93 protein-coding genes, 1 other RNA gene and 4 pseudogenes (2 of these 98 cut by a window edge) are annotated in these 115,343 nt (G+C 58.7%); 49 read left to right on the top strand and 49 right to left on the bottom strand.

From position 1 onward, the window contains the following. On the top strand, positions 1-198 hold the 3' end of the coding sequence (locus ACYZTU_RS19690; RefSeq protein ID WP_461964842.1) for a sensor domain-containing diguanylate cyclase. Its footprint begins 2,202 nt before the window's first position; the window shows 198 of its 2,400 coding nt (coding positions 2,203-2,400); its start codon lies off the left edge, out of view; it ends in the stop codon at positions 196-198. A 106-nt stretch (positions 199-304) separates the two neighbouring features. Here the strand turns inward: ACYZTU_RS19690 and dacB are convergent, their stop codons facing one another. Next, positions 305-1,765: a D-alanyl-D-alanine carboxypeptidase/D-alanyl-D-alanine endopeptidase gene (gene dacB / locus ACYZTU_RS19685; protein ID WP_461964840.1), complete on the bottom strand. Its 1,461-nt coding sequence runs from the start codon at positions 1,763-1,765 to the stop codon at positions 305-307. Positions 1,766-1,999: 234 nt separating this feature from the next. Between dacB and ACYZTU_RS19680 the strand changes: the two genes are divergently transcribed. Further along, on the top strand, positions 2,000-2,344 hold the full coding sequence (locus ACYZTU_RS19680; protein ID WP_461964838.1) for a YggL family protein: 345 nt from the start codon (positions 2,000-2,002) through the stop codon (positions 2,342-2,344). A gap of 68 nt (positions 2,345-2,412) precedes the next feature. On the opposite strand, the gene ACYZTU_RS19675 is transcribed toward ACYZTU_RS19680, so the two are convergent. Further along, positions 2,413-3,603: a benzoate/H(+) symporter BenE family transporter gene (locus ACYZTU_RS19675; protein ID WP_461964836.1), complete on the bottom strand. Its 1,191-nt coding sequence runs from the start codon at positions 3,601-3,603 to the stop codon at positions 2,413-2,415. Between the two features lie 227 nt (positions 3,604-3,830). On the opposite strand from ACYZTU_RS19675, the gene ACYZTU_RS19670 reads away from it, so the two are divergent. Further along, positions 3,831-4,595, top strand: a complete 765-nt coding sequence (locus ACYZTU_RS19670) for a GntR family transcriptional regulator (protein ID WP_282380479.1) — start codon at positions 3,831-3,833, stop codon at positions 4,593-4,595. 101 nt (positions 4,596-4,696) lie between these two features. Here ACYZTU_RS19670 and guaD read toward each other — a convergent pair whose 3' ends face one another. From guaD to xdhA, 4 genes are all read right to left on the bottom strand, one after another. Next, on the bottom strand, positions 4,697-6,001 hold the full coding sequence (gene guaD / locus ACYZTU_RS19665; protein ID WP_449644315.1) for a guanine deaminase: 1,305 nt from the start codon (positions 5,999-6,001) through the stop codon (positions 4,697-4,699). Positions 6,002-6,017: 16 nt separating this feature from the next. After that, complete coding sequence (xdhC, locus tag ACYZTU_RS19660; RefSeq protein WP_461964834.1) at positions 6,018-6,860, bottom strand: xanthine dehydrogenase accessory protein XdhC; 843 nt, start codon at positions 6,858-6,860, stop codon at positions 6,018-6,020. Positions 6,861-6,992: 132 nt separating this feature from the next. Beyond that, the gene (gene xdhB, locus ACYZTU_RS19655; RefSeq protein WP_461964832.1) at positions 6,993-9,392 is read right to left on the bottom strand and encodes a xanthine dehydrogenase molybdopterin binding subunit; all 2,400 of its coding nucleotides are present in this window, start codon (positions 9,390-9,392) and stop codon (positions 6,993-6,995) included. Next, positions 9,385-10,839, bottom strand: a complete 1,455-nt coding sequence (xdhA, locus tag ACYZTU_RS19650; protein WP_461964830.1) for a xanthine dehydrogenase small subunit — start codon at positions 10,837-10,839, stop codon at positions 9,385-9,387. The genes xdhB and xdhA overlap by 8 nt, the downstream gene beginning before the upstream one ends. A 267-nt stretch (positions 10,840-11,106) precedes the next feature. Here xdhA and ACYZTU_RS19645 point away from each other — a divergent pair, with 267 nt between their 5' ends. The 6 genes from ACYZTU_RS19645 to ffs all read left to right on the top strand — a co-directional run bounded on the left by ACYZTU_RS19645 (position 11,107) and on the right by ffs (position 20,347). Beyond that, the gene (locus tag ACYZTU_RS19645; protein WP_461971108.1) at positions 11,107-11,766 is read left to right on the top strand and encodes a GntR family transcriptional regulator; all 660 of its coding nucleotides are present in this window, start codon (positions 11,107-11,109) and stop codon (positions 11,764-11,766) included. A 2-nt stretch (positions 11,767-11,768) separates the two neighbouring features. Further along, positions 11,769-15,257: a chromosome segregation protein SMC gene (gene smc / locus ACYZTU_RS19640; protein ID WP_461964828.1), complete on the top strand. Its 3,489-nt coding sequence runs from the start codon at positions 11,769-11,771 to the stop codon at positions 15,255-15,257. A gap of 257 nt (positions 15,258-15,514) precedes the next feature. Continuing rightward, on the top strand, positions 15,515-16,369 hold the full coding sequence (gene zipA, locus ACYZTU_RS19635) for a cell division protein ZipA (protein ID WP_461964826.1): 855 nt from the start codon (positions 15,515-15,517) through the stop codon (positions 16,367-16,369). Positions 16,370-16,509: 140 nt separating this feature from the next. Continuing rightward, on the top strand, positions 16,510-18,867 hold the full coding sequence (gene ligA / locus ACYZTU_RS19630; protein ID WP_461964824.1) for an NAD-dependent DNA ligase LigA: 2,358 nt from the start codon (positions 16,510-16,512) through the stop codon (positions 18,865-18,867). A gap of 72 nt (positions 18,868-18,939) precedes the next feature. Further along, positions 18,940-20,103 (top strand): zinc-binding metallopeptidase family protein, encoded by a 1,164-nt coding sequence (locus tag ACYZTU_RS19625; RefSeq protein ID WP_461964822.1) that lies wholly within the window; start codon positions 18,940-18,942, stop codon positions 20,101-20,103. 147 nt (positions 20,104-20,250) lie between these two features. After that, an RNA gene (gene ffs / locus ACYZTU_RS19620) (signal recognition particle sRNA small type) lies at positions 20,251-20,347 on the top strand. 181 nt (positions 20,348-20,528) lie between these two features. Here the strand turns inward: ffs and ACYZTU_RS19615 are convergent. Next, positions 20,529-20,843: a helix-turn-helix domain-containing protein gene (locus ACYZTU_RS19615; protein ID WP_461964820.1), complete on the bottom strand. Its 315-nt coding sequence runs from the start codon at positions 20,841-20,843 to the stop codon at positions 20,529-20,531. 293 nt (positions 20,844-21,136) lie between these two features. On the opposite strand from ACYZTU_RS19615, the gene ACYZTU_RS19610 reads away from it, so the two are divergent. The 6 genes from ACYZTU_RS19610 (at position 21,137) to ACYZTU_RS19585 (ending at position 28,600) form a co-directional block, all read left to right on the top strand. After that, positions 21,137-22,837, top strand: coding sequence for a putative bifunctional diguanylate cyclase/phosphodiesterase (locus tag ACYZTU_RS19610; RefSeq protein ID WP_461964819.1), 1,701 nt, complete (start codon positions 21,137-21,139; stop codon positions 22,835-22,837). 158 nt (positions 22,838-22,995) lie between these two features. Continuing rightward, the gene (gene dnaX / locus ACYZTU_RS19605) at positions 22,996-25,092 is read left to right on the top strand and encodes a DNA polymerase III subunit gamma/tau (RefSeq protein WP_461964817.1); all 2,097 of its coding nucleotides are present in this window, start codon (positions 22,996-22,998) and stop codon (positions 25,090-25,092) included. A gap of 66 nt (positions 25,093-25,158) precedes the next feature. Next, entirely contained in the window at positions 25,159-25,497 is a 339-nt protein-coding gene (locus tag ACYZTU_RS19600; protein ID WP_008028561.1) for a YbaB/EbfC family nucleoid-associated protein, read from the top strand. A gap of 177 nt (positions 25,498-25,674) precedes the next feature. Next, entirely contained in the window at positions 25,675-26,709 is a 1,035-nt protein-coding gene (locus tag ACYZTU_RS19595; protein ID WP_461964815.1) for an NADP-dependent oxidoreductase, read from the top strand. A gap of 65 nt (positions 26,710-26,774) precedes the next feature. Beyond that, positions 26,775-27,377 (top strand): recombination mediator RecR, encoded by a 603-nt coding sequence (recR, locus tag ACYZTU_RS19590; protein WP_461964813.1) that lies wholly within the window; start codon positions 26,775-26,777, stop codon positions 27,375-27,377. Positions 27,378-27,451: 74 nt separating this feature from the next. Further along, positions 27,452-28,600, top strand: coding sequence for an acyl-CoA dehydrogenase family protein (locus ACYZTU_RS19585; protein ID WP_461964811.1), 1,149 nt, complete (start codon positions 27,452-27,454; stop codon positions 28,598-28,600). 112 nt (positions 28,601-28,712) lie between these two features. On the opposite strand, the gene ACYZTU_RS19580 is transcribed toward ACYZTU_RS19585, so the two are convergent. From ACYZTU_RS19580 to ACYZTU_RS19540, 9 genes are all read right to left on the bottom strand, one after another. Next, positions 28,713-29,261, bottom strand: a complete 549-nt coding sequence (locus ACYZTU_RS19580; RefSeq protein WP_449644301.1) for an adenine phosphoribosyltransferase — start codon at positions 29,259-29,261, stop codon at positions 28,713-28,715. A gap of 78 nt (positions 29,262-29,339) precedes the next feature. Continuing rightward, a complete protein-coding gene (gene fnr / locus ACYZTU_RS19575; RefSeq protein WP_282380436.1) occupies positions 29,340-30,074 on the bottom strand; it encodes a fumarate/nitrate reduction transcriptional regulator Fnr in 735 nt (244 codons plus the stop codon). Positions 30,075-30,201: 127 nt separating this feature from the next. Next, the gene (gene hemN / locus ACYZTU_RS19570) at positions 30,202-31,584 is read right to left on the bottom strand and encodes an oxygen-independent coproporphyrinogen III oxidase (RefSeq protein WP_461971106.1); all 1,383 of its coding nucleotides are present in this window, start codon (positions 31,582-31,584) and stop codon (positions 30,202-30,204) included. Between the two features lie 88 nt (positions 31,585-31,672). Continuing rightward, the gene (locus ACYZTU_RS19565) at positions 31,673-32,356 is read right to left on the bottom strand and encodes a sulfite exporter TauE/SafE family protein (protein ID WP_461964809.1); all 684 of its coding nucleotides are present in this window, start codon (positions 32,354-32,356) and stop codon (positions 31,673-31,675) included. Next, positions 32,349-32,567, bottom strand: coding sequence for a cbb3-type cytochrome oxidase assembly protein CcoS (gene ccoS / locus ACYZTU_RS19560; RefSeq protein ID WP_429512557.1), 219 nt, complete (start codon positions 32,565-32,567; stop codon positions 32,349-32,351). The genes ACYZTU_RS19565 and ccoS overlap by 8 nt, the downstream gene beginning before the upstream one ends. Positions 32,568-32,589: 22 nt before the next feature. Further along, entirely contained in the window at positions 32,590-35,040 is a 2,451-nt protein-coding gene (locus ACYZTU_RS19555; RefSeq protein ID WP_461964807.1) for a heavy metal translocating P-type ATPase, read from the bottom strand. Positions 35,041-35,172: 132 nt separating this feature from the next. After that, on the bottom strand, positions 35,173-35,706 hold the full coding sequence (locus ACYZTU_RS19550; protein WP_461964805.1) for a FixH family protein: 534 nt from the start codon (positions 35,704-35,706) through the stop codon (positions 35,173-35,175). An 11-nt stretch (positions 35,707-35,717) separates the two neighbouring features. Then, complete coding sequence (gene ccoG / locus ACYZTU_RS19545; protein ID WP_461964803.1) at positions 35,718-37,124, bottom strand: cytochrome c oxidase accessory protein CcoG; 1,407 nt, start codon at positions 37,122-37,124, stop codon at positions 35,718-35,720. 281 nt (positions 37,125-37,405) lie between these two features. Further along, positions 37,406-37,603, bottom strand: a complete 198-nt coding sequence (locus tag ACYZTU_RS19540) for a hypothetical protein (protein ID WP_461964801.1) — start codon at positions 37,601-37,603, stop codon at positions 37,406-37,408. Between the two features lie 286 nt (positions 37,604-37,889). On the opposite strand from ACYZTU_RS19540, the gene ACYZTU_RS19535 reads away from it, so the two are divergent. Further along, on the top strand, positions 37,890-38,888 hold the full coding sequence (locus ACYZTU_RS19535) for a metallophosphoesterase family protein (protein ID WP_461964799.1): 999 nt from the start codon (positions 37,890-37,892) through the stop codon (positions 38,886-38,888). Positions 38,889-38,968: 80 nt separating this feature from the next. Here the strand turns inward: ACYZTU_RS19535 and ccoP (ACYZTU_RS19530) are convergent, their stop codons facing one another. The 8 genes from ccoP (ACYZTU_RS19530) to ccoN (ACYZTU_RS19495) all read right to left on the bottom strand — a co-directional run bounded on the left by ccoP (ACYZTU_RS19530) (position 38,969) and on the right by ccoN (ACYZTU_RS19495) (position 45,893). After that, positions 38,969-39,952: a cytochrome-c oxidase, cbb3-type subunit III gene (ccoP, locus tag ACYZTU_RS19530; RefSeq protein WP_461964797.1), complete on the bottom strand. Its 984-nt coding sequence runs from the start codon at positions 39,950-39,952 to the stop codon at positions 38,969-38,971. Then, complete coding sequence (locus ACYZTU_RS19525; RefSeq protein WP_003175465.1) at positions 39,949-40,134, bottom strand: CcoQ/FixQ family Cbb3-type cytochrome c oxidase assembly chaperone; 186 nt, start codon at positions 40,132-40,134, stop codon at positions 39,949-39,951. The genes ccoP (ACYZTU_RS19530) and ACYZTU_RS19525 overlap by 4 nt, the downstream gene beginning before the upstream one ends. Before the next feature lie 5 nt (positions 40,135-40,139). After that, positions 40,140-40,748, bottom strand: coding sequence for a cytochrome-c oxidase, cbb3-type subunit II (gene ccoO / locus ACYZTU_RS19520; protein ID WP_461951065.1), 609 nt, complete (start codon positions 40,746-40,748; stop codon positions 40,140-40,142). Further along, positions 40,748-42,190 (bottom strand): cytochrome-c oxidase, cbb3-type subunit I, encoded by a 1,443-nt coding sequence (gene ccoN / locus ACYZTU_RS19515; protein WP_461964795.1) that lies wholly within the window; start codon positions 42,188-42,190, stop codon positions 40,748-40,750. The genes ccoO (ACYZTU_RS19520) and ccoN (ACYZTU_RS19515) overlap by 1 nt, the downstream gene beginning before the upstream one ends. A gap of 481 nt (positions 42,191-42,671) precedes the next feature. Then, positions 42,672-43,625: a cytochrome-c oxidase, cbb3-type subunit III gene (gene ccoP / locus ACYZTU_RS19510; protein ID WP_461964793.1), complete on the bottom strand. Its 954-nt coding sequence runs from the start codon at positions 43,623-43,625 to the stop codon at positions 42,672-42,674. After that, positions 43,622-43,828: a cbb3-type cytochrome oxidase subunit 3 gene (locus ACYZTU_RS19505; RefSeq protein ID WP_461971104.1), complete on the bottom strand. Its 207-nt coding sequence runs from the start codon at positions 43,826-43,828 to the stop codon at positions 43,622-43,624. The genes ccoP (ACYZTU_RS19510) and ACYZTU_RS19505 overlap by 4 nt, the downstream gene beginning before the upstream one ends. A gap of 21 nt (positions 43,829-43,849) precedes the next feature. Further along, positions 43,850-44,458, bottom strand: coding sequence for a cytochrome-c oxidase, cbb3-type subunit II (gene ccoO / locus ACYZTU_RS19500; RefSeq protein ID WP_283183761.1), 609 nt, complete (start codon positions 44,456-44,458; stop codon positions 43,850-43,852). A gap of 10 nt (positions 44,459-44,468) precedes the next feature. Beyond that, complete coding sequence (gene ccoN / locus ACYZTU_RS19495; RefSeq protein WP_461964791.1) at positions 44,469-45,893, bottom strand: cytochrome-c oxidase, cbb3-type subunit I; 1,425 nt, start codon at positions 45,891-45,893, stop codon at positions 44,469-44,471. A 96-nt stretch (positions 45,894-45,989) separates the two neighbouring features. Here ccoN (ACYZTU_RS19495) and ACYZTU_RS19490 point away from each other — a divergent pair, with 96 nt between their 5' ends. Continuing rightward, the gene (locus tag ACYZTU_RS19490; protein ID WP_461964789.1) at positions 45,990-46,667 is read left to right on the top strand and encodes an alpha/beta family hydrolase; all 678 of its coding nucleotides are present in this window, start codon (positions 45,990-45,992) and stop codon (positions 46,665-46,667) included. A gap of 35 nt (positions 46,668-46,702) precedes the next feature. On the opposite strand, the gene ACYZTU_RS19485 is transcribed toward ACYZTU_RS19490, so the two are convergent. From ACYZTU_RS19485 to acnA, 3 genes and pseudogenes are all read right to left on the bottom strand, one after another. Further along, positions 46,703-48,268 carry a methyl-accepting chemotaxis protein gene (locus tag ACYZTU_RS19485; RefSeq protein ID WP_461964787.1) on the bottom strand — a complete coding sequence of 522 codons (1,566 nt, stop codon included), beginning with the start codon at positions 48,266-48,268 and terminating at the stop codon, positions 46,703-46,705. A 103-nt stretch (positions 48,269-48,371) separates the two neighbouring features. Then, positions 48,372-48,455 (bottom strand): annotated as a pseudogene (locus tag ACYZTU_RS19480) (CPBP family intramembrane glutamate endopeptidase); the annotation flags it as partial. Positions 48,456-48,582: 127 nt separating this feature from the next. Next, positions 48,583-51,324 carry an aconitate hydratase AcnA gene (acnA, locus tag ACYZTU_RS19475; protein WP_461964785.1) on the bottom strand — a complete coding sequence of 914 codons (2,742 nt, stop codon included), beginning with the start codon at positions 51,322-51,324 and terminating at the stop codon, positions 48,583-48,585. Between the two features lie 222 nt (positions 51,325-51,546). On the opposite strand from acnA, the gene rlmM reads away from it, so the two are divergent. After that, a complete protein-coding gene (gene rlmM, locus ACYZTU_RS19470; protein WP_415759883.1) occupies positions 51,547-52,620 on the top strand; it encodes a 23S rRNA (cytidine(2498)-2'-O)-methyltransferase RlmM in 1,074 nt (357 codons plus the stop codon). Positions 52,621-52,712: 92 nt separating this feature from the next. Beyond that, entirely contained in the window at positions 52,713-52,964 is a 252-nt protein-coding gene (gene tusA / locus ACYZTU_RS19465) for a sulfurtransferase TusA (protein WP_007907805.1), read from the top strand. Here tusA and ACYZTU_RS19460 read toward each other — a convergent pair. After that, positions 52,961-54,370: an MATE family efflux transporter gene (locus ACYZTU_RS19460; RefSeq protein WP_461964783.1), complete on the bottom strand. Its 1,410-nt coding sequence runs from the start codon at positions 54,368-54,370 to the stop codon at positions 52,961-52,963. The two genes, tusA and ACYZTU_RS19460, sit on opposite strands and share 4 nt — an antisense overlap. A 215-nt stretch (positions 54,371-54,585) precedes the next feature. Between ACYZTU_RS19460 and pdxB the strand changes: the two genes are divergently transcribed. Beyond that, the gene (gene pdxB / locus ACYZTU_RS19455) at positions 54,586-55,728 is read left to right on the top strand and encodes a 4-phosphoerythronate dehydrogenase PdxB (RefSeq protein ID WP_461964781.1); all 1,143 of its coding nucleotides are present in this window, start codon (positions 54,586-54,588) and stop codon (positions 55,726-55,728) included. Positions 55,729-55,813: 85 nt separating this feature from the next. Here the strand turns inward: pdxB and ACYZTU_RS19450 are convergent, their stop codons facing one another. Beyond that, a complete protein-coding gene (locus ACYZTU_RS19450; RefSeq protein ID WP_461964779.1) occupies positions 55,814-55,993 on the bottom strand; it encodes a PA1571 family protein in 180 nt (59 codons plus the stop codon). Between the two features lie 259 nt (positions 55,994-56,252). Here ACYZTU_RS19450 and ACYZTU_RS19445 point away from each other — a divergent pair, with 259 nt between their 5' ends. Further along, positions 56,253-58,049, top strand: a complete 1,797-nt coding sequence (locus tag ACYZTU_RS19445; protein ID WP_461964777.1) for an ABC transporter transmembrane domain-containing protein — start codon at positions 56,253-56,255, stop codon at positions 58,047-58,049. A 71-nt stretch (positions 58,050-58,120) separates the two neighbouring features. Here the strand turns inward: ACYZTU_RS19445 and ACYZTU_RS19440 are convergent, their stop codons facing one another. After that, complete coding sequence (locus ACYZTU_RS19440) at positions 58,121-60,049, bottom strand: transglycosylase SLT domain-containing protein (protein WP_461964775.1); 1,929 nt, start codon at positions 60,047-60,049, stop codon at positions 58,121-58,123. A 213-nt stretch (positions 60,050-60,262) separates the two neighbouring features. On the opposite strand from ACYZTU_RS19440, the gene ACYZTU_RS19435 reads away from it, so the two are divergent. Further along, positions 60,263-62,179 carry an ATP-binding cassette domain-containing protein gene (locus tag ACYZTU_RS19435; protein ID WP_461964773.1) on the top strand — a complete coding sequence of 639 codons (1,917 nt, stop codon included), beginning with the start codon at positions 60,263-60,265 and terminating at the stop codon, positions 62,177-62,179. A gap of 63 nt (positions 62,180-62,242) precedes the next feature. Here ACYZTU_RS19435 and ACYZTU_RS19430 read toward each other — a convergent pair whose 3' ends face one another. Further along, the gene (locus ACYZTU_RS19430) at positions 62,243-62,680 is read right to left on the bottom strand and encodes a universal stress protein (protein WP_461964771.1); all 438 of its coding nucleotides are present in this window, start codon (positions 62,678-62,680) and stop codon (positions 62,243-62,245) included. A gap of 104 nt (positions 62,681-62,784) precedes the next feature. Here ACYZTU_RS19430 and ACYZTU_RS19425 point away from each other — a divergent pair, with 104 nt between their 5' ends. The 7 genes from ACYZTU_RS19425 to ACYZTU_RS19395 all read left to right on the top strand — a co-directional run bounded on the left by ACYZTU_RS19425 (position 62,785) and on the right by ACYZTU_RS19395 (position 71,251). Continuing rightward, positions 62,785-63,222, top strand: coding sequence for a hypothetical protein (locus ACYZTU_RS19425; RefSeq protein ID WP_449646028.1), 438 nt, complete (start codon positions 62,785-62,787; stop codon positions 63,220-63,222). A 542-nt stretch (positions 63,223-63,764) separates the two neighbouring features. Next, entirely contained in the window at positions 63,765-65,912 is a 2,148-nt protein-coding gene (fadB, locus tag ACYZTU_RS19420; RefSeq protein WP_461964769.1) for a fatty acid oxidation complex subunit alpha FadB, read from the top strand. Between the two features lie 32 nt (positions 65,913-65,944). Continuing rightward, positions 65,945-67,120, top strand: coding sequence for an acetyl-CoA C-acyltransferase FadA (fadA, locus tag ACYZTU_RS19415; protein ID WP_008007076.1), 1,176 nt, complete (start codon positions 65,945-65,947; stop codon positions 67,118-67,120). 99 nt (positions 67,121-67,219) lie between these two features. After that, positions 67,220-67,456: a DUF1653 domain-containing protein gene (locus tag ACYZTU_RS19410; RefSeq protein ID WP_007953059.1), complete on the top strand. Its 237-nt coding sequence runs from the start codon at positions 67,220-67,222 to the stop codon at positions 67,454-67,456. A 114-nt stretch (positions 67,457-67,570) separates the two neighbouring features. Continuing rightward, entirely contained in the window at positions 67,571-70,198 is a 2,628-nt protein-coding gene (topA, locus tag ACYZTU_RS19405; protein WP_461964767.1) for a type I DNA topoisomerase, read from the top strand. A gap of 140 nt (positions 70,199-70,338) precedes the next feature. Further along, positions 70,339-70,863, top strand: coding sequence for a DUF6586 family protein (locus ACYZTU_RS19400; protein ID WP_461964765.1), 525 nt, complete (start codon positions 70,339-70,341; stop codon positions 70,861-70,863). A gap of 154 nt (positions 70,864-71,017) precedes the next feature. Then, on the top strand, positions 71,018-71,251 hold the full coding sequence (locus ACYZTU_RS19395; RefSeq protein ID WP_033061920.1) for a hypothetical protein: 234 nt from the start codon (positions 71,018-71,020) through the stop codon (positions 71,249-71,251). Positions 71,252-71,345: 94 nt separating this feature from the next. On the opposite strand, the gene sulA is transcribed toward ACYZTU_RS19395, so the two are convergent. Both sulA and lexA read right to left on the bottom strand, forming a co-directional pair. Next, on the bottom strand, positions 71,346-71,819 hold the full coding sequence (gene sulA, locus ACYZTU_RS19390; protein WP_461964763.1) for an SOS-induced cell division inhibitor SulA: 474 nt from the start codon (positions 71,817-71,819) through the stop codon (positions 71,346-71,348). Positions 71,820-71,829: 10 nt separating this feature from the next. After that, positions 71,830-72,438 carry a transcriptional repressor LexA gene (gene lexA, locus ACYZTU_RS19385; protein WP_007933171.1) on the bottom strand — a complete coding sequence of 203 codons (609 nt, stop codon included), beginning with the start codon at positions 72,436-72,438 and terminating at the stop codon, positions 71,830-71,832. A 229-nt stretch (positions 72,439-72,667) separates the two neighbouring features. Between lexA and ACYZTU_RS19380 the strand changes: the two genes are divergently transcribed. The 4 genes from ACYZTU_RS19380 to ACYZTU_RS19365 all read left to right on the top strand — a co-directional run bounded on the left by ACYZTU_RS19380 (position 72,668) and on the right by ACYZTU_RS19365 (position 78,639). Further along, entirely contained in the window at positions 72,668-73,375 is a 708-nt protein-coding gene (locus tag ACYZTU_RS19380; protein WP_461964761.1) for a TetR/AcrR family transcriptional regulator, read from the top strand. Positions 73,376-73,533: 158 nt separating this feature from the next. Beyond that, the gene (gene nagZ, locus ACYZTU_RS19375; protein ID WP_461964760.1) at positions 73,534-74,544 is read left to right on the top strand and encodes a beta-N-acetylhexosaminidase; all 1,011 of its coding nucleotides are present in this window, start codon (positions 73,534-73,536) and stop codon (positions 74,542-74,544) included. A gap of 12 nt (positions 74,545-74,556) precedes the next feature. Further along, entirely contained in the window at positions 74,557-75,294 is a 738-nt protein-coding gene (locus ACYZTU_RS19370) for an S-methyl-5'-thioinosine phosphorylase (protein WP_461964759.1), read from the top strand. 45 nt (positions 75,295-75,339) lie between these two features. Further along, positions 75,340-78,639, top strand: coding sequence for a DEAD/DEAH box helicase (locus ACYZTU_RS19365; protein WP_461964758.1), 3,300 nt, complete (start codon positions 75,340-75,342; stop codon positions 78,637-78,639). Between the two features lie 143 nt (positions 78,640-78,782). Here ACYZTU_RS19365 and ACYZTU_RS19360 read toward each other — a convergent pair whose 3' ends face one another. Genes ACYZTU_RS19360 through mfd form a run of 3 tightly spaced genes read right to left on the bottom strand, consistent with a single transcriptional unit; the run spans position 78,783 to position 85,523 of the window. Continuing rightward, a complete protein-coding gene (locus tag ACYZTU_RS19360) occupies positions 78,783-81,473 on the bottom strand; it encodes a DEAD/DEAH box helicase (protein WP_461964757.1) in 2,691 nt (896 codons plus the stop codon). An 11-nt stretch (positions 81,474-81,484) separates the two neighbouring features. Further along, complete coding sequence (locus ACYZTU_RS19355; RefSeq protein WP_461964756.1) at positions 81,485-82,063, bottom strand: CsiV family protein; 579 nt, start codon at positions 82,061-82,063, stop codon at positions 81,485-81,487. Between the two features lie 10 nt (positions 82,064-82,073). Next, complete coding sequence (gene mfd, locus ACYZTU_RS19350; protein ID WP_461964755.1) at positions 82,074-85,523, bottom strand: transcription-repair coupling factor; 3,450 nt, start codon at positions 85,521-85,523, stop codon at positions 82,074-82,076. 362 nt (positions 85,524-85,885) lie between these two features. Between mfd and ACYZTU_RS19345 the strand changes: the two genes are divergently transcribed. The 3 genes from ACYZTU_RS19345 to sthA all read left to right on the top strand — a co-directional run bounded on the left by ACYZTU_RS19345 (position 85,886) and on the right by sthA (position 90,100). Further along, a complete protein-coding gene (locus ACYZTU_RS19345) occupies positions 85,886-87,349 on the top strand; it encodes a glyceraldehyde-3-phosphate dehydrogenase (RefSeq protein WP_449646015.1) in 1,464 nt (487 codons plus the stop codon). A 168-nt stretch (positions 87,350-87,517) separates the two neighbouring features. Further along, entirely contained in the window at positions 87,518-88,498 is a 981-nt protein-coding gene (locus tag ACYZTU_RS19340) for an FAD:protein FMN transferase (RefSeq protein WP_461964754.1), read from the top strand. Positions 88,499-88,705: 207 nt separating this feature from the next. Further along, a complete protein-coding gene (sthA, locus tag ACYZTU_RS19335) occupies positions 88,706-90,100 on the top strand; it encodes a Si-specific NAD(P)(+) transhydrogenase (RefSeq protein ID WP_449646013.1) in 1,395 nt (464 codons plus the stop codon). Between the two features lie 42 nt (positions 90,101-90,142). On the opposite strand, the gene ACYZTU_RS19330 is transcribed toward sthA, so the two are convergent. Beyond that, complete coding sequence (locus ACYZTU_RS19330; protein WP_461964753.1) at positions 90,143-90,865, bottom strand: glycerophosphodiester phosphodiesterase; 723 nt, start codon at positions 90,863-90,865, stop codon at positions 90,143-90,145. A gap of 14 nt (positions 90,866-90,879) precedes the next feature. Next, complete coding sequence (locus ACYZTU_RS19325; RefSeq protein WP_461964752.1) at positions 90,880-91,461, bottom strand: PilZ domain-containing protein; 582 nt, start codon at positions 91,459-91,461, stop codon at positions 90,880-90,882. A 94-nt stretch (positions 91,462-91,555) separates the two neighbouring features. Between ACYZTU_RS19325 and ACYZTU_RS19320 the strand changes: the two genes are divergently transcribed. The 3 genes from ACYZTU_RS19320 to ACYZTU_RS19310 all read left to right on the top strand — a co-directional run bounded on the left by ACYZTU_RS19320 (position 91,556) and on the right by ACYZTU_RS19310 (position 94,807). After that, positions 91,556-92,806 carry a lipoprotein-releasing ABC transporter permease subunit gene (locus tag ACYZTU_RS19320; RefSeq protein ID WP_461964751.1) on the top strand — a complete coding sequence of 417 codons (1,251 nt, stop codon included), beginning with the start codon at positions 91,556-91,558 and terminating at the stop codon, positions 92,804-92,806. Positions 92,807-92,813: 7 nt separating this feature from the next. Further along, complete coding sequence (gene lolD / locus ACYZTU_RS19315; protein WP_282377618.1) at positions 92,814-93,497, top strand: lipoprotein-releasing ABC transporter ATP-binding protein LolD; 684 nt, start codon at positions 92,814-92,816, stop codon at positions 93,495-93,497. 65 nt (positions 93,498-93,562) lie between these two features. Beyond that, positions 93,563-94,807, top strand: coding sequence for a lipoprotein-releasing ABC transporter permease subunit (locus tag ACYZTU_RS19310; RefSeq protein WP_449646009.1), 1,245 nt, complete (start codon positions 93,563-93,565; stop codon positions 94,805-94,807). A 37-nt stretch (positions 94,808-94,844) separates the two neighbouring features. On the opposite strand, the gene ACYZTU_RS19305 is transcribed toward ACYZTU_RS19310, so the two are convergent. Together ACYZTU_RS19305 and ACYZTU_RS19300 are read right to left on the bottom strand one after the other, a co-directional pair. Next, the gene (locus tag ACYZTU_RS19305) at positions 94,845-96,191 is read right to left on the bottom strand and encodes a heavy metal sensor histidine kinase (protein ID WP_461964750.1); all 1,347 of its coding nucleotides are present in this window, start codon (positions 96,189-96,191) and stop codon (positions 94,845-94,847) included. After that, entirely contained in the window at positions 96,191-96,871 is a 681-nt protein-coding gene (locus tag ACYZTU_RS19300) for a heavy metal response regulator transcription factor (RefSeq protein ID WP_461964749.1), read from the bottom strand. The genes ACYZTU_RS19305 and ACYZTU_RS19300 overlap by 1 nt, the downstream gene beginning before the upstream one ends. A gap of 155 nt (positions 96,872-97,026) precedes the next feature. Between ACYZTU_RS19300 and copI the strand changes: the two genes are divergently transcribed. The 4 genes and pseudogenes from copI (at position 97,027) to ACYZTU_RS19280 (ending at position 101,030) form a co-directional block, all read left to right on the top strand. Then, positions 97,027-97,563, top strand: coding sequence for a copper-resistant cuproprotein CopI (gene copI / locus ACYZTU_RS19295; protein WP_461964748.1), 537 nt, complete (start codon positions 97,027-97,029; stop codon positions 97,561-97,563). A 61-nt stretch (positions 97,564-97,624) separates the two neighbouring features. After that, positions 97,625-98,455, top strand: a complete 831-nt coding sequence (queF, locus tag ACYZTU_RS19290; protein ID WP_461964747.1) for an NADPH-dependent 7-cyano-7-deazaguanine reductase QueF — start codon at positions 97,625-97,627, stop codon at positions 98,453-98,455. A gap of 598 nt (positions 98,456-99,053) precedes the next feature. Beyond that, positions 99,054-100,371: pseudogene (gene ltrA / locus ACYZTU_RS19285) on the top strand (group II intron reverse transcriptase/maturase). A 368-nt stretch (positions 100,372-100,739) separates the two neighbouring features. Then, entirely contained in the window at positions 100,740-101,030 is a 291-nt protein-coding gene (locus ACYZTU_RS19280) for a hypothetical protein (RefSeq protein ID WP_461964746.1), read from the top strand. 121 nt (positions 101,031-101,151) lie between these two features. Here ACYZTU_RS19280 and ACYZTU_RS19275 read toward each other — a convergent pair. The 5 genes and pseudogenes from ACYZTU_RS19275 to ACYZTU_RS19255 all read right to left on the bottom strand — a co-directional run. Continuing rightward, positions 101,152-101,238: pseudogene (locus ACYZTU_RS19275) on the bottom strand (IS5/IS1182 family transposase); the annotation flags it as partial. A 2-nt stretch (positions 101,239-101,240) separates the two neighbouring features. Beyond that, a complete protein-coding gene (locus ACYZTU_RS19270; RefSeq protein ID WP_461964745.1) occupies positions 101,241-102,470 on the bottom strand; it encodes a nucleoside recognition domain-containing protein in 1,230 nt (409 codons plus the stop codon). Positions 102,471-102,816: 346 nt separating this feature from the next. After that, a complete protein-coding gene (locus tag ACYZTU_RS19265) occupies positions 102,817-103,662 on the bottom strand; it encodes an alpha/beta fold hydrolase (protein WP_461964744.1) in 846 nt (281 codons plus the stop codon). Between the two features lie 335 nt (positions 103,663-103,997). Further along, entirely contained in the window at positions 103,998-104,261 is a 264-nt protein-coding gene (locus ACYZTU_RS19260) for a DUF4404 family protein (RefSeq protein WP_461964743.1), read from the bottom strand. Positions 104,262-104,371: 110 nt separating this feature from the next. Beyond that, the gene (locus tag ACYZTU_RS19255; protein ID WP_461964742.1) at positions 104,372-104,992 is read right to left on the bottom strand and encodes an HAD family phosphatase; all 621 of its coding nucleotides are present in this window, start codon (positions 104,990-104,992) and stop codon (positions 104,372-104,374) included. Positions 104,993-105,192: 200 nt separating this feature from the next. Between ACYZTU_RS19255 and ACYZTU_RS19250 the strand changes: the two genes are divergently transcribed. The 3 genes from ACYZTU_RS19250 (at position 105,193) to rssC (ending at position 107,898) form a co-directional block, all read left to right on the top strand. Continuing rightward, positions 105,193-105,882 carry an MlaA family lipoprotein gene (locus tag ACYZTU_RS19250; protein ID WP_461964741.1) on the top strand — a complete coding sequence of 230 codons (690 nt, stop codon included), beginning with the start codon at positions 105,193-105,195 and terminating at the stop codon, positions 105,880-105,882. Between the two features lie 352 nt (positions 105,883-106,234). Next, entirely contained in the window at positions 106,235-107,419 is a 1,185-nt protein-coding gene (gene rssB / locus ACYZTU_RS19245; RefSeq protein WP_461964740.1) for a two-component system response regulator RssB, read from the top strand. Next, positions 107,416-107,898 carry an anti-sigma factor antagonist RssC gene (rssC, locus tag ACYZTU_RS19240; protein ID WP_007935262.1) on the top strand — a complete coding sequence of 161 codons (483 nt, stop codon included), beginning with the start codon at positions 107,416-107,418 and terminating at the stop codon, positions 107,896-107,898. Before rssB ends, rssC begins: the two co-directional genes overlap by 4 nt. 73 nt (positions 107,899-107,971) lie before the next feature. Here rssC and tal read toward each other — a convergent pair whose 3' ends face one another. Together tal and dusA are read right to left on the bottom strand one after the other, a co-directional pair. Then, positions 107,972-108,898, bottom strand: coding sequence for a transaldolase (tal, locus tag ACYZTU_RS19235; protein WP_461964739.1), 927 nt, complete (start codon positions 108,896-108,898; stop codon positions 107,972-107,974). A gap of 178 nt (positions 108,899-109,076) precedes the next feature. Further along, a complete protein-coding gene (gene dusA / locus ACYZTU_RS19230) occupies positions 109,077-110,072 on the bottom strand; it encodes a tRNA dihydrouridine(20/20a) synthase DusA (RefSeq protein ID WP_129442950.1) in 996 nt (331 codons plus the stop codon). A gap of 166 nt (positions 110,073-110,238) precedes the next feature. On the opposite strand from dusA, the pseudogene ACYZTU_RS19225 reads away from it, so the two are divergent. After that, a pseudogene (locus tag ACYZTU_RS19225) lies at positions 110,239-110,565 on the top strand (hypothetical protein); the annotation flags it as partial. A 49-nt stretch (positions 110,566-110,614) separates the two neighbouring features. Here ACYZTU_RS19225 and ACYZTU_RS19220 read toward each other — a convergent pair. Then, positions 110,615-111,946, bottom strand: coding sequence for a hypothetical protein (locus tag ACYZTU_RS19220; RefSeq protein WP_461964738.1), 1,332 nt, complete (start codon positions 111,944-111,946; stop codon positions 110,615-110,617). A 487-nt stretch (positions 111,947-112,433) separates the two neighbouring features. Here ACYZTU_RS19220 and tnpB point away from each other — a divergent pair, with 487 nt between their 5' ends. Together tnpB and tnpC are read left to right on the top strand one after the other, a co-directional pair. Next, the gene (gene tnpB / locus ACYZTU_RS19215) at positions 112,434-112,793 is read left to right on the top strand and encodes an IS66 family insertion sequence element accessory protein TnpB (RefSeq protein WP_252117532.1); all 360 of its coding nucleotides are present in this window, start codon (positions 112,434-112,436) and stop codon (positions 112,791-112,793) included. Between the two features lie 16 nt (positions 112,794-112,809). After that, a complete protein-coding gene (tnpC, locus tag ACYZTU_RS19210) occupies positions 112,810-114,354 on the top strand; it encodes an IS66 family transposase (RefSeq protein ID WP_461964737.1) in 1,545 nt (514 codons plus the stop codon). Between the two features lie 224 nt (positions 114,355-114,578). On the opposite strand, the gene ACYZTU_RS19205 is transcribed toward tnpC, so the two are convergent. Then, positions 114,579-115,343 carry the 3' end of a hypothetical protein gene (locus ACYZTU_RS19205; RefSeq protein WP_461964736.1) on the bottom strand. Its footprint extends 1,263 nt past the window's final position, so the window shows 765 of its 2,028 coding nt (coding positions 1,264-2,028); the start codon falls outside the window, past its right edge — the gene reads right to left on this strand; its stop codon occupies positions 114,579-114,581.

The following is a 115,343-nucleotide window of genomic DNA, read 5'->3' as shown; positions in this document are numbered from 1 at the left end:
GCGCATGTCCTGGCCGTGCAGTTATGGCAAGGGTTGCGCAGCTCGCCGATCGAAGGCGTCGGGACAGTGACCGCAAGTTTCGGGATTGCCAGTTGGCGAGTCGGCGAGGGCGCGGATGCGCTGCTACTGCGGGCGGATTCAGGGGTGTATGCGGCGAAACAGGCAGGACGGGATCGGGTAGAAGGGGAGATGAACTAGGCGATTCTGCGGTGAATTGAAAAGATCGCAGCCTTCGGCAGCTCCTACGGGGTCATGTGTACACCTGTAGGAGCTGCCGAAGGCTGCGATCTTTTGATTTTAAAGGTTAGAGCACCGAAGCCGTTTCCGGTAGTTTCGGCTGGCGATACAGGTCCAGCAGCACCTGATCCAGCACCGAAGAGGCACCAAACGGTGCCTTGTCGTTGAGGATCGCCACCACCGCCCAGGTATTGCCGTTGATGTCGCGGCTGAAGCCGGCAATGGCCCGAACGGTATTCAGGGTGCCGGTCTTGATGTGCGCTTCACCGCGCATCGCCGTGGTCTTCAGGCGTTTGCGCATGGTGCCGTCAGTGCCGGCAATCGGCATCGAGCTGATGAACTCGGCCGAGTAAGGGCTTTTCCAGGCCGCTTGCAGCATGCCCGCCAATTCACGCGCACTCACGCGCTCGGCACGGGACAGACCGGAACCGTTCTCCATCACCAGGTGCGGCGCGGTGATGCCTTTCTTCGCCAGCCACTGACGCACGACACGCTGCGCAGCCTTGGCATCATCGCCGTCGGCCTCGGTGCGGAACTGCGCGCCCAAACTCAGGAACAGTTGCTGAGCCATGGTGTTGTTACTGTATTTGTTGATGTCGCGGATGATTTCCGCCAGGTCCGGCGAGAAGGCCCGAGCCAGGACCTTGGCGTTTTTGGGCGTTGGCGCCAGACGGTCCACGCCCTGAATGCTGCCGCCCAGCTCCTTCCAGATCGCCCGCACGGCGCCCGCGGTGTAGGTCGCGTGGTCGAGCAGCGACAGATAAGTCTGGGAGCTGCAGCCCTCGCCCAACTGGCCGCCGACCGTCACGGTCACGCTGCCATCGGCCTGGGTCACCGGGTTGTAACGTACGCCACCGGTGCATTGCTTGGAGTTGACCGCTTTTACCAGATTTTCGATGCGAACCGTGGCAATCGGCGGTTCTACCGAGATCAGAACCCTGCCGTTGTCGTTACGCGCCACAAAACGCAGGGCCTTGAGGTTGACCATCAGCGAATCGGGTTTGACCAGGAACGGTTTGTTGTCGTCATTGCCGTCGTCGTTGAACACGGGCAGCTGCGGTTGTACGAAGAAGTTGCGGTCCAGCACCAGGTCGCCGGTGATTTGCGTCACGCCATTGGCGCGCAGGTCGCGCATCAGCAGCCAGAGTTTTTCCATGTTCAGCTTCGGATCGCCGCCACCCTTGAGGTAGAGGTTACCGTTGAGGATGCCGCCACTGAGGGTGCCATCGGTGTAGAACTCGGTTTTCCACTGGTGGTTCGGGCCGAGCATTTCCAGGGCCGCGTAAGTGGTGACCAGTTTCATGGTCGAGGCCGGGTTGACCGATACGTCAGCGTTGTAAATGGTCGGGGTGCCAGGGCCGTTGAGCGGGATCATCACCAGCGACAAGGCGTTGTTCGGCATTTTGCTGGCCTTGATGGCCTTTTCAACGTTGGGCGTCAGCCCGGTGTTGATGGGGGCAGCGGAAACGGAGAAGGCCAGGGGAAGCAGAAAACCGGCCAGCAACAATGGACGCAAAGATTTGATCATGTGAAATAAAACCCTACAGCCGAGGGGGAAAAAGACGAGGGCATGAAGATAAATTCCCTCAGCGGTCATGAAAGTGTCGGCATTATGCCCCAAGGTGTAGCGGCTTGTGCCGTACCCTGGTCCTCTAATCCGCTATTTTTTTACCGACGGTAGGGCCTGCAACCCAGAGAGACGGGCAATCGGCGCCTTAAACTGCTAAAGTGCCGCCCGTTATTACTTATGAGGATTGTTCCAATGGCGACTAACCGTTCCCAGCGTCTGCGCAAAAAACTGTGCGTCGATGAATTTCAAGAGCTGGGTTTCGAACTGAACCTGGATTTCAAAGAAGATTTGGCTGATGAAGCCATTGATGCTTTCCTCGACGCGTTCCTGAAAGAAGCCATGGAAGCCAACGGTCTGGGCTATGTTGGCGGCGACGACTTCGGTCTGGTTTGCCTGCAGAAACGTGGCTCGGTTTCCGAAGAGCAGCGTGCCGCAGTTGAAGCCTGGCTCAAAGGCCGCAGCGAACTGACTGAAGCAACCGTCAGCCCGCTGATCGACGTCTGGTACCCGGAAAAGCCGATCAATCCGGTAACTTGATGTTCTAAAAAACGGCGACCCTTGGGTCGCCGTTTTTTTTGTGAAGATTAAAGGCGATCTTTTGCTTTTCAAGCCTTGCGCCAGTTCAAGATCACCAGCGTCAACACCCCCGCCACAATCCCCCAGAACGCCGAACCGATGGAAAACAGCGTCAGCCCCGACGCCGTGACCATAAAGGTAATCAGCGCCGCTTCACGTTCCTTCACTTCGCTCATGGCAATGCTCAAGCCATTGATGATCGAGCCGAACAAGGCCAGTGCTGCAATCGACAGCACCAACTCTTTCGGCAGCGCGGCGAACAACGCCGCCAGCGTTGCGCCGAACACCCCGGCGATCCCGTAGAAAATACCGCACCAGACGGCCGCCGTGTAGCGCTTGTTACGATCCTCATGGGCATGCGGCCCGGTGCAAATCGCCGCACTGATGGCCGCGAGGTTGATCCCGTGGGAACCAAACGGCGCCAGCAGTAATGAGGCGATGCCGGTGGTGGTGATCAGCGGCGAGGCCGGCACGGTGTAACCGTCAGCGCGCAGCACGGCGATGCCCGGCATGTTCTGCGACGTCATTGCCACGACAAACAGCGGGATGCCGATGCTGATGGTCGCGGCCAGGGAGAAGTGCGGCGTGGTCCAGGCCGGCGTCGCCACTTCCAGATGGAAACCGCTGAAGTCCAGCAGCCCCATGAACCCTGATAGCGCCGTGCCGATCAACAGCGCGGCCAGCACGGCATAACGCGGCGACAGGCGCTTGACCACCAGGTAAGTGAAGAACATCCCCAATACCAAAGCAGTGCGATGCTGGGCGGCGACGAAGATTTCGCTTCCGATCTTGAACAGAATTCCCGCCAGCAAGGCTGCGGCCAACGACGCTGGAATCTTTTTAACCAGCCGTTCGAAGCTGCCGGTCAGGCCGCAAATCGTCACCAGCACCGCGCACGTGATATAGGCACCGATGGCTTCGCCGTAACTCACGCCGCCCAGACTGGTGATCAGCAACGCCGCGCCGGGGGTCGACCAGGCGATCGTGATGGGGGTGCGATAGCGCAAAGACAGGCCAATCGAGCACACCGCCATGCCAATGGAGATCGCCCAGATCCACGACGAAATCTGCCCGCTGGTCAGACCTGCCGCTTGCCCGGCCTGGAACATCAGGACCAGCGAGCTGGTGTAACCGGTCATCATCGCGATGAAACCGGCGACGATTGCCGAAGGCGACGTATCGGCCAAAGGGCGGAGCTGCGTGTGCGTAGCGTCGTTCATGACCGCGGTGTTCCTTATACTTTTGAAAGGTAAAACCTGGGTGCAAGCCTAAACTCAAAAATAACCAACCATTGCAATACAGCCGAGGCCGCAAACAGCCGTACAGTCGTGTTGCCACCGTCCATTGTGTACAATCGCAGTGTTTTTTACGCGATACTTGCCAGCGACCCACTGTGCCGTATTACAGTCACGGTCAATTCGCCGCAGTTCTTCCGACTCGAGTGCCCATGAACGAACAGTTGCAACCCCTAAAGAAACAACCGCGAGCAGGCAAAGCCGGCCGTAGCGGTACCCAGGACGATATTGTCTACGCGCATATCTTCGAGGCCATCCTCGAACAACGTCTGGCGCCCGGCACCAAGTTGAGCGAAGAAGCGCTGGGGGAAATTTTCGGGGTCAGTCGCACCATCATTCGCCGCGCGCTGTCGCGCCTGGCCCATGAAGGCGTCGTGCTGCTGCGTCCGAACCGTGGCGCCGTCGTCGCCAGCCCGAGTGTCGAAGAGGCTCGCCAAGTGTTCTTGGCCCGTCGTCTGGTGGAACGAGCGATCACTGAGTTGGCTGTGCAGCACGCCACTGCCGAACAGATTGCCGAGTTGCGCCAGATGGTCAATGACGAGCGCGACAGCTTCTCCCGTGGCGATCGCGGTGCCGGCATCCGTCTGTCGGGCGAGTTCCACTTGAAGTTGGCCGAAGCGGCGAAAAACGCGCCGCTGATCAGCTTCCAGCGCAGCCTGGTGTCCCAGACTTCGTTGATCATTGCCCAGTACGAAAGCGGCAATCGCTCCCACTGTTCCTACGATGAGCACACCCAGCTGATCGACGCCATCGAAGCGCGCAACGCTGAGCTGGCGGTGGACCTGATGATGCATCACATGGATCACATCGACAGCAAACTCAACCTCGACGAAGAAAGCGCGTCGGATGATTTGCATGCGGTGTTCTCGCATTTGTTGCAGACCAAGAAGCCAGGGCGGCCGGTCGCGAAACTCTGACTTCCTGACGCTGATCGTTCCCACGCGAGCGTGGGAACGATCAAATCAAAAAATCCCCCGCAACCGTCGATTGTGGGGGATTTTTTTATGCCCGGAAAAACCTAGCGCTGATGCACCTGATTCCCCGCCGCATACGTCTGCAACACCGTCCGGTCATCCCCCAGCGTCATCAATACAAACAACGTCTCAGCAATGTTATTGGCCTGCTTCAAGCGATAGCTCAGCAGCGGTGTGGCGTTGTAGTCCAATACCAGGAAGTCGGCGTCGGTGCCCGGTTGCAGGGTGCCAATCTTGTCTTCCAGGCGCAACGCGCGGGCGCCGCCGAGGGTCGCCAGGTACAGCGACTTGAACGGGCTCAGTCGCGCACCTTGCATCTGCATGACCTTGTAGGCTTCGTTCAGGGTTTGCAGCAGCGAGAAACTGGTGCCGCCACCGACGTCTGTGCCCAAACCAACATTCAATTTGTGCTTCTCGGCCATCGGCAGGTTGAACAGGCCGCTGCCGAGGAAGAAGTTCGAGGTCGGGCAGAAGGCGATTGCCGAGCCGGTTTCCGCCAGCCGCGCGCACTCGTCGTCGCACAGGTGCACGCCGTGGGCGAATACCGAGCGCTCGCCGAGCAGTTTGTAGTGGTCGTAGACGTCCAGGTAGCCCTTGCGCTCCGGAAACAGCTCCTTGACCCACTCGACTTCCTTGAGGTTTTCGCTGATGTGGGTCTGCATGTACAGGTCCGGGTATTCGCTGAGCAACTGGCCTGCAAGGGTCAGCTGTTCCGGGGTGCTGGTCGGGGCGAAGCGCGGGGTGACCGCGTAGTGCAGGCGACCCTTGCCGTGCCAGCGTTCGATCAGCGCCTTGCTTTCGACATAGCTGGATTCAGCGGTGTCGGTCAGGTAGTCCGGGGCGTTGCGGTCCATCATCACTTTGCCGGCGATCATCCGCAGGTCCAACTGCTCGGCGGCCTCGAAAAACGAGTTTACCGATTGCGGGTGCACGCTGCCGAATACCAGCGCCGTCGTGGTGCCGTTGCGCAGCAGTTCCTTGATGAAAATGCCCGCGACTTCGTCGGCGTGAGCCTTGTCGGCGAACTGGCTTTCGCATGGGAAGGTGTAAGTGTTGAGCCAGTCCAGCAGTTGCTCGCCGTAGGCACCGACCATGCCGGTTTGCGGCAAGTGAATGTGGGTGTCGATGAAGCCTGGGGTGATCAACGCATCCTGGTAATGGGTGATTTCGATGTCGGCCGGCAGGGTCGGCAGCAATTCGTTGGCGTGGCCGATTGCGCTGATCTGGCCGTTATCGACCACCAGCAGGCCGTCCTCGAAATACTCGTACGAGGCTTCGATGCCCACTTCAGCGGGGTCGGCGATGCTGTGCAAAATGGCGGCGCGGTAGGCTTTTCGAGTCAAAGGCATGGGGGTTCTCAGTTTGTCAGTTCGAGGCTTGGCTGCGGCGTGAAGCAGGCAGCAGTTTGGCGATCGATCCGGCGCTGGCAGTGTGCTGGCCGAAATTGGCGTTATAGGTGGCGATGATTTCGCCGGCGATGGAGATGGCGATTTCCACAGGCAACTTGCCTTTGACTTCGCCGATACCCATCGGGCAGCGCATGCGTTGCAGCACGGCGCTGTCGAAACCACGGTCACGCAAACGGTGTTCGAACTTCACTCGTTTGGTCTTCGAACCGATCAGGCCGAAGTAGGCGAAGTCGTTGCGTTTGAGGATCGCGGCGGTGAGTTCGAGGTCGAGCTGATGGTTGTGGGTCATGACGATGCAATAGCTGCCGGCAGGCAGGTCATCGATTTCATCCACAGGTTCCTCGGCGACGATTTTGCGTACGCCGTGGGGGATATCTTCAGGGAACTCGGCTTCCCGCGAATCGATCCAGCGCACCCGGCAGGGCAGGCTGGCGAGCAGCGGCACCAGCGCCCGACCGACATGGCCGGCGCCGAACACGGCGATCTGCGCCTGGACCTGGCCCATCGGCTCGAACAGCAACACGGTCACGCCGCCGCAGCACTGGCCCAGACTGGCACCGAGGCTGAAGCGTTCCAGATGGGTGTCCTGCTTGCCGCTGGCAAGCATCTCCCGGCCGATCTGCATGGCCTTGTATTCCAGATGCCCGCCACCGATGGTGTCGAAGGCCTGGGTGGTGCTGATGACCATCTTCGAACCGGCATTGCGCGGCGTTGAGCCGAGCTCTTCGATGATGGTCACCAACACGCAGGGTTCACCCCGGGTTTGCAGGTCGGCGAGGGCGTCGATCCAGTTGTACATGTTTCACCTCAACATCTCTGTTGTCTGTTCGGGCCTCTTCGCGGGCAAGCCTCGCTCCTACATTGGATTGCGTTCCTTTGTAGGAGCGAGCGGTGCGGCGATCCGACTTGCCCGCGAAGGCCGCGCCGCGGTCTAGAGCGAAGCCAACTCAACCTCGGCTTCCACGGCTTTCGCCGCCTTCAACTGGCGCATCTGCTCACAGCCCCACAACACCCGCTCCGGCGTCGCCGGCGCGTCGATTTTCGGTTGATGCTTGTAGTCGCCAAGGCTCGCCACTGCGTCCTTGATCGCACACCACGCCGCGATGCCAAGCATGAATGGCGGCTCACCCACGGCCTTGGAATGGAACACCGTGTCTTCCGGGTTTTTACGGTTTTCCACCAGCTTCACGCGCAGGTCCAGCGGCATGTCCGCCACCGCCGGGATCTTGTAGCTGGCCGGGCCGTTGGTCATCAGTTTGCCTTTGTTGTTCCACACCAGTTCTTCCATGGTCAGCCAACCCATGCCCTGGATGAAACCGCCCTCGACCTGACCGATGTCGATCGCCGGGTTCAGCGAGTCGCCGACGTCGTGGAGGATGTCGGTGCGTAGCATCTTGTACTCGCCGGTCAGGGTGTCGATGATCACCTCGCAACAGGCTGCACCGAAGGCGTAGTAGTAGAACGGCCGACCACGAGCCTGGCTGCGGTCGTAGAAGATTTTCGGGGTCTTGTAGAACCCGGTGCTCGACAGCGAAACCTGAGCGAAATACGCCTGCTGGATCAGCGATTCAAAGGTCAGGATGTGATCGCGAACCCGCACGTGACCGTTGTGGAATTCCACGTCTTCTTCGCTGACCTTGTAGTGCCGCGCGGCAAATTCAACCAGGCGTTTCTTGATGATTTCAGCGGCGTTCTGCGCGGCTTTACCGTTCAAGTCGGCACCGCTGGAAGCGGCGGTCGGCGAGGTGTTCGGGACCTTGTCGGTGTTGGTGGCGGTGATCTGTACGCGGTCCATTTCCACCTGGAACACTTCGGCCACAACCTGCGCAACCTTGGTGTTCAATCCCTGGCCCATTTCAGTGCCGCCATGGTTCAGGTGGATGCTGCCGTCGGTGTAGATGTGGATCAGCGCGCCGGCCTGATTGAGGAAGCTGGCGGTGAAGGAAATACCGAATTTCACCGGGGTCAGCGCCAGGCCTTTTTTCAGGATCGGGCTGTTGGCGTTGTAGCGACGAATCGCTTCGCGGCGCTCGGCGTACTGGCTGCTTTCTTCGAGTTCGGCGGTCATTTCCTCGAGCATGTTGTGCTCGACGGTCTGGTAGTAATGGGTGACGTTGCGCTCGGTCTTGCCGTAGTAGTTGGCCTTGCGCACGGCCAGCGGATCAAGGGCCAGATGGCGGGCAATCGCGTCCATCACTTCTTCGATGGCAACCATCCCCTGCGGGCCGCCGAAACCTCGGTAAGCGGTGTTCGACGCGGTGTTGGTCTTGCAGCGATGACCGTTGATGGTCGCATCGCCCAGGTAGTACGAGTTGTCGGCGTGGAACATTGCGCGGTCAACAATCGACGCCGACAAGTCTGGCGAGCAACCGCAGTTACCGGCCAGCTCCAGGGCGATTCCGTGCAGCCGACCGGTGCTGTCGAACCCGACGTCGTATTCGACGTAGAACGGGTGACGCTTGCCGGTCATCAGCATGTCTTCGACGCGCGGCAGGCGCATCTTTGTCGGCTGGCCGGTGAGGTGCGCGATCACCGCGCACAGGCACGCCGGGCTGGCGGCCTGGGTCTCCTTGCCGCCGAAACCACCGCCCATGCGGCGCATGTCGACGACGATTTTGTTCATCGATACGTCCAAAACCTCGGCCACCAGCTTCTGCACTTCGGTGGGGTTCTGCGTCGAGCAATAAACGATCATCCCGCCGTCTTCAGTCGGCATCACCGAAGAGATCTGGGTTTCGAGGTAGAAGTGTTCCTGACCGCCGATGTGCAGCGTGCCCTGGATGCGATGCTCGGCGGTGGCCAAAGCATTGGTCGAATCGCCGCGCTGATGGGTGTGGCTGTCGAGTACAAAGTGGCGTTTGCGCAGGGCTTCGACCACGTCCAGAACGGGTTCGAGATCCTCGTATTCGATGATCGCGGCCATGGCGGCTTTGCGTGCGGTTTCCAGGTCTTTCGCGGCGACGGCGAGCACTGGTTGACCGACGAATTGCACATCGTCGATGGCCAGCAGCGGGTCGCCCGGCAGCAATGGACCGATGTCTTTCAAGCCCGGCACATCTTCGTGGGTGATGGCGATGCGCACGCCTTCAAAGGCGTAGCAAGGCCGGGTGTCGATGCTGATGATTTTCGCGTGGGCGCGGTCCGACAGGCGTGCGTAAACGTGCAGCTGATTCGGGAATTCCAGACGATCGTCGATGTACTGTGCTTCACCGGACACATGCTTGTCGGCGCTGTCGTGCTTGACGCTGCGGCCGACGCCGGTGGTCAGGTCCTTGGCGAACAGTTCAGCCAGTTCGGCTTGAGTCTTCTCTACGGCGTGATGATTAGACATAAGCGGTCACCCGAGTCTCGATGTGCGGTGTTTGCAGTTCGATGAAGTATTTACGCAGCAGGTTTTGCGCGCTGAGCAAGCGGTATTCCTTGCTGGCGCGGAAGTCCGAGAGCGGCGTGAAATCTTCGGCCAATGCGGCGCAGGCGCGTTCGACGGTGTCTTTGTTCCAAGTGGCGCCGAGCAATACAGCTTCGCAGGCCTTGGCGCGTTTTGGCGTTGCCGCCATGCCGCCGAAGGCGACGCGGGCGTCGGCGATCACGCCATTGTCGATGCGCAGGTTGAACGCGGCGCAGACGGCGGAAATGTCATCGTCCAGGCGTTTCGACACCTTGTAGGCGCGGAACAGTTGTTCGGCGCTGGCACGCGGCACGATGATCTTTTCGATGAACTCGCTTTCCTGACGCGCGGTGACCCGGTAATCGATGAAGTAATCTTCAAGGGCCATGGTGCGGCGGACTTCGCCTTTGCACAGGACAATCTGTGCGCCGAGTGCGATCAGCAGCGGTGGGGAGTCACCGATCGGCGAAGCGTTGCCGATGTTGCCGCCGAGGGTGCCCTGGTTGCGGATCTGCAAAGAGGCGAAGCGCTGCAGCAATTCGCCGAAGTCCGGGTATTCGGCCTTCAAGGCCTCATAGCAATCGGAGAGGGCCGTGGCGGCGCCGATTTCCAGGCGATCGTCGAAGCGTTCGACGCGCTTCATCTCGGCGACGTTGCCCACATAAATCATCACCGGCAGGGTGCGGTGGAACTGAGTGACTTCCAGCGCCAGATCCGTACCGCCAGCCAGCAGGCGAGCTTGTGGATACGCGTCGTAGAGGTCAGCCAGATCGGCGACGGTCAGCGGCACCAGGCAGCGTTTGTCGCCGCTGTTGAGTTCGCCGATGTCGGTAGGTGCAATGGCTTTCAGGCGGGCGATGGTGTCGGTTTCGCGAACATCGAACTGATCCGGTTGCTTGCCGCAGCAGGATTGTTCGGCGGCGGCCAGAATCGGCCGATAGCCGGTGCAGCGGCAGAGGTTGCCGGCCAGGGCTTCGTGAGCTTTATGAGCATCCGGTTGATCGCTGTTCTTTTGCAGCGCGAACAGCGACATCACAAAGCCTGGCGTGCAGAAGCCGCATTGCGAGCCGTGGCATTCGACCATGGCTTTCTGCACGCTGTGCAGTTGGCCCTGGTGCTTGAGGTCTTCGACGCTGATCAGTTGTTTGCCGTGCAGTGACGAAACGAACGTCAGGCACGAGTTGAGGCTGCGATAGCGAATGTGTTCGCGGCCATCGTCCTCCGTTTGCAGCTCGCCGACCACCACGGTGCACGCTCCGCAGTCACCGCTGGCGCAGCCTTCTTTGGTGCCGGGTTTGCCCACATGGTCGCGCAGATAATTGAGCACGGTCAGGTTTGGGTCCAGGGCGTGCTCGCTACGGAGTTCCTGGTTAAGTAAAAACTGGATCACGGAAGGCCTCGCAGACTCATTATTGTTGTTAACCGACTTGAACCGAATTTATCAGGTCTGACTTTCCGGTCAATGATTTTCTGACTTAAAGGTCAGGAAATAGCATTTTGTCGATCAACGACTCGTTCCTTCATTATTGACCCTCACGGGATAGCCTGCATTTTGCTTGAATCGTGCCAAAAACCGCCGAGTGGGCACTCCGCCATGACCCTTTATGTGCTGTACACTGCGCCGCTTGTGCAGATCGAAGAGTTTGAAGGGACAACCATGACGTTCAAGGCGCCGGACAGCCTCGCCGAGCAAATTGCTCACTACCTCGCCGAACGCATCATTCGTGGCGAAATGAAGCCCGGGGAGCGCATCCAGGAACAGAAGGTCACGCTGGCCCTCAATGTCAGCCGCGGTTCGGTCCGCGAGGCCTTGCTGATCCTCGAACGCCGCCACCTGATCGCGATTCTGCCGCGACGCGGCGCCCACGTGACTGAGCTCACGGTCCACAAGGTCCGGAGCCTGTGCACGCTGATGAGCGAGCTTTACATTCTGCTGGGCAATGCAGTGGCCAGCGGCTGGCAAGTCCAGGCCGACATGGCGCCGTTCGTGCAGATCCAGCAGCGCCTCACCGCCAGCTACGAGCGTCAGGACATCCGCACCTTCGTCGACGACAGCTTTAATGTGATGCGCGCCGCGTATCCGTTCGCCAACAACCCGTACTTGCAGGAAACCGTCGAGAATCTGCAGCCGGCCATGAGCCGCGCGTATTTCCTCGCCCTGGAACAGCGTAAGGCCTCGATGAGCGAGTTCCTCGAACTGTTCGAACGCTTGCTCACCGCTGTGCTGGCCCGTGATTTTCAGCAGATCCGCATTGTGCTGACGGCGTATGCCCAGCGCAGCTCCGATCTGGTGGTTTCTGCCCTGACGGACGCTTAAGCGTGCGGCTAAAGTGCATCAAGCTGGCGGGGTTCAAATCCTTCGTCGACCCGACCACGGTGAACTTCCCCAGTAACATGGCGGCGGTGGTCGGGCCCAATGGTTGCGGCAAGTCGAACATCATCGACGCCGTCCGCTGGGTGATGGGCGAGAGTTCGGCCAAGAACCTGCGCGGCGAGTCGATGACCGACGTCATCTTCAATGGGTCGACCAGCCGTAAACCGGTGAGTCAGGCCAGCATCGAGCTGGTGTTCGATAATTCCGACGGCACCCTGCTCGGCGAATACGCCGCCTATGCGGAAATCTCCATTCGCCGCAAAGTGACCCGCGACAGCCAGACCACCTACTACCTCAACGGCACCAAATGCCGTCGCCGCGATATCACCGACATCTTTCTCGGTACAGGCCTGGGCCCGCGCAGCTATTCGATCATCGAGCAGGGGATGATCTCCAAGCTGATCGAGTCCAAACCCGAAGACTTGCGCAACTTTATTGAAGAAGCGGCGGGCATCTCCAAGTACAAGGAACGCCGGCGCGAGACCGAAAACCGTATCCGTCGCACCCACGAAAACCTTGCCCGTCTGACCGACCTGCGCGAAGAGCTCGAGCGTCAGCTCGAACGCTTGCACCGTCAGGCCGAGGCCGCCAAGAAGTATCAGGAATACAAGGGCGAGGAGCGTCAGCTCAAGGCCCAACTGTCGGCCCTGCGCTGGCAGGCGTTGAACGAGCAGGTCGGTCAGCGCGAAGCGATCATCGGCACTCAAGAAGTCACTTTCGAAGCGTTGGTGGCTGAGCAGCGCAACGCCGACGCGGCTATCGAACGCTTGCGTGACGGTCACCACGACCTGTCCGAGCGCTTCAATCTGGTGCAGGGGCGCTTCTATTCGGTTGGCGGCGACATCGCCCGGGTCGAGCAGAGCATCCAACACGGACAGCAGCGCCTGCGCCAATTGCAGGACGACCTGAAAGAAGCCGAGCGCGCGCGACTGGAAACCGAGTCTCACTTGGGCCACGACCGCACCTTGCTGCTGACCTTGGGCGAAGAGCTGGACATGCTCACGCCGGAACAGGAAGTCACCAGCGCCGCCGCCGAAGAAGCCGCCGCTGCGCTGGAAGAATCCGAAACCACCATGCACGGCTGGCAGGAGCAGTGGGACACGTTCAACCTCACCGCTGCCGAGCCTCGTCGTCAGGCTGAAGTCCAGCAGTCGCGCATCCAGCAGCTGGAAACCAGCATGGAGCGACTGGCCGATCGTCAGAAGCGTCTTGGCGAGGAACGCGCGTTGCTGTCGGCGGACCCGGAAGACGCGGCGATCATGGAGCTCAGTGAGCAACTGGCCGCTTCCGAGGCAACGCTTGAAGACCTGCAGGCCAGCGAAGAAGCCCAGGTCGAACGCCTTGAGCAACTGCGTCAGGAATTGCAATTGGCGCTGCAAAATCAGCAGCAGGCTCAGGGTGATTTGCAGCGTCTGAACGGTCGCCTCGCCTCCCTTGAAGCCTTGCAGCAAGCCGCGCTTGATCCGGGCACCGGCACTGCTGAATGGCTGCGCGAACAACATTTGGCGGACCGTCCGCGTCTGGCCGAAGGTCTGAAAGTCGAAGCCGGTTGGGAGCTGGCGGTGGAAACCGTGCTCGGCGCCGACCTGCAAGCAGTGCTGGTGGATGACTTCGGCGATTTCGATCTGGCCGGTTTTGCCCAAGGTGATTTGCGCTTGCTCAGCCCGGCCAGTGATGGCGTGCGGGTGCCCGGCAGCTTGCTCGATAAAGTTGAAGCGCAGATCGATCTGTCGCCGTGGCTGGGGCAGGTTAAACCGGTCGACAGCCTTGAACAGGCCTTGGCCCTGCGCAGTCAATTGACCGCCGGCGAGAGCCTGATCAGCCGCGATGGTTACTGGGTCGGTCGGCACTTTTTGCGCGTGCGTCGGGCCAGCGAAGCGGAAAGCGGTGTGCTGGCTCGTGGTCAGGAAATCCAGCGCCTGGGCCTTGAGCGCGATGAGCGCGAAGCCACGGTCGAAACCCTGGAAACCCAACTTCAAAATCTCAGGGCGCAACAGCGTCAGCAGGAAAACGGTCGCGAACATTTGCGTCGTCTGCTGCAAGACGAAGCGCGTCAGCAAGGTGAGTTGAAAGCCCAGTTGTCCGCCGGTAAAGCCAAGGCCGAACAGCTTGAGTTACGTCGTACCCGTCTCGACGAAGAGCTGACCGAGCTGGGCGAGCAGCGCGCACTTGAACACGAAAACATCGGCGAAGCGCGTCTGCAATTGCAGGAAGCCCTCGACAGCATGGCGCTGGACACCGAGCAGCGCGAATTGCTGCTGGCTCAGCGCGACAGTTTGCGCGAGCGACTTGATCGAGTGCGTCAGGAAGCTCGGCAGCACAAGGATCACGCGCATCAACTGGCGGTGCGCCTGGGCTCGCTAAAGGCCCAGCACGATTCCACGCGTCAGGCGCTGGAACGTCTGGAAATGCAGTCCGAGCGCCTGACCGAAAAACGCGAACAGCTGAGTCTCAACCTGGAGGAGGGCGAGGCGCCGCTGGAAGAGCTGCGGTTGAAACTTGAAGAGCTGCTCGACAAGCGCATGACGGTCGACGAAGAACTCAAGACTGCGCAGATCGCTCTGGAAGATGCGGATCGCGAATTGCGCGACGCCGAGAAACGCCGCAATCAGGCCGAGCAGCAATCCCAATTGATCCGCGGCCAACTCGAACAGCAACGCATGGAATGGCAAGCCCTGACCGTGCGCCGCAAGACCCTCGAGGATCAATTGCTCGAGGACGGCTACGACCTCCACGGCGTGCTCGCCACGCTGACGGCCGAGGCCAACGAGAAGGACGCCGAAGAGGAGCTCGAACGCATTGCCGCACGCATTCAGCGTCTCGGCGCGATCAACCTCGCGGCCATCGACGAATACCAGCAACAATCCGAGCGTAAACGTTATCTGGATGCACAGAACGCCGATCTGGTGGAAGCACTGGACACCCTAGAAAACGTGATTCGCAAGATCGACAAGGAAACCCGTAACCGCTTCAAAGATACCTTTGATCAGATCAATGGCGGATTACAGGCGCTTTTCCCAAAAGTTTTCGGTGGAGGCCGCGCGTATTTGGAACTGACGGGCGAAGATCTACTCGATACAGGGGTGACGATCATGGCGCAGCCGCCCGGAAAGAAGAACAGCACCATCCATTTGCTCTCCGGTGGCGAAAAAGCCCTGACCGCACTGGCCCTGGTTTTTGCGATCTTCAAGTTGAATCCGGCGCCGTTCTGCATGCTCGACGAAGTTGACGCACCCCTGGATGACGCTAACGTTGGACGCTACGCACGGCTGGTCAAAGAGATGTCCGAGACGGTGCAGTTCATCTATATCACCCACAACAAGATCGCCATGGAAATGGCTGATCAACTGATGGGGGTGACGATGCATGAACCGGGATGCTCGCGTCTGGTGGCAGTGGATGTCGAGGAGGCGATGGCGATGGTGGATGCGTGAGGGGTACTTGTAGGGCAAGTATTTTTAGTCTGTAGGACTTATTTACCCACCTCTACCTGCTGGCCAATCGACATATTCGCGCAAGCCATTGTGACAGACGGTGTAAAGTTGCCTTTGGTCGTGCTAGTTTAATGTCAATTTTTCGTATACGTGGGCAAAACGCCTGTCAGAACATAGAGTTGGCGCCACGTTTTAAAGCGGTTTGCGAGTTGTAAACCCCTTATTTTTCAGCATTTTTTATAGAGGCACGGGATTACATGGAAATCGGTCTGCGCGAGTGGCTGATCGTCATCGGCATTATTGTCATTGCCGGTATTCTTTTCGATGGCTGGCGCCGAATGCGCGGCGGCAAGGGAAAACTGAAATTTCGTCTTGACCGGAGTTTGTCCAATCTGCCGGACGAGGAAACCGGTGCCGAGCTGTTGGGCCCGCCCCGCGTGCTGGATGCCCATAAAGAACCGCAACTGGACGAGCACGATCTGCCGTCGGTGAGCATGCCTGCCCGTGAATCGCGTGAGTCGGGTTCCAAGCGCGGCAAGCGTGGCCACGGCGAGCCTTCCCAGGGCGACATGAACCTCAGCCTGGATCTGGACGGCGGCCCGAGCTTCAGCAGCCGTGACGACGATTTCCCGGATGACACCAAGGCGTCAAGTTCGACCAGCGAAAAGGAACACCCGCAAGCCGAAGAAGTGCTGGTGATCAGCGTGATCTGCCGCGACGCCGCTGGCTTCAAAGGCCCGGCGCTGTTGCAGAACATTCTGGAAAGCGGTCTGCGTTTCGGCGAGATGGACATCTTCCACCGTCACGAAAGCATGGCCGGCAATGGCGAAGTCCTGTTCTCGATGGCCAATGCGGTCAAGCCGGGCGTCTTCGATCTGGACGACATCGACCACTTCAGCACGCCGGCGGTGAGTTTCTTCCTCGGTCTGCCAGGCCCGCGTCATCCCAAGCAAGCCTTCGACGTGATGGTGGCCGCAGCGCGCAAACTGTCCCAGGAGCTGAACGGTGAGCTCAAAGACGATCAGCGCAGCGTGCTGACCGCCCAAACGATTGAGCATTACCGTCAGCGCATCGTTGAGTTCGAACGTCGCGCCCTGACCCAGAAGCGCTAAAGTCAAAAGATCGCAGGCTTCGCCAGCTCCTACAGAAGCTTGCGATCCCTGTAGGAGCTGCCGCAGGCTGCGATCTTTTGATCTTGATTAGATGAGATAGAGCAGCCTCGGCTGCTCTTTTGCTTTATGAGAGAACACCCATGACCGCCGCCAAAAACCGCATTCTAGAGCTGCGCGCTGAGCTGGATCAGCACAACTATCGCTACCACGTGCTGGACGAGCCGAGCATTCCGGACGCCGAATACGATCGGTTGTTCAATGAGCTCAAGGCCCTCGAAGCGGCCAGTCCCGAATTGATCACCAGCGACTCCCCGACCCAGCGCGTCGGCAGCGCGGCGCTGTCGGCGTTCACTCAGGTGCGTCATGAAGTGCCGATGCTCAGCCTCGGCAACGCCTTCGAAGAAACCGACATGCGCGAATTCGATCGTCGCGTAACCGAAGGGCTGGACCTGCCGGTCGGTGATCTGTTCAGTAGCGGTGCGGCGGTGGAATACAGCTGCGAACCCAAGCTCGATGGCTTGGCGGTCAGCCTGCTGTATCAGGACGGCGTGCTGGTGCGCGGTGCCACTCGCGGCGATGGCACTACTGGCGAAGATATCAGCGTCAACGTACGCACCGTGCGCAACATTCCGCTCAAGCTGCACGGTGCTGGCTGGCCAGCGACCTTGGAAGTGCGCGGCGAAGTGTTCATGTCCAAGGCCGGTTTCGAGCGCCTTAACGCCACGCAACTGGAAGTCGGCGGCAAGACCTTCGCCAATCCGCGCAACGCGGCGGCCGGCAGCTTGCGGCAGCTGGATTCAAAGATTACCGCCAACCGCCCGCTGGAATTCTGCTGCTATGGCATCGGTCAGATTTCGGCCGATATTGCCGACACGCACATTGGCAACTTGCAGCAACTCAAAGCCTGGGGCATGCCGATCAGTCATGAGCTGAAGCTGGCGCAGGGTATCGATGAATGCCTGGATTACTACCGTGACATTGGTGAGCGGCGCAATTCGCTGCCGTATGAAATCGACGGCGTTGTATTCAAGGTCAACAGCATCGCGTCCCAGCGTGAACTGGGTTTTCGCGCGCGTGAACCGCGCTGGGCAATTGCCCACAAATTCCCGGCGATGGAAGAGCTCACCGAACTGCTCGACGTGGAATTCCAGGTCGGTCGCACCGGTGCGGTGACGCCCGTAGCGCGCTTGAAACCGGTCAAGGTGGCCGGCGTCACCGTGGCCAACGCGACGTTGCACAACATGGACGAAGTGGCGCGCCTTGGCTTGATGATCGGCGACACCGTGATTATCCGCCGCGCCGGCGACGTGATTCCGCAAGTGGTGCAAGTGGTCACCGAGCGTCGCCCGGATAGCGCGCGGCCGGTGCAGATTCCCGAGAAGTGCCCGGTCTGCGGTTCCCATGTCGAGCGCACGCAACTGGTCAAGCGCAGCAAAGGGCGCGAGACCGTCAGCGAAGGTGCGGTGTATCGCTGCGTCGGTCGTTTGGCCTGCGGTGCGCAGCTCAAGCAAGCGATCATTCACTTCGTCTCCCGTCGCGCGATGGACATCGAAGGCCTGGGCGAGAAGAGCGTTGAGCAACTGGTGGACGAAGGCCTGGTGAATTCGCCGGCCGATCTGTACGCCCTGACGTTCGAGCAGATTGTCGACCTGGAAGGCTTTGCCGAGCTGTCGAGCAAGAACCTGCTCAGCGCCATCGAAGACAGCAAGAAGCCGAGCCTGGCGCGTTTCATCTATGCCCTCGGGATTCCTGATGTCGGCGAAGAGACGGCCAAGGTGCTGGCGCGTTCCCTCGGCGCTTTGGAGCGGGTTCAGCAGGCGTTGCCGCAAGTGCTCACGTACTTGCCGGACGTTGGCCTGGAAGTGGCTCATGAGATTCACAGCTTCTTTGAAGATGCGCATAACCAGCAGGTAATCAAGGATCTGCTCAAGCACGGCATGCAGATTCAGGATCAGGGCGAGCTGGGTGCCGAGTTTGCCGCGAGCACCACGTTGGGTGGCTTCCTCGACAAGTTGCACATCCCTTCGGTTGGGCCGGGTGGGGCGCAGAAATTGGCCGACAAATTTGGTTCGCTTGAAGGGGTTTTCAGCGCCGACTGGCTGGATATGCGCCAGGCACTGCCGGAAAAGCAGGCGAACTCGGTTCGCGAGTTCTTCGCGGTTGCGCAAAATCGTCAAGTTGCTGAATCCGCCGAGAAACAGCTGCGCGATTTCGGCATGCACTGGCAGAGCGAAAAGAAAGTCGTCGAAGGCTTGCCGCTGGCCGGGCAGACCTGGGTGCTGACCGGTTCGCTCGAATTGATGAGCCGCGACATCGCCAAGGACAAACTTGAAAGCCTTGGTGCCAAGGTGGCGGGCTCGGTATCGGCCAAAACCCATTGTGTGGTCGCTGGGCCAGGTGCAGGTTCCAAGTTGACGAAGGCTAATGAGCTGGGATTGAAGGTTCTCGATGAAGAGGCATTCGTCGAGTTTCTGAAGAATCACGGTATTTCGATCTGACACTGAACCTGTGGCGGAACGATCTTCACGCGGGAATGCTCTAGTCTTGGCAAGCCTCACGGAGAGATCGCCATGTACCGCTTCTTCGAACAGCTCAGTTCACGCATCGCTGCGCCCTTCATTGGCGAAAGCTCGCGCAACTGCAAGGTCTGGCAGTGCCGCTGCGGGCAGTCGCTGTTTTTTCGCAACAGCCAGTGTCTGGCCTGTTCGGCGGCGTTGGGTTATCAGCCGGAGCAGAGTCGCTTGTCGTCGCTGCAGCCCGGCTTGCAGGCCGATACCTGGTTACTCGACACCGATCCCGAAGCGGGTGTCTTTCGCCGCTGCGCCAACCTCGATTCCCCGGCCGCGTGCAATTGGCTGCTCCCCGCCAATGACCACGATGCGTTATGCATCGCTTGTAGCCTGAACCACACCATCCCCGACCTGTCGATTGTCGAAAACCACGAACGCTGGCGCAAGGTTGAAACGGCCAAGCGTCGTCTGGTCGCACAGTTGGTCAGCCTTGGTTTGCAGGTGATTCCCAAAACCGTGGACGAAGAGACTGGCCTGGCTTTCGACTTCATTGGTGTCGACCTCGAAGGCAAGCCGCCGACCACCGGTCACGCCAACGGTCTGATCACCCTCGATATCAAGGAAGCAGACGACGCCCATCGCGAGCAGATTCGGGTGCAGATGCATGAACCTTATCGCACGCTGCTCGGGCATTTCCGTCACGAGGTCGGGCATTATTACTGGGATAGGCTGGTCGCCAACAGCCATTGGCTGGAACCGTACCGCGGCCTGTTCGGCGACGAGCGCGCGAGTTACGCCGAGGCCCTCGAGCGGCATTACCAGCAAGGCGCACCGTTCGACTGGCAGCAACATTACGTCAGCGCCTACGCGACCATGCATCCCTGGGAGGATTGGGCCGAAACCTGGGCTCATTACCTGCACATGATGGACGCGGTGGATACGGCGTTGGGATTCGGCATGAGCGCGCGGGAAATGGACTTCGACTACAAGCCATTCCCGGCCAGCACTCTCTTCGACCCGCAGCATCCCGGCGGCGCGGCGTTCCTGTCATTCGTCAATGCGTGGATCGAACTGGCGGGCATGCTTAATGAGCTGTCACGCAGCATGGGTCAGCCGGATTTCTATCCGTTTGTCCTGCCGCCAGCAGTGATTGCCAAGCTGCACTTCATCCACCTGGTGATCCAGCAGGAGGGCGGCCGGGCGGATGAAGTGTTGCAGGGGTAGGAGCTGCCGCAGGCTGCGATCTTTTCAGGGCTTGCGCATGTCCTTGAAGCAGCACATATTTTTTAATCCGCCCGAACGGTTGTAACTTCGTCTCAGATAGGTACAATGGCGCCGTTCGCCGTCAGGTGAGCGTCGTTATGGTGACCCCATCGGTCCCTCCGCAACGATTACCCGTGAACCTGGTCAGACCCGGAAGGGAGCAGCCACAGCGGGAACATTGTGTGCCGGGGTGTGGCTGGTGGGGTTGCCTCCATAACGCACCGTGAGTCCTCTCTCGCGTTATCTGTCTAAAAATACGTTCTTGTTGCTCTGCCATGGATCTTGTCCAGGGCGGTGTTTTTTCGTTTCCGATTTTTCAGAACGAACCTATAAAAGGAGGCCGAGTTGTCGAATGCGACACTCGGCCTCCTTTTTCATTTCTGGCACTAAGGCTTGGACAAGGCCTGGTCAACCGCCGCAATCAGCTTTCCCAGATCCTTCGGGGTGGCTTTATGTATGACACCGAACAGATACGCCCGCTGTTCATCTTCATCGCCTGAATCTGCGAAAAAGGCGTTCAGCTTCACGCCCAACACATCGGCAAGCAGGAACAAGGCTTCCACGCTGGGGGTGTAGGTGCCGGTTTCGAAGCGGCTGATGGTTTTGGGATCAAAACCGGTTTTTTCGCCGAGTTCAGCCTGAGTAAGCCCGGCGACCTTGCGGTAGCGCCGAATGGCCGCACCCAAACTTGAAATTTGCATCGCTTAATTCCCATTTAGAATCAAGAACTTAACGATAGATTTTTGCATAAGACAACTGCATGATCCATCACCTTGCTTTGCAAAATGTGATGCGTTTCGTAGAATCGCCGCTCAAAAAGGGTATTTGGGGTCTTTAAGGTTAGTTGATCTCTGCTGTCAGGAGGCCATCAATCGCTGTTCATGGAGTGATATCGTGTTGCTGCGCATTACCTATAAAAACATCTCTTCCGGGCATCCTGCACTGGTCGAGCGGTACCACCGCTAACCAACGCTAACCACCGCGAGCCTGACTCATGGATGAGAAATACCGCAGGGCCGTGGATGCCGCCGCGATTTTTTCCGAGACCGATCTGAGCGGCCGGATCACCCACGTCAACGATCAATTCTGTGCCGTGTCCGGCTATAGCCGCGAAGAACTGCTCGGACAGAACCATCGTCTCCTCAATTCGGGTCTGCACCCCGCTGATTTCTTCGCAGCTATGTGGCGCACCATCGCCTTGGGCAACGTCTGGAAAGGCGAGATTTGTAATCGCGCCAAGGATGGCAGCCTGTATTGGGTCGAAAGCACCATGGTGCCGGTGCTCGATGACGCCACTGGGCGAGTTGATCGTTATCTTTCGATTCGTTTCGACATCAGCGAAAAACGCCAATTGCTGCACTCACTGCAATGGCGGGTGGGGCATGACGTGCTGACCGGGCTGCCGAACCGCACGTTTCTCTCGGATTTGCTGGATCAGGCGCTGGAGTTCTCCCGGAACGAAAACATCCCGCTGGCGGTGTGCATGCTCGACCTCGACGGCTTCAAAGCGGTCAACGATGGCTACGGGCATGCCAGTGGCGATCTGCTGTTGGTCGAGGTGGCCAAGCGTTTGCGCGCCATTGTGCGCGGCGAAGATGTGGTGGCGCGGCTGGCCGGTGACGAGTTTGTGCTGGTGTTGCGTTACGTGCGTGATCTGCCGGAACTGCGTGCGGCGTTAAACCGGGTGCTCGGCGCCATTTCGGCGCCGTACTCGCTGCATGGCAAGGGCATCAATGTGTTTGCCAGTATCGGCGTCACCCTGTTCCCTCACGACAATGAAGATGCCGAAACTTTGTTGCGTCATGCCGATCAGGCCATGTACGTCGCGAAACAAAGCGGTCGCAATCGCTTTCATTTGTTCGACGTGTCCCGGGATCAGGAGGTCAAGGCTACTCATCAGACGGTCGAGCGAGTGCGCCAGGCGCTGGCTGCCGGTGAGTTTCGCGTGCATTTCCAGCCCAAGGTGAATATGCGTCGTGGTGAGGTTGTCGGCCTCGAGGCGTTGTTACGTTGGGAGCATCCGCAGCAGGGCATGGTACCGGCCCGGGAGTTTTTGCCCCTGGTGGAGGAGACGGACCTGATCATCGATATTGGTGAATGGGTGATGGATCAGGTCCTGTCGCAACTGCACCATTGGCAGCAAGCGGGGCATGGCTGGCCGGTCAGCATTAATATTGCGGCGCGACATTTTCAGCGCGCTGATTTCGTCGACCGGCTCAAACACGTGCTCGCCCGGCATGCCCAAGTGGCTCCGCAGATGCTCGATCTGGAGATTGTCGAGTCGGTGGCGATCGAGAACATTCAACATGTCAGTGAATGTTTACAGGCCTGTCAGGCGCTGGGGGTGCAATTTTCACTGGGGGACTTTGGCACCGGTTACTCGTCCCTGAGCTACCTCAAGCGTTTGCAAACCCAAACTATCAAGATCGACAAGTCGTTCGTGCGCGACATCGTTAATGATCGTGATGATCTGGCCCTGACCATGGCGGTCATTGGCCTTGCTCGGGCCTTTGGTCGGCAAGTGATCGCCGAAGGGCTGGAAAGTATCGAGCACGGTGAATTGCTGCTACGCCTGGGCTGCGAAGTTGCTCAAGGCTATTTCATTGCCCGGCCGATGCCGCCCGCAGACGTGCCGGGCTGGGTCGCGGGGTTTGTCGCGCCGACGCAATGGCAGGTGCTGGACCAAACAGGCTGAACGGTGACGCGGTTCAGGTAGCAAGCGCACATAGCCCCCGACGCTCTGTTTCTGCGGCAAAGACCCTCTTAGGCAGATTAGACGAGCGCACCGGATGCAATTTTGGCCTTGCTCCGCTAGCATTAGCCGCTTGTGTTCCTTCGTTGCGACGGTTTTCGATGAGTTATCAGGTTCTTGCACGTAAATGGCGTCCGCGCTCGTTCCGCGAAATGGTCGGCCAGACCCATGTGCTCAAGGCTCTGATCAATGCCTTGGACAGCCAGCGGCTGCACCACGCCTATCTGTTTACCGGTACCCGCGGGGTCGGCAAGACCACTATCGCGCGGATCATCGCCAAATGCCTGAACTGTGAAACAGGTATCACTTCAACGCCTTGCGGCGAGTGTTCGGTGTGCCGCGAGATCGATGAGGGCCGCTTCATCGACCTGATCGAGATCGACGCCGCGAGCCGGACCAAAGTCGAAGATACCCGCGAACTGCTCGACAACGTGCAGTACGCGCCGAGCCGCGGACGCTTCAAGGTCTACCTGATCGACGAAGTGCACATGCTTTCCAGCCATTCCTTCAATGCGCTGTTGAAAACCCTTGAAGAGCCGCCGCCCTACGTAAAGTTCATCCTGGCGACCACCGATCCGCAGAAACTTCCTGCAACGATTCTTTCGCGGTGCTTGCAGTTCTCTCTGAAGAACATGACGCCGGAGCGGGTGGTCGAGCATTTGACCCACGTGCTGGGTGTCGAGAACGTGCCGTTCGAAGACGACGCGCTGTGGCTGTTGGGCCGTGCTGCTGACGGTTCGATGCGCGACGCCATGAGCCTGACCGACCAGGCGATCGCCTTCGGTGAAGGCAAAGTCATGGCTGCCGACGTACGGGCGATGCTCGGCACGCTCGATCACGGTCAGGTCTACGACGTTCTGCATGCGCTGATCGAAGGCGACGCCAAGGCATTGCTCGAAGCCGTCCGTCATCTGGCCGAACAAGGCCCGGACTGGAACGGCGTGCTCTCGGAAATTCTCAACGTGCTGCACCGTGTCGCCATCGCCCAGGCCCTGCCTGAAGGCGTCGACAACGGTCATGGCGATCGTGATCGGGTGCTGGCACTGGCCCAGGCGCTGCCGGCCGAAGACGTGCAGTTCTATTACCAGATGGGCCTGATCGGCCGCCGCGACTTGCCGCTGGCGCCGGACCCGCGCGGTGGTTTCGAAATGGTCCTGCTGCGAATGCTCGCGTTCCGACCGGCAGACACCGCGGACGCTCCGAGGCAACCGCTAAAGCCGGTGGGGATCAGCCAGGCCACAGTTGATTCCGCAAACTCAGTGGCTGCCGCGTCCGTTGTTGCGCCGGTAGTCGCTACGGCAGTTGCACCGGCAGTGGTAACAGTTGCGCCTGCGCCGGTTGCTGCGGTGGTTGCTCCAGTGCGATCGCCCGAGCCTGAGCCAGTTGCGCCCGTCGTCGTGCCCGAGCCTGTGGTTGAGGCAGTAGCGGTCGAAGCAATCGTCGATCTGCCCTGGAACGACCCGATAGAACCCGAAGTCGTTCAGGAACCCGCCGTCGAGCCGGTGCTGGAAACTGCTGCCGAACAACCCGAATTGGCGCCGATGCCATTGCCGACCCCCGACAGCGTGGTGCCGGACGCGCCGGAGTGGGCCGCTGCGCCAATTCCAGAGCCGTCGGTGGCCGAAGTCGACGCCGCGACGCCGGGCATGGACCTGGACGACGAGCCGCCGCTGGACGAGGATTACATCGAGCCGGATATGGAATCGGCCTACAGCTACCTCGACGAACTGGCCAGCGAACACACCGCCGAGCCAGTGCCGGAACCCGAGCCAGAACCGGCCGCCATGCCGGCCACCGGTCTGGCGCTGCAATGGCTGGAGCTGTTCCCGAAACTGCCGATCTCCGGCATGACCGGCAGTATCGCCGCCAACTGCACGCTGATCGCCGTCGAGGGTGACAACTGGCTGATGCACCTGGACCCGGCCCACAGCGCGTTGTTCAACGCGACTCAACAGCGTCGCTTGAACGATGCGTTGAATCAGTTTCATGGGCGTACGCTGAACCTGAGCATGGAGCTGATCAAGCCCGAGCAGGAAACCCCGGCCCAGGCCGGGTCCCGGCGCCGTGCGAACCGTCAGCGCGAGGCGGAAGAGTCGATCCACGGTGATCCGTTCATCCAGCAAATGATGCAGCAGTTCGGTGCGGTGGTCCGTAACGATACTATTGAACCTGTCGAGACCCTGGTCACTCAGGGCTAATACTGAAGACGTTCGGCCGAACGGGCCGGGCGCTGTTTTTATCCAAGTACTTTTGAGGTGATTCCCATGATGAAAGGTGGCATGGCCGGCCTGATGAAGCAGGCGCAGCAGATGCAGGAAAAAATGGCCAAGATGCAGGAAGAGCTGGCCAACGCCGAAGTCACCGGTAAAGCCGGTGGCGATATGGTCACGGTGGTGATGACCGGTCGTCACGACGTCAAGCGCGTGACCATCGATCCAAGCCTGGTCGAAGGCTTGAGCGAAGACGACAAAGAGATGCTGGAGGCTGTGTTCGCCGCCGCCGTCAACGATGCCGTGCGCAAAATCGAAGCCAACAGCCAGGACAAAATGTCCGGCATGACCGCTGGCATGCAACTGCCACCGGGTATGAAACTGCCATTCTGATTCGCTAAAGCGCGTCGGATGGGCTACAAAAAAAATGCCAGGCATCGCGCCTGGCATTTTTGTTTCTGCCATACGCAGAGCGTTGGAACGATCGGGACCAGAAACATCGAACGCGAGACCGTCACAACGGTCTGCTCCCCTATACCGTCGAATTCATCGATCAAAGGAGACGCTCACATGCCAGACGCATTGACCCTCAACCAACGTATCGTCCTGGCGTCCCGCCCGGTAGGCGCGCCGACGCCGGAGAACTTCCGCCTGGAGCGCGTTGCGCTGCCGGACCTGGCCGACGGTCAGGTGCTGCTCAAGACCCTTTTTCTGTCTCTGGATCCCTACATGCGCGGACGCATGAGCGACGCGCCGTCCTACGCCGCACCGGTTGAAATCGGCGAAGTGATGACCGGTGCCGCTGTAAGTCGGGTCGAGCGCTCTTTGAATCCGAAATTCCACGAAGGTGATCTGGTGGTCGGTTCCACCGGTTGGCAAAGCCACAGCATCAGCGACGGTCGCGACATCATGCCGGTGCCGCCCGGGCTGCCGAGCCCGTCGATGGCGCTGGGCGTGCTGGGCATGCCGGGGCTGACCGCCTACATGGGGCTGATGGACATTGGCCAGCCCAAGGCTGGCGAAACCCTGGTGGTTGCGGCGGCGTCCGGGGCGGTGGGTTCGGTGGTCGGTCAGGTGGCGAAGATCAAGGGCCTGCGTGTGGTCGGCGTGGCCGGTGGCGCGGACAAATGCCGTTATGTGGTTGAAGAGTTGGGCTTCGATGCCTGCATCGACCACAAGAGCCCGAACTTCGCCGATGAATTGGCCAAGGCGTGCTCCGAGGGCATCGACATTTATTTCGAAAACGTCGGCGGCAAGGTTTTCGAAGCAGTGCTGCCGCTGCTCAAACCTAAAGCACGAATTCCTCTGTGTGGCCTGATTGCGTCCTACAACGCCCACGAAGCGCCGAACGGCCCGGATCACCTGCCACAGTTGCAACGGACGATTTTGACCAAACGTGCGCGCATCCAGGGCTTCATCGTGTTCGACGACTACGGCGACCGTCAGCCGGAATTCGTCAGTGCCATGGCGCCGTGGGTGCGCGACGGCAAGGTGAAGTTCCGCGAAGACGTGGTCGATGGCCTGGAACAGGCACCCGAGGCGTTCATCGGTCTGCTGGAAGGGCGCAACTTCGGCAAACTGGTTGTGCGGGTCGACCAGGACTGAGTAATTGACGCTAAACAGAGGCGCGGGTATAAACCGCGTCTCGTTGTTTTGTCGGACTTTTCCCCATGAGCTTCAGCCCTTTGATTCGCCAACTGATCGACGCCCTGCGAATTTTGCCAGGTGTGGGTCAGAAAACCGCCCAGCGCATGGCATTGCAGTTGCTCGAGCGTGATCGCAGCGGCGGCTCGCGACTGGCCTTGGCACTGAGCCAGGCCATGGAAGGGGTGGGCCATTGCCGGTTGTGCCGCACGCTGACGGAAGATGACCTCTGCCCGCAATGCGCCGATACCCGTCGCGACGACACCTTGCTCTGCGTGGTGGAAGGACCGATGGACGTCTACGCGGTGGAGCAGACCGGTTTCCGTGGTCGCTACTTCGTGCTCAAGGGCCATCTGTCACCGCTCGACGGGCTCGGGCCGGAAGCTATCGGTATTCCGCAACTGCTGGCGCGGATCGAGGAGGCGGGCACGTTCACTGAAGTCATCCTTGCGACCAACCCGACCGTGGAAGGTGAAGCCACAGCGCATTACATTGCCCAATTGCTCAGCAACAAAAGCCTGATCGCCTCGCGTATCGCTCACGGCGTGCCATTGGGCGGCGAGCTGGAATTGGTGGATGGCGGGACGTTGGCGCATTCGTTTGCCGGGCGTAAGCCGATCGCTTTGTAGCTTCTACCGTGTCACCTCTTGAAAACCAAGCAAGCGCTCGGTTAACTTCGCTGAATCTTCAGTGGAGCTTGCCCATGCCTGCCTTTCAGGAATACTTCGACCCCAGCCACCAATTGGTCCGCGACAGCGTCAGACGTTTCGTCGAGCGCGAGATCTTGCCAGACATCAACCAGTGGGAAGAAGCTGAAAGCTTCCCCCGTGAGCTCTACCAAAAGGCCGGCGGGGCGGGGATTCTGGGGATCGGTTATCCCGAAGCCCTGGGTGGCAGCCACGAAGGCGATCTGTTCGCCAAGGTCGCCGCCAGCGAAGAGCTGATGCGCTGCGGCTCCGGCGGCTTGGTGGCGGGGCTCGGCTCGCTGGACATCGGCCTGCCGCCGATCCTCAAGTGGGCCAGGCCTGAAGTGCGCGATCGCGTTGTGCCGCAGGTGCTCACCGGCGAGAAAATCAGCGCCCTGGCGGTTACCGAGCCCAGTGGTGGCTCTGACGTCGCCAACCTGCAAACCCGCGCTGTGCGTGACGGCGACGTCTACCGGGTCAGCGGCAGCAAAACCTTTATCACCAGTGGCGTCCGCGCGGATTTCTACACCGTCGCGGTGCGCACCGGTGCGCCGGGTTTCGGTGGCATCAGCCTGCTGTTGATCGAGAAGGGCACGCCCGGTTTTACGGTCGGCCGGCGCTTAAAGAAAATGGGCTGGTGGGCGTCGGACACCGCCGAGCTGTTCTTCGACGATTGCCGGGTACCTGTAGGAAATCTGATCGGCGCTGAAAACATGGGCTTCGCCTGCATCATGGGCAACTTCCAGAGCGAACGCCTGGCGCTGGCGCTAATGGCCAACATGACCGCCCAAATGGCGCTGGAAGAAAGCTTGAAATGGGCTCGCCAACGCGAAGCATTCGGTAAACCCATCGGCAAGTTTCAGGTGCTGAAGCATCGCCTCGCCGAAATGGCCACGGCGCTGGAAGTGTCACGGGAATTCACTTACCGCCAAGCGGCGAAAATGGCGGCGGGGCAGAGTGTGATCAAGGAGATTTCCATGGCCAAGAATTTTGCTACCGACACGGCTGATCGCATTACGACCGATGCGGTGCAGATTCTGGGTGGCCTGGGTTATATGCGCGAGAGCCTGGTGGAGCGGCTGTACCGCGATAACCGTATTCTGTCGATCGGCGGCGGAACGCGGGAAGTGATGAACGAGATCATCAGTAAGCAGATGGGGCTTTGAGTCTTTGCGGTGTGCAGATGACGCTTTCGCGGGCAAGCCTCGCTCCTACAAGAGCACCGCATTATCTGTAGGAGCGAGGCTTGCCCGCGAAGGCGTCGGTGCAGGCGCCGCCTTACTTATCGCTCAACGCAAACTGCGTCAGGCAAAACGTCGGAATCCCCATATCTTCCAGACGCTGCGACCCGCCCAACTCTGGCAAATCAATGATTGCTGCCGCTTCATGAACCCGAGCACCCATGCGTCGAATCAGGTTCGCCGCCGCAATCAGCGTACCGCCCGTGGCGATCAGGTCATCGAACATCACCACCGAATCGCCCTCGCACAGGCTGTCGGCGTGGACTTCGAGGAACGCTTCGCCGTATTCGGTCGCATAGCCCTCGGCCAGCACGTCGGCCGGCAGTTTGCCTTGCTTGCGGAACAGCACCAGTGGCTTGTTGAGTTGATAGGCCAGGACCGAACCGATCAGAAAACCACGAGCGTCCATCGCACCGATATGGGTGAAGTCGGCCTCGACATAACGATGGGCAAAGCTGTCCATCACCAGGCGCAGGGCCGTGGGGGACTGGAACAGCGGGGTAATGTCGCGAAAGATCACGCCCGGCTTGGGAAAGTCGATCACGGGGCGGATGAGGGATTTGATGTCGAAGGAGTCGAAGGCCATAGTCGAAGAATCCTGGCAGGTGCAAACGACGCAGTATAACGGCGGCTGAACCGTTTCGCTCAGCCGCACTCGCCGAAATCAGCCTTCCAGCGAACCGCCGGCCAGGGCGCAGAGCTGGATCGGGTCGAGGATATGGATTTCCTTGCCTTCAGCGGCGATCAGTTCGTTTTGCTGGAAGCGAGTGAACACCCGAGACACGGTTTCCACCGCCAGGCCCAGGTAATTGCCGATTTCGTTGCGCGACATACTCAGGCGGAACTGGTTGGCCGAGAACCCCCGGGCGCGAAAACGGGCCGACAGGTTGACCAGGAACGTGGCGATGCGCTCGTCGGCGGTTTTCTTCGACAACAGCAACATCATTTGCTGGTCGTCTCGAATCTCGCGACTCATCACGCGCATCAACTGACGACGCAGTTGCGGCAGTTGCAGCGCCAGTTCGTCGAGGCGTTCGAAAGGGATTTCACACACCGACGTGGTTTCCATGGCTTGTGCAGAGACCGGGTGTTTTTCGGTGTCCATGCCCGACAGGCCGACCAGTTCACTCGGCAGGTGGAAACCGGTGAGTTGTTCTTCGCCGCCATCGCTCAGGCTGAAGGTCTTCAGGGCGCCAGAGCGTACTGCATAAACGGAATCGAACGTGTCGCCCTGGCGGAACAGGAATTCGCCCTTTTTCAGCGGGCGGCCACGTTTAACGATTTCGTCCAGCGCATCCATGTCTTCCAGATTCAAAGAAAGTGGCAAGCAGAGGGGGGCCAGGCTGCAATCCTTGCAATGGGCCTGGTTATGAGCGCGCAGTTTTACTGGCTCGGACATTTCTTCAATCCTTGTGGGAAAACACACATAAGCCGTAAGGGTAACCCACGGGAGGACGTTCAGGCACGCGGCGATTTTGTCGCAGGGTCGTTAATCAGCGTTTAGTAGACCGGCAGTGAGGTGATTGCTAGATCACCCGTGAAAACCGCTGGCGATTTTGCTGTTCCAGGTACGCGTCGAACACCATGCACACCGAACGCACCAGCAATCGTCCGGCGGGCAGTACGGTAATCCGTTCGTTATCAAGCTCGATCAGTCCGTCGTCGGCCATTCCCTGCAACTGTGGCCAGAGTTCGCCGAAGTAGCCCTGAAAGTCGATGTTGAAGGCTTGTTCGATCTGGGCGAATTCCAGGCTGAAAGTGCAGATCAGTTGTTGGATGACCGCACGTCGCAGGCGGTCATCGGTGGTGCACAGCAGACCACGGCTGGTGGCCAGCTGTGCGCTGGCCAACGTGTTCTGGTACTGATTCAGGTCGCTGCTGTTCTGGCAATACAAGTCGCCGATCTGGCTGATGGCGGAGACGCCCAGGCCAATCAAGTCGCAATGACCGTGGGTGGTGTAGCCCTGGAAGTTGCGTTGCAGGGTCGATTCTTCCTGAGCAATCGCCAGTTCATCGTCGGGCAGCGCGAAGTGGTCCATGCCGATGTAGCGGTAACCGGCCTTGGTCAGCTGCTCGATGGTGCCCTGGAGCATGTCCAGTTTCTGCGCCGGTGTCGGCAGTTCGTCGCTGTTGATTCGCCGTTGCGGCATGAAGCGTTCCGGCAGGTGCGCGTAGTTGAACACCGAGAGGCGGTCCGGTTGCAGGTTGATGACTTCATCGACGGTGCGGGCGAAATTCTCGGGTGTCTGTCTTGGCAAGCCATAGATCAGGTCAATGTTGATCGAGCGAAACTGCAGGGTGCGGGCTGCGTCGATCACCGCGCGGGTTTCTTCCAGGCTTTGCAGGCGATTGACCGCCCGTTGCACCACCGGGTCGAGGTCTTGCAGGCCGATACTGACCCGATTGAAACCCAGCTCACGGAGCAGGCCCATGGTCGACCAGTCGGCTTCGCGAGGGTCGATTTCGATGCCGTAGTCGCCGGAATCGTCGTCCAGCAAGTTGAAGCTTTTGCGCAACTGTGCCATCAACTGGCGCAGTTCATCGTGATTGAGAAAGGTCGGGGTGCCGCCGCCGAAATGCAGTTGCTCGACTTTCTGCGCGGGGTCGAGGTGGCAGGCGATCAACTGGATTTCCTGCTCCAGACGCTGCAAATAGGGCAGAGCCCGGCCGCGATCCTTGGTGATGACTTTGTTGCAGGCGCAGTAGTAGCAAATGTTCGCGCAGAACGGCACATGCAGGTACAGCGACAACGGACGCAGAGCCTTACGGCTTTCGCGCAGCGCATGGAACAGGTCGAAGGTGCCGATATGACCGTCGAATTGCACGGCGGTCGGATACGAGGTGTAACGCGGTCCCGCCAGGTCATAACGGCGGATCAGATCGGTGTCCCAACGAATGGCGTCGAGCAACATGCGGGCATTCCCCCGGATAGGCTGGCAGTGTCAGCGAGTCTATGGGGAGGCGCGGTGGGGCATCTTGATTTGCATCAAAGGTCGATTAATGCCCCATCAACCAGTGCTGATGCGGGCCCGGCAAGGTCCAGACTCCGAACAACATCACCAGCAAGCCGCCAGCCATCCGCACGCTACGCTTGCGCAACAACACCGTGACCCGTTCAGCCGCCAGCCCCGTGGCGAGCAACACTGGCCAGGTGCCCAGCCCGAACGCGAGCATCAAAAGCGCACTGTCCAGCGCATTGCCCTGACTCGCCGACCACAGCAACGTGCTGTAAACCAACCCGCACGGCAACCAGCCCCAGAGCGCGCCCAGCAGCAACGCACGGGGTACGCTCGACACCGGCAGCAGTTTATTGGCAACCGGCTGGATGTGCCGCCACAGGCCGCGACCGAGGCTTTCGATGCGGGTCAGGCCGCTCCACCAACCGGCGAGGTACAGGCCCATGACGACCAACAGCAATCCGGCGATGACGCGCATGAACATCGCCGCCGGGCTGTTGGCCACCGCCCAACCGGCCAGGCCGATCAGCAGGCCGGCCGTTGCATAGCTGAGAATTCGCCCCAGGTTGTAGGCCAGCAGCAGTCGAAAGCGTCGGCTGCGTTGTTCCTTGGGAATCGCCAGGGTCAGCGCGCCCATCAAACCGCCGCACATGCCCAGGCAATGCCCGCCACCGAGCAGACCGAGAATCACCGCAGACACCAGCAGCGGCGCCAACTCAAGCATGGGGTGGGACCTTGTCGTCCGGTTTGGCCGGATGGCCGCTTGCCTCGTCGACGGCCGCCTTGTGGTTAGGGTCCTGGTCGTCGAACAAAATGCTGTGGGCCGGGCCGTCGAGGTCGTCGTACTGACCGCTGTCGACTGCCCAGAAGAAGATGTAAATGGCGATGGCCACGATCAGCAGCGCGGCCGGGATCATCACATAGAGAGCTGGCATCTGGACTCCATGCCCACGCGGCTCAGGCCGGCAGCGGGCGGGTTTCTGGCGTGGCGCTGACCGCAGGCGTGTTTGGCATGCGGGTCAGGCGCAGGGCGTTCAGCACCACGGTCAACGAACTGATGGACATGCCGACCGCGGCCCATACCGGCGTGATCCAGCCGAGGGCGGCGAACGGCAACATAAGGCCATTGTACAGCCCGGCCCACAGCAGGTTCTCGATGATTACCCGACGGGTGCGTCGAGCCAGGCTGAAGGCTTGTACCAGTGCGTCGAGGCGGTTCGACAGCAATACCGCATCGGCACTGGTTTTCGCCAGGTCGGTGGCAGAACCCATGGCCACGCTGATGTCGGCGGCGGCCAGCACTGGCACGTCGTTGACCCCGTCACCGAGCATCAATACCTTGCGGCCTTCCTTGTGGAGCAGTTGCAAGACCTGCAATTTGTCGTCCGGGCGCAAGCCGCCGAGGGCTTCATCGATGCCGAGTTCCGCGGCGACACTGGCGACCATCGGCGAGCTGTCACCAGACAGCAACAGCGTGCGCCAGCCGCGAGACTTGCAGGCGGCGAGCAGCGCGGGTGCGTCGGCGCGCAGGCGGTCGTCGAGAACAAACCATGCCAACGGTCCCTGGCTGTCGCCGAGCAACAGCCATTGACCGGCTTCATGCGGCATCAACGGCACGGCAGCGCCACTGAGTTCACAGACAAAACCCGGTTGGCCGATGCGCAGGCGTTGTTCACCGACCAACCCTTCGAGGCCTAGCCCCGGCGTGCTGTGGACTTCTTCGGCAGCGAGCGGCGCACGGCCAAATGCGCGGGCGATCGGGTGTTCAGAGCGGTTTTCCAGGGCCGCGGCCAGGCTCAGGCATTGATCGCTGTTGAGTGCGCCGAGCGGGCGAATCGAACGCAAGGCTAGGCGACCTTCCGTCAGCGTGCCGGTCTTGTCGAAAATCACCGTGTCGATCTGATTGAGGCCTTCCAGCACATGGCCGCGAGTCAGCAGCAAACCGAGTTTGTGCAGTGTTCCGGTGGCGGCAGTGAGGGCGGTCGGCGTGGCGAGGGACAAGGCACATGGGCATGTCGCAACGAGCATCGCCAACACAATCCAGAAGGCCCGCGACGAATCCAGTTCCCACCAGATCAGGCCGATGACGGCAGCGGCAATCAGCGACAGCAGCAGGAACCATTGCGCGGCGCGGTCGGCGATTTCCGCCAGTCGCGGTTTCTCGGCCTGAGCACGGTCCAGCAGGCGGACGATGGCGGACAGTCGGGTGTCTTGACCCAGCGCCAGGACTTCCACGGTCAATGCACCTTCTACATTCAGGGTGCCGGCGGTGACGGCATCGCCCGGCGTGCGCGGCTGTGGCAGGTATTCGCCGGTCAGCAGGGACTCGTCGATGCTCGATTGACCGTCGAGGATCTTGCCGTCAGCCGGAAGGATTGCGCCGGGATGCACCAGCACTTGATCGCCGACGCGCAGTTCGCTGAGCAGGATTCGCTCGCTCTGACCGTCGGCACTCAAGCGCAGACACGAGGCGGGTAACAGGTTGACGAGTTGCGCAGTGGCGGCGGCGGTGCGTTCGCGGGCACGGCGTTCCAGATACCGTCCGGCCAGCAGGAACAGCGCGAACATGCCCACGGCATCGAAATACAGTTCACCGACGCCGGTGATCGAAGTCCAGATCCCGGCGATATAGGCACTGCCAATGGCCAGCGAGACCGAGACGTCCATGGTCAGGTGGCGGGTGCGCAAGTCGCGCATCGCGCCTTTGAAGAATGGCGCGCAGCTGTAGAACACGATAGGGGTGGTGAGAAATAGTGCGACCCAACGCAGGATAGTGTGCAGCTCGGGGCTGAGATCGATGTTGAATTCCGGCCAGGTGGCCATGGTCGCCATCATCGCCTGGAACCACAGCAGCCCGGCCACGCCGAGTTGGCGCAGGGCCAGGCGGTTTTCGCTGGCCAGTTGTTCGCTGGCGCGGTCGGCTTGATACGGGTGGGCGGCGTAGCCGATGTGGCGCAACTCACTGAGTACTTGGCTCAGTGGCAGTTGCGCGTCAGCCCAGCGCACGTGCAGGCGATGGTTGGACAGGTTCAGGCGCGCTTCGGCCACCGCCGGCAAGCCGCGCAGGTGTTTCTCGATCAACCAGCCGCAAGCCGCGCAACTGATGCCTTCCATCAACAGAGTGGTTTCGGCGAGTTCGCCTTCGTGGCGGACGAAGGGTGCTTGTACATCGGCGCGGTCGTAGAGCGCCAGTTCGTCCACTAACTGCACCGGCAGCGCTTCGGGGTTGGCCGATGACTCGCTGCGATGCTGGTAATAGCTTTCCAGGCCGCCGGCCACGATTGCTTCGGCCACGGCCTGGCAACCCGGACAGCAGAACTCGCGGGTTTCACCGAGGACGGCAGCGGTGAAGCGGCTGCCGGCCGGGACGGGCAGGGCACAGTGGTAGCAGGGGGTTGGCGTGGTCATGAGGGGAGTCTATATCGTCCGGGAAAGGCTCATACCTGTAGGAGCTGACGAGTGAAACGAGGTTGCGATCTTTTGATGTTGTTTTGAAAGAGCAAGATCTAAAGATCGCAGCCTCGTTTTACTCGACAGCTCCTACAAGTGTTCCGCACCCTGCAGCGGCTCATCACCCAGCAGCAAATCCTTGTCATGGCTGACCTGTTCTTCTTCGAACATGCGCCAGGTATTGTCGTCCTGTATGCCCAGCAGTTCTACAAAGCGGCGACCATCGACCTTGTCGTTCAGTTGGCCAATGTAGCGGCCCTGTTCGGTTTCGCTGCGCGCCAGGGTGATCTTGCGATCCTTCTCGGGCTGGGTCGGCGAGATCAGGTTCAGCTCCAGGGTTTTGGGCTGGCTGTTGCCGTTCAGGCGCAGATCGACTTCGCCGGTCACATCGTCCAGATGAACGCTGGCGCGCAGCAGCAGGGTCTGCGCCAGCAGTTCACGGTCGAGGGAGCGGTTGATGCCTTTGCCGGCCTCGTAATAGTTGTCATTGACCAGGTTGTCCGGGTTGTTCACCGCGATCGTCACCATGGACAAGGTCAGGGTCACGGAACACGCCAGAATGGCGATGATGATCCACGGCCAAAGGTGCTTGTACCAGGGACTTGCGGCAGTTGGTGCGGGCATGATCACTTCTCTCAACGAACTTGTGGGCCGATGAACCGGCTCTGGGCTTCAATGTGGACGTTGTCGTCATCGGCATCCTTGAGGATGAATTTCACCTCGTTGGTGCTCGATGGCAGTTTTTCCGGGGCCATGGACAGTTCGACCGGTTGGCTGAAAATCTCCCCTGCGGCGACCTTGATCTCGCGCCTGCCTTGCAGCTTGAGGTCCGGCAGGCCAGTGGCTTCGAGCACGTAGGTGTGGTCGCGCTGATCCTTGTTCATGATCTTCAGGCTGTAGACGTTTTCGATTCGGCCTTCGGCGTTCTCGCGGTACAGCACGCGGTCCTTGCTGACGTCGAAACCGACCAGCGAACGCATGAAGAACGCGGTCATCAGCAAAGCGATCATCGCCAGCAGCACCGTGGCATAGCCGATCAGGCGCGGGCGCAGTTTATTGGTTTTTTGCCCGGACAGGTTGTGCTCGGTGGTGTAACTGATCAGGCCGCGCGGGTAATCCATCTTGTCCATGATGCTGTCGCAGGCATCGATGCAGGCCGCACAGCCGATGCATTCGACTTGCAGGCCGTCGCGGATGTCGATACCGGTCGGGCAGACCTGGACGCACATGGTGCAGTCGATGCAGTCGCCCAAGCCCATGGCCTTGTAATCGGCGCCTTTCTTGCGCGGGCCGCGGCCTTCACCACGACGCGGGTCGTAGGAAACGATCAGGGTGTCTTTGTCGAACATCACGCTCTGGAAGCGCGCGTACGGGCACATGTAAATGCACACCTGCTCGCGCAACCAGCCGGCATTGCCGTAGGTGGCGAGGGTGAAGAAACCGACCCAGAAATACGACCAGCCATCGGCCTCGCCGGTGAAGAAGTCGATGGTCAGCTCGCGAATGGGCGAGAAGTAACCCACAAAGGTCATGCCAGTCACAAAGCCGATCAATAACCACATCGAGTGTTTGCTGAGTTTGCGCAGGAATTTGTTGGCGCTCATGGGCGCTTTGTCGAGCTTGATGCGCTGGTTGCGGTCGCCTTCGGTGACCTTCTCGCACCACATGAAAATCCAGGTCCAGACACTCTGGGGGCAGGTATAGCCGCACCAGACTCGCCCGGCGTACACGGTGATAAAGAACAGGCCGAAGGCGCTGACGATCAGGATCCCCGAGAGCAGGATGAAGTCCTGTGGCCAGAAGGTTGCGCCAAAGATGAAGAATTTGCGCTCCGGCAGGTTCCACCAGACGGCCTGATGGCCACCCCAGCTCAGCCAGACCGTACCGAAATACAACAGAAACAGCCCGGCACCGCCCATCATCCGCAGGTTGCGGAACAGGCCGGTGAAGGCGCGGGTGTAGATCTTTTCTCGAGAGGCGTAGAGGTCGACACTGTTGTTCTTGGCAGGTGTGACGTCGTGTACCGGAATCTGGTTGCTCATCATTGCATCCCACGGCAGTGGAAAATTGCCCCGGTCAGTACATGCCGACCACGGTCAAAAAGAGGTGTTGCAGTAGCGCAATGATACGCCTGTAGCTCTAGCCCAAGGGTGCGACCTTTGGTCGCGTTGGGGAAAAATCTCGAATGGTGTAGCGAATGTAACAAAACGTGATGCAGGTCAATTGACTATAGACGAATCATATTCCTCCTTGGCAACCGACGCGCGATACAGGAGTGCAGCGCGCTGCGCTGCACTCCATAACGGCGGCGGTTAGCCCAGCCTCAAATAAGCCGGCCGCCTCCCAAGCTGTCCAGTCCGCCGGTACCGCGTTTTCTATCTGCGCTGCTTTCGATATCCGCGAACTTTGCACGAGTTTTCGAAATGCTTGTCTCGTTGACCACTTCTGTCAGCGGTGCGTCTTCATTGTTCGTTGGATGTTCAATGTTGTCAGGGTGGGTGCTAGTGTTTTGCTCGGACATAATGACTTCCTTGTGTGTTGAATAACTGTTGGGTTAGCTTTGATGAGGGTGTTTAAGAGGTAGTCTTTTTACCCCGTCATCAAGCTGGAAGTAAAACTATCACCTGTCAGGAGTCAAAGGCTATCAAGCATCGGTTTCAATTTGTTAAATATGCAGTGGATGAGTCTTGTAATAAGTTTTGCCGCGCGGAGGGTTGCGTAAGTTTGTTTTAGACGTCGCTTTACGTTAGTTTTGCGTTGGAGTTGTAACTCGACTGAAAATTACGCTGTTATGGAAATGGAATTCTATGTTAATTAATATTTATAAAGTGTTGAGCTGTCTTGCCATGTTGTCGGTCATGTATGGGGCATACGCTGTAGATTCGCCTCGGCATATGATATTTGCTTCAGATCCGCAGTACCCGTGGAGCGACCTCACCGATGAGAACAATACGGACCCGAATAAAGACGTACGATCACGAGAACTGATAGAACTTCAGTACTCCGACATTGCGAGCTTCAGGAAGCTCAATGGCGGCGCGTCGCGGATACCAGTGATGATTAACGGAGATGTCACCGCATTTGGTCATGGGGGCGAGCGCTCATATATCAGATCGGTGTTCGAGAATAAACTGGAGGGGCTCTATGATTACGGTTTAGGTAATCATGATTATGCCAATAATGTAGACGATTGTTTTTTGAATAGTTGTGCGGCCGGGAGTATCAATGACCTCAAGGCGCGTTATTGGGGGAAGGGGGTGTCCATGGATCTGGCGGCAAGAAGCGCGGGTCTTGGGACGATTTATTACGGCAGCCTCGCCTATTCAAAGGCGTTCGGTGATGTACATTTGGTTCAGTTGAATAACGAGCCGACTTATGCCGTAAATTTTACTTCCGGTAATCCGGTTGCTCGAACGTCCTTTGAAATTACTGATGCGCTGGACTGGCTTGAGCGTGACCTGAAGAATGCGAGAGCGCAGGGAAAAATTATTATTCTCAATATGCACAAGGTTTATGACTGGGCAGGCAGTGATGCGCAAATTTCCCGATTTAAACAGATGATCGAGCAATACAAAGTGACCGCTGTGTTTGGCGGGCATGATCACTGGGGGGTAGGGATCCATAGGTTTTCCAAAAAATGGGAGTTGTTTGGCGAAGTGCCGGTATTCATGAGCGGATCTGCTTCTCAGCAAACCTATCTGATTGGCAGTTTTACCGAAGATCGAAAGTCTCTGAAAATCAGCGCAGTACACAAAAGCAACTGGCCTAGTCGTGAAGTCGTGAGTCTCATTCCTGCCTTGAAGTAAGCAGGTTTAAGGCTGAAATGAAAACGGCCCCGCCAATTCACATTGGCGGGGCCGTTTTTTTGTTGCATCAAGCGTTTGCCTTACTGGGCGTCCGCCACTGGCGCTTTCTCACCGTGAGACAGGCTGTAGACGTAAGCGGCCAGCAGGTGAACCTTGTCGTTGCCTTGCAGCTGTTCTTGCGCAGGCATCTGGCCCTGACGGCCGTAACGGATGGTCTGCTGCAGTTGAGCGAAGCTCGAACCGTAGATGAACGCGCCCGGGTGAGTCAGGTCAGGTGAGCCCATTGCTGGTGTACCTTTGCCTGCCGGACCGTGGCACGCCACGCAGTTGGCAGCGAACAGTTTCTGCCCGGCAACCGGATCCGCCTTGGTGCCTTCCGGCAGCTTGCGGCCATCAAGGTTGGTCAGTACGAATGCGGCAACATCGCTGACGCCTTGCTCGCCGATCACTTCGGCCCACGCCGGCATGACCGCGTGACGGCCACCCATGATGGTGGTCTTGATGGTTTCTGCCTCGCCACCCCAGCGCCAGTCGGCGTCGGTCAGGTTAGGAAAGCCATAAGCGCCCTTGGCATCGGAACCGTGGCAAACCGAGCAGTTGGAGGCGAACAGACGGCCACCCATTTTCAGGGCTTGCGGGTCCTTGGCCACTTCTTCTATGGGCATGGAAGCGAATTTGGCGAAGATCGGGCCGAACTTGGCGTCCGACTTGGCCATTTCCTTTTCCCACTCGTGCACCCCGGTCCAGCCGCTCTGGCCGTTGGCGAACGCGGTCTGCTTGTCGTTATCGAGGTAGTTGTAACCCGGCAGCAGGCCTTTCCAGTTACCCAGGCCCGGGTACAGAACCAGGTAGCCGAGGGCGAAGATGATGGTGCCCACGAACAGCATGAACCACCATTTCGGCAGTGGGTTGTCGTACTCCTCGATCCCGTCGAAGGAGTGGCCAACCGTTTCTTCGGTGGCTTCGCTGCGCTGGCCCTTGCGGGTGGACAGCAGCAGCCAGGTCAGGGCGAAGATCGTGCCGAGACTGAGGACTGTGACGTACAGACTCCAGAACGTAGTCATTCTTTGTTACTCCTAGAAGCTTGCTCGACGTGCTTGATGGCTTCGGGATCATCCGCGAAAGGCAGCAAGGTCGCGTCTTCAAACTCCGACTTGCGCTTGGGGCTGAACACCCACAACGCCAGACCGATGAAGGCCACCATCACAACAACGGTGCCCAGGCCACGAATCATCCCGATATCCATCTAAATCACCGTTTGCTTTTGATGATGGTGCCCAGGCCTTGCAGATAGGCCACCAGCGCGTCCATTTCGGTTTTGCCCTTCACAGCATCCTGGGCACCGGCGATGTCTTCGTCGGTGTAAGGGACGCCGAGCGTGCGCAAGACTTCCATTTTCTTGGCGGTTTCTTTGCCGTCGAGCTTGTTTTCCACGAGGAACGGGTAGGCCGGCATTTTTGACTCAGGCACCACGTTGCGCGGGTTGTACAAATGCGCACGCTGCCAGTCATCGGAGTAACGACCGCCGACACGGGCCAGGTCCGGACCGGTACGCTTGGAACCCCACAGGAACGGGTGGTCCCAGACGCTTTCACCGGCAACCGAGTAGTGGCCGTAACGTTCGGTTTCAGCACGGAACGGGCGGATCATCTGCGAGTGGCAGCCGACACAACCGTTGGCGATGTAGATGTCGCGGCCTTCCAGTTCAAGGGCGGTGCGAGGCTTCATGCCTTCGACCGGCTTGTTGGTGACATCTTGGAAAAACAGCGGAACGATCTGGGTCAGGCCGCCGATGCTGACGGCGATAACCATGAAGAAGGCCAGCAGGCCAATGTTCTTCTCGACTGCTTCATGCTTCATCAGTGAGCTCCAACTACAGCAATCTGAGCGGCGGCTTCGGCTTCAGCCGGGGTCGAGGCACGTACGGTACGCCATACGTTGTAGGCCATGAACAGCATGCCGCTGGCAAAGAACGCACCGCCCAGGGCGCGAACGATGAAACCAGGATGGCTGGCTTGCAGCGCTTCGACGAACGAGTAGGTGAGGGTGCCGTCGTCGTTGATTGCACGCCACATCAGACCCTGGGTGATGCCGTTGACCCACATCGAAGCGATGTACAGAACGGTACCGATGGTCGCGAGCCAGAAGTGCGCGTTGATCAGACCGATGCTGTGCATCTGCGTACGACCGAACAGTTTCGGGATCATGTGGTAGATCGCGCCGATCGAGATCATCGCCACCCAGCCCAACGCACCGGCGTGTACGTGGCCGATGGTCCAGTCAGTGTAGTGAGACAGCGAGTTGACGGTCTTGATGGCCATCATCGGGCCTTCGAAGGTCGACATGCCGTAGAAGGCCAGCGATACAACGAGGAAGCGCAGGATCGGGTCGGTGCGCAGCTTATGCCAGGCGCCCGACAGGGTCATCATGCCGTTGATCATGCCGCCCCAGCTTGGCGCCAGCAGGATGATCGACATCGCCATGCCCAGCGACTGAGCCCAGTCTGGCAGAGCGGTGTAGTGCAGGTGGTGCGGACCGGCCCAGATGTACAGGGTGATCAGCGCCCAGAAGTGCACGATCGACAGACGATAGGAGTAGATCGGGCGCTCGGCCTGCTTCGGAACGAAGTAGTACATCATCCCCAGGAAGCCGGTGGTCAGGAAGAAACCGACCGCGTTGTGGCCGTACCACCACTGGATCATCGCGTCAGTCGCACCGGCGTAGGCCGAATAGGACTTGAACAAGCTGACCGGCAGGGAAGCGTGGTTGACGATGTGCAGCATCGCCGTCACAACGATGAAGGCACCGTAGAACCAGTTACCCACATAGATATGTTTGGTGTTGCGCTTGGTGATGGTGCCGAAGAACACCACGGCGTAGGTGATCCAGACAATGGCCAGCAAAATGGCGATAGGCCATTCCAGTTCAGCGTATTCCTTGGAAGTGGTGTAGCCCAGCGGCAAGGAAATGCCTGCACCGACGATCACCGCTTGCCAACCCCAAAAGGTGAAGGCCGCGAGTCTGTCGGAAATCAGTCGCGTTTGGCAGGTTCGCTGCACGACGTAATAAGAAGTGGCAAACAGTGCACAACCACCGAAGGCGAAAATCACCAGGTTGGTGTGCAACGGGCGCAGGCGTCCAAAGCTCGTCCATTCCAGACCGAAGTTCAACTCCGGCCAGACCAGTTGCGAGGCGATGAAGACACCGAGCCCCATGCCAAGGATCCCCCAGACCACCGTCATGATGGCGAACTGGCGGACTACCTTATAGTTATAAGCAGTCGGACTGATTGCTGTGCTCATTCTAAGGTTCCACGGTTTGGGTGTTTTATTAGGAGTAAAAATCGGCCGCAAGTATGGAGAAAGCGGGGGGTCATTGCAACGCGCCATGACCTGGGTCAATGCTTTCAAAAGCTGATTCTGCGGCCTTTCCATGCGCCGCGTAAGGACAAAATTGCCCAAGGGCAAATGTCGCGGCAGACGAAAATGGTGAGGGGGTCAGGTCGGATGTAACGGGGTATGTTCAAACATAACGATCGGGTGACAGATGGCAATTGGCAGGACAGCCGGTATCTACCAGCCTTTGCGGCTTGTCATCGAGCAGATTCGTCGAACACATCAGGTTGGGTCGACCTGGAACCGGCTCACGCCAGTCCGCATCGGAGCAAGCTTAGCCCCAAATCCGGGGAATCGAAAGGAGGACTAACGGAGGGTGCGACAATGGGTCGCAAAGGGGCGGGGAACTGCCGCATCCGGAAGAATGCGGCAGCACAGCGGTCGAGATTTATTCGTGTTTGCCTGTAGCCTGCAAACGCTCGGTGTTCAGACCCTGAGACAAACTGTAAACGTAGGCGGCCAGCAGTTGCACTTTGTCGTTGCCGAGCAGTTCGTTCTGCGCCGGCATATGGCCCTGGCGGCCATGACGAATCGTTTGTTCAAGCTGCGTCAGGCCTGTTCCATAGATAAAACCGGCCGGTTGCATCAGATTCGGCGCACCCATGGCTTCAGTGCCCTGGCCGTTGGCCCCATGACAGGCTACGCACATCGTGCTGTACGCTTGCTGTCCAGCATGCAGGTCGGCACCGTTGTCGGCAGGCAACGGCAGGCCGGCCAAGTCATGGCGCACATACGCCGCGACGTTCTTCACGCCGGCATCACCAAGAATTTCACCCCAAGCCGGCATCGCGGCCATGCGACCGCCCATGATCGTGGTTTTGATGGTGTCGGCGTTGCCGCCCCAGCGCCAGCTGGTGTCCGCCAGGTTCGGAAAGCCGAAGGCACCCTTGGCATCCGAGCCGTGGCAGACCGCGCAATTGGACGCAAACAGGCGACCGCCCATTTTCAACGCTAGCGGGTCCGCGGCCACTTCTTCCAAGGGCATCGCCGCGAATTTGGCGAAGATCGGTCCGAACTTCGCATCCGACTTGGCCATTTCCTTTTCCCACTCGTGGACGCCGGTCCAACCGTCCTCGTAACCCGGCAGAACGCCTTTCCAGTTGCCCAGCCCTGGGTAAAGCACCAGATAGCCCACGGCAAACACCAGCGTGCCGGCGAACAGCATGAACCACCACTGCGGCAGCGGGTTGTCGTACTCCTCGATGCCGTCGAAGCTGTGGCCCATGGTCTGGTCGACGCTGCCCTTTGTTTCGCCCTTGCGGGTGCCAATCAACAGCCAGGTCAGGCCGATCAGGCTGCCGATGGTCAGTACGCAGATCCACGTACTCCAGAAGGTGGTCATGGCCGGGTACTCCTTGTTGTTGCAGGTTCTAGAGTGTTGTCGTTTTCGGCTTGTGGCTCATCGGCGAAAGGCAACAGACGCGCTTCGGCGAATTCGGAATTGCGCTTGCCGTTGAACACCCACAGCGTCAGGCCGACAAAGGCCAGGAACACCACGACCGTGCCCAGGCCGCGGATCATTCCACTGCTCATTTCGCTCACTATTTCAAAGGGCATGGCCATGGCTCACCTCTTGCTCTTGATGGATGTGCCAAGCACTTGCAGGTAAGCGACCAGTGCGTCCATTTCGGTCTTGCCCTTGAGCGAGGCGACTGAGCCTGCAATGTCGTCGTCGGTGTACGGCACGCCGAGGGTGCGCATCGCCTTGATCTTGCTTTCGGTGTGGCTGCTGTCGAGTTGGTTGTCCACGAGCCACGGATAGCCAGGCATTTTCGATTCCGGCACCACGTTGCGCGGGTTGTACAAATGCGCGCGATGCCAGTCTTCAGAGTAGCGACCGCCGACCCGGGCCAGGTCCGGTCCGGTACGTTTCGAGCCCCACAGGAACGGGTGATCCCAGACGCTTTCACCGGCCACCGAGTAGTGGCCGTAGCGTTCGGTCTCGGCGCGAAACGGGCGGATCATCTGCGAATGGCAGCCGACGCAGCCTTCGCGGATGTAGATGTCGCGACCTTCCAGTTGCAGCGCGGTGTAGGGCTTCATGCCTTCCACCGGCTTATTGGTCACGTCCTGGAAGAACAGTGGGACGATCTGGGTCAGACCGCCAATGCTCACGGCCAGCACCATCAACAACATCAGCAGGCCGACGTTTTTCTCGATTGTTTCGTGTTTCATGGCGGCCTCCTCAGGCGATCTGCGCGGCAGCGGCGACTTCGGCAGGCTGCGAGGCCCGCACGGTGCGCCAGGTGTTGTAGGCCATCAGCAGCATGCCGCTGAAGAAGATCGCACCGCCTACCAGTCGCACGACGAAGCCTGGGTGGCTGGCCACCAGGGTTTCGACGAAGGAGTAGGTCAGCGTGCCGTCTTCATTGACTGCGCGCCACATGAGGCCCTGGGCGATGCCGTTGACCCACATCGAAGCGATGTACAGCACGGTGCCGATGGTGGCGAGCCAGAAGTGCGCGTTGATCAGGCCGATGCTGTGCATCTGCGTGCGGCCAAAGATTTTCGGAATCATGTGGTACAGCGCGCCGATGGAGATCATCGCTACCCAACCGAGGGCGCCGGCGTGAACGTGGCCGATGGTCCAGTCGGTGTAGTGGGAGAGGGCGTTGACCGTTTTGATGGCCATCATCGGGCCTTCGAAGGTCGACATGCCGTAGAACGCGAGCGAGACCACGAGGAAGCGCAGGATCGGGTCGCTGCGCAACTTATGCCAGGCGCCCGAGAGCGTCATCATGCCGTTGATCATCCCGCCCCAGCTTGGCGCGAGCAGGATCAGCGACATCACCATGCCCAGCGACTGCGCCCAGTCCGGCAGCGCGGTGTAGTGCAAGTGGTGCGGGCCGGCCCAGATGTACAAGGTGATAAGGGCCCAGAAGTGCACGATCGACAAGCGGTAGGAATACACCGGACGCTCGGCCTGTTTCGGCACGAAGTAGTACATCATCCCGAGGAAACCGGCGGTGAGGAAAAAGCCTACGGCGTTGTGTCCGTACCACCACTGAACCATGGCATCGGTCGCACCCGCGTACACCGAGTAGGACTTGGTGAAACTCACCGGCAGCTCAAGGTTGTTGACGATGTGCAGAATCGCCACGGTGATGATGAATGCACCGAAGAACCAGTTGCCGACGTAGATGTGCTTGGTCTTGCGCTTCGCCAGCGTGCCGAAGAACACCACGGCGTAGGCGACCCAGACGATGGTGATCAAAATGTCGATCGGCCATTCCAGCTCGGCGTATTCCTTGGAGCTGGTGTAACCCAGCGGCAAGCTGATGGCCGCCAGCAGGATCACCACTTGCCAACCCCAGAAGCAGAACGCGGCGATTTTCGGCGCGAACAGTTGCGTTTGGCAGGTGCGTTGCACCGAGTAAAACGAACTGGCGAACAGGGCGCAGCCGCCGAAAGCGAAGATCACCGCGTTGGTGTGCAGCGGGCGCAAGCGGCCGAAACTGGTCCACGGTAAATCAAAGTTGAGTTCAGGCCAGACCAATTGAGCCGCGAGAAAAACCCCGAGCCCCATGCCGACGATGCCCCACACCACCGTCATAATGGCGAATTGGCGGACCACCTTGTAGTTGTAGGCGGTACTGATAGAAGTGTTCATGGTTCCCCATCCACGGTTCAGCCGAAGTGAAGGCGTTTGCGCTAGGCAGACGCTCCCTTCGCCTGGAGTTATAGGCAGACTAAAAGCGAGGCAAGCATGGACAAAGAGCACAAGGCCAGTATTGACGGGGATCAATGGGCGCAGTGTGTGGCGGAACATGGCTGGCTGTGGAACGCCGCCTCGGCGCCGTCATCGACGACGCTGATTCTGGCTCACGGTGCCGGTGCACCGATGGACAGCGGCTGGATGAACGACATGGCTGCGCGCCTTGCTGCATCTGGGGTCAACGTGCTGCGTTTCGAGTTTCCGTACATGGCGCAACGGCGCATTGATGGCGGCAAACGCCCACCGAATCCGGCGCCGAAACTGCTCGATTGCTGGCGTGAGGTGTATGCCGTGGTGCGACGCCATGTCGCTGGACGTCTGGCCATTGGCGGCAAGTCCATGGGCGGGCGGATGGCGAGTTTACTGGCCGATGAGTTGGGGGCGGATGGGTTGGTGTGTCTGGGTTATCCGTTTTATGCGGTGGGCAAACCGGAGAAACCTCGGGTCGAGCATCTGGCCGCGCTCAAGACGCCGACGTTGGTTGTGCAGGGTGAGCGTGATGCGCTGGGGAATCGAGAAACCGTCGAGGCTTATACGTTGGCACCGAGTATCGAGGTGTTCTGGCTGGTGGCGGGGGATCATGATTTGAAGCCGTTGAAGGCTTCCGGGTTTACCCATGAGCAGCATTTGGACGCTGCGGCGCATAAGGTAGCTGATTTCCTTGGTTAAGCGATCGTTCCCACGCGTGGGAACGATCAGAACGATCAGCGGTTAAACCGCTCCACCAACGAATACTGAGTATTCGCCGTCTTGGTCAGCTCTTCACTCAACAACGCCGAGTGTTGAGCCTGTTCCGACGTCTTATCCGCCAGTTGCGAGATGTTGCTGATGTTGCGGCTGATTTCTTCGGCAACAGCGCTTTGCTCTTCGGTAGCCGCGGCGATCTGGGTGGTCATGTCGGTGATGTTGGCCACCGCTTCGCTGATGCCCACCAGCGCCTGGTCCGCTTCCAGTACCCGCGCCACACCTTCTTCTGCCTGGCGATGCCCGGCTTCCATGGTTTGAACTGCAGTGCTGGCGGTTTGCTGGAGCTTGGCGATCAGCGCGTGGATCTGCCCGGTGGATTCGCTGGTGCGTTGCGCCAGTTGACGGACTTCGTCGGCAACCACCGCAAATCCTCGCCCCATCTCGCCGGCACGGGCCGCTTCGATGGCGGCGTTCAAGGCCAGCAGGTTGGTCTGGTCGGCGATGCCTTTGATCACATCGACCACACCACCGATTTCGTCGCTGTCCTTGGCCAGTTGAGTCACGGTCATACCGGTTTCACCGACCACCACCGACAGACGCTGAATGGCTTCGCGAGTTTCCCCGGCGATGTCGCGGCCGCGACCGGTCAGGCGATTGGCTTCCTGGGTGGCGTCGGCAGTGCGCTGCACGTGGCTGGCAACTTCTTGAGTGGTGGCGGCCATCTGATTGACGGCGGTGGCCACTTGCTCGGTTTCGACGCGCTGACGTTCCAGGCCGGTGGAGCTGTTGTGCGCCAGGGTGTCGGACTGTTTCGCTTGTTCGGTCAGGTGCTCTGCGGTGTCCTGCAGACGGGTCAGGCAAGTTTTCAGACGCGCTTCCTGGCTGAGGATCGACATCTCCAGACGTGCTTGAGCGCCACGGCTGTCGGTGTACATCTGCGCGATCAACGGGTCGGAGGTCGTCTGCCCGGCCAGTTGCAGCAGCCGCTTGAGGCCGCGCTGCTGCCAGCTCAAACCCAGCAAGCCCAATGGCACGGAGAGACCGGCGGCCAACGCAAAACCCCATTGGGAGTTGAGCGACGCACCGATCATGAAGCTCAACTGGCTGACCAGAATGAACGGCAGCCAGTCCTGCAGCACCGGCAGCCATTTGTCTGTTGAAGGAATCGCCGACTTGCCCTGGTTGATGCGTTGATAGAGTGCTTCGGCACGGCGGATCTGCTCGGCGGTGGGTTTGACCCGCACCGATTCGTAACCGATCACCTGATTGCCTTCGAAAACCGGTGTGACATAGGCGTTGACCCAATAGTGATCACCGGTCTTGCAGCGATTTTTGACGATGCCCATCCATGGCAAGCCTTGTTTCAGTGTGCCCCACATGTGCGCGAACACCGCGGCCGGAACGTCAGGGTGACGGACCAGGTTATGCGGTGCTCGGATCAGCTCTTCACGAGAAAACCCGCTGATCTCGACGAACGCATCGTTGCAGTAGGTGATCACGCCCTTGGCATCGGTGGTGGAAATCAACCGTTGCTGAGCCGGGAAGGTCCGTTCGCGTTGTGTGGTGGGTTGGTTGTTACGCATGGCAATTTCAATCCGCAAGGCTTTGAATGGTTGTCGGCGCTGTCAGGAATTAGTTGAAATTATTTTTCAGTAATCAGCGGCGCGTCGCAAAACGGCCATTGCGTCAGCCGGCAAGCATCGGATAGGTGAACAGGCCGAAGTGCAGCAGGTTCAAGCCGAAATGGGTGGCGATGGCGGCCGCCAACCCAGCACGACAGAGATCCCGGCCCACCAGCCGAGTCGGCCTTAGATCAGTGGATGTTGCGAGGGCGGCAATTATAAACAGCACACAAACAAAAACACCGCCCGAAGGCGGTGTCTGTGTCAGCAGGCTGTTACGACGCAATCAACTGCCGCAACACGTAATGCAAAATCCCTCCTGATTTGAAGTACTCCACCTCGTTAAGAGTATCGATCCGGCACAGCACCTCGATTTTCTCGCGGCTGCCGTCTTCACGGGTGATCACCAGCGTCAGGTTCATCCGCGGTGTCAGCTCGATGCCTGTCAAACCAAGAATATCCAGCGTCTCCTTGCCGGTCAGGTTCAGGCTCTTGCGGTTTTGATCCAGTTTGAACTGCAAGGGCAGCACGCCCATGCCCACCAGATTGGAACGGTGAATCCGTTCGAAACTTTCGGCAATGACCGCTTTGACCCCCAGCAGATTGGTGCCCTTGGCCGCCCAGTCGCGGCTCGAACCGGTGCCGTATTCTTGCCCTGCAATCACCACCAGCGGCGTGCCCGAGGCTTGATAACGCATGGCCGCGTCGTAGATCGGGATTTTCTCCCCGGTGGGCATGTAGATCGTATTCCCGCCTTCTTCGCCGCCGAGCATCTCGTTACGGATGCGGATGTTGGCAAAGGTACCGCGCATCATCACTTCGTGGTTGCCGCGACGGGAGCCGTAGGAGTTGAAGTCTCGCGGTTCCACGCCTTTCTCGCGCAGGTAATGGCCCGCCGGGCTGTCCGCCTTGATGTTGCCGGCCGGGGAGATGTGGTCGGTGGTCACCGAGTCGCCGAGCAACGCGAGGACCTTGGCGCCGGCGACGTCTTTGACCACCGGCGGCGGGCCGCCGATGTCATCGAAAAATGGCGGGTGCTGGATGTAAGTCGAATCGTCCTGCCAGATATAGGTCGCCGCTTGCGGCACTTCAATCGCCTGCCACTGCTGGTCGCCGGCAAACACTTCGGCGTACTCCTTGTGGAACATCGCGGTGTTGACCTGATTCACCGCGTCGGCGATCTCTTGGGTGCTCGGCCAGATGTCCCGCAGATAAACCAGATTGCCCGCTTTGTCGGTACCCAAAGGTTCGCTACTGATGTCGGTGCGCACCGTGCCGGCCAGCGCGTAAGCAACGACCAGCGGTGGGGAGGCCAGCCAGTTGGTTTTCACCAGAGGATGCACGCGACCTTCGAAGTTGCGGTTGCCCGACAGCACCGAGGCGACGGTCAGGTCGGCGGCCTGAATGGCTTTTTCGATGGGCTCCGGCAAGGGGCCGGAGTTGCCGATACACGTGGTGCAGCCGTAGCCGACCAGGGCAAAACCCAGTTCATCAAGGTACTGGGTCAGGCCGGCAGCCTTGTAGTAGTCGGTGACCACTTTTGAGCCGGGGGCCAACGAACTCTTGACCCACGGTTTGCGCTTGAGGCCTTTCTCCACGGCTTTCTTCGCCACCAGGCCGGCGGCCATCATTACGCTCGGATTGGAGGTGTTGGTACAGGAGGTGATCGCAGCGATCACCACCGCGCCGTTTTTCAATCGGTAGGTCTCACCGTCATATTCGTAGTCTGCTTCACCAGCCATATCGGCATTGCCCACCGCTACGCCACCGCCGCCTTCACTTTCGAGACGACCGACTTCCTTGCTGGTGGGTTTGAATTGCAGTTCGATGAAGTCACTGAACGCTTGCGCGACATTCGGCAGCGATACCCGGTCCTGGGGGCGTTTCGGCCCGGCAAGGCTGGCCTCGACGCTACCCATGTCCAGCGCCAGACTGTCGGTGAACATCGGTTCCTGGCCCGGCAGGCGCCACAGGCCCTGGGCTTTGCTGTAGGCCTCGACCAGTTTCACGGTTTCGCTGGGGCGACCGGATAAACGCAGATAGTCCAGGGTGATGTCGTCCACCGGGAAGAAGCCGCAGGTGGCGCCGTATTCCGGGGCCATGTTGGCGATGGTTGCACGGTCGGCCAGCGGCAGGTCGGCGAGGCCGTCGCCGTAGAACTCGACGAACTTGCCGACCACGCCTTTCTTGCGCAGCATCTGGGTGACGGTCAGCACCAGGTCAGTGGCGGTGATGCCTTCCTTGAGCTTGCCGGTGAGTTTGAAGCCGATCACTTCCGGGATCAGCATCGACACCGGTTGGCCCAGCATCGCCGCTTCCGCTTCGATCCCGCCGACACCCCAGCCGAGCACGCCGAGGCCGTTGATCATGGTGGTGTGGGAGTCGGTGCCGACCAGGGTGTCCGGGAAGGCATACGTGCGGCCGTCCTCGTCCTTGGTCCAGACCGTGCGCCCCAGGTATTCCAGGTTCACCTGGTGGCAGATCCCGGTGCCCGGCGGCACCACGCTGAAGTTGTCGAAGGCGCTTTGGCCCCAGCGCAGGAACGCATAACGTTCACCGTTGCGCTGCATTTCGATGTCGACGTTCTGTTCGAAGGCGCTGGAACTGCCGAACTTGTCGACCATCACCGAGTGGTCGATCACCAGATCCACGGGGGAGAGCGGATTGATTCGTTGCGGGTCGCCGCCGGCCTTGGCCATCGCGGCGCGCATGGCGGCGAGGTCGACCACGGCGGGCACGCCGGTAAAGTCCTGCATCAATACCCGCGCGGGACGGTACTGAATTTCGCGGTCGGAGCGACGTTCCTTGAGCCAGGCGGCAATCGCCCGAAGGTCGGCGCCGGTGACGGTTTTTTCATCTTCCCAGCGCAGCAGGTTTTCCAGCAGCACTTTCAACGACATGGGCAGCTTGTCGAGATCGCCCAGGCTTTTGGCGGCATCCGGCAAGCTGAAATAGTGATAGGTCTTGTCGTCGATTTGTAAGGTTTTAAGGGTTTTCAGGCTATCGAGGGACGGCATTGAAATGACTCCTTTGGGTCCGCACGGCTACGGACTGAGGGAACGAACTGAGGTTTAAACCTAGTCCTGTTTGGTGCTTAAGGCTAATAACTGGACTCTATGGCCAAGTCCAAGGTTCCGAACTCGGCTATCATGCGCCGGTTTTCGTGACAGGCTTTGCTTCAACGCAAGTCTGGGCATCGCGCAGTGGTTGAATTTCTCGCCATCTGCCCAGGAGTAAGAATGAACACCCTCTTTATGCATTGCCGGCCGGGCTTCGAAAGCGAAGTCTGTTCCGAGATTTCCGAACATGCCGCGCGGCTGAACGTGGCCGGTTATGCCAAGGCCAAGACTGCCAGCGCCTGCGCTGAATTCATCTGCACCGAAGAAGACGGCGCCGAGCGCCTGATGCGTGGGCAACGTTTCGCCGATCTGATCTTCCCGCGCCAATGGGCTCGCGGGATCTTCATTGATCTGCCGGAAACCGACCGCATCAGCGTAATCCTCGCCCACATGGCAGACTTCCCGCTGTGCGGAAGCCTATGGCTGGAAATGGTCGACACCAACGATGGCAAGGAACTGTCGAACTTCTGCAAGAAGTTCGAAGGCCACCTGCGCAAGGCGCTGATGGCGGCTGGCAAACTGGTTGAAGATGCCCACAAACCACGCCTGCTGCTGACTTTCAAAAGTGGCCGCGAAGTGTTCATGGGGCTGGCCGAGTCGAATAACTCGGCGATGTGGCCGATGGGCATTCCGCGTCTGAAGTTTCCGCGCGACGCGCCAAGCCGTTCGACCCTGAAGCTGGAAGAGGCGTGGCACCACTTCATCCCGCGCGATCAGTGGGATGAGCGTCTGCACAGTGATATGACTGGCGTCGACCTTGGCGCCGCGCCCGGTGGTTGGACCTGGCAACTGGTCAATCGCGGCATGCTGGTGACTGCGATCGACAACGGTCCGATGGCCGAAAGCCTGATGGACACTGGTCTTGTGCAACACTTGATGGCCGACGGTTTCACGTTCAAGCCCAAGCAACCGGTGGACTGGATGGTCTGTGACATCGTCGAGAAACCGGCGCGCAACGCCGCGATGCTGGAAGAATGGATTGGCGAGGGGCATTGCCGCGAAGCGGTGGTCAACCTCAAGCTGCCAATGAAACAGCGTTACGCCGAAGTGAAGCGATTGCTGGAGCGCATTGCCGACGGGTTCAAGGAGCGCGGCATTCGGGTCGAGATCGGCTGCAAACAGCTGTACCACGACCGTGAAGAAGTGACGTGCCACTTGCGCCGGCTGGATGTGAAGAAACCCAAGTCCCGCTGAATCACACGAACCCCATGTGGGAGCGGTGTACGCCACAGATGACGCTAAGCCCGGCAATGCGCGACAATGCCGGCCAGTTTCAGGAGTGAATCATGAGTGAAATGATTGATACGCCGGTAGACGGCACCCTCGACGCCACCGGCCTCAACTGCCCGGAACCGGTGATGATGCTGCACCAGCACATCCGTGACCTGGTGCCCGGCGGTTTGCTGAAGGTGATCGCCACCGACCCGTCGACCCGTCGCGACATTCCCAAGTTTTGCGTGTTTCTCGACCACGAACTGGTCGCGCAGCACGAAGAGGCAGGCACCTACCTCTACTGGATTCGCAAGAAACTCGCTTAACCTGCCGAATGACTGATACGAATCCGCTTGCGCGCGCTGCGCGTCAGGCGGATCGACAGCATCAGCGCCGCGCAACTCAAGCCGACGATCAAACCCTGCCACAGCCCGCTCGGGCCGCTCGGCGGGCCAAGCCATTCGGTCAGGCCCAGCGCGTAACCCACCGGCAAACCAATCCCCCAGTAAGCGAACAGCGTCAGGATCATCGTCACCCGAGTGTCCTGATAGCCGCGCAACGCACCGGCTGCAGTGACCTGGATCGCATCGGAAAACTGGAACAGCGCCGAATACACAATCAGCATCGCCGCGACATGAATCACCGTCGGATCAGCCGTGTAGATCGTTGCGATGTGTTCACGCAGCAACAGCATCATGCTCGCGGAAATGCATGCGTAAGCCAGCGCCGTGCCCATGCCGACGCCGGCGGCGAAGCGTGCTTCACGAGGTTCACCACGGCCCAGTGCCTGGCCGACGCGCACGGTGACGGCCATTCCCAGCGAGTAAGGGATCATGAACACCAGGGAGCTGACGTTCAGCGCAATCTGGTGGCCCGCCACGACAGTCGCGCCGAGGCTGCCGATAAGGAGGGCAATCACCGCGAAGATACTCGATTCGGCGAACACCGCAATGCCGATCGGCAGGCCGATGCCCAGCAGGCGTTTGATCACCGACCATTGTGGCCAGTCGAAGCGGCTGAACAGCTCGCTTTTCTGGTAGGACGGCGCCCAGCGTGTATAGGCCATCATGCCGAGGGCCATGAACCACATCACAATCCCCGTCGCCCAGCCACAACCGGCACCGCCCATGGCGGTCACGCCCAAGTGGCCATAAATGAAGACGTAGTTCAGCGGGATGTTCAACGCCAAGGCGCACAAACCGAGGATCATCGCCGGGCGAGTGCGGCCCATGCCATCACTGAAGCAGCGCAACACATGGTAGAACGCGACCGCTGGTAAACCGGCGGCAATGCCGTGGAGGTATTGCATGCACGGGCCGATCAGCTCGGGGTCGACCTTCATGATGTGCAGGATGGGTTCGGCGGCGATGAGCATGCCGGTCGCCATCAACCCCACCACCAATGCCAGCCACAGCGCCTGACGCACAATCGGGCCGATCTCGCTGTGGTTGCCGGCGCCGAAACGCTGGGCGACTTTGGGCGTGGTGGCCAACAGAGTGCCGGTCATCAACAGAAACACCGGCACCCAGATCGAGTTGCCCAGCGCCACTGCCGCCAGATCCCGTGGCCCGACCCGGCCCGCCATCACCGCATCGACGAAGCCCATGGCGGTGGTCGCCAGTTGCGCGATCATGATCGGCAGGGCCAGGCCGAGCAGGTTTTTCAGCTCCAGGCGAACCCGGGCCGGGCGGGTGAGGGAAGTAGCGGCGAGGCTGTCAGTCACGGAATTCAAGGGCGAAACGTCCAAAGATATTGATGCGCTAGGCGGCGCATTCTACGCCCTGACGCAGTGGTCAGGAAAAGAGCTGTGTTGCGGATTTGTAATTACCTGTGCACGGTATTCGCTTTCCCACAGGGTGAGTTGTTCGCCATATCAAGGTGAGCAATGCCTGCTGGCCCACTACGGTCGTCTCCGCCTACACTGCCGATCCGCCAAAGGAGCCTGCCATGCTGATTGTTGCCGACGAAAATATCCCGCTGCTCGATGCCTTCTTTGAAGGTTTCGGTGAAATCCGCCAGGTGCCGGGACGTTCCATTGACCGCGCCACCGTCGAACAGGCCGATGTGCTGCTGGTGCGTTCGGTGACTAACGTCAACCGCGCGTTGCTCGAAGGCAGCAAGGTGCGCTTTGTCGGTACCTGCACCATCGGCACTGATCACCTGGACCTGGATTACTTTCAGCGGGCCGGCATCACCTGGTCCAGCGCACCCGGCTGCAATGCCCGCGGCGTGGTCGACTACGTGCTCGGCAGTCTGCTGACCCTGGCCGAAATCGAAGGCGCTGACCTGACGCAGCGCACCTACGGCGTCGTCGGTGCCGGTGAAGTGGGCGGCCGTTTGGTCAAGGTTCTACAAGGTTTGGGCTGGAAGGTGTTGGTCTGCGATCCGCCAAGGCAAGCCGCTGAAGGTGGCGATTACGTCAGCCTCGAACAGATCATCGAGCAGTGCGATGTCATCAGTCTGCACACGCCATTGAAGAAACACGGCGCTCAGGCGACTTGGCATCTGTTCGATAAAAACCGGTTGAACCGGCTCAAATCCGGTACCTGGCTGATCAACGCCAGTCGCGGCCCGGTGGTGGACAACGCCGCCCTGCGCCAGGTGCTGCTGCAACGCGAAGATTTGCAAGCGGTGCTGGACGTTTGGGAAGGCGAGCCTGAGGTCGATGTGGCGTTGGCCGATCTCTGCGTGCTGGCGACCCCGCACATCGCCGGTTACAGCCTCGATGGCAAACAGCGTGGCACCGCGCAGATCTATGAGGCGTATTGCACATTTATCGGGCAACCGGCCCAGGTCGCGTTGAGCGATTTGCTGCCGGCGCCCTGGTTGTCGCAAGTGACCTTGAACGCTGAAAGCGATCCGACCTGGGCGCTGGCCATGTTGTGCCGTGGCGTGTACGACCCGCGCCGCGACGATGCGGATTTCCGTCGCAGCCTTGTAGGCAATGTGAACGAGCAGCGAGCGGCGTTCGATTCACTGCGCAAGCATTACCCGCTGCGGCGGGAGATTGATGGGTTGAAGGTGCGGATCGAGGGGGATTCGCTGGCATTGCAGCGGATCGTGTCGGCACTTGGTGCTTCGGCTGTCTAGAGACAGCGATAGGGTGCGCAGCACCCAAAAACCAGCCATAAAAAACCCGGCCATCAGGGGCCGGGTCAAGAAGACGGTGGCTATATCACTTTTGTTTGGCAGGCTTGACCAATCGCTGCTCCAGTTCGCGGCAAGCGTCCTGGATCATGCCTTCAGTGATCGGTACTTCGCGCCCTTTTTCGTCAATGATTGAGCAACCCAGAGACTGGTCTGGCTGTGTGCGGATCACTTCAATCTTGTCATCACTGCTGTTTTGCAAGGACATGGCCTGTCTCCTCATCAGGTTGTGTGCTTACTGTAGAACCGCCAGGTGACCGGGCTGTGACAGCTCCCTGCGATCTTCCAGAACGGCGACATCAGTCCACCAGAAATACCGCGGCGTTGCCACCCGGACTTTAGACCAATACCGTCTAGGGCCTAGTCTTTGCGGTCATAATTAACCTGACTCATTATGATTTACAGCGTTCAATCCCATAGACCGGTGTAGGCTTGATCGCGTCAAACCCTACTGGTTGCGCCATCGAATGATCTCCGTCCTTTCATCCCGTCAACGACGCGCCATGCGCCTGGCCTTGCGTTTCGTCGCGCCTTATCGCTGGCCGGCCTTCGGTGCCTTGCTCGCATTGATCGTCACGGCGGGCATCACCTTGTCCATGGGGCAGGGGATTCGCCTGCTGGTGGATCAGGGTTTCATGACCCAGTCACCGCATTTGCTCAACCAGTCGATCGGCCTGTTTTTGTTGCTGGTGGTCGGCCTTGCGATTGGCACCTTCGCGCGTTTTTACCTGGTCTCATGGATCGGCGAGCGCGTTGTCGCGGACATCCGCCGTCAGGTGTTCAACCATCTGATCTACCTGCACCCAGGATTTTACGAAGACAATCGCAGCTCCGAAATTCAGTCGCGCCTGACTGCCGACACCACGTTGCTGCAATCGGTGATCGGCTCTTCGCTGTCACTGTTCCTGCGCAATCTGTTGATGGTGATCGGCGGGATCGTCTTGCTGTTTATCACCAATCCCAAGCTCACCAGCATCGTGGTGGTCGCCTTGCCGTTGGTGATCGCGCCGATCCTGATCTTCGGCCGTCGGGTGCGTAGCCTGTCGCGCCTGAGTCAGGACCGGATTGCCGATATCGGCAGCTATGTCTCCGAAACCCTCGGCCAGATCAAAACTGTGCAGGCCTACAACCATCAGGTCCAGGACGAGCAGCGCTTTGCCGTAACGGTGGAAGAGGCCTTCAGCACTGCTCGCAAGCGGATCTTCCAGCGGGCCTGGCTGATTACTCTGGTGATCGTGCTGGTGCTTGGCGCGGTCGGGGTGATGCTCTGGGTCGGCGGAATGGATGTCATCGCCGGCCGGATTTCCGCGGGCGAGCTGGCAGCGTTTGTGTTTTACAGCCTGATCGTCGGCAGCGCCTTCGGCACGTTGAGCGAAGTGATCGGCGAGCTGCAGCGTGCCGCCGGCGCCGCCGAACGGATCGCTGAGTTGCTGCGCTCGGAGAACATTATCCAGCCACCGACCACGGGCCTGGTGACCTTGCCTGAGCGGGTGAAGGGTGACTTGGTGCTGCAAAACGTGCGCTTTTGCTACCCCTCGCGTCCCGAAAGCTATGCCGTTGATGGGTTGAATCTGACCATCAATGCTGGCGAAACCGTCGCGTTGGTAGGACCCTCCGGTGCCGGCAAGTCGACGGTGTATGACTTGCTGCTGCGCTTTTACGACCCGGTCGAAGGACGCATCCTGCTCGATGGCGTGCCGCTGACTCAACTCGATCCGCTGGACCTGCGCCGCTGCTTCGCCCTGGTCTCGCAAACGCCGGCACTGTTCTTTGGCAGCATCGAAGAGAACATCCGCTATGGCAATCCAACGGCGACCCTGGCCCAGGTTCAGGAAGCGGCGACAATCGCGTACGCCCACGACTTCATCGAGCAAATGCCCAGCGGCTACCAGACCCATCTTGGCGACGGTGGCCTCGGTTTGTCCGGTGGCCAGCGCCAACGCCTTGCCATTGCCCGGGCGCTGCTGGTTGACGCGCCTATCCTGCTGCTGGACGAAGCCACCAGCGCCCTCGACGCGCAGAGCGAACACCTGATCCAGCAAGCCCTGCCGAGCCTGATGAAAAACCGCACCACGCTGGTCATCGCCCACCGGCTGGCTACGGTGAAAAACGCTGACCGGATCGCGGTGATGGATCAGGGGAAACTGGTAGCGGTGGGCACACATCAGGAATTGATTGCGAGCAACGCGCTGTATGCGCGGTTGGCGGCGTTGCAGTTCAGTGATGGGCGCCATGTTCCAACCGACCAGGTACCGACTAAGTAACCGACCAAGTAGAGCACCCAAAAAAATGCCCGCATCAATCGATGCGGGCATTTTTGTCAGCGCTTCAAAGCTTATTGGTCGTCAAAGTAGCGCTCATGCCAATCCACCAGCGGCTGTGGTGAATTGAGCTTCTGGCCGTAGATCACCGAGTACGACAACACGTTTTGCACGTACTGGCGGGTTTCGTCGAACGGGATGCTTTCCACCCACACGTCGAAGCTCAGGTGGTCCGCACCGCGCAGCCACTGACGTACGCGGCCCGGGCCGGCGTTGTAGGCGGCGGAAGCGAGGACGCGGTTGCCGTTGAACTGGCTGTGGACCTGGCTCAGGTACGCGGCGCCGAGCTGGATGTTCTTGTCTGGATCGAACACTTGCTGCGGCGAAGCCAGCGGGATGCTGAACTTGCGCGCGGTCTCCTTGGCGGTGCCGGGCATCAGTTGCATCAGGCCGCTGGCGCCGACGCCGGAACGGGCGTCGACCATGAAAGCACTTTCCTGACGGGTGATGGCGAACACCCAGCTCGAATGCAGGCCACGAACCTTGGCTTCGCGCACCAGGGTTTCGCGGTGGGCCATCGGGAAACGGATGTCCAGGTCGTCCCAGTACTTCGCCTGACTGATGGTTCGGATTGCCGGGAAATACCATTTCAGGTCGTAAGCCAGTTTCGCCTGGGCAACCATTTCGTCGCGGCTAAAGTGGCGGCTGACGTGGTACCACTCGCGGCGACCGTCGACGATCTGTCCGCGAGCGTGAAACTCAAGCGCCCGACGCACGCCAGGGGTATTGCGGACCTTGTTGATCAGCGCCTGGCTGAGCACCAGCGGTTTGTTGTTCAGCGAGTAGGGCAGCTGCGAGCGATCCGCCGCGAGGAACCCATAAAAATCACGTTCGCGGGCGAGGCCCTTATAAAGCGTCTGCGCTTCCGGGTTCTGCGGCTGCGCCAGTTCCAGGCTGCGGGCCTGCCAATAACGCCAGCGGTTGGTGGTCGCCAGGTCCGGCGGCAGGCGGCGAGTCAACTGATAGGCATCGTCCCAGCGGGCCAGGCGCAGCAGCAGACGCAAGCGCCATTCGGACACCGTGTTGTCACGCAGTTCCGGGTCGTATTTAGTCATCATGTCCAGCGCGCGGCTGTCGAACCGTTTAGCCAGGGACAGGCCGATTTCCCGGGCGATCGCCACTTTTTCGTCACGGGAGAAGTGCATGCTGCTGGCATAACTATCGAGCATCTGCATCGCCCGGTCAGGATCCTGCCGCGCCAGACGGCGCAGGCCAAGGCTGACCACGTCGGACATCGGCTCGTCGGCCGGAATGAACCGTGAAGGAGCGTTGAGCAGTTCGGGTTTCTGCGCCACCTCCACCAGCAAACGACCGCGAGGGGCGAGGGTGGTCAGTCCGTTGACCAAGCTGTTGGCCAACGGATAGTTGCGTGCCTGGGCGGCAAGCTTGGCGCGCTCCCAGCGTTTCTGCTCGGTCAGTTGACCTTCGGCGGCCCAAATACCAAACAGCGCATCGCACGCGGCGGGTTGGGATTTGCCGGTCAGCCAGAGTTTATTGGCGTTGGCGTAACCCTCGGATTTCTGGTTATGCCCGATCTGATACTGCGCGTTCAGGCAGTCCAGTTCGGTGAAATTGAGCTTGGGATCGTAGTACTTGACGAAGGTCGCCCAGTCGCCGCGTTCGGCCAGCCAACGCAACCAGCGCAACTTCATCCAGTTGGCCTGGGGCAGGTCACCGTGCTCAGCGAGGAATTTCTCGATTTCGACATTGCTCGCGTTTTTAAGGCGGGCGGTCAGTTCGTCATACGCCAGATATGGTTCCAGCGGGTAATCGCTGAGGGCCTGGCTGTAACGGAAATAAGGACCGGTATCCCCCTTGGCGAGGGCACGCTTGGCTTCATCGTAATACTGGCGCTGGGTGGACAGGTCCACCGCCTGGGCGGTTTGAACGGCAGTGGCAGAAAGAAGAAAACAGGATAAAAGACTGAAAAGGCGACTGCGCATGAGACGTCCGGGCAGAGAAATCATGACAAGCGCGGGCAATGCCCGCGCTGAATTACCTGTAGCTTAGCCTTTTGCCAGCAGCGGGCGAAAGCTTTGCCGGCCTGTCAGCATCAGTTCGCAACATTTGTCATGCAGAGTGTCGGGAAGGTGAAATTGCCGGCCTTCTGAAGCCTTAAGTCAGGTAGAATGCGCGCCCGGTTTTTGGAGAAGCTCATGACCCTGCTCAAATTCAGCGATGTGTCCCTTGCTTTCGGCGCTATGCCGTTGTTGGACAAGGTGTCCTGGCAGATCGCCCGTGGTGAGCGGGTGTGCATCATCGGCCGCAATGGCACTGGCAAGTCCAGCATGATGAAGCTCGTCAAGGGCGACCAGAAGCCTGATGACGGTTCTGTTTGGCGTGCACCCGGCCTCAAAATTGGCGAATTGCCGCAAGAATTGCCGGTAGCCGATGAGCGGACCGTGTTCGACGTGGTGGCCGAAGGCCTGGACGGTGTCGGCGAACTGCTCGCGCAGTATCACCATCTGAGCCAGAACATCGTCACCGACGCCGACCTGGACAAACTGATGCACGTCCAGCACGACCTTGAAGCCCGTGACGGCTGGCGTTTGCAGCAATTGGTCGACAGCACCTTGAGCCGTCTGCAGTTGCCGGCCGACAAGACTCTCGCCGAATTGTCCGGCGGCTGGCGTCGTCGTGTCCTGCTGGCTCAGGCTCTGGTTTCCGAACCTGATCTGCTGCTGCTCGACGAGCCGACCAACCACCTGGACATCGGTGCGATCGCCTGGCTTGAAGAGGCACTGAAGGATTTTCAGGGCGCCGTGCTGTTCATCACGCACGACCGTTCATTCCTGCAGAACCTCGCCACCCGCATCCTCGAACTGGACCGCGGCGGCCTGATCGACTGGAACGGCGACTACGCCAGTTTCCTCGTGCACAAAGAAGCCTCGTTGGCCGCTGAAGACACTGCCAACGCGCTGTTCGACAAAAAACTGGCCCAGGAAGAAGTCTGGATCCGCCAGGGCATCAAGGCTCGCCGCACCCGTAACGAAGGCCGCGTGCGCGCCCTCAAAGCCCTGCGCAACGAGCGTAGCGAGCGCCGTGAGCGCAGCGGCAAGGCCAATATTCAGCTGGATACCGCTGACAAGTCCGGCAAGCAGGTAATGGTCCTCGAAAACGTGAGCTTCGCTCACCCGGGCGGCCCGTTCCTGATCAAGGATTTCTCGATGGTCCTGCAGCGCGGCGACCGTATCGGTCTGCTCGGCGCCAACGGTACCGGCAAGACAACCTTGCTGAAACTGATGCTCAACGGTTTGCAGCCAACCAGCGGAACAGTGGAAGAGGGGACGCGCATCGACGTGGCCTACTTCGACCAGTTACGCCATCAGCTGGACCTGGAAAAAACCGTAATCGACAACGTCGCAGAAGGTCGCGACTTCATCGATATCGATGGTCAGAGCCGTCACGTGCTGAGCTACCTCGGCGACTTCCTGTTCAGCCCGCAGCGTGCCCGCACGCCGGTCAAGGCGCTGTCCGGTGGTGAGCGCGCCCGTCTGTTGCTGGCCAAACTGTTCAGCAAACCGGCGAACCTGCTGGTCCTCGACGAACCGACCAACGACCTCGACGTCGAAACCCTCGAGTTGCTGGAAGAGGTCTTGCTGACCTTCAACGGTACCGTGCTGATGGTCAGTCACGACCGGGCATTCCTCGACAACGTGGTCACCAGCACCCTGGTCTTCGAAGGTGAAGGCAAGGTTCGTGAATACGTCGGTGGTTATCAGGACTGGCTGCGTCAGGGCGGCTCGCCGCGCCTGCTGGGCGTGACCGAGAGCAAGTCTGGCAAAGCCGACCTGACCTCCGCGGTCGTGACAGCCGAAGCGGCGCCAGTTGATGCGGTAGAAGCGCCGGTGGCGAAGAAGAAGCTCAGCTACAAGTTGCAGCGTGAGCTGGAAATGTTGCCGGCTCAGATCGAAGCCATGGAACAGCAGATCGCTACCGTTGAGGCGCAAATGGCCGATGCCGGTTTCTATCAGCGTCCTGCTGCCGAGACCGCTGCAGTGATCGCCCAGTTGGAGCAGTTGCAGGCTGAGCACGATGTAATGGTTGAGCGCTGGGCCGAGCTGGATGCCTGATTGATCCTGCTATAAAAAAGCCCGGCGTTCAGTGATGAGCGCCGGGCTTTTTGTAGGAGTCGTTTAGCTTCTGAGCAGGCGCACCGCGAGCACATCGCATGGCGCACCGTGCAGCACGTCATTGGCGGTCGAACCCAGCAGCAATGCCAGGCCATGTCGGCCATGACTGCCCACTACGATCAGGTCGCAGGTTTGTTCCTTGGCCAGGTGGTGGATCTCCTGGCGTGGCTGGCCGTAGGTCAGGTGGCTGTATTCTTTGGAAAGCTCCGGATACTTCACGATCAGTCGGTCCAGGCGTTCCTTGGCCTGATCAAACTGCTGTTGTTGCAGTTGTGACAGGTCCATGGGGACGTCGCCGCCAAAGGCCATGGCCATCGGCTCGACAATATGCACCAGGGACAGTTTCGCGCCGCTGCTCAGCGACAGTTCGCGGGCGCGGTGGATGACAGGATCGCACTCTTCGGTTAGATCTACAGCGACCAGAATGTGGGTGTAGGGCATGAGGTGCTCCTCCTGAGGATTGCAATATTGGTAAGTATGGCTGGTTTCAAGCGCATTGGTTTCAAAGTGACTCAATGGGCTCATCAAGAATCGGGAGTACACATATGACGGTCTGGATAGTGGTGTCAATCCTGCTGGTGGTTCTGAGTCCGCTGGCATGGTTGCGGCCGTCACGCCACCAGAGCGGCCGCATGGCCTTGCGCATGGAGGCGCGACGCATCGGATTGGCGATGCAACTGGCGCCACAGGACTGGCCGCACTGGCTGAGCCAGGAGCCACCGAGCCCTTGCGCCCAGTACCATCGGCCGCGGCGTGGCAATCAGCCGGTGTGCTGGAGTTACTGGCAAAAAGCACCCGGTGTGTGGGTAAATCAGTGGCAGGAGGTCTGCGAGGATCGAGCGCTGCTTAATCATTTCGAAAAATTGCCAGCTAACGTCTACAAGATCGAAGCGGACAAGCAGATGATCACTTTGTATTGGGGTGAAAAGGGCGAAGCGACGGTTTTGCAGGATATTGATGCGCTGCTGAAAGCGCTGGCATAAATTGCGGAAATTTCGCGCCGCAATGGCGCGAAACGTCCGGCAGGCAGGCAATAAAAAGCCCGACATAATCATCGGGCTGGGGTTGGCCAGGCAGGCCGGTAATTCGGTGTGGAGCTGATTTTGCGCTGGGCATTCGCCAAAAGCGTTGATGTTTTTTTCCTCAAGGTCCCGCCAGCGTAGCTTGTTAAACAAAGGCTGCAGAGAATTAGGGCGACTTTTCTAACTATTGATCCTATGAATGGCCTCACATGCAGCGGCGTGTTGCAGGTCTTCGTGGTACGGAAATGACCGGAAAGTCGCGTTTCAACCAGTATTTTGGGCGATTGACAATTGTCGGAAATTCCGTGAAGGTGACGTACCCAAATCAAACGGGCGTATGAATTGAGCGTTTGTATTACAAACCGCTCCTACAGAATCCCGACTATCGCGTTGGCGGGTGTGCCGGGTGGATTGGCGTTAGCATCGACGATAAACGTCTCTGCCGTGCCATTCGCCTGCGTCCGACGTGTACTGTTCAGCTTCCATATCGTGGAGATCAGTTGATGATTTACGAAGGTAAAGCCATCACGGTTACGGCTCTTGAAAGTGGCATCGTCGAATTGAAATTCGACCTCAAGGGTGAGTCCGTCAACAAGTTCAACCGTCTAACCCTGAACGAACTGCGTCAGGCCGTAGACACTATCAAGGCAGATGCTTCGATCAAGGGTGTGATCGTCAGCAGTGGCAAGGACGTGTTCATCGTCGGCGCCGACATCACCGAATTTGTCGAAAACTTCAAGCTGCCTGATGCAGAGCTTGTTGCTGGCAATCTGGAAGCCAACAAGATTTTCAGCGATTTCGAAGACCTCAATGTCCCGACTGTCGCCGCGATCAACGGCATCGCCCTGGGTGGCGGTCTGGAAATGTGCCTGGCGGCGGACTACCGCGTCATGTCCACCAAGGCCAAGATCGGTCTGCCGGAAGTCAAGCTGGGCATCTACCCCGGCTTCGGCGGTACCGTGCGCCTGCCGCGGATCATTGGTGCCGATAACGCCATCGAGTGGATTGCCGCCGGCAAGGAAAACCGCCCTGAAGATGCGCTGAAAGTCGGCGCAGTCGACGCCGTGGTCGCCCCGGAGAAATTGCACGAAGCGGCGCTGAACCTGGTCAAGGGCGCCATCTCCGGCGAATTTGACTACAAGGCCAAGCGTCAGCCGAAACTGGAAAAGCTCAAGCTCAACGCCATCGAACAAATGATGTCGTTCGAAACCGCCAAGGGTTTCGTGGCCGGTCAGGCTGGCCCGAACTACCCTGCGCCGGTTGAAGCGATCAAGACCATCCAGAAAGCGGCGAACTTCGGTCGCGACAAGGCGCTGGAAGTCGAAGCCGCCGGTTTCGTCAAACTGGCCAAGACCCCTGCCGCGCAGAGCTTGATCGGTCTGTTCCTGAACGACCAGGAACTGAAGAAAAAGGCCAAGGCCTACGACGAAATCGCTAAAGACGTGAAGCAGGCTGCCGTATTGGGCGCCGGCATCATGGGGGGCGGTATCGCTTATCAGTCGGCTTCCAAAGGGACGCCGATCCTGATGAAGGACATCAACGAGCACGGCATCGAGCAAGGTCTGGCGGAAGCCGCCAAACTGCTGGTAGGCCGCGTTGATAAAGGTCGCATGACCCCGGCGAAAATGGCTGAAGTGCTTAACGGCATTCGTCCGACCCTGTCCTACGGTGATTTCGGTCACGTCGACCTGGTGGTTGAAGCTGTCGTCGAGAACCCTAAGGTCAAGCAAGCCGTTCTGGCCGAAGTCGAAGACAAGGTCAAAGAGGACACCATTCTCGCGTCCAACACCTCGACCATTTCCATCACCTTGCTGGCGAAAGCCCTCAAGCGTCCGGAAAACTTCGTCGGCATGCACTTCTTCAACCCGGTGCACATGATGCCGTTGGTAGAAGTGATCCGTGGCGAGAAGTCCAGCGAGCTGGCCGTTGCCACCACCGTTGCCTACGCCAAGAAAATGGGCAAGAACCCGATCGTCGTGAACGACTGCCCGGGCTTCCTGGTCAACCGCGTGCTGTTCCCGTACTTTGGCGGTTTCGCCAAACTGGTCAGCGCTGGTGTGGACTTTGTCCGTATCGACAAGGTTATGGAAAAATTCGGCTGGCCAATGGGCCCGGCGTACCTGATGGACGTGGTCGGCATCGACACCGGCCACCACGGTCGCGACGTCATGGCTGAAGGCTTCCCGGATCGCATGAAAGACGATCGTCGTTCGGCCATCGACGTGCTCTACGAAGCCAAGCGCCTGGGCCAGAAGAACGGCAAGGGCTTCTACGCCTACGAGACTGACAAGCGCGGCAAGCAGAAGAAAGTCGCCGATCCGTCGGTACTGGAAGTGCTCAAGCCGATCGTTTACGAGCAGCGCGAAGTTACAGACGAAGACATTATCAACTGGATGATGATCCCGCTGTGCCTGGAAACCGTGCGTTGCCTGGAAGACGGCATTGTCGAAACCGCTGCCGAAGCCGACATGGGTCTGGTCTACGGTATTGGTTTCCCTCCATTCCGTGGCGGTGCGCTGCGCTACATCGATTCGATCGGTGTTGCTGAGTTCGTTGCCCTGGCTGACCAGTACTCTGATTTGGGCGCGCTGTACCACCCGACCGCGAAGCTGCGTGAAATGGCCAAAACCGGCCAACGGTTCTTCGGTTAAGCGTCCAAACACTTGAGCGAGAGTGAAATTTTATGAGCTTGAATCCAAGAGACGTCGTGATTGTCGACTTCGGTCGTACTCCGATGGGCCGCTCCAAGGGCGGCATGCACCGCAACACCCGCGCCGAAGACATGTCGGCGCACCTGATCAGCAAACTGCTGGAACGCAACGTCAAGGTCGACCCGAGCGAAGTCGAAGACGTGATCTGGGGCTGTGTGAACCAGACCCTGGAGCAGGGCTGGAACATCGCTCGCATGGCGTCCCTGATGACGCAGATCCCACACACTGCTGCCGGTCAGACTGTCAGCCGCCTGTGTGGCTCGTCGATGAGCGCATTGCACACTGCCGCGCAAGCGATCATGACCGGCAACGGTGACGTGTTCGTGGTGGGCGGCGTCGAGCATATGGGCCATGTGAGCATGATGCACGGTGTCGATCCGAACCCGCACATGTCCCTGTACGCGGCGAAAGCCTCGGGCATGATGGGCTTGACCGCTGAAATGCTGGGTAAAATGCACGGCATCACTCGCGAACAACAGGACGCTTTCGGCGTGCGCTCCCACCAGCTTGCTCATAAAGCAACGCTGGAGGGCAAGTTCAAAGACGAAATCATCCCGATGCAGGGCTACGACGAGAACGGTTTCCTGAAACTGTTCGACTACGACGAAACCATTCGTCCGGAAACCACCCTGGAAAGCCTGGCGGCTCTCAAGCCTGCTTTCAACCCTAAGGGCGGCACCGTGACAGCCGGTACGTCGTCGCAGATCACCGACGGTGCTTCGTGCATGATCGTGATGTCGGCGCAACGTGCGCAGGACCTGGGCATCCAGCCGATGGCGGTTATCCGCTCTATGGCGGTGGCAGGCGTGGACCCGGCAATCATGGGTTATGGTCCAGTACCGGCTACGCAGAAAGCACTGAAGCGCGCGGGTCTTGGCATTAACGATATCGACTTCTTCGAGCTCAACGAAGCTTTCGCTGCACAGGCCCTGCCAGTGCTGAAAGATTTGAAAGTACTCGACAAGATGAACGAGAAGGTTAACCTGCACGGCGGCGCGATCGCCCTGGGTCACCCATTTGGTTGCTCCGGTGCGCGTATCTCCGGCACTCTGCTGAACGTGATGAAGCAAAATGGCGGCACCTTCGGGGTGGCTACCATGTGCATTGGTCTCGGCCAAGGCATCTCCACCGTCTTCGAACGCGTTTAAGCGTTTCGTCGAAGGAAGCCGGGGCCAAGTGCCCCGGTTTTTGTTTTTCTGAATTTATTTTTATTTTTATTTTGAAAAGATTTGAGTGAGGGCCAAAGCATGCCGATACAACCTGGGCTCTACCAACATTACAAAGGTCCGCAATACCGCGTGTTCAGCGTTGCGCGGCATTCTGAAACCGAAGAAGAAGTGGTCTTCTACCAAGCCCTGTATGGCGATTACGGCTTTTGGGTGCGTCCCTTGAGCATGTTCCTGGAGTCGGTCGAGGTTGACGGCGAACAGGTGCCGCGCTTTGCTTTGGTGCAAGCCGAACCGAGCCTTTTTTCGAAGCCATAAGCTGAGTGCGCGCAAAACCCTGCGCTTGACCTCACCTTGTAGCCACTATATATAGCGGTGCCGCGTCAGGCGCCAACCGCCTTTCACTTCTAGAATTCAGGAATTTTCTGATCCATGGGCAAATCGCTGGTCATTGTGGAATCCCCGGCTAAGGCCAAGACCATCAACAAGTATCTGGGTAACCAATACGTGGTGAAGTCGAGTATCGGCCATATCCGAGACCTGCCCACCAGCGGTTCGGCTAGCGCCAGCAAAGAGCCAGCCGCCAAGCGCGGCAAGGCCGCCGCGGGTGAAGGTCCGGTGCTCACGCCGAAAGAGAAAGCGCGCAAGCAGCTGGTCTCGCGCATGGGTGTTGATCCCGATCATGGCTGGAAAGCCAAGTACGAGATCCTCCCGGGCAAGGAAAAGGTCATCGAAGAGCTGCGCCGGCTCGCCAAAGATGCTGACACCATCTATCTCGCAACCGACTTGGATCGCGAGGGGGAAGCCATTGCCTGGCACCTGCGCGAAGCCATCGGTGGTGACGACAGCCGCTACAAGCGCGTGGTGTTCAACGAAATCACCAAGAAGGCGATTCAGGAAGCCTTCTCCAAGCCGGGCGAGCTGGATATCGATCGTGTAAACGCCCAGCAGGCGCGTCGTTTCCTCGACCGCGTAGTGGGTTACATGGTTTCGCCACTGCTGTGGGCCAAGGTTGCCCGTGGCTTGTCAGCCGGTCGCGTGCAATCGGTTGCCGTGAAGTTGGTGGTCGAGCGTGAGCGCGAAATCCGCGCGTTCAACCCGGAAGAGTACTGGGAAGTTCACGCCGACCTCGGCACCGCCAAGGGCGCCACCGTGCGCTTTGACGTGGCTCGCGAGAAAGGCGAAGCCTTCAAGCCGCTCAACGAAGCCCAGGCCATGGCCGCGCTAGAGAAGCTCAAGGCTTCCAGCTACAGCATCGTCAAGCGCGAAGACAAACCGACCAGCAGCAAGCCGTCGGCACCTTTCATCACGTCCACTCTGCAACAGGCTGCGAGTAACCGCCTGGGCTTCGGCGTGAAGAAAACCATGATGATGGCCCAGCGTCTGTACGAAGCCGGCTACATCACCTACATGCGTACCGACTCCACCAACCTTTCGGTTGATGCGGTGACGATGGCGCGTACATATATTGAAGGCGAGTTCGGCAAGAAGTACCTGCCGGAAAACCCGAACGTCTACAGCAGCAAGGAAGGCGCACAAGAGGCTCACGAAGCGATTCGTCCCTCCGACGCCAATACCGAGCCAAGCAAGCTGTCGGGCATGGAGCGTGACGCAGAGCGGCTTTACGAGCTGATCTGGCGCCAGTTCCTCGCTTGCCAGATGCTGCCTGCGCAATACCTGTCGACCACGGTGACCGTGGGTGCCGGTGATTTCGAGCTGCGTGCCAAGGGCCGCATCCTGAAGTTCGACGGTTACACCCGCGTGATGCCGCAAATCGCCAAGCCAGGCGATGACGATGTGCTGCCGGACATGGCCCAGGGCGACGCGATCAAGCTGATCAAGCTTGATCCGACCCAGCACTTCACCAAGCCGCCGGCGCGTTACTCGGAAGCCAGCCTGGTTAAAGAAATGGAAAAACGCGGCATCGGTCGTCCTTCGACCTACGCAGCGATCATTTCGACCATCCAGGACCGCGGCTACGTGGCGCTGCACAACCGTCGTTTCTACTCGGAAAAGATGGGCGACATCGTTACCGAGCGTCTGGCCGAGAGCTTCTCTAACCTCATGGACTACGGCTTCACCGCCGGCATGGAGGAGAACCTAGATGACGTGGCCCAAGGCGAACGCGACTGGAAAAGCGTGCTCGACGAGTTCTATGGCGACTTCAAGAAAAAACTCGAAGTAGCCGAAAGCGCCGAAGGCGGCATGCGCGCCAACCAGCCGGTGATGACTGACATTCCGTGCGTGTTGTGCGGTCGTCCGATGCAGATTCGTACCGCTTCGACCGGTGTGTTCCTCGGCTGCTCGGGCTATAGCCTGCCGCCGAAAGAACGCTGCAAGGCCACCGTCAACCTGGTGCCGGGCGACGAAATCGCGGCGGACGACGAGGGTGAATCGGAATCGCTGGTGCTGCGTGGCAAGCACCGCTGTCCGATCTGCAGCACAGCGATGGACGCTTACCTGCTGGATGAGAAGCGCAAGCTGCACATCTGCGGTAACAACCCGGATTGCTCAGGCTACGAAATCGAAGAGGGCACTTACCGCATTAAAGGCTATGAAGGTCCGAGCCTCGAATGCGACAAGTGCGGCAGCGAGATGCAGCTCAAGACCGGCCGTTTCGGCAAGTTCTTTGGTTGCACCAATGCGACGTGCAAGAACACCCGAAAACTGCTGAAAAGCGGTGATGCAGCGCCGCCGAAGATGGATCCGGTAAAGATGCCTGAGCTGAAATGCGAAAAGGTCAACGACACCTACATCCTGCGCGACGGGGCTTCCGGCCTGTTCCTGGCGGCCAGCCAATTCCCGAAAAACCGCGAGACGCGTGCGCCGCTGGTCATGGAAATTGTGCCGCACAAGGATGAGATCGATCCGAAGTACCACTTCCTCTGCGAAGCACCGAAGAAAGATCCAGACGGCCTCCCCGCCGTAATCCGTTACAGCCGCAAGACCAAAGAGCAGTACGTGCAGACAGAGGTCGACGGTAAGCCGACTGGCTGGAAGGCGTACTACGACGGCGGCAAGTGGAAGGTTGAAGATAAGCGTCCATCAGCCAAGGCTTAAAAGGCGCTGTACACAAAAGGCCGCATGACAACCCTCGGGTTTTCATGCGGCCTTTTGTTTTGTGCTTGCGGTGAACTTGGGTGATCCACGACACTGTCTGGCCTGTGTGAAGCAATTATTTCGTTGTGGAGGCTGCCGTCATGGCCCACGAACTCTATACCCGTACCAACCAGAAGATTTACTTCGCCGGCCTGTCGCTGGAGGCGCTCGCCATAGCCGAAGAGGGGCGGGCGATTAACTCCCTGGCGCTGATTCAGGCCGGACGCGAATCGGCGTTGTTTCACTTGTACGGTGCGTTGCTGGGGCTATGCCATGAAATCGCCGGTTTCTATCGCTTGCCTCAGGCCAATGCACCTCGGGCCGAGCTGCTGCTGACTCGTGAAGTGCTGGAAGCCATCGCTATTCCCGAAATGGCCGAGATGGTCGAGTTGGTCAATAACTCTGAAACCTGGCTGGCCAAACTGCTCGCGGCCCATGCTGCGCTGTTTCAGCCGCCACGGGCGCCGCACAAACCCAAGGGTGACGTGACGCAACCGCTGATCCTCGCCGTTAACCTGGATGAAGAAGAGGCTCCGCAAGAGCTGAGCCGGGAAGAGTTGGAGAGCTGGCGTCAGAACCTCAAAGCCTTGGCGATTCGCTTTCGCGAAGGTCTGAACGAATGCTGAAGGATCGAGCGGAATAACGGATGACCCGGTGGGTTATCCGCTCAGGGATGAGCGTTGTCGGAAATTTCTCTTTGTAGTGGCATCTGGTCAAGATCTCGAGCGAAGCCTGGCCGATGCCTATATAATCCCCGCCTTTCGTGGAGAACAGACCTTTATGCCAACGTCCTTTCTAGAAATTGTCGAGTTACCAGACGGTCGTATCGAGCTGCGCAGGGCCGAGGACGAGGGGTCTCTGGTTACTTTGGATTTCTCCGAGGATGCCAAAGCGTTCCTGCAAGGCCAGCACGTTGAGGTCGCGAAGGCGATGCTGAGCGTCGGCGTTCAGATGGCCGGGCGCCTGGTTGAAGGCGATTTCAATACAGACGAGGGCGCGCGGGTTCTTCATTGATCCCGCTCGTCGGTTTTTTTGCTGGTATTGCTACAGATCGGCTTCTCTATCCTGGAGAAGCCCCGCGCTGTTTAAAGCGCGTATTGTTTGTCAGTTAGCCCAATCGAATATTCAGACTTTGTGCGTCCCCGATCCGGGCGGCGCTGATCAACTGTTGCCGTGAAGTTGTGCTTAATGGGTTGAGCCAACTGACCACCGTGTGGCTGCGGCCCAGGCGCAAGGCCTCGCAGGTCAACTGCTGTGCGCTCTGAGCGCCACGTGGTTGCAGCAGCAGGATGCGTTCGCGGTTAAGGCCGGCGTCCCGCAACCAGGTCTGGGTGAGGCTGGCGGGTGGGGCGATCAGCGTCAGCCAGCGCGCGTCCTGTTCCTGGCTCAGTTCCCTGAGGATCGGCGCAAGAAGGTTCAGGCAGTTCCCGGCTGCACCACGCAGCGACAGCTCACTGAAGACTTCGGGCTCGGTGCTCCAGGGTGACTCGACCACGTCTTTCAGGATCGGCGCCAACGGCTGCACCATGAAAGCTTCGAACAACGGCAGTTGGGCTTGCTGTGATGTGTGTGGGAACTGCATAAAGCCTCCTTTAGCGGCGAATGACGCCGACACTCAAGCCTTCGATCACCAGTTCCTGATCTTTCAGGTTCACTTCGATAGGGGCAAATTCAGGGTTTTCCGCAATCAACCAGACCTTGCTGCCATCGCGCTTGAAGCGCTTGACGGTCACTTCGTCACCGATCCGCGCCACCACGATCTGGCCGTTGCGGGCTTCACGGGTGGTGTGCACTGCCAGCAGGTCACCGTCGAAAATGCCCACGTCCTTCATGCTCATGCCATGAACCCGTAGTAGATAATCGGCACGAGGATGGAAGAACGACGGGTTGATGTTGCAGGACTCTTCGATATGTTGCTGGGCGAGGATCGGAGCCCCGGCAGCCACTCGGCCAATAATCGGCAGGGTGGACTCGTCGGCCTTGGCTTCGAAGCCGGGAATGCGAATGCCACGGGAAGCGCCGGGCGTCATCTCGATCGCACCCTTGCGAGCCAGCGCCTTGAGGTGTTCTTCCGCGGCGTTGGGTGACTTGAACCCCAGTTCCTGAGCGATTTCCGCACGGGTTGGCGGGTAGCCGTTGTCTTCGAGACAACGTTTGATGAAGGCCAGAATCTCTGCTTGGCGTGGCGTCAGCTTTAGCATATTGATCGCTCTGTCTTTTTATACAGTGACTGGGATTATATACAGTGAAACGGTCTTGGCAATGCCCCTTTTTTTACCGACCGCCAGACGGTCGATCAGCCTGCTGATTCACGCTCGGGAGTTGTATGGTTAAATAGCTGACCGACCATTCCCGAAACGAACCGGCAGGCTTGACAATGCACAGGCTGAAACGTATGTTTCAAACAAGTGTTTGTCAGGCGGAGTAGCCATGGCCCAGTCGGAAACCGTTGAACGCATTCTTGATGCTGCCGAGCAATTGTTCGCGGAAAAAGGTTTCGCTGAAACCTCACTGCGTCTGATCACCAGCAAGGCTGGTGTCAATCTGGCGGCGGTGAACTATCACTTCGGCTCGAAGAAGGCGCTGATCCAGGCAGTTTTCTCGCGCTTTCTTGGGCCGTTCTGCTTAAGCCTTGATAAGGAGCTGGAGCGGCGTCAGGCCAAGCCAGAGAATAAGCCGACACTTGAAGAACTGCTGGATATCCTCGTCGAGCAAGCCCTGGTGGTGCAACCACGCAGCGGTAACGATCTGTCGATTTTCATGCGTTTGTTGGGTCTGGCCTTCAGTCAGAGCCAAGGGCACTTGCGGCGTTATCTGGAAGACATGTACGGCAAGGTGTTCCGCCGCTACATGATGCTGGTCAACGAAGCGGCACCGCGTATTCCGCCGATTGAGCTGTTCTGGCGCGTGCACTTCATGCTCGGTGCCGCCGCGTTCAGCATGTCCGGTATCAAAGCCCTGCGCGCAATTGCCGAGACCGACTTTGGCGTCAACACCTCCATCGAGCAGGTCATGCGCCTGATGGTACCGTTCCTGGCTGCCGGCATGCGTGCCGAAACCGGCGTCACCGACACGGCCATGGCCACTGCGCAGTTGCGGCCGCGCAGCAAATCGACCCCTGTTGCCGCCAAGGTTTAACCGCACACGGGTGGGCGCGGCAGCTGACATCCGCTAAGCTAGCCGCCCATGCCGACTCTCGTTCTGAACCTGTTCCCCATTTATGTCGCCGACCTGCCGGGTCCAGCCCGTGGCGGTGAATTCGTGCGAGCCGGGTTTATCGTTATCAAGGAATCTCTATGACTGCTGGCCTGCAAGGCTCATTGATGGTGGACGTCGCCGGTACCTGGCTGACGGCTGAAGATCGCCAATTATTGCGCCAGCCTGAAGTAGGTGGCTTGATCATTTTTGCCCGCAACATCGAACATCCCCGTCAGGTGCGCGAGCTGAGCGCCGCGATCCGTGCCATTCGTCCTGAGCTGCTGCTGGCGGTGGACCAGGAGGGTGGTCGGGTGCAGCGCCTGCGCCAAGGCTTCGTGCGGCTGCCAGCCATGCGCGCTATCGCTGACAACCCGAATGCCGAATACCTCGCTGAACAGTGCGGCTGGATCATGGCGACTGAAGTGCTGGCCGTCGGCCTCGACCTGAGCTTCGCTCCGGTACTGGACCTCGATTATCAGCGCAGTGCCGTGGTCGGCACCCGTTCATTCGAAGGTGACCCCGAGCGCGCAGCGTTGCTGGCCGGTGCATTTATTCGTGGTATGAACAGCGCCGGCATGGCCGCTACCGGCAAGCACTTCCCCGGTCACGGCTGGGCCGAGGCAGATTCCCACGTCGCAATCCCTAATGATGAGCGCAGCCTCGACGAGATCCGCGCCAACGACCTGGTGCCGTTCGCCAAATTGAGCAAACAGCTGGCCGCCGTCATGCCGGCCCACGTTATCTATCCGCAAGTCGATTCCCAACCCGCCGGCTTCTCCCGCCGCTGGTTGCAGGACATTCTGCGCGGCGAACTGCAATTCGACGGCGTCATCTTCAGCGACGACCTGTCCATGGCCGGTGCCCACGTGGTCGGCGATGCTGCCAGCCGGATCGAAGCGGCGCTGACCGCCGGTTGCGACATGGGTCTGGTGTGTAACGATCGCGCGGCTGCCGAATTGGCCCTGTGCGCCGCCCAGCATCTGAAGGTAAAACCGTCCGAGCGCATCGCGCGGATGCGCGGCCAATCATACGCCAACATCGAATACCGTCAGCACCCGCGCTGGCTTGCAGCGGTCGGCGCGCTCAAAGAAGCTCAATTGATCGAATAAGGACTTTTTGTTATGACGGTTTACGCGATTATCGGCGGCACCGGACTGACTCAACTCGAAGGCCTGAGCATTCGCCAGTCACTGGCGGTGGACACTCCTTACGGCGCGCCTTCGGCTGAAGTGCAGATCGGTGAGTACGCCGGCAAAGAAGTGCTGTTCCTCGCGCGCCACGGTCATCCTCATCGTTTTCCGCCGCATCAAGTAAATTACCGCGCCAACCTCTGGGCGCTGAAGCAGGCTGGTGCCGAAGCGATTCTCGCGGTCAACGCCGTGGGTGGGATTCATGCCGTGATGGACACCGGATATTTCTGCGTACCGGATCAATTGATCGACTACACCAGTGGTCGCGAACACACCTATTTCGCCGATAATCTCGAACAAGTTACCCACATCGATTTCAGCTATCCCTACAGCGAAGCACTGCGTCAGCAGCTAATCGCGGCATTAGCGGCTGAAGGCGTTGGTTTTGCGAGCCAAGGCGTTTACGCCTGCACCCAGGGGCCACGGCTGGAAACCGTCGCTGAAATCGCGAGACTGGAGCGCGACGGATGCGACATCGTCGGCATGACCGGGATGCCTGAAGCGGCATTGGCTCGCGAGCTTGAACTGGATTACGCCTGTCTGGCGTTGGTGGTGAATCCGGCAGCGGGCAAGTCCACGTCGGTGATCACCATGGCCGAGATCGAGCAAGCGTTGCATGACGGGATGGGCACGGTGAAGTCGGCGTTGGCGCGAGTGCTGAAAAGCTGAGTTGGGTACCGGTAAACTTCAGTCACTTTAAGAAGCGTTTATTTTATGCTGACAATTATTGAGCAACTTCATGAACTGCCGTGGACGGAGGCGTTCAGTCGTCGCTCTCTGGATAAGGCTTGCGGATACGCGCAGGACAACAGGGTGCAGATCCGCAAAGTCGAGGACACTTCCATCTTCGCGACGTGCAAAGGCTCCCAAGGAAACGTCTACGAGCAAATCATTGAGCTTATCCAGGTTGTCGGTGAGTTTGAGCTGGCCTGCAGTTGCTCTTGTCCTGTGGTGGTTAATTGCAAGCACTGCGCAACCGTGCTTTACAGCTTGCAAGAACTCCCCGGGGACTCATTCAAAAGTGACGCTCCGGCCAAGCTGAATCTTGAGTTAGAGCGCTGGCTCGATGGTATTCCCCTTGAGACCGAAAATCGCGATGGGGTTGCTCAGAGTGCCGGCACGTGCTGGGTATATAAACTCAAACCGACGTCTGCTGCCGGCAAGTGGTTACTGGAAATTTACAAGGCTCGTCAGCTCAAGGACGGCCGCTTGCAAGACATCAGATCGGTGTTGTCGCCGTCAGACGCGCTAATGAGAGAACCAGGCTATCTGTCCGAGCTTGACTTGCGCATCGCCAGATTGCTGGTCGCCGTCCACTCCTACCACTCGTTTTACAGTGGTTACCCCCTCCAGGGCAGTAGTGGAGCTGAAGTTCTCCGATTGGTATTGCAAACCTCAAGGCTGTTTCTCGACTTGCAAAAATTGCAGCCGCTGGTACCTGGAGCGAGCAGGCTGGGGCATTTCGCTTGGGCCGAGCAAGCCAGCGGCGGCTTCCGGCCTCAATGGCGGAGCGACCACGCACCCGAAGAAACGGTTCTTGCACTGGAACCCTTGTACTACCTGGACCGCGAGCGGATGGAGATCGGACTGCTGCAAGGCGAGTTGGACGAGAAACTGGCCTGCCATTTGTCATTGGCGCCTGAGATTCCGGCGCGCCAGGCCATGCAGTTCAGTCATCGCATCAGTGCTGTGACTCGCGTTGTGCCCCCTCCGCATGCACTGATCGAGCGGATAGTCGATGACATCGAACCCCAAGCCTTGCTGACGCTTGCTACCAACCGTTTCAGACACTGGAAGTATGAGCCCGAGCACCGCGCCGCGTTGGCGTTTACCTACAACGGCCATGTGGCGGCGGACAAGAAATCCGCGGAATTACTGATTCTGTCCGGCACTGAAACCCTGCGAATTCAGCGCAAACCCGCTGCTGAAAAAGCCTTGCGCCTGGCCTTGCAAAAACAAGGTTTCAAAAAAGCTACCCGTAAAAGTGATGCGTTGCCCGATAGCGCGGGTGAAATGTTCAATATGCCGGATGACTCGGCGTGGATTGCCTTCGTGCAATCCGGAGTGCCCGTGCTCAGAGAGGCTAATTGGCAGATCAGCATAACCGACGGCTTTCATTTCAATTTTCAGCCCGTGGATGAATGGTATGCCAATGTCGAGGAATCGCCGGGGCGCGAATGGTTTGATCTGCAGTTGGGTGTCGTGGTCAATGGCGAGCGACACAGTTTGCTGCCGATCCTGCTGCAACTGTTGCGCAGGCAACCGCAGTTGATGGAACCGGGCAACCTGGCCATGCGCGACGATGACGATCAGGTGCTGATCGATCTCAACAGTGGTCAACTCGGTGCCAAACCTGGCATCAAAGTCGCGCTGTCCCTCGGGCGGATCAAGCCGTTAATGGCTACGCTCAGTGAGTTGTATTTGAACGTGACCAGCGGTGATTCGCTGCGCTTGAGTGGCCCTGATGCGGCGCGCTTGAGTGCGCTTGAAGGCCTGCCATTAGTGTGGCAGGGCGGCGAGCGTTTACGTAGTTTCGCAAAACGCTTGCGTGAATCAACTCAGCAAAACGTTGCTGCTCCTCAAGGCCTCAACGCCGCACTGCGGCCTTATCAGCTTGAAGGCTTGAACTGGATGCAAACCCTTCGTGAGCTGGAGGTCGGCGGTATCCTCGGCGACGACATGGGCTTGGGCAAGACGCTACAAACCCTGGCTCATCTGCTGTTGGAAAAGCAGGCGGGTCGACTCGATCGGCCAGCGCTCGCGGTGATGCCGACCAGCCTGATTCCCAATTGGCTAGACGAAGCGGCACGCTTCACTCCGCAATTGAAAGTCCTGGCACTGCATGGCGCCGCTCGGCAAAAGGACTTCATCAACCTTGCTGAATACGATCTGGTGCTGACCACCTATGCGTTGCTGCCGCGTGATCTTGAGGTTTTGCAACCACTGGTCTGGAGCGTGCTGATTCTCGATGAAGCGCAAAACATCAAAAATCCGCTCAGCAAGGCCGCTCAAGCTGCCCGGGATCTGGAAGCTCGGCAGCGTTTGTGTTTGTCCGGCACGCCGTTGGAGAATCACCTTGGCGAGTTGTGGTCACTGTTTCACTTCTTGTTACCCGGCTGGCTTGGCGACAGTAAAACCTTCAATCGTGACTACCGTACCCCGATCGAGAAGCACGGCAATATCGAACGGATGCAGCACCTGACGGCTCGAATAAAACCCTTTCTGCTGCGTCGCAAGAAAGAACAGGTCGCCACCGAGTTGCCGCCTAAATCCGAGATTGTGCATTGGGTCGAACTCAGCGATGGGCAGCGGGATGTCTATGAAACCGTGCGTGTGGCGATGGACAAGAAGGTGCGTGACGAAATTGCCCGAAGCGGTGTTGCGCGTAGCCAGATCATCATTCTCGATGCCTTGCTCAAGCTGCGTCAGGTGTGCTGCGATCTACGGCTGATCAAAATGCCCCTGACGGCAAAAGCACTTCGTGCGGGCAGCGGCAAGTTGATCGGCCTGATGGAGATGCTCGAAGAATTGCTCAGCGAAGGCCGCAAGATTTTGTTGTTCTCGCAGTTCACGTCGATGCTTGCATTGATTGAGGAAGAATTGCAGCGGCGAGGGATCGGTTATTCATTGTTGACAGGTGAAACGACGGATCGGCGCACGCCGGTCAAAGACTTTCAGGGCGGAAAGGTGCCGTTGTTCCTGATCAGCCTCAAGGCAGGCGGGACAGGACTGAATCTGACAGCGGCGGACACGGTCATCCACTTCGATCCTTGGTGGAATCCTGCCGTTGAAAACCAGGCGACGGACCGTGCTTATCGTATCGGTCAGGATAAGCCGGTGTTCGTCTACAAGATGATTGCGCGCGGCACGGTGGAAGAAAAAATACAGGCGCTGCAGCAGGAGAAGGCGGCGCTGGCCGGGGCGGTGCTTGAAGGTGGGACGACCGGCGGGTGGAAGCTTGAGCAGAGTGACATTGAAGCGCTGTTTGCGCCATTGCCAGATGTGAAATCCTGATAAAGGGTTACTTCAGTCAGTCCGAGTTGAACCCTTCGCGGGCAAGCCTCGCTCCTACGCGTTTTGAGTTGATCGCGACATTTGTGGTCAATATAAAACTGTAGGAGCGAGGCTTGCCCGCGAAGGCAATCTAACAATCACCGCTATTTTTCGAGTTTGTCCGGCAGCGGCGCAAACAACGCTTCAATATCATCACTCTGCAACTTCCAGTCCCCGGTCTTGCGCCCATCCAGCACGCCGGCCGCCAAGTCGGATTTTTCCTTCTGCAGATGCTGAATCTTCTCTTCTACCGTGCCTCTGGCAATCATCTTGTAGACGAACACCGGCTTCTCCTGACCAATGCGATACGCCCGATCAGTCGCCTGATTTTCCGTCGCCGGATTCCACCACGGATCGTAATGAATCACTGTGTCGGCTTCGGTCAGGTTCAGGCCAACGCCACCGGCCTTCAGGCTGATCAGAAAGATCTGATGCTTGCCGCTTTGGAAGTCTTTGACCGGGGCGCGCCGGTCGCGGGTCTGCCCGGTCAGCAGCGCATAATCGACCCCGCGCTTTTTCAGCTCATCTTCAATCAAGGACAGCATCGAAGTGAACTGTGAGAACAGCAGAATCCGCCGACCCTCATCGAATAACTCTTCCAGCATTTCCATCAGGCTGTCGAGCTTGCCGGACGTGCTGCCGCGAGTGGGCAGGGCGGCGTCATTGACCAGGCGCAAATCGCAGCACACCTGACGCAGTTTCAGCAGCGCCTCAAGAATGATGATCTGGCTGCGCGCTACGCCCTTGCGGGTAATCTCGTCGCGGACTTTCTTGTCCATGGCCAAACGCATGGTTTCGTACACGTCACGCTGGGCTTCGTTGAGCTCGACCCAATGGATGATTTCGGTTTTCGGCGGCAGCTCGGTCGCCACCTGTTCCTTGGTTCGGCGCAGCAGGAACGGTTTTATCCGACCATTGAGGTGCTGAAGTCGTACCTCGCTGGCGCGCTTTTCAATCGGCACACGGTAATCGCGGTTGAAGCTTTTCACGTCACCAAGCCAGCCGGGCAGCAGGAAGTGAAACAGCGACCACAGCTCGCCCAAGTGGTTTTCCAGCGGCGTGCCGCTCAGGCACAGGCGCTGACGAGCATTCAACTCGCGGGCAGCGTGGGCGGCCTTACTGTTGGGGTTCTTGATGTATTGCGCCTCATCCAAAACCAACACGTGCAATGGCTGCGCCGCCAGACGTTCGACGTCCTTGGGCAGCAACGCATAGGTGGTCAGGATCACGTCGTAATCGGCCAGATTGTCGAAATGCTTTTTGCGACTGGCACCGTACAACGCCAGCACCTTGAGTTGCGGTGTGAAATGCGCCGCTTCGTCGAGCCAGTTGGGGATCAGGCTGGTGGGCATCACCACCATGCACGGCCGATCGAGGCGTCCCGCGTTCTTCTCACTGAGAATGTGCGCCAGGGTCTGTAGGGTTTTGCCCAGTCCCATGTCGTCCGCGAGGATCCCGCCAACTTCCAGTTGCCGCAACGACTGCATCCAGCTCAAGCCTTCCAGCTGATAGGGGCGCAAGGTCGCGTTCAAGCCTTCCGGTGCGGTCGTGGTGAAGTCCTTGATGTCCCGCAGGCGCTGGGCAAAGGTGCGAATTTGCTCGCCACCTTCCCAGAGCAACTGCAGGTCTTCCAGCGGATTCAATCGCGTGGCATCGGCCTTGCTCAGGCGCAGCGCAGTTTCGCCGGGCCCTTGCAGGTAGAACTCGCCGAGGGTCGCCAGCACCGGTTTCAACCGACCGAAGGGCAGGGCGACTTGCAGCGGGCCGTACTTTGAGTTTGGGCGGTTGGGGATGTTCACCAGGATCAACTCATCGTCGCGACGTCGGGCGAGGCGTTCCGGGTTGAGGATCTCGGTGTGGGAGCGCATCAGGTTCAACAGGATCGGCAACAGGCTCAGCCGTTCGCCGTTGACGATGATCCCCAGTTCCAGGTCGAACCAGTCACGCTCCGGCGCCTGCTCTACGGTGGCGTACCAGTCGTCCACGGCAGTCAGGTCGAAACCGAAGTCTTCGTCGATCTGCAGTTCCCAGCCCTGAGTGCGCAGCTTCGGCAGTTCATTGAGGGTGAAGGTCAGCCAGGCGCTGTCGTTGACCATCTCGAAGAGCTCGCCGGCACTTTCCGGCAAGGCCTTGCTTTGCCGGGTGGCGATTTTGAAGCCGAGGATTCGCAGTTGTTCCCGGTAGGTCTGTTCGACTTCCGGGTGACGTTTTATCCGCAGTGTCTGGGTTTCCTGACGAATCAGGATGTCGGCGTTCTTCTGCCCGCTAACGTATTCATCCAGGTAGTTAAAAGACAGCGCCGCGCGATGTTGGATGTAGCGCTGCATCTTGCCGTTGCGCGGTTCGAACGCGCTGAATTCAATGCTCGCCAGCCACAGGCGCGGCACCGGTTGCACGTTATCCACCAGCACCTGCGGCGGCGCTTTCGCGCTTCGGTTTTCCAACACCGCCTGAAGTTTTTCCAGTAGCTCCGCGTCTTGCGCCGCAGCGGGGTAGGCGAGGGTTTCCTGCACTTTCAGTAGCACCGCCGCGCAGTGTTTGCAGTTGCTGTGGACCGGGCAGGTGCAGGTGGCCTCAATCATCAGCAAGGTGGCTTTGGCCGACTCGCGCAGGCGAATGGTCTGACGGTAAACGTTACCGCCAGAGCCTTCGCAGGCGGCGATGATCGTGGCGTCGCCGGCCTCGACGATCCTGACGCGGTTTTCCAGCGCGTAGCGGCGGCCACGCTCCAGGCTCTGTTCCTTGAATCGGCTGACCCAGGAAGATGCCAGGGGTTTGCTCAGGGTCGGGGGCATAAGGACTTCAATCAGTCCGGAATTTCATCGGGGACTGGCCGAGGCGCAGGGGCGGTCAGGGACGTGATCTTGATCAGCAGGCCGAGGTGGCCGTTGTCGAGGAAGTTCAGCTGGCCGTTCTTGGTGTGGCTTTCCTGTTTCAGGCGTTCGCTGGCGGTGACCATGCCGCTGGCGTCGATCTGGTTGACCCAGAAGTCGGCGTCGACGTCGGTGAAACGTCCCAGTTTCATGCTCAGCGTGCCCTCGATCGGGAACTGGCCGAACTGTTCTTTGCCCTCGCTGATCGCAACTTTGCTGGCTTCTTCGCCAAGGTTCTGTTGCCAGGCCTTGTGCAGCAACACCGTGTATTCATTGCTGGCGGTGAGTTTTTCCACTTCAGCATTGAGGCTCGGCGTGCGCTGGCTGTCGGGGCTGATGGGCTGAGCTCCGGCAGCCCAGTCTTCCGGCGCGGCGCGGCTGACGATGGCGGGCACGGCGTTTTGGCGGACCAGAATCATTTCAATCTGATACAGGTCATCGGCAAATGCCGTAGGGGCGACCAGCGCTGTTATTAACAATGTCAACAAGGTCAGTAAGCGAAACAGGCGCATGCGGCGTCCTTCAAGCAGTTTTCGGAATGAGGTGCTCAAACAGCGCCTCTACAGTATTAAAGCGCTCTTCCGAGCGCTCCATCGGCACCTGGAATTTAAACATCGTGGCGCCTTCGAATTTGTAACGTTTGGGCTGGCTCTGGATCAGCTTGATCAGCGTCAGCGGGTCAACCGGCGTTTGCGCCGCGAACTCGATTCGACCCCCTTGCGGGCCGCCGTCGACTTTCTTGATGCCCAGTAGCTCGGCCTGCAATTTCAGTGCGGTGATGCGCATCAGGTTCTTGGTTGGCTCCGGCAACAGGCCGAAACGATCGATCATCTCCACTTGCAGGTCCTTGAGGCCTTCCTCATCGGTGGCCGAGGCGATGCGTTTGTAGAGAATCAGTCGAGCATGCACGTCCGGCAGGTAGTCCTCGGGAATCAACGCCGGTACTCGCAAATTGACTTCCGGGCCGCCACCCAGCGGTTGATCGAGGTTAGGTTGTTCGCCCTTGCGGATCGACTTCACCGCGCGCTCGAGCATTTCCATGTACAGCGTGAAACCGACGGCCTGAATCTGCCCGCTCTGACCATCGCCGAGCAGTTCGCCGGCGCCACGGATTTCCAGGTCGTTGGTGGCGAGTACAAAGCCCGCGCCAAGATCCTGTGTGTTGGCGATCGCTTCCAGACGTTTTTCCGCATCGGGAGTGATCTGCTGACGCGGCGGCGTCAGCAAATAAGCGTAAGCCTGGTGGTGACTGCGACCGACTCGGCCGCGCAATTGGTGCAGCTGCGCCAGGCCGAACTTGTCGGCGCGCTCGATGATGATGGTGTTGGCACTCGGTACGTCGATGCCGGTCTCGATGATGGTCGAGGCGATCAGCACGTTGAAGCGCTTGTGGTAGAAGTCGCTCATCACCTGTTCGAGATCGCGTTCGCGCATCTGCCCGTGGCCGATGCCGATCCGCGCCTCCGGCACCAGTTCGGCGAGGTCGGCGGCGCACTTCTCGATGGTCTTCACGTCGTTGTGCAGGTAATAGACCTGACCGCCACGCAACAGCTCACGAAGCAAGGCCTCTTTGACCGTGCTCTTGTTTTGCTCCATGACGAACGTCCGTACCGACAGGCGACGGGCCGGGGGCGTGGCGATGATTGACAGGTCGCGCATGCCCGAGACCGCCATGTTCAGCGTGCGCGGAATCGGCGTGGCGGTCAGGGTGAGGATGTCGACTTCACTGCGCAGGGCCTTGAGCTGTTCCTTTTGGCGGACACCGAAACGGTGCTCTTCGTCGATGATCACCAGCCCCAGGTTTTTGATTTTTACGTCGTCTTGCAGCAGCTTGTGCGTGCCGATGACGATGTCGATCTTGCCTTCGGCCAGATCCGCGACCGCAGCATTTATTTCTTTGGTCGACTTGAATCGGCTCATCACTTCCACGCTCACCGGCCAATCGGCGAAGCGGTCGCGAAAGCTGTTGTAGTGCTGCTGCGCGAGCAGGGTGGTCGGCACCAGAATCGCCACCTGACGACCGCCGTGTACTGCGATGAAGGCTGCGCGCATCGCCACTTCGGTTTTGCCGAAACCGACGTCGCCGCAGACCAGGCGATCCATCGGTTTCGGCGCGAGCATGTCGGTACGCACCGCTTCGATGGTGGTTTGCTGGTCCGGGGTTTCTTCGAACGGGAAACCGGCGCTGAAGGTTGCGTAATCGGCTTTCGGGTCGGCGAACGCATAACCTTCGCGAGCTGCGCGGCGGGCATAGATGTCGAGCAACTCGACGGCGACGTCGCGCACTTGTTCGGCGGCTTTGCGTTTGGCTTTCTGCCAGGTCTCGGAGCCGAGACGGTGCAGTGGGGCCAGGGCATCGTCGCTGCCGGTGTAACGGGCGATCAGGTGCAGGTTGGCCACCGGCACGTAAAGCTTGGCGTTTTCGGCGTATTCAAGGGTCAGGAATTCGGCGGCCTGATTATCGATCTCAAGAATCGTCAGCCCGAGGTAACGCCCGACACCATGATCGATGTGCACCACCGGCGCACCTTCGCGCAGCTCGGTGAGGTTTTTGATGACAGCATCGTTGTTGGCGTCGGCGCGTTTCTCGCGGCGACGGCGCTGCATCACGCGCTGACCGAACAACGGGCTTTCGGCGACCAGGGCCAGCGCCGGGTCGTCGAGCACCAGGCCTTCGTCGAGCGGCGCGATGGTGATCGCCAGGCGCTCCTTGCTCGCGACGAAGTCCGGCCAGCTGTCGACGGTTTTCGGTCGCAGCTTCAGGCGTTCCAGCAACTCCAATAGCACTTCACGACGGCCCGCAGACTCGGCGGTAAACAGCACGCGACCGGGGAATTCATCAAGGAAGCCTGCCAGCGCCGCCAACGGTTGAGTCGCCTTGGCTTCAATGGCCAGGTTCGGCAGTTCTCGAGCAGGGAAGCGCTCGCGGCCGACGCCCGTTTCCACGTCCTGCTGACTGGCGACCACGCGCGGCCAATTCTTCAGTCGAGCGAAGCAATCTTCCACCGGCAGGAATAACTCGGCTGGCGGCAATAAAGGACGAGCCGGATCGACGCGGCGTTCTTCATAGCGATTGCGCACGTCGTTCCAGAAGTTTTCCGCCGCCTGCTCAATGCCCGGTAAGGAAAACACTTGCGTGTCCTGCGGCAGGTAATCGAACAACGTGGAGGTTTCATCGAAGAACAGCGGCAGGTAGTACTCGATACCGGCCGGTGTAATCCCGCTGCTCAAATCCTGAAAGATCGGGCAGCGACGGAAATCCACATCGAAACGCTCACGGAAGCGCGCCTTGAAGCGGGTGACTGCATCTTTCTGCAGTGGGAACTCGCGAGCTGGCAGGAGGCGAACCGTTTCCACTTTGTCGATGGAGCGCTGGTTTTCCGGATCGAATGTACGAAGGGTCTCGATTTCGTCGTCGAAAAGGTCGATGCGGAAAGGTAATTTGCTGCCCATCGGGAACAGATCGATCAGCGAGCCGCGTACGGTAAATTCGCCATGCTCGTAGACGGTATCGACGTAGCGATAGCCACTGGCCTCAAGCCGGGTGCGCATTTGCTCGACATCGAGCTTCTGGCCGATGTCCAGCACCAGGCTGCTGCCGAGCAGGAATTTGGTCGGCGCTAGGCGATGCAAGGCCGTTGTGATCGGCACGACCAAAACGCCATGACTCAGCTCCGGCAATCGATACAGCGCGGAAATTCGCTGGGAAATAATGTCCTGGTGCGGCGAAAACAGATCGTAGGGCAGGGTTTCCCAGTCCGGGAAATGCAGCACTGGCAAATCCGGGGCGAAGAAACTTAGCTCCTGTTCCAGCCGTTCGGCACTTTGGCTGTCGGCGGTCAGTAGCAGGGTAAAGCGCTTGGCAGCGCTGGCGGCCTCGGCGATAGCCAGGCTCAGGGCTGCACCGGGCAGATTGCCCCAGTGCTGTTTACCTGCCGCAGCAGGGAGAAGCGGTAGACGCAGAACGGGCACGGAAGGTTGAGCTCCAAGCGTTGCGACAAAGTCGGTAATTGTAGCGGTCTCAGGTGCCGGCTGTCAGTTGCATATATGTCTATTACGCGGGTTGGGCGAAATGTAGTGGTAAAGACAAAATCCGGTCGTTTTTTAGTGAAAACTACCAATTATGTAGTGGCAAAACGAACAGGTGTTACGGATGGTTACGGATAAGGCAGCGCTAACCCCAAAAAATTGACGGCGCTGGAGGCCCCGGTTTTAATGGGCTTTAGCGGTGCGTGGTTTTTTTGAAGAGGATTTTGTTACTGGCCGCGCGACAGGCGCGCATTGCTACGGGAGGCACTCGGCGGCATAATGTAGCCCCTTTTTTCTGCCCCTACATGTGGAAGGTTCCCGTGACTCAGAAGCCCGACCAGTGTCTTGGTGAATGGATCGACCGTGAAGCACTCGCAGAAGCGATGATTCCGCTTATCGGTCAGCTCTACCGCAACAACAGCGTGGTGAGCTCGATCTATGGCCGCAGCCTGATCAATCGTTCAGTCATTGCGATTCTCAAAGCCCACCGCTTTGCCCGCCATCGCCAGTCCGACGACAGCGAACTGTCCGTCCACGAAACATTCCCGCTGATCAAAGCCATGAGCGAGCTCAAACTCGGCGCCGCTTCGGTAGACCTGGGCAAGCTTGCAGTCAAGTTCAAGGCCGAAGGCAATGGCCGCACTGCCGAGCAGTTCGTCCGTGAAGAAATGGCTGACGTCGTTGGTCAGCAAAACATTTCCGCCCGCAAAGGCACCGACGTTGTTCTGTACGGCTTTGGTCGTATCGGCCGTTTGCTGGCGCGCATCCTGATCGAGAAAACCGGTGGTGGCGACGGCCTGCGCCTGCGTGCCATCGTCGTCCGCAAGGGCGCCGAGAACGACCTGGTGAAACGTGCCAGCCTGCTGCGTCGCGACTCGGTTCATGGTCCGTTCGATGGCACCATCACCATTGATGAAGCCAACAACACCATCACCGCCAACGGCAACCTAATCCAGGTTATCTACGCGAAAAACCCGACCGAAGTCGACTACACCCAGTACGGCATCAAAGACGCGCTGCTGGTGGATAACACTGGTGTGTGGCGTGACGCCGAAGGCCTGGGTCAACACCTGGCTTGCCCGGGCATCGACCGCGTTGTTCTGACCGCACCTGGTAAAGGCAAGCTGAAGAACATTGTTCACGGCATCAACCACGGTGAAATCACCGCTGACGACAAGATCGTTTCGGCCGCCTCCTGCACCACCAACGCCATCGTGCCGGTGCTGAAAGCGGTTAACGACAAGTTCGGCATCATCAATGGACACGTCGAAACCGTTCACTCGTACACCAACGACCAGAACCTGATCGACAACTTCCATAAAGGCGATCGCCGTGGCCGTAGCGCCGCGTTGAACATGGTTATCACCGAGACCGGTGCTGCCACCGCTGCTGCCAAGGCACTGCCTGAACTGGCCGGCAAGCTGACTGGTAACGCGATCCGCGTTCCGACGCCAAACGTGTCGATGGCCATTCTCAACCTGAACCTTGAGAAAGCCGCCACCCGTGAAGAGATGAACGAATACCTGCGCTACATGGCGCTGCACTCCGATCTGCATAAGCAAATCGACTACGTCAATTCGCAGGAAGTGGTTTCCACCGACTTCGTTGGCTCGCGCCACGCAGGCGTTGTGGATGCTGAAGCAACCATCACCCAAGACAACCGCGTTGTTCTGTACGTTTGGTACGACAACGAATTCGGTTACAGCTGCCAGGTGGTTCGCGTGATGGAAGACATGGCCGGTGTAAACCCGCCCGCATTCCCGCGCTAAGCATTAGCTGCACATGAAAACGCCCCGACTATGTTCGGGGCGTTTTTATTTGTGCGGTGTTCGCTCCCACTCTTCTACCGCATAATGGCGAGCCTTGGCGTTGTGTCATGGGACTCTCCAGGGGATGCAGGATTGTTGAAATGGCGGCTGTGCGGTTTTGTGGTCCTGATGGGCGCCCTGACAGGCTGCGGAAACGGAGATTCCATGGAAAGCTTCGGCGGCCCGACCATGGGCAGCACGTATTCGATCAAGTACCTGCGCCATGCCGGTCTTCCCGCCCCGGCCGAGGTCCGTGTCCAGGTCGAAAAGATCCTCGCTGAAGTCGATCAACAAATGTCGACCTACCGCAGCGACTCGGACATCGAGCGCTTCAACGATCTACCCGCCAATCGCTGTCAGAAAATGCCCGCGTCGATCCTCAAACTGGTGCGCGTCGGTGAGCGTCTGTCGGAACAAAGCGAAGGTTCCTTCGACTTGACGGTGGAACCTCTGCTCAACCTCTGGGGTTTCGGCCCGCAGGCTCGCGAGGAAAAAATCCCCGCGGCCCAAGCGCTGGCCGAAGTGCGGCAGCGAGTCGGTTACCAGCACCTGCGTATCGATGGCGATCAACTGTGCAAGGACGCCGCCGTCGAGGTCGACTTCAATAGCATCGCCGCCGGTTACGCGGTCGATACGATTGCCGCAAAACTCGACGGGATGGGCATCCATAACTACCTCGCCGAAGCCACCGGCGAACTCAAGGCTGCCGGTAAAAAACTTGACGGCTCACCGTGGCGCATCGCCGTGGAAGAACCCCGCGACGACCAGCAAGTGGCCGAGCGCATCATCGCTGTCGACGGTTACGGCGTTTCTACCTCCGGCGACTATCGCAACTATTTCGAGCAGGACGGTCGGCGTTATTCCCACACCTTCGATGCCCGCACCGGGGCACCGGTCTTACACACCTTGGCGTCAGTCACGGTGATTCATCCTTCAGCATTGATGGCCGATGGCTTATCGACGCTGTTGCTGATTCTGGGTCCCGAAAGGGGTTGGGACTATGCCGAAACGCATGACATCGGTGCATTCTTTGTGATCCGTGCCGATACAGGTTTCGTCACACGAACCAATCAGGCTTTTGAACGCTTGAGTGGCGGAAAAACCGAGTGATGACGGCGATTCAAGCATCGAAGACTGGCGTTGTAGTGCAGGCAAAAGTAGCCTACGACGCGACCAAGGGTTAATGTGCCCGGCGTTGACGCTTATATAGACTGTGTCCGGGTTCTGCACTGGCCCCAAATTGTTCCTTCACGCCGCAGATCGGCGTGATTTAGCCGCAGGTGCCGATGGCGCCGCGGCCTGTTCTGAGGAGTACGCATGGCTGTCTACAACTACGACGTGGTGGTGCTGGGTTCCGGCCCGGCGGGAGAAGGCGCGGCAATGAACGCCGCCAAAGCAGGGCGCAAGGTGGCGATGGTCGATAGCCGTCGCCAGGTCGGCGGCAACTGCACCCACCTGGGTACCATCCCGTCCAAGGCACTGCGTCACTCGGTCCGGCAGATCATGCAGTTCAACACCAACCCGATGTTCCGGGCCATTGGTGAGCCACGCTGGTTCTCGTTCCCGGACGTGCTGAAAAGCGCCGAAAAAGTCATCTCCAAACAAGTCGCATCGCGCACCGGCTACTACGCCCGTAACCGCGTCGACGTGTTCTTCGGCACCGGCAGCTTCGCCGACGAGCAAACCATCGAAGTGGTCTGCGCCAACGGCGTGGTCGAAAAACTGGTGGCCAAGCACATCATCATCGCCACCGGTTCGCGCCCGTATCGCCCGGCGGACATCGATTTCCACCACCCGCGTATCTACGATAGCGACACCATCCTCAGCCTCGGCCACACCCCGCGCAAACTCATCGTTTACGGCGCTGGCGTAATCGGTTGCGAATACGCCTCGATCTTCAGCGGTCTGGGTGTACTGGTTGAACTGGTGGACAACCGCGGTCAGTTGCTGAGCTTCCTGGACTCGGAAATTTCCCAGGCCCTGAGCTATCACTTCAGCAACAACAACATCACGGTTCGCCACAACGAAGATTACGACCGCGTCGAAGGCGTGGACAACGGTGTGATCCTGCACCTCAAGTCCGGCAAGAAGATCAAGGCCGACGCCTTGCTCTGGTGCAACGGTCGTACCGGCAACACCGACCAGTTGGGTCTGGAAAACGTCGGCGTGAAGGTCAACAGCCGCGGCCAGATCGAAGTCGACGAGGCCTACCGTACCTGCAAGCCGAACATCTACGGCGCCGGTGACGTGATTGGTTGGCCGAGCCTGGCCAGTGCTGCTCACGACCAAGGTCGTTCGGCTGCTGGCAGCATCGTTGACAACAATAGCTGGCGCTTCGTCAACGACGTGCCGACCGGCATCTATACCATTCCGGAGATCAGCTCGATCGGCAAGAATGAGCAGGAGCTGACTCAGGCCAAGGTGCCGTACGAAGTGGGCAAGGCGTTCTTCAAGGGCATGGCGCGTGCACAGATCGCCGGCGAGCCTCAGGGTATGCTGAAGATCCTGTTCCACCGCGAAACCCTGGAAGTGCTTGGCGTTCACTGCTTCGGTTATCAGGCGTCGGAGATCGTTCACATCGGTCAGGCGATCATGAACCAGCCGGGCGATCTGAACACGCTGAAGTACTTCGTCAACACGACGTTCAACTACCCGACCATGGCCGAAGCCTATCGGGTAGCGGCGTACGATGGCCTCAACCGGCTTTTTTGAGCGGCTCCGGCCGGTGGCCTGAGCCGGCCGGGGAGACCGATTTCAGCAATTCTCGAGCGTGGCGCTGGCCAAACCGGGAAAGTCTGTAATCAGGCTGTCAACGCCGAAGTCGGCGAGTCTGCGCATAAGCGCGGGCTCGTTGACTGTCCATACCGACACATGCAGCCCCTGACGCTGCGCCTTCTGCAGGCGTTCCGGCGAACACAGGGTCCAGTTCAGCGCGAGAATCTCACAGCCATAGCTTTGCGCGACCTTCAGCGGGTCGAGCCAGGCGTACTCGGCCACCAATCCGCGGGACACGTCCGGCACCAGGTCCAGTGCGGCTTTCAAAACTTCGCGTGAACTCGAGGTGATCGTGACTTTGTCGAGCAGGCCGAAACGCTGAGCCATTTCGCGAATCGCCAACACCGTCGTCGCGGCGCGGGTGCGTGAAGCGCTTTTGACTTCCAGCTGCCAGTGCTCGAAATCGCATTTCTCGAACAGTTCTTCCAGTGTTGGAATCGGGCAGGGCTTGATCCAGCCCGGGCCGCCCTTGCGCGCGTCGTAAGTCACCAGCTCGGCCGCCGTGTGCTCGACGACTTTGCCGCGACGGTCGGTGGTGCGCTTGAGCGTCGGGTCGTGGATGACCATCAGTTCGCCGTCCATGGCCAGGTGCAGGTCCAGTTCGCAGCGGCGCACGCCGTGCTTGAGGCATTGCTGAAAGCTGGTCAGCGTGTTTTCCGGTGCTTCGCCCTTGGCGCCGCGATGGCCGTAGATGTGAGTCACGGTTCTTCCTTAAATTAAATGCCTGATTCGTTTTGTTCGCGGGCCAGACGTCGTTCCTGAGCCTGCTTCTGCAAAATGTAGCGGGCCAGCAATTGGCGCTGGGCATCGGTCGGGTACTCGAACTCGGTACCGACGTCGTAGCCGTCGCCTTTGCGATCGCAATGGGTGACGCGAGCCCGCAACAAGAGTCCGAGGGCTTGCGGCATCAGCACCAGTTTGACCGACAGGCGTGCGTCCTCGGCAATGGGCGTCGGATGCTGAAACTCGATCCCGCCTTCGGAAATAATTACCGGCTGCGGCTCGCCGATCTGCCCGAGCACGGTGATTGCGATCACCTGGCTCAGCAAATCGATGCGTTTATTCTGAGATTTCAGGAACGCCGCGAGGTTCCGGTCGCGCTCACTGATTTGGCGCAACAAGTGCTGTGACTCGAATTCGCTCAGGTGCAGTTCGCTGAGCAAGTTGAACAGAGGAGAAGCATCCTGCAACACTTCCTGGCCTGCGGCTTCGGGAGCGGACAGGGGCCGAATTTCCAGTGCGATCGTGTCCTCGATACGGTAGTATTCGCGGCGATCTTCTTCATCTAATGTCGACATGGCGAACCCATGGTAGCGGCGGTGGTCTGAGTGTAAAGCTGGTTATCGACCCCCGCCACAAGGACGTTCCTTTTCCCTCCGAACAAGCCCCGACATGTTCAGACCTCTCTTCGTATTTATTGGCACGCGTTATACCCGTGCAAAGCGTCGCAATCATTTTGTGTCATTCATTTCCCTGACCTCGATGATCGGACTCGCCCTTGGCGTGGTCGTGATGATCGTTGTGCTGTCGGTCATGAACGGCTTCGATCATGAAATGCGCACCCGCGTGCTGGGCATGGTGCCCCACGCGACCATCGAGTCCGGTGAGCCGATCAGCGACTGGCAAAGCCTGGCCGCCAAGGTCAAGCAGAACCCGCAGGTGACGGCCGTGGCGCCGTTTACCCAGATGCAGGGTTTGCTGACCAACAACGGCAAAGTCTCCAAAGTCCTGCTCAATGCCATCGACCCTGCGCTGGAACGCCAGGTCTCGATCATTGATAACTTCATGCAGCAGGGCAAACTCGACGACCTGGCGCCGGGCAGTTTCGGCATTGTCATCGGCGACAAGGCGGCGGCCAAGCTTGGCGCTGCGGTCGGTGACAAGCTGACGTTTGTGGCGCCTGAAGTCACCGTGACCCCGGCCGGGATGTTCCCGCGCATGAAACGCTTCACGGTGGTCGGCATCTTCCACGTCGGCGCCGGCGAGCTGGATGGCTACCTGGGCATCACCAATCTTCAGGATCTGGCCAAATTGCATCGCTGGAAACCGGATCAGGTCCAGGGCATTCGCCTGAAGTTCGATGACCTGTTCCAGGCGCCACGCGTCGCGTGGACTATCGCCCAGGAGCTCGGCGAAGACCATTTTTATGCCCGCGACTGGACGCGCAGCCACGGCAATCTGTATCAAGCGATCCGTATGGAAAAAGCCATGATCGGTTTGCTGTTGCTGCTGATCGTCGCCGTCGCTGCGTTCAACATTATTTCCACACTGGTGATGGTGGTGAACGACAAGAAGGGCGACATCGCGATTCTGCGCACCCTTGGCTCCACGCCAGGGCAGATCATGGCGATCTTCATGGTCCAGGGCACGGTCATTGGTGTGATCGGTACGCTGATCGGCGCCGTGGTCGGGATCTTCGCGGCGCTGAACGTCAGCGCCGCGATCTCGGCCCTCGAAGGCCTGATCGGGCACAAGTTCCTCAACGCCGACGTGTACTTCATCGATTACCTGCCGTCGCAAGTGCAGAGCCAGGATGTGTTGATGGTCTGCGCCGCCGCGTTGGTCCTGAGTTTCCTCGCCACCCTGTATCCAGCCTGGCGTGCCGCGCGCACCCAGCCTGCGGAGGCGCTACGTTATGAGTGAGTCGGGCATGAGTGATAAAGCAATCTTGAGCTGCCGCAACCTGGGCAAATCCTACGAGGAAGGCCCGGAGTCGGTTGAGGTTCTGGCGGGTCTGCAACTGGAACTGCATCCGGGTGAGCGCGTGGCGATTATCGGCACCTCGGGTTCGGGCAAAAGTACGTTGCTCAATCTGCTGGGCGGCCTCGATACGCCGACCAAGGGCAGCGTCTGGCTCGACGGCGAAGAACTCTCGGCACTGAGCGAGAAGAACCGTGGCCTGCTGCGTAACCGTTCCCTCGGCTTCGTGTACCAGTTCCATCACTTGCTGCCCGAGTTCACCGCACTGGAAAACGTCTGCATGCCGCTGCTGATCGGCAAAACCGCGATCCCTGAAGCACGTCAGCGTGCCACCGCGTTGCTGGAGCGGGTAGGGCTGGGCCATCGTCTGGAACACAAGCCTTCGGAACTGTCCGGTGGCGAACGCCAGCGTGTGGCCATCGCCCGCGCCCTGGTGAACAAGCCAGGCCTGGTGATGCTCGACGAGCCGACCGGCAACCTCGACTCCCACACTGCCCAGGGCATTCAGGATTTGATGCTGGAACTCAGCACCTCGATGCGCACGGCGTTCCTGGTGGTGACTCACGACATGAACCTGGCTCGCCAGATGGATCGCGTCCTGCATTTGCAGGAAGGTTGCCTGACGCCCATCTGATTGACCGAAACCCGGCGTACTGAAAAGTGCGTCGGGTCTTTTATTTTTATACGGTGCCCCAGCGAATGTTCAGACCGTTATCGATCTTTATCGGCACGCGCTATACCCGCGCCAAGCGCCGCAATCGCTTTGTTTCCTTCATCTCGATGACCTCGATGATCGGCCTCGCCCTGGGCGTGCTGGCGATGATCGTGGTGCTGTCGGTGATGAACGGCTTCCAGCGCGAAATGAGCTCGCGCATCCTCGGCATGGTGCCTCACGCGACGATCGTCGGCGTCAATCCGATCGATGATTGGCAGCCCGTCGCCGCTGCGGCCATGAAGAACCCTGAAGTGACGGCCGCCGTGCCGTTCACCGAGATGGAAGGCATGCTGTCCTACAAGGGGACGATGCAGCCGATCCAGGTCAGCGGCGTTGATCCGGCGCTGGAAGGCAAGGTATCGATCGTCGCCCAGCACATTGTTCAGGGCCGTCTCGATGCCTTGAAACCGGGTGAGTTCGGCGTGGTGATCGGCGAGATCACGGCACGCCGCTTCCGCTTGAACGTCGGCGACAAGATCACCCTGATCGTGCCGGAAATCAGCAACGCACCGGGCGGCATCACCCCGCGCATGCAGCGGTTGAACGTGGTCGGCGTGTTCAAGGTCGGCGCCGAACTGGACGGTTCCATGGCGCTGATCCACGTGGCCGATGCCGCGCAGATGCAGCACTGGGCGCCGAATCAGGTGCAGAGCGTGCGCCTGGCGGTGAAGGATTTGTACGCGGCGCCGAAGGTTTCCAGCGATATTGCTGGCGGGCTGGGCACCGCTTACAAGGCTGACGACTGGACCCACACTCAGGGCAGTCTGTTCAGCGCGATGAAAATGGAAAAAACCATGATCGGCCTGCTGTTGCTGATGATCGTCGCGGTGGCGGCGTTCAACATCATCGCAACCCTGATCATGGTGGTGAACGACAAGGGCGCGGACATCGCGATCCTGCGCACCATTGGTGCCACGCCGGGACAAATCATGGCGATCTTCATGGTCCAGGGCACGGTGATCGGGATTGTCGGCACTTTGATCGGTGGCGTGCTCGGCGTGATTGCGGCGCTTAATGTCAGTGAACTGGTGGGCTGGATGGAGCGGGTCAGCGGACAGCACATCTTCAGTTCCGACGTGTACTTCGTCAGTAACTTGCCGTCTGAACTGCAGGGTGGGGATGTGTTGTTGATCTGCTCGGCGGGTTTCATTCTGAGCTTCCTCGCCACCGTTTACCCGGCATGGCGTGCGGCGAAGATCGAACCTGCTCACGCGTTGCGGTATTCGTAAGTCACCTATGATCGTTCCCACGGCAGAGTGGGAACGATCAGGTTCGCGGCAACTCAATCACAAACCGTGTCCACCCGTTATCCGATTCGCAACGAATCTGCCCGCCATGGGCACGGATGATTGACTGAGTAATCGCCAACCCCAGTCCTGCATGTTCACTACTGCCTTCCTGGCGCGCCGGATCAGCCCGGTAGAAGCGATCGAACAAGCGCGGCAGCAACGCCCCGTCAATTCCGTCTCCACTGTTCTCAATCGTCACGCTCAATCCTTTGGCTTGCTCGACTATCCGCACCCGAACCTCGCCTTGGGCAGGCGTACACCGCAACGCATTGTCCAGCAAATTGGAAAGCGCCCGACGCAACATGCTGCGATCGCCCTCCATGCGCGCACTACCTTCACGACTCAACCTGACTTGAGCGTCCTCCGCCAGCGGCGCAAAAAACTCCAGCAATAGATCCGCTTCTTCCGCCAGCTCCAGCGGTTCGCGCTTGGGCATCAACAACCCGTGGTCAGCCTTGGCCAGGTACAACATGTCGTTGACCAGTTGCGCCATCCATTGCAGTTCTTCGAGGTTGCTGTGCAGTGCTTCGCGGTAATCCTCGATGGGACGTGGGCGGGTGAGGGTGACCTGGGTGTGGGTCAGCAGGTTCGACAATGGCGTGCGCAATTCATGGGCGATGTCGGCGGAAAAGGCCGAGAGCCGTTGAAAAGAGTCGTCAAGGCGTCCGAGCATGGCGTTGAAGTTGTGGGCCATTTCCGCGAGTTCTGGCGGCATGTTTTCTACTGGCAGCCGTGCATTGAGCGATTGCGCTGAAACACCGCTCGCCACTGCACTCATGCGCCGCAATGGCCGCAATCCGCTGCGCGCTGCCCACGCACCGAGCAGGGCCGTGGCCAGTGCTGACAAACCGACGGTCAGCCAGATCAGGTGTTGCATGCGTTGCAGAAAGTGCTGGTGATGGGTGATGTCCAGCAGCAAGGTCAACTGCGGCGATTCGGGTTTGTCGAGGTAAAGCGGAGCGTTGAGGACGCGGTAATCAGTACCGTTGTTGCTCACCGTGGACAAACCCGGTTGGGTAGGCAATGCCTGGGGCAGGCGCGTTGAACTGTCATACCAGCGTTTGCCGTCGCTGCCGGTGATCCGCAGCGACAGATCAGCCTGTCGGCTCAATTCATCGGCCAGCTTGACTTCGCTTTCACTCGACTGAATGTCATGAAGTGCTCGGCGCAAACCTATCAACTTGCCGTCCAGCAGCTGCTGATCGAGTTCAACGAAATGCGCTTCACTGGCCCGGCTGAACAACACCCCGGCGAATAATGAAACTACGGCGGTGCACGCCGCAAACAGCAGCGCCAGACGGCTGCTTAACGAAAGTCGACGCATCAGGCGTGGCGCTCTTCAAGGACGTAACCCATGCCACGTACGGTGTGGATCAACTTGTTGGGGAATTCATCGTCGATCTTCAGGCGCAAACGACGGATCGCCACTTCGATGACATTGGTGTCACTGTCGAAATTCATGTCCCAGACCTGGGAAGCGATCAGTGACTTGGGCAGGACTTCGCCTTGCCTGCGCAGGAGCATTTCCAGCAGGGCGAATTCCTTGGCCGTCAGGTCGATGCGCTGACCGTTGCGCTCGACGCGGCGGCGGATCAGGTCAAGGCGCAAGTCCGCCAGTTGCAGACTGGTTTCCTGAGGTGTGGCGCTACCGCGGCGCAATAGGCTGCGGACCCGGGCCATCAGTTCGGAGAACGCGAAAGGTTTGACCAGGTAATCGTCGGCGCCCAGTTCGAGGCCGTGGACCCTGTCCTCCACCGCGTCTCGCGCTGTAAGAAACAGAACCGGTGTGTCGAGGCCGGCACCGCGCACCGCTTGCAGAATCTGCCAGCCATCGCGACCGGGCAGCATCACATCGAGAATCAACAGGGCGTAATCGCCCGTCAGCGCCAGTTGCTGGCCGGAGCTGCCGTCCGCCACCAGTTCAGTGTTGAAACCGGCCTCGGTCAGGCCCTGGCGCAGGTAGTGGCCAGTTTTCGGTTGGTCTTCGACAATCAGCAGTTTCATGGGCGACTCGGGGCGAATGGAACGAACGCTTTATACCGTGGGCGGCGTTAATACAGGCCAGCCTGACAAAATTGTAATCTGGCTGTCAGGTTGCGGGCAGTCGCAGCAGTTTAGAGTTTTCCACAGGCTGAACCTTACCTTGTTGGAGTATGACTATGTTTTTGCGCAAATCCCTGGTGCGGGCTGCCTGTTTGCTGGCGCTGAGCTCGCCAGCGTGGGCTTCCCCGGCGCAGACCTATGACTTCGGTCAACCGGCCCCGGCGGCCTTGGCGACTCGTAGCGTTGAAGTCGTCATGGGTGACATGTCGTTCACTCCCAAGGCGATTGATATCAAGGCCGGTGAGACGGTTCGTTTTGTGCTGGTGAATAAAGACCCGTTGTTGCACGAATTCAACCTTGGTGGCGCGGTGATGCATGCCAGGCATCAGCAGGAAATGATGAAGATGCAGCAGAGCGGCATGCTCACGCCGACAGGCATTGCGGATATGGACCACGGCTCAATTCCCGGTATGGAGCACTCATCTCAAGGGCATGGTATGAAACACGACGACCCTAATAGCGTGCTCGTCGAGCCGGGCAAAACAACCGAGCTGACCTGGACCTTCAGCAAGGCGACCAACCTGGAATTTGCCTGCAACATCCCCGGTCATTACCAGGCCGGGATGGTCGGCAAGTTGACTGTCAGTCAGTAAGCACTCAAAGGAGGGAGCAAAGACTGGTAGAATCCGCTGATTCTTCAGTCAGGTTTCCGCCATGCATCCCGCAGCCGAACACTCGCCGCTGGGCAAATCCAGCGAATACATCGCCACCTACACACCGTCGTTGCTGTTCCCGATCCCGCGCACCGCGAAGTGGGCCGAACTGGGCCTGACGGCTGAAACCCTGCCCTACAAAGGCGTGGATTTCTGGAACTGCTTCGAATTGTCGTGGCTATTGTCGTCGGGCAAGCCAGTGGTGGCCATTGGCGAATTCAGCATCCCGGCGGATTCACCGAATATCATCGAGTCGAAGTCGTTCAAGCTGTATCTCAACTCCCTGAACCAGACGCCGTTTGACGACACTGCAAGCCTCGAATCGACGCTGGTCAAAGACCTGTCGGCCGCTGCCGGTAAACCGGTCGGCGTGCGGATTCGCAGCCTCAAGGACGTCGAGGCCGAAGGCGTCGTGGCGTTGCCGGGTGTGTGCATCGATGATCTGGATATCAGCGTCAGCAACTATGAGCATCCGCGTCCGGAACTGCTGCGTTGCGATGAATCGCGCATTGTGGAGGAGAGCGTGCACAGTCATTTGCTCAAATCCAACTGCCCGGTCACCAGTCAGCCGGACTGGGGTAGCGTAGCAGTGGAATACCGTGGCGCGGCGCTGGATCACGCGAGTTTGCTGGAATACATCGTGAGCTTCCGCCAGCACTCCGACTTCCACGAGCAGTGCGTGGAGCGGATTTTCCTCGACCTGCAACGGTTGCTGAAACCGGAGAAATTGACGGTGTATGCGCGGTATGTGCGGCGTGGTGGGTTGGACATCAACCCGTATCGCAGCACTGAAGAAGTGCAGCTACCGAACCATCGGCTGGTCCGCCAGTAAGAGCAAAAAAGCCCCGCTGATCTTGACGTATACCCTGACGGTACATAGTTTCGTGAGTTAGTACAGGAGGTCTAGCAGGTGTAAGCTTTCGAGCATCAATGCCTTGCGATGCAAAAATACATCGTAAGCCATCGCAACTCCTAAGCGCCGACAGCGATGTCGGCGCTTTTTTTATGTGCGCCCAGCATGGGCGCAATCTTGTGGGTGAAAGTCCCGCCGTAAGCTGACCACAGCGAACGAAGTGAAGCGCAACTGCATAAGGGCGACCGAGTGTGGGAAGGAAGCGTGAATCGAAGCCATGAGCCGATGTACAAGAATCGGATACAAGGCGGAGCCGATCAGGGCGAGCGGGCATAAAATCGCGAAGCTCTTGTGGTCAAGGATCAGGCTGCGTAAATCCGGCGGTTGTGTGGTGAAGGATTGCGTTCTTACCTGGGGAGATCTCGCCTTGTGCCTGAAAGGGCGACGGCCAGCCGGAGCGAGAAGTCAGCAGAGGCCGTAGTAGTTTTTTTTAGACGAAGGGCCGAACGAGAGAGAGCGTTATAGGCCATGTTGATGCGAACGACCGAAAGTCAGATGCCTGCCAAACGCGGGGCGGATGGAGACTGCGAACGGTGAAGCCGTGAGAAGCTCCGTCAGCGACGAGGTCAATCGCCCGCAAAATGAAACCGACAACGCAGGGCAAGGGCTGCTGGAGCGGGCCTTTGCGAGAGAAAACCTGAAGCGGGCGTGGAAACGAGTCAAGGCCAACAAAGGCGCAGCAGGAGTTGATGGTCTGGACATTGAACAGACCGCCGAACATCTGCTGACCCAGTGGGCGGCGATTCGCGAACAGCATCTTTCAGGCGTCTACCGGCCTCGTCCGGTACGGCGTGTGGTCATTCCCAAGCCTGACGGCGGTGAGCGCGAGTTGGGTATCCCAACGGTCACTGACCGTTTGATCCAACAAGCACTGCTGCAAGTCCTGCAACCGCTACTCGATCCGACGTTCAGTGAGCACAGCTACGGCTTTCGCCCGGGACGCTGCGCGCAGGACGCCGTTTTGGCGGCCCAGCGCCATGTGTCTTCAGGGCGCAAAGTGGTGGTGGATGTTGATCTGGAGAAGTTCTTCGACCGGGTCGATCACGACATCTTGATTGATCGTCTAGGCAAAAGGATCGCGGGCCGGGCGGTTATTCGCCTGATCCGGGCTTATCTGGATGCGGGAACGCTGATCAATGGCGTGGTCGAGAAAAGCCGCCGCGGGGCGCCACAAGGCGGCCCGCTGTCGCCGCTGCTGGCGAATGTGCTGCTAGACGAAGTGGATCGTGAGCTTGAACGTCGAGGCCATTGTTTTGTGCGCTATGCCGACGATGCGAATGTGTATGTTCGCAGCCGCAAGGCTGGTCAGCGGGTGATGACTTTGCTGAAGCGCATGTATGAAAAGCTGCACTTGAGCGTCAACGAGAGCAAGAGTGCGGTGGCGAGTGCATTTGGTCGCAAGTTTCTAGGGTATGCGTTTTGGGCTTCTCCAAAAGGCGTCAAAAGGGCAGTAGCGGTCAAAGCGCGTCAGCGCTTCAAACAGTGCATCCGCTGGTTTACCCGGCGCTCAGGTGGCCGCAGCTTGCAACAAGTTGTCGACCGATTAAGGCCCTACATGCTTGGCTGGAAAGCTTACTTCGGCTTGTCGCAAAACCCCGAGAGTCTGGCGAGAGCTGGATGAATGGATACGGCACCGACTACGGGCAATCCAGCTCAAGCAAGGGCGGAGAAGCTCAACGATCTATCGCGAGCTGCGCAAGTTGGGGGCAAGTGAGGCTGTTGCTCGCAAAGTGGCGGGAAACTCTCGCGGCTGGTGGCGCAATAGCGCTCTTGAGCTCAATCGGGTGCTAGATATAGCGAGTTTCGACAGGATGGGTTTGCCGCGTCTCTCCTGACCTCAATCTCTCGAACCGCCCGGTGCGGAACCGCATGCCGGGTGGTGTGGCAGGGGAACGGCCTATGAAGGCCGTCCCCTATGCCGATTACGGGATTTATACTCACGTGAGGCTTTGCGTCCGGACTTCCATCCTCAGCGTGGATAGCTGCACGGACTTGTGCATCCTATTTGGATTCGATCTGACCGGCCGAAACCGACGGTGGCGACAGGCAGAAATCGGCCAAGAGCTGCCGGTGGTCGTTGCATTTCGCTTGTCGCCGACGTTTGGCTAAGCTGAACAAATCGGGACGAACTGAAACCTGAGTGATAGCGGCCATCCGCGGATCTGGATTGGCATTCAGACGGTAACTCACAAAGGAGATGAATATGCATGCGGTAATCAGAACCTACTCGGGTGCTGGCGCAAAGCAGCTTTTCGATATTTTAGAAGAGCACAAGTCCGACGTCGAAGCTGCCCTGCGCAAAGTGTCTGGCCTCGTAAGCTACACACTGCTACCTAACGGTGATGGCGGTATGTCGGTGACTGTTTGCACGGACAAGGCCGGCACCGATGAGAGCTCGAAAGTCGCGCGCGACTGGATTCAGAAAAACGCTTCGAATGTCCACGCGAACCCGCCGGTCGTCACGGAAGGCGAAGTCATCGTGCAGATCAATTAGCGCGCCCTTGCGATCTCTCACGACAATACTGCTGACTCGGATCAGTCTCCGTCAGCTTGCGGAGTAAGCGAACGACGGCTCGGGGTCGTTTGATGCCGACCGTCGGCGTTGGCCTTTTGTTGCAACGCTTGAGCGTCAGCAGTGCCCCTTTGCGGTCGGTGACGTCGGCGGTAGTCACCGCAACAGCATGGGGTAATCCCTGGGTGTCCCTTAGCCGAAAAACCAGTAGCACACCACAATCGAGGCCACCACCCCGACCAGATCCGCCAGCAGGGCGCAGCCCACGGCATGGCGGGCGCGTTGCAGGCCGACTGAGCCGAAGTACACCGCCAGCACATAGAAGGTGGTCTCGGTGCTGCCCTGCATGGTCGCGGCGACCAGCGCCGGGAAGCTGTCGACGCCGTGGGTCTGCATGGTCTCGATCAGCATGGCGCGCGCCGCGCTGCCGGAGAAGGGTTTGACCATGCCGGTGGGCAGCGCCTCGACGAAGCGCGTATCCCAACCTAGGCCCTCGACCAGCCAGCGGATGCCGTCGAGCGCCAGGTCCAGGGCACCGGAGGCGCGCAGTACACCCACGGCGCAGAGCATGGCGATCAGGTAGGGTAGGAGGTTTTTCGCCACCTCGAAACCTTCCTTGGCGCCCTCGACGAAGGTCTCGTAGACCGCCACCCGCTTTAACGCGCCCAGCAGTAGGAAGGTCAGGATCAGGCCGAACAGGGTCAGGTTGCCGAGCAGCGAGGAGAGCGCCGCCAGCGCGGTCGCTGAAAGCCCGGCGAGTATCGCCATAAAGCCACCGAGCAGCAGCGCGCCCGCGCCGAACCACGCCAGTAGCACCGGGTCCCAGAGTTTCAGGCGCTGCATCACGGCCACCGACAGCAGCCCGCTGAGGGTGGAGACGCTGTTGGCCAGCAGGATCGGCAGGAACACCATGGCCGGATCCGCCGCCCCTTGCTGGGTGCGGTACATAAAGATCGACACCGGCAGCAGGACGAAGGACGAGGCGTTCATCACCATGAACAGCACCTGGGCGTTGCTCGCCGCGATGTTGCTCGGGTTGAGTTCCTGCAAGGCCTTCATCGCCCGCAGGCCGATGGGCGTGGCGGCGTTGTCCAAGCCCAGGCCGTTGGCGGTGAAACTCAGGGTGATCAGGCCCAGGGCCGGGTGGCCGCGCGGCACTTCCGGCATCAAGCGGGCGAACAGCGGGCTCAGCAGGCGCGCCAGCACATCGACCAGGCCGGCCTTCTCGGCGATGCGCAGGAAGCCAAGCCAGAGCGTCAGGGTGCCGAACAGCAGGACCATGACTTCGACCGACAGCTTGGCCATGGCGAACAGGCTTTCGACCATTGCGGCAAATACCGCCGGATCATCCCCCAGCAACCAGCGGGAAAAGCCGGCAATCGCCGCCACCACGAAAAACCCCAACCACAAGCCGTTGAGCATAGTTATCTTCCCGTTTTAATTGGCGGGATAATAGCGCGGCTTAGCTGGCCGGGCTGCGCTTATAAATCTGAGTGGCGGCTGGGCGGTTATCTATGTTGGCGAATCAGATTGGCCACCCGATACACATGATTAATGGCGTAAGTCCGGGCTTACGTTGGGGACACGAAGCTAACAGGCCGTTGAAAAACTATCTGCGTTGACAATACAGCGTTAAAGACGGCCTCAAAATGCTCATTTACAGCTCGTATACTCCGCTTTTTCGGCCGTTTTTGCTTTGTCTTGCCTGCCCTCACCTACGTTTTCAATGGCCTGCTAGTGGGCCCTTGGGCAAGCCCATTAGCAGGCATCAGCGATCAATTCCGCTCGGATTGCAGCAGGCGTGGCTTGAACATGCCGTTGGCGATATCGGCGCGGGCTCTTCATCGCCGTGCTGCCGGCAGAGGAATTCGCGTATCGCTTCGGCGGTTCTCCTGGCGCTGGTCACCACGAAAAAATGCCCCTCGCCCTGCAGGACTTGCAGTTCGGCACGGCGAATGGTGCGGCGCAGGATGTGCGCGTTGTACTGCCGCACCAGGGTGTCGCGTTCGCCGGTGAGGATCAGCGTGCGCTGGCGCAGACGGAACAGCCGCAGCAGGCTGGTCCAGCCGACCAAGGCGGTGAGCTGGTGGTAATAGGTTCGCGGGTTGACCGTCAGCATGCCGTTCACCACACCGAAGCGCAGCAGCGTCTGTATCGAATTGCGCGAGCCTTCTTGCTTGCGCAGTTTGGCGCTTTTGCTCCTGCCAAAAAAATCCAGGATGTCGGCGGGCTTCACCAGCATCGCCGGGCCGGCCGAGGTCGCCGCGAGGATCAGCCGGCGCACCATGCTCGGGTAACGCAGGGCAAATTCTTGCGCCAACGCACCGCCCCAACTCACGCCGAACACATCGACCTGGTCGATTCCCAATTGCTTGAGCATCTCGGCGATCAGGTCGGCATGGCGCGGCAGACGCATCGGCCAGCGGGGCATTTGCGATTTGCCGACCCCGGGCACATCCAACGTAATGGTCCTGTAGTCCACCAGTTCATCGCGCAGGGGATCGAAGGTACGGATCAACCCACCCAGGCCGTTGAGCAAGAGCAGCGGTGAGCCTTGGCCGCGGATTGAAACGTTCAACTGCAATTCTTTAATGGTTAATTTGTGCGTTGTCATGGTTTCCCCCTTTGCCTACCCGCTGTTAAGAACTTGTGCTCGTGAGCCGGTACCGTACTGCAAATACCATATGATCCCTGGCCACTTAGACGAGGAAAAATGTTCAACATCATCCCTAATGAAATTAATCAGTTGAACGATCTCGATCTGCGAGAGTTGGTGGGGCGTCTCTGTGAGGCCGAGTTAGATCACGGGATGGCTTTCACATTCGAAGAGCAAAAAAATACCCCTCGGAGAGGGGTATTGGTATAGCAAAAACCTGAAAAGACCCTAACTATGCATTTCCAAGTGGGGGAAATAAATCACTGGCGGGGCTTTTTGCGTATTCGGCGGATTCAGATTCCCATATTTCCCAGCGCTTGCACGATGTTGCGCAAGGTGCCGGCCAGGGTCGGGTGTTCTATTTCGAAGCGTTCGACGGCCAGGTTCACATTGTCGGCGAGGTTGGTGTCCTGGGTTTTGGTTTCAAGTTCAAGCTCACGTTCGATTTGTGCCATCAGCGCGTGCAGGTCTTCGCGCTCGGCTTCGGTCAGCGGTGGATTCTGTTCCAATTGCTCGCGCAGAGTATTGAGCTGTTGTTGCAGTTCGCGGGCAGGCATGGCGTTCTTCCTTTTATCGATAGGCACTGGCATAGACCGCAGCAGCACGCCAAAGGTCTATGGCTTGACCTTTAGATTAATCCACTCGCGCGCAACCTGCATGATCTCCATCAGGGCTTTTCGCCCTTGAGTCGGCGCAGGCTGATATCTGCCAGGCAAGTATCAAGTTCACCGAGGTGATCGATCACCGAATGCACACCCAGACCGAACAGTTGCACCGTTGCCTTGCCGCGTTTGAATTCCCGTTCCTGCTGAGTCAGCGCCTGCCAGTCGTTGGGTGCCAGGCCGCAGAGTGAGCCGCAGGACGCCAGACCAATCGTCCACAACCCGGCATTGAGCCCCGCTTGCAGCAATCGCGGTTCGCCGCTGACCAGCACGCAACCCTCCAGTCGTTCAACATTCAGCGTCATCAAGGCTTGCCAGCAGGCATGCGGTGCCGGCCATGGATTGTTTGTTTCGGGGTATTGCGAGGGTTTGATCCATGAAGGCAATGCGGCGGCCAGGGAATCGCTGAGGGCAGGGGGGAGTTCGTCGAGCCAGGCACAGGGAATCTGCTGATGCTGCAAGCTGCGCAGGCTATCCAGCGCACCGGGCGTGGCTTCGGCGTGCACGGCAGAGTGGCTGTTTTGCGTACGCGTGCGTGCGCCGAAATCCACCAGGCAACCACTGAGTCCGAACAGCACGGCGGTCAGGCTGGGCGCAATGTGGGGCAATGTTTCGGCGTGCGGCATATCAACATCCCTGAAATAGCCTCAAGGCTAGGGGGCGACGGTGACAGTTGAGTGACACTGATGTGAATCGCTCACAATTATCGCGAATGATCCAATAGGCTGCCTCGCACGGTGCTGCCTTAAGCGGCTTTTCCGTCTTATACTAGCCAGCTTCACGCTTGGGCCAAGCGCCCGCGCCAGTACAACCAAGGAGTTTTTCTATGCGCTGGAGCAATCATCTAGCTCAGCTTTGTGTGTTTGCCAGTGTATTGCTGGTTCCGTTCGTTGCCCAGGCAGCCTCGGAAGACGACCCTTGGGAAAGCATCAACCGCCCGATCTACACGTTCAACGACGTAGTCGATACTTATGCACTGAAGCCTTTGGCGCAAGGCTATCAGTTCGTGACGCCACAGTTTCTTGAAGACGGCATTCACAACATGTTCCGCAACGTCGGTGATGTCACCAACCTTGCCAACAACATCTTGCAGGCCAAACCGGCCGCCGCTGGCGTCGATACCGCACGCTTGATCTTTAACACCACCTTCGGCCTGCTGGGCTTCATCGACGTGGGCACCAAAATGGGTCTGCAACGCAGTGACGAAGACTTCGGCCAGACACTCGGCTACTGGGGTGTGGGCAGCGGCCCGTACGCGATGTTGCCGTTGTTGGGGCCAAGCACGCTACGTGACGCGCCGTCCAAGTATGTCGACGGCTACACCGGCCCGTACCCGTACATCCACGACGTGCCCGTGCGTAACTCGGTCTTCGGTCTGAACATTGTCGATACCCGCGCCAGCCTGCTGTCGGCCGAGAAGCTGATCAGCGGCGACAAGTACACCTTCATCCGCAATGCGTATTTGCAAAATCGCGAATTCAAAGTCAAAGACGGCCAGGTCGAAGACGATTTTTGATCTCGACCTGTAAAACCGAGAAGGCGGCCAGTTGGCTGCCTTCTTTCGTTGAGCCTCCGGGACCGGTTTGACGCAGGGGTTCGAACCTTCCATTACGTTACGGTTTTGCCTGTTCTTATAACTCCCGGTGATTTGAAATGGAAAGACGTCAAGCGACCATCGGCGTGAGCTTGAAACGCCCCGCGGATGGGAGTACCGTCTGCGCCTTAGAAGGGCACCTCTGGTGTACCTGTGTGTAGGGCAAAGGCTCGAAAACAGTGCAGTAGAGAGGCTAGAAAGCGAATCCAGTAGTGTGAGCCGGGACAAAGCCCCTGCCTGCTACGCCAACCTAATTCTGGCGCCGTTTGCCCACATGCCAAAAACCAGTGCCACGCTGCTGATAATCGATGATGACGAAGTAGTGCGCGCGAGCCTCGCGGCCTACTTGGAAGACAGTGGTTTCAGTGTCCTGCAGGCCAGCAATGGCCAGCAGGGTCTTCAGGTATTCGAGCAAAACAAGCCCGACTTGGTCATCTGCGATCTGCGTATGCCGCAGATGGGCGGGCTCGAACTCATTCGCCAAGTCACCGGGCTGTCGCCACAAACCCCGGTAATCGTGGTTTCGGGTGCCGGCGTGATGAACGACGCGGTCGAGGCCCTGCGCCTGGGCGCTGCGGACTACCTGATCAAGCCTCTCGAAGATCTTGCCGTGCTCGAGCACTCTGTGCGCCGGGCCCTGGATCGTGCGCGCCTGCTGCTGGAAAACCAGCGCTACCGCGAGAAGCTGGAAAAGGCCAACCGCGAGCTCGCCGCCAGCCTGAACCTGCTCCAGGAAGACCAGAACGCCGGTCGCCAGGTGCAGATGAACATGCTGCCGGTTAGTCCCTGGACCATCGACGAGTTCCAGTTTGCTCACCAGATCATCCCGTCGCTGTACCTGTCGGGTGATTTCGTTGACTACTTTCGGGTCGACGAGCGTCGGGTAGCCTTCTACCTGGCGGACGTTTCCGGTCATGGCGCCTCTTCAGCCTTCGTTACCGTGCTGCTGAAGTTCATGACCACGCGCTTGCTGTTCGAGTCCAAGCGCAGCGGCACATTGCCGGAATTCAAGCCTTCAGAGGTCCTTGGTCATATCAACCGAGGCCTGATCAGTTGTAAGCTGGGCAAACACGTCACGATGGTCGGTGGAGTCATCGACGAGGAGACAGGTTTGTTGACCTATAGCATCGGTGGTCATTTGCCGTTGCCTGTGTTGTACACGCCAGACAGTGTTCGTTATCTGGAAGGGCGTGGTCTGCCGGTCGGCCTATTTAATGAAGCCACCTACGAAGACCACGTACTGGAGCTGCCGCCGACGTTCAGCCTGACGCTGATGTCTGACGGCATCCTGGACCTTTTGCCAGAACCTACACTCAAAGAGAAAGAAGCGGCTTTGCCCCAACGGGTCAAAGCAGCGGGCGGCAGCCTGGATGGTCTGCGGCAGGTTTTTGGATTGGCCACGCTAGGGGAGATGCCGGATGATATCGCCCTGTTGGTGTTGAGCAGGAATCTTCAATGAGTACCGGTAGAATCCAGTTCGCCGAGCAGGATGGCACCTTCGTCCTGAAGTTCGTCGGTGAAGTTCGCCTGACCCTGTGTTCGGCGTTGGATGCGACTATTGAGCGGATCTTCACGGCGTTGAACTTCAATGCGATCGTGATCGACCTGACCGAAACCCGCAGCATCGACAGCACCACCCTTGGCCTTTTGGCCAAACTGTCGATCCTGTCGCGGCAAAAGGTCGGCCTGCTGCCGACCGTCGTCACCACCCACGAAGACATCACCCGTCTGCTGCAGTCCATGGGCTTCGAGCAGGTGTTCAACATCGTTGACCGCCCGATCCCGTGCCCCGAGTGCCTGACCGACCTGCCAGATCAGGATCAGTCCGAAGAAGTGGTGCGGATCAAAGTGCTCGAAGCACACAAGATCCTCATGGGCCTCAACGACTCCAATCGTGAAGCATTCCATGATCTGGTGAACGCCCTCGAGCGTCACTGATACCATAAGAGACCGCACACAAAAAAGGGCAAACCTATGAGGGGTTGCCCTTTTTGCGTTTGCTCTTATTGGATCAGAGCTTGGCTTGCAACAATGCTTCGAGTTTTTCCTGGTCGCGAGCAAACTGACGAATACCCTCAGCCAATTTCTCGGTCGCCATCGCGTCCTCGTTGGACAACCAACGGAACTGCGCTTCATTCAGGCTCAAACGTGCTTCACCGGCATGGCCCGGCGCCAATTTGCGTTCCAGCTTGCCGGTATCCGCCGCCAGCTTATCAATCAAATCCGGGCTGATGGTCAGACGGTCACAACCCGCCAGCTGCTCGATCTGATTCAGGTTACGGAAGCTCGCGCCCATGACCACAGTCTTATAGTCATTGGCCTTGTAGTAGTTGTAGATGCGCGTCACCGACTGCACGCCCGGATCATCCGCGCCGGTGTAGTCGTTACCATTGGCCTTCTTGTACCAGTCGTAGATACGACCCACGAACGGCGAAATCAGGAACACCCCTGCCTCAGCACACGCCGCAGCCTGAGCGAACGAGAACAGCAACGTCAGGTTGGTCTGGATGCCTTCCTTTTCCAGTGTCTCGGCGGCACGGATGCCTTCCCAGGTAGAAGCGATCTTGATCAGCACGCGGTCACGGCCAATGCCGGCCTTGTCGTACAGGTCGATCAGACGGTGCGCACGCTTCAATACGGCGTCAGTGTCGAACGACAGGCGCGCATCCACTTCGGTGGAAATACGGCCAGGGATCACCTTCAGAATTTCTAGCCCTACCGCAACGCCAAAACGGTCGCTGGCCAGGCCAACATCGCCTTTGCAGTCACTGACGCACGCGTTCAGCAACTCGGCATAACCGGAAATGGCCGCCGCTTTGAGCAGCAGGGAAGGGTTGGTGGTAGCGTCCACGGGTTTAACGCGAGCGATAGCTTCGAAGTCGCCGGTGTCGGCAACCACGGTGGTCATTTGTTTGAGTTGTTCCAGCTTGGAAGTCATGGGCGTGCTCTGTCCTATGGGTCTAATGACATTACCCGAGCGCTGTCAGCCACTCAAGGGTGCGTGTACGTATCGATGGCCCCAGCGGCAACAACCGGAAAACGGCTGTTTGAAAGGCGGGGCGCGGTGTCGGTAAATACGATGCCAAATCAGACCACAGGTTCAACCCAAGCGACCGTTAACGGCCCTCAAGCAACTCTGCCGCCTGATCCAGCAACACCAAAGGCTCCTTGGCCTTATGAATATCCACCGACAACAACTGTCGAAACTTGCGCGCCCCCGGAAACCCGGTGCCCAGCCCCAGCACATGCCGAGTGATGTGGTGCATCGAGCCGCCCGCATCGATGTGTGCGGCTATATAAGGCCGCAACTGCGCCAGCGCCTCGGCTCGGCTAATCACCGGCGCCGTGCTGCCGAACAGTTGCTGATCCACCTCAGCCATTACATAAGGATTGTGATACGCCTCACGCCCCAGCATCACACCGTCAAACGTCTGCAAATGCTCGTGACAGGCTTCCAGGGTCTTGATCCCGCCGTTGAGAATAATCTCCAGCTCCGGAAAATCCGTCTTCAACCGCGCCGCCACGTCATAGCGCAGGGGCGGAATATCGCGGTTCTCCTTCGGCGACAACCCCTCCAGAATCGCAATCCGCGCATGCACCGTAAAACTCGTGCACCCGGCATCCCGAACCGTGCCGACGAAATCACACAACTGCTCGTAGCTGTCCCGCCCATTAATCCCGATCCGATGCTTCACCGTCACCGGAATCGACACCGCATCGCGCATCGCCTTCACACAATCCGCCACCAACTGCGGATGCCCCATCAGGCACGCACCGATCATATTGTTCTGCACACGATCACTCGGGCACCCGACATTCAGATTCACCTCGTCGTAACCGTGCTCCTGCGCCATGCGCGCGCACATCGCCAGGTCCAGCGGCACACTGCCGCCGAGTTGCAGGGCGAGCGGGTGTTCGGCTTCGTTGTGCCGCAGGAAACGGTCGTGGTCGCCGTTGAGGAGTGCGCCAGTGGTAACCATTTCTGTGTAGAGGAGGGCGTGCTTGGAGAGCAGGCGTAGGAAAAAACGGCAATGGCGATCGGTCCAATCCATCATCGGGGCGACGGAGAAGCGGCGGGAGAGCGGGGCGGGTGTGGCGGTGATTGGGGGCATGGGGGGATCTGAGATGGGTGGGGCTGGGAAGTGGGGGAGTTTAACAGGATTGGGGTTGCAGGGCTTAGGCGAGCTTTTCTGCGATTGCTCAGTACATCTGAGCAAAAGCATGGGAGGAAATCGACTGGATCGCTACGAGTAAATAAATCTGTCCCCATTTTTTTGCGGATCCGTGAGTCTGGCGGCCGTGGACGATCTGCACCAGTCCACCGGTCGTGATCTGAATTTGGTGGTGGCGCAGAAGCACAACGCCACGGTGGGTGGCGACATGCAGGAGAAGATTCAGGGCCTGCGCGAGAGCGGGTCTGAAGGTGTGAACCTGTTCCAGCTGGTGTGCGACATGCTGGACCTGCTGCAGCAGATGAACACACAGCCGGCTGCACACTCTCACGTACTAGGACCAGCGCCGAGCCCGACCGATGCAGCAATATTCACGGCCAAGGCAGCGCAAGCGTTGGCTCTATCAGCGAAGCTCAAGCCGATCACACTATGAATTAATCTTTCGCGAGAATTCTGGCTCTCTAGTTTCTATAGGGTCTACCCTAATTTTTTTTCGTAGCGGGCTTGGTAGAAATTTTATTTTTCCCGAGGGTGCTTTCGGCAGAGCTCGGGCTATCTAGTTTTGCAAGCACTTCTGCGAGTTTAGTATTCGGGGAGTTTAATTGCTCGAGAGCTTTTGCAAGTTTTGAGTCTGGGGCGCTTAGCTGCTCAAGAGTTTTTGACAGCGCTGAGTTGGGGGCGCTTAGCTGTTCGAGAGCTTTTGCAAGTTTTGTATCTGGGGATCTTAGCTGCTCAAGAGTTTTTGCAAGCTCATTGTTTGGTGATCTCAAATCGTCGATAAGCTTTGCGAGACTGCTGGTCCGGTTGGTTACTCTGCTTATGGATTTTAAATATTCAGGGTCTGTTGTTAGCAGCTTAGAATTGAAAATATCTGACGAGTTACTTGCAAGTATCTGCGCTAATCCGTAAGTCTTAGATTTTGCTGTGTTCTTTTCTTTGATGTTGTCAACGCTAGTCTGAAGTGAGTCAATAGTTGTTTTTGAGGCGCTACCCTCAGATTTTAATTTGTTGATCTCTTGTTGTAATGCCTCTATGTCAGAATCTCTTGCTGCCAGGGCGGCCTCACCTTCGAGGATTGCTGTGTCTGTTGTTTTGATTAGCTGATCAAGTTGTATTACGAATGACCCCATGTCATCTGCGGTGCCGGATAATCCGTTGAATAAGTCAAGGTAGTGGATTAGCAAGCTGTTTTCAGAGAAGTCTGGATACTTGACTTTATGGTCTATTTCACTCCAGCCTTCTTGGAATATTGTTCGGACTTGTACCTCTACTAATATCGGTTCCTTCTCTGCGCCATAGGAAAAATCGTAGTGTATTGACCGATAACCTGCGTCGTGAATATCTTCTTTAGCACCACGTTCAATGATCTCGGTAAGTTCTCGATCACCATTTCTCTTGAAAATTGATGTGTCTGTGATATTCCAAGTTTCCCGGATCTGCTCGTCAATTGCGAAACAATCCTCTTTCAATAGATGAAGTGCTCTGACGCCGATAAGGTCAGATACAACAGATCTATAGTTTTTGGATGTGATACCGACCCACTTTTCTTTTGGGAGAGGCTCTAGGTTTTTTCTTAGTATTTTTTTTAGAAGCCCGAAAGTATCTTTCACTCGCCACCTAACGGAGTGTACTCCATTAAATTCTTGGAGCCTGTTTGCGATGGAGCCGCCGTGAAGAGACAGGGTTTTCAAGGCGTTGTCATGATGTTTTGCAATCGTCTCCAACTGAGACCAGTCAAGCGTTGATTTTTCCCAATCTTTAGCAGTGTATCCAGCCTTTGTAAGAAACTCTTCAAGCGTCAATGTAAATGACATCGATCAACTCCATGTAATAGGTAATCAGCGTCGCTATAAATCATGCGCTGTTTAATAATGAAAAAAACCGCACTGGACGGGGTTGCAATGTCATGGTCAGCTTAGCGTGACGTGATCAGCGAGGATAGCTGGAAAAATCAGACGGCAAGAAAAAACAGCATGAAAAAGCACTTATCCTCCTCCCGCCGACGGGCTTTGCGTGCTTTTTTTGCAAAGAGTATGGAGGGGCAACCAACGGCCCAGCTTAGGCCAGCTGCCGGCTCGGTGACGCGATCGACAGTTTCACTGTGTGCAAAACTTTGTAAATAGGTTAAGACTTTTTGCGCGACTCTCAGGGAGTGCGAAAGCAGCGGTCGATTTCTGAGAGCTAAAGGGACGGATTTATTTTCTATGTTGTTTCTATGTAAGGGATCCATGAACCCCACATTCCAAGCGGATAGCTGACGGCTGATGCTGTGCTCCCGATTTCCATGAGGAGCCCATCACCATGATGCGTCCCAATGCCAGCGTTGAAAAAGTGTACCTCTATCCAAAGCCGGTAGACTTTCGAAAGTCCATCGATGGCCTGGCTGCGCTGGTCGAACTGGATATCAAGGTCGCGGTGTTTGACCCCGTGCTCTTTGTTTTCCTGAATCGCCACCGTAACCGCGTCAAAGTGTTGTACTGGGAGCGCAACGGCTTCTGCCTTTGGCTCAAGCGCCTGGAGTCCGAGCGTTTTAAAATTTCACCTGATGAGGTGGACGAGGCTATCGTGCTGACCGTTCAGGAGCTGAACTGGCTACTGGATGGATTTGATCTCTGGCGCAACCGTCCTCACAAGGTTTTAACGCCAAGATTCGTCGCTTGACGGGTATAATCCGGGCATGAATTTGATGCCCGAAGACCTCCCTGATGACCCTATTCTGCTCAAGCAAATGTTGCTTGAGGCACTCAGCCGTCAGCAGGCAACGGCTGAGGCATACCAGACTCATATCGTCGATCTAAAAGAACAGATCAAGTTGCTGCGCGACCGTTTATTCGGACGTAAATCCGAGCAGACCGTTGAACCCAACACGCCTCAACTCGCGTTATTCAACGAGCCCGAAAGCGAGCCGATGCCTTCAGTCGGCGACGCTGACGAAGAAGTGGTTGCTCCGACGCCACGTCGTGGCAAACGCAAGCCACTGTCGGCTGATCTGCCGCGCATCGAAGTCATCCACGAACTGCCAGAACATGAACTGACCTGTGCCTGCGGTTGCCGCAAGCATGTGATCAGTGAAGAAACCAGCGAACAGCTGGACATCGTGCCGATGCAGATCCGAGTGATCAAACACATCCGCAAAGTCTACGGCTGCCGTGGTTGTGAAACGGCTCCGGTCACTGCTGATAAACCTGCTCAGTTGATCGAAAAGAGCATGGCCAGTCCGAGCGTACTGGCGATGCTGCTGACCACCAAGTATGTCGATGGCTTACCGCTGCATCGTTTCGAAACGGTGCTGAGCCGACACGGTATCGATATCCCGCGTCAGACTCTCGCTCGCTGGGTTATCCAGTGCGGAGAGCACTTACAACCGTTGCTGAATTTAATGCGCGACCGATTGCTGGAAAGCCCGGTCATCCACTGTGATGAAACCCGCGTCCAGGTACTTAAGGAACCGGATCGAGACCCTACCAGCCAATCCTGGATGTGGGTGCAGGCCAGCGGGCCGCCAGACCGAAAAGTCGTGCTGTTCGACTACACGTCCAGCCGTGCGCAGGACGTGCCGTTGCGCCTGCTGGAAAGTTATCGCGGCTACGTGATGACTGATGATTACGCGGGTTATAACGCATTGGCGTTGCAACCGGGTGTGGAGCGGCTGGCGTGCATGGCCCATGCACGGCGCAAGTTCGTCGATGCGCAAAAAGTGCAGCCCAAGGGCAAGACGGGACGTGCCGATATTGCACTGACGATGATCAACAAGCTGTACGGCATCGAGCGTGAACTCAAGGATGCCAGTGATGAGCAGCGTTTTATTGGCCGTCAGGAAAAGAGCCTGCCGATCCTGGCTCAGTTGAAAAGCTGGCTGGATAAAACGCAGTCGCAGGTGACGCCGCAAAGTGCGCTTGGCAAGGCCGTTAATTATCTGGCCAGCAACTGGAGCCGTCTGGAGCGTTACGTGGAGGCCGGATTTTTACCGATCGACAACAATCCGGCGGAGCGTGCAATAAAACCGTTTGTGATCGGGCGCAAGGCATGGCTGTTCAGCGACACGCCCAAAGGCGCCACCGCCAGTGCGCAGATCTACAGCTTGGTCGAGACCGCCAAGGTCAACGGCCAGGAGCCCTATACGTGGCTGCGCCACGTACTGGAGCGGCTGCCGCATGCGGAGTCGGTGGCCGATTACGAAGCGCTACTGCCATGGAACTGCTCGCCAGAGATGCCACGGTAAACGAGGCGGTTGTCTTACGGGAGGTGTGGTTCATGGATCGGATACGTTTCTATGAGAAAAATAGATCTGTCCCTTTGTTCCATTGAAACCAATCACGCTGTAGTCTTTTGCTTAATGTGTCCTTACCTTCGCAGGGAAGGGCATAGCTAGCTCTAGTAAAAGATTGCCTTTTGTTTATAGGTTTTCCTTAGGGAGAGCATTTTTTAAACTTGTTGCTTTTGTTTTTATTTTTTTGTATAGGTAAGTATATTGAACATGTCCATGCTGGACATGCAGGAGTGTTTAATGGTTTTTAAGTTTTCGTAAAACTCATCTGAGTTTTTTGTATCTTTTAATAAGAATATGATTTGTGGTACGCCTAGAAAAAGACAATCGAAAAATGCTTGTCTTTCGTCAGGTTTGAATTTAGATATTTCTGTTGTTTGTGATAGTAGGGTTTCCAGAAGTTTGTTGCATTCGTCAAGTGCAATTTTTTGAGCTTCTGTACCCTGTGTTGCTGATATTTGTGCTGTGAATAGGGTCTTTATAATGTTGTCGGCTACCGTGCGGTCTTGAAGGCTTCCCCAATCGAAAAGCGTTACTGCAATACGCTCAATTTTTCTTCCTTCAAGTTTGATGTGTCGTCCGTCGATAAAGTTTATTCCGTTGTTTTCTAAAAGCTCTATTTCCTGATATGACAGTTGAGTCTGAGACTTTATCATAGAGCGACTAAGATCAATCAGTCCCTCAAGGCTACGGCCTCCCATAGCTGCTTTTGTGAGGGGTTTCTTTTTTATTTCAAATAGTATTACGGCGTTGTCGCACTCAATAGCTAAGTCACAATCGAGTGTTTTTTTTCCTACTTTGTATTGGCTGGAGAGCGCGGATGGAGTGATACCGTGATCGGCGAAAATACGTCCTAACATAGGCTCTATAGCCACGCCTATTTTATTGTCTGTTTCACGCTCATTTTCCCGTGTGACCCTAGCTAAAGATTCAAAAAAACCTAT

This window comes from Pseudomonas sp. HLT2-19-2 (assembly GCF_054898005.1).
This window is presented reverse-complemented; position numbering and strand designations above follow the sequence as displayed.

Excerpts from the sequence above, each read along its gene's own strand:
- ACYZTU_RS19410 (WP_007953059.1), top strand. The coding sequence starts at position 67,220 with ATGCCGATACAACCTGGGCTCTACCAACATTACAAAGGTCCGCAATAC.
- ACYZTU_RS19600 (WP_008028561.1), top strand. The coding sequence starts at position 25,159 with ATGATGAAAGGTGGCATGGCCGGCCTGATGAAGCAGGCGCAGCAGATG.
- sulA (WP_461964763.1), bottom strand. The coding sequence starts at position 71,819 with ATGCAGTTCCCACACACATCACAGCAAGCCCAACTGCCGTTGTTCGAA.
- guaD (WP_449644315.1), bottom strand. The coding sequence starts at position 6,001 with ATGCCTTTGACTCGAAAAGCCTACCGCGCCGCCATTTTGCACAGCATC.
- ACYZTU_RS19565 (WP_461964809.1), bottom strand. The coding sequence starts at position 32,356 with ATGCTTGAGTTGGCGCCGCTGCTGGTGTCTGCGGTGATTCTCGGTCTG.
- dnaX (WP_461964817.1), top strand. The coding sequence starts at position 22,996 with ATGAGTTATCAGGTTCTTGCACGTAAATGGCGTCCGCGCTCGTTCCGC.
- xdhB (WP_461964832.1), bottom strand. The coding sequence starts at position 9,392 with ATGTCTAATCATCACGCCGTAGAGAAGACTCAAGCCGAACTGGCTGAA.
- dusA (WP_129442950.1), bottom strand. The coding sequence starts at position 110,072 with ATGCCCCCAATCACCGCCACACCCGCCCCGCTCTCCCGCCGCTTCTCC.
- queF (WP_461964747.1), top strand. The coding sequence starts at position 97,625 with ATGCATCCCGCAGCCGAACACTCGCCGCTGGGCAAATCCAGCGAATAC.
- ACYZTU_RS19270 (WP_461964745.1), bottom strand. The coding sequence starts at position 102,470 with ATGCTCAACGGCTTGTGGTTGGGGTTTTTCGTGGTGGCGGCGATTGCC.
- ACYZTU_RS19365 (WP_461964758.1), top strand. The coding sequence starts at position 75,340 with ATGCTGACAATTATTGAGCAACTTCATGAACTGCCGTGGACGGAGGCG.
- ACYZTU_RS19670 (WP_282380479.1), top strand. The coding sequence starts at position 3,831 with ATGAACGAACAGTTGCAACCCCTAAAGAAACAACCGCGAGCAGGCAAA.
- ACYZTU_RS19255 (WP_461964742.1), bottom strand. The coding sequence starts at position 104,992 with ATGCCGCACGCCGAAACATTGCCCCACATTGCGCCCAGCCTGACCGCC.
- ACYZTU_RS19265 (WP_461964744.1), bottom strand. The coding sequence starts at position 103,662 with ATGACAACGCACAAATTAACCATTAAAGAATTGCAGTTGAACGTTTCA.
- ACYZTU_RS19615 (WP_461964820.1), bottom strand. The coding sequence starts at position 20,843 with ATGCAAATTTCAAGTTTGGGTGCGGCCATTCGGCGCTACCGCAAGGTC.
- ACYZTU_RS19430 (WP_461964771.1), bottom strand. The coding sequence starts at position 62,680 with ATGCCCTACACCCACATTCTGGTCGCTGTAGATCTAACCGAAGAGTGC.
- lolD (WP_282377618.1), top strand. The coding sequence starts at position 92,814 with ATGAGTGATAAAGCAATCTTGAGCTGCCGCAACCTGGGCAAATCCTAC.
- ACYZTU_RS19395 (WP_033061920.1), top strand. The coding sequence starts at position 71,018 with ATGCCAACGTCCTTTCTAGAAATTGTCGAGTTACCAGACGGTCGTATC.
- ACYZTU_RS19260 (WP_461964743.1), bottom strand. The coding sequence starts at position 104,261 with ATGCCTGCCCGCGAACTGCAACAACAGCTCAATACTCTGCGCGAGCAA.
- ACYZTU_RS19345 (WP_449646015.1), top strand. The coding sequence starts at position 85,886 with ATGTGGAAGGTTCCCGTGACTCAGAAGCCCGACCAGTGTCTTGGTGAA.
- tnpC (WP_461964737.1), top strand. The coding sequence starts at position 112,810 with ATGAATTTGATGCCCGAAGACCTCCCTGATGACCCTATTCTGCTCAAG.
- ACYZTU_RS19380 (WP_461964761.1), top strand. The coding sequence starts at position 72,668 with ATGGCCCAGTCGGAAACCGTTGAACGCATTCTTGATGCTGCCGAGCAA.
- ACYZTU_RS19610 (WP_461964819.1), top strand. The coding sequence starts at position 21,137 with ATGGATGAGAAATACCGCAGGGCCGTGGATGCCGCCGCGATTTTTTCC.
- ccoG (WP_461964803.1), bottom strand. The coding sequence starts at position 37,124 with ATGAGCAACCAGATTCCGGTACACGACGTCACACCTGCCAAGAACAAC.
- ACYZTU_RS19340 (WP_461964754.1), top strand. The coding sequence starts at position 87,518 with ATGGGCGCCCTGACAGGCTGCGGAAACGGAGATTCCATGGAAAGCTTC.
- copI (WP_461964748.1), top strand. The coding sequence starts at position 97,027 with ATGTTTTTGCGCAAATCCCTGGTGCGGGCTGCCTGTTTGCTGGCGCTG.
- ACYZTU_RS19325 (WP_461964752.1), bottom strand. The coding sequence starts at position 91,461 with ATGTCGACATTAGATGAAGAAGATCGCCGCGAATACTACCGTATCGAG.
- ccoO (WP_283183761.1), bottom strand. The coding sequence starts at position 44,458 with ATGAAACACGAAACAATCGAGAAAAACGTCGGCCTGCTGATGTTGTTG.
- ligA (WP_461964824.1), top strand. The coding sequence starts at position 16,510 with ATGACCGCCGCCAAAAACCGCATTCTAGAGCTGCGCGCTGAGCTGGAT.
- tusA (WP_007907805.1), top strand. The coding sequence starts at position 52,713 with ATGAGTGAAATGATTGATACGCCGGTAGACGGCACCCTCGACGCCACC.
- fadB (WP_461964769.1), top strand. The coding sequence starts at position 63,765 with ATGATTTACGAAGGTAAAGCCATCACGGTTACGGCTCTTGAAAGTGGC.
- acnA (WP_461964785.1), bottom strand. The coding sequence starts at position 51,324 with ATGCCGTCCCTCGATAGCCTGAAAACCCTTAAAACCTTACAAATCGAC.
- pdxB (WP_461964781.1), top strand. The coding sequence starts at position 54,586 with ATGCTGATTGTTGCCGACGAAAATATCCCGCTGCTCGATGCCTTCTTT.
- ACYZTU_RS19625 (WP_461964822.1), top strand. The coding sequence starts at position 18,940 with ATGTACCGCTTCTTCGAACAGCTCAGTTCACGCATCGCTGCGCCCTTC.
- ACYZTU_RS19310 (WP_449646009.1), top strand. The coding sequence starts at position 93,563 with ATGTTCAGACCGTTATCGATCTTTATCGGCACGCGCTATACCCGCGCC.
- ccoN (WP_461964795.1), bottom strand. The coding sequence starts at position 42,190 with ATGAGCACAGCAATCAGTCCGACTGCTTATAACTATAAGGTAGTCCGC.
- tnpB (WP_252117532.1), top strand. The coding sequence starts at position 112,434 with ATGATGCGTCCCAATGCCAGCGTTGAAAAAGTGTACCTCTATCCAAAG.
- ACYZTU_RS19580 (WP_449644301.1), bottom strand. The coding sequence starts at position 29,261 with ATGGCCTTCGACTCCTTCGACATCAAATCCCTCATCCGCCCCGTGATC.
- ccoP (WP_461964797.1), bottom strand. The coding sequence starts at position 39,952 with ATGACTACGTTCTGGAGTCTGTACGTCACAGTCCTCAGTCTCGGCACG.
- ACYZTU_RS19250 (WP_461964741.1), top strand. The coding sequence starts at position 105,193 with ATGCGCTGGAGCAATCATCTAGCTCAGCTTTGTGTGTTTGCCAGTGTA.
- ACYZTU_RS19360 (WP_461964757.1), bottom strand. The coding sequence starts at position 81,473 with ATGCCCCCGACCCTGAGCAAACCCCTGGCATCTTCCTGGGTCAGCCGA.
- ACYZTU_RS19525 (WP_003175465.1), bottom strand. The coding sequence starts at position 40,134 with ATGGATATCGGGATGATTCGTGGCCTGGGCACCGTTGTTGTGATGGTG.
- ACYZTU_RS19540 (WP_461964801.1), bottom strand. The coding sequence starts at position 37,603 with ATGTCCGAGCAAAACACTAGCACCCACCCTGACAACATTGAACATCCA.
- ccoN (WP_461964791.1), bottom strand. The coding sequence starts at position 45,893 with ATGAACACTTCTATCAGTACCGCCTACAACTACAAGGTGGTCCGCCAA.
- ACYZTU_RS19645 (WP_461971108.1), top strand. The coding sequence starts at position 11,107 with ATGACGTTCAAGGCGCCGGACAGCCTCGCCGAGCAAATTGCTCACTAC.
- rssC (WP_007935262.1), top strand. The coding sequence starts at position 107,416 with ATGAGTACCGGTAGAATCCAGTTCGCCGAGCAGGATGGCACCTTCGTC.
- ccoO (WP_461951065.1), bottom strand. The coding sequence starts at position 40,748 with ATGAAGCATGAAGCAGTCGAGAAGAACATTGGCCTGCTGGCCTTCTTC.
- ACYZTU_RS19675 (WP_461964836.1), bottom strand. The coding sequence starts at position 3,603 with ATGAACGACGCTACGCACACGCAGCTCCGCCCTTTGGCCGATACGTCG.
- xdhC (WP_461964834.1), bottom strand. The coding sequence starts at position 6,860 with ATGTACAACTGGATCGACGCCCTCGCCGACCTGCAAACCCGGGGTGAA.
- ACYZTU_RS19355 (WP_461964756.1), bottom strand. The coding sequence starts at position 82,063 with ATGCGCCTGTTTCGCTTACTGACCTTGTTGACATTGTTAATAACAGCG.
- sthA (WP_449646013.1), top strand. The coding sequence starts at position 88,706 with ATGGCTGTCTACAACTACGACGTGGTGGTGCTGGGTTCCGGCCCGGCG.
- ACYZTU_RS19280 (WP_461964746.1), top strand. The coding sequence starts at position 100,740 with ATGCATGCGGTAATCAGAACCTACTCGGGTGCTGGCGCAAAGCAGCTT.
- ACYZTU_RS19450 (WP_461964779.1), bottom strand. The coding sequence starts at position 55,993 with ATGTCCTTGCAAAACAGCAGTGATGACAAGATTGAAGTGATCCGCACA.
- ACYZTU_RS19305 (WP_461964750.1), bottom strand. The coding sequence starts at position 96,191 with ATGCGTCGACTTTCGTTAAGCAGCCGTCTGGCGCTGCTGTTTGCGGCG.
- ACYZTU_RS19425 (WP_449646028.1), top strand. The coding sequence starts at position 62,785 with ATGACGGTCTGGATAGTGGTGTCAATCCTGCTGGTGGTTCTGAGTCCG.
- topA (WP_461964767.1), top strand. The coding sequence starts at position 67,571 with ATGGGCAAATCGCTGGTCATTGTGGAATCCCCGGCTAAGGCCAAGACC.
- ACYZTU_RS19370 (WP_461964759.1), top strand. The coding sequence starts at position 74,557 with ATGACGGTTTACGCGATTATCGGCGGCACCGGACTGACTCAACTCGAA.
- ACYZTU_RS19550 (WP_461964805.1), bottom strand. The coding sequence starts at position 35,706 with ATGCCCGCACCAACTGCCGCAAGTCCCTGGTACAAGCACCTTTGGCCG.
- ACYZTU_RS19535 (WP_461964799.1), top strand. The coding sequence starts at position 37,890 with ATGTTAATTAATATTTATAAAGTGTTGAGCTGTCTTGCCATGTTGTCG.
- ACYZTU_RS19220 (WP_461964738.1), bottom strand. The coding sequence starts at position 111,946 with ATGTCATTTACATTGACGCTTGAAGAGTTTCTTACAAAGGCTGGATAC.
- rssB (WP_461964740.1), top strand. The coding sequence starts at position 106,235 with ATGCCAAAAACCAGTGCCACGCTGCTGATAATCGATGATGACGAAGTA.
- rlmM (WP_415759883.1), top strand. The coding sequence starts at position 51,547 with ATGAACACCCTCTTTATGCATTGCCGGCCGGGCTTCGAAAGCGAAGTC.
- ccoP (WP_461964793.1), bottom strand. The coding sequence starts at position 43,625 with ATGACCACCTTCTGGAGTACGTGGATCTGCGTACTGACCATCGGCAGC.
- ACYZTU_RS19300 (WP_461964749.1), bottom strand. The coding sequence starts at position 96,871 with ATGAAACTGCTGATTGTCGAAGACCAACCGAAAACTGGCCACTACCTG.
- ACYZTU_RS19585 (WP_461964811.1), top strand. The coding sequence starts at position 27,452 with ATGCCTGCCTTTCAGGAATACTTCGACCCCAGCCACCAATTGGTCCGC.
- ACYZTU_RS19440 (WP_461964775.1), bottom strand. The coding sequence starts at position 60,049 with ATGCGCAGTCGCCTTTTCAGTCTTTTATCCTGTTTTCTTCTTTCTGCC.
- recR (WP_461964813.1), top strand. The coding sequence starts at position 26,775 with ATGAGCTTCAGCCCTTTGATTCGCCAACTGATCGACGCCCTGCGAATT.
- tal (WP_461964739.1), bottom strand. The coding sequence starts at position 108,898 with ATGACTTCCAAGCTGGAACAACTCAAACAAATGACCACCGTGGTTGCC.
- ACYZTU_RS19485 (WP_461964787.1), bottom strand. The coding sequence starts at position 48,268 with ATGCGTAACAACCAACCCACCACACAACGCGAACGGACCTTCCCGGCT.
- zipA (WP_461964826.1), top strand. The coding sequence starts at position 15,515 with ATGGAAATCGGTCTGCGCGAGTGGCTGATCGTCATCGGCATTATTGTC.
- ACYZTU_RS19400 (WP_461964765.1), top strand. The coding sequence starts at position 70,339 with ATGGCCCACGAACTCTATACCCGTACCAACCAGAAGATTTACTTCGCC.
- dacB (WP_461964840.1), bottom strand. The coding sequence starts at position 1,765 with ATGATCAAATCTTTGCGTCCATTGTTGCTGGCCGGTTTTCTGCTTCCC.
- ACYZTU_RS19490 (WP_461964789.1), top strand. The coding sequence starts at position 45,990 with ATGGACAAAGAGCACAAGGCCAGTATTGACGGGGATCAATGGGCGCAG.
- ACYZTU_RS19555 (WP_461964807.1), bottom strand. The coding sequence starts at position 35,040 with ATGACCACGCCAACCCCCTGCTACCACTGTGCCCTGCCCGTCCCGGCC.
- ACYZTU_RS19435 (WP_461964773.1), top strand. The coding sequence starts at position 60,263 with ATGACCCTGCTCAAATTCAGCGATGTGTCCCTTGCTTTCGGCGCTATG.
- ccoS (WP_429512557.1), bottom strand. The coding sequence starts at position 32,567 with ATGCCAGCTCTCTATGTGATGATCCCGGCCGCGCTGCTGATCGTGGCC.
- lexA (WP_007933171.1), bottom strand. The coding sequence starts at position 72,438 with ATGCTAAAGCTGACGCCACGCCAAGCAGAGATTCTGGCCTTCATCAAA.
- ACYZTU_RS19445 (WP_461964777.1), top strand. The coding sequence starts at position 56,253 with ATGATCTCCGTCCTTTCATCCCGTCAACGACGCGCCATGCGCCTGGCC.
- ACYZTU_RS19680 (WP_461964838.1), top strand. The coding sequence starts at position 2,000 with ATGGCGACTAACCGTTCCCAGCGTCTGCGCAAAAAACTGTGCGTCGAT.
- ACYZTU_RS19320 (WP_461964751.1), top strand. The coding sequence starts at position 91,556 with ATGTTCAGACCTCTCTTCGTATTTATTGGCACGCGTTATACCCGTGCA.
- ACYZTU_RS19595 (WP_461964815.1), top strand. The coding sequence starts at position 25,675 with ATGCCAGACGCATTGACCCTCAACCAACGTATCGTCCTGGCGTCCCGC.
- nagZ (WP_461964760.1), top strand. The coding sequence starts at position 73,534 with ATGACTGCTGGCCTGCAAGGCTCATTGATGGTGGACGTCGCCGGTACC.
- fadA (WP_008007076.1), top strand. The coding sequence starts at position 65,945 with ATGAGCTTGAATCCAAGAGACGTCGTGATTGTCGACTTCGGTCGTACT.
- fnr (WP_282380436.1), bottom strand. The coding sequence starts at position 30,074 with ATGTCCGAGCCAGTAAAACTGCGCGCTCATAACCAGGCCCATTGCAAG.